General features: G+C 59.2%; 63 protein-coding genes and 3 pseudogenes. 46 read left to right on the forward strand and 20 right to left on the reverse strand.

Annotated features, from left to right (window positions below; genetic code table 11):
- Positions 1-501 precede the first annotated feature (501 nt).
- The gene (locus tag HY011_31390) at positions 502-978 is read left to right on the forward strand and encodes a DUF1772 domain-containing protein (protein MBI3427453.1); all 477 of its coding nucleotides are present in this window, start codon (positions 502-504) and stop codon (positions 976-978) included.
- A gap of 182 nt (positions 979-1,160) precedes the next feature.
- Here HY011_31390 and HY011_31395 read toward each other — a convergent pair whose 3' ends face one another.
- Positions 1,161-1,571, reverse strand: a complete 411-nt coding sequence (locus tag HY011_31395; protein MBI3427454.1) for a CoA-binding protein — start codon at positions 1,569-1,571, stop codon at positions 1,161-1,163.
- Between the two features lie 158 nt (positions 1,572-1,729).
- Complete coding sequence (locus tag HY011_31400; protein ID MBI3427455.1) at positions 1,730-2,098, reverse strand: hypothetical protein; 369 nt, start codon at positions 2,096-2,098, stop codon at positions 1,730-1,732.
- Between the two features lie 146 nt (positions 2,099-2,244).
- Between HY011_31400 and HY011_31405 the strand changes: the two genes are divergently transcribed.
- A complete protein-coding gene (locus HY011_31405; protein MBI3427456.1) occupies positions 2,245-2,616 on the forward strand; it encodes a transposase in 372 nt (123 codons plus the stop codon).
- A gap of 277 nt (positions 2,617-2,893) precedes the next feature.
- Here HY011_31405 and HY011_31410 read toward each other — a convergent pair whose 3' ends face one another.
- The 5 genes from HY011_31410 to HY011_31430 all read right to left on the reverse strand — a co-directional run bounded on the left by HY011_31410 (position 2,894) and on the right by HY011_31430 (position 7,739).
- Positions 2,894-4,156 (reverse strand): M48 family metallopeptidase, encoded by a 1,263-nt coding sequence (locus HY011_31410; protein MBI3427457.1) that lies wholly within the window; start codon positions 4,154-4,156, stop codon positions 2,894-2,896.
- Positions 4,157-4,226: 70 nt separating this feature from the next.
- On the reverse strand, positions 4,227-4,424 hold the full coding sequence (locus HY011_31415) for a hypothetical protein (GenBank protein ID MBI3427458.1): 198 nt from the start codon (positions 4,422-4,424) through the stop codon (positions 4,227-4,229).
- A complete protein-coding gene (locus tag HY011_31420; protein ID MBI3427459.1) occupies positions 4,421-5,305 on the reverse strand; it encodes a hypothetical protein in 885 nt (294 codons plus the stop codon). Before HY011_31420 ends, HY011_31415 begins: the two co-directional genes overlap by 4 nt.
- Positions 5,289-6,506, reverse strand: coding sequence for a hypothetical protein (locus HY011_31425; GenBank protein ID MBI3427460.1), 1,218 nt, complete (start codon positions 6,504-6,506; stop codon positions 5,289-5,291). Before HY011_31425 ends, HY011_31420 begins: the two co-directional genes overlap by 17 nt.
- A gap of 30 nt (positions 6,507-6,536) precedes the next feature.
- The gene (locus HY011_31430) at positions 6,537-7,739 is read right to left on the reverse strand and encodes a hypothetical protein (GenBank protein MBI3427461.1); all 1,203 of its coding nucleotides are present in this window, start codon (positions 7,737-7,739) and stop codon (positions 6,537-6,539) included.
- 514 nt (positions 7,740-8,253) lie between these two features.
- Here HY011_31430 and HY011_31435 point away from each other — a divergent pair.
- From HY011_31435 to pobA, 26 genes and pseudogenes are all read left to right on the forward strand, one after another.
- Positions 8,254-9,000, forward strand: a complete 747-nt coding sequence (locus tag HY011_31435; protein ID MBI3427462.1) for an SDR family oxidoreductase — start codon at positions 8,254-8,256, stop codon at positions 8,998-9,000.
- A gap of 115 nt (positions 9,001-9,115) precedes the next feature.
- Positions 9,116-9,643, forward strand: coding sequence for an MFS transporter (locus HY011_31440; GenBank protein ID MBI3427463.1), 528 nt, complete (start codon positions 9,116-9,118; stop codon positions 9,641-9,643).
- A complete protein-coding gene (locus HY011_31445; GenBank protein MBI3427464.1) occupies positions 9,640-10,401 on the forward strand; it encodes an MFS transporter in 762 nt (253 codons plus the stop codon). The genes HY011_31440 and HY011_31445 overlap by 4 nt, the downstream gene beginning before the upstream one ends.
- Positions 10,402-10,546: 145 nt before the next feature.
- On the forward strand, positions 10,547-11,368 hold the full coding sequence (locus tag HY011_31450) for an alpha/beta hydrolase (protein ID MBI3427465.1): 822 nt from the start codon (positions 10,547-10,549) through the stop codon (positions 11,366-11,368).
- Between the two features lie 20 nt (positions 11,369-11,388).
- Positions 11,389-12,234: an amidohydrolase gene (locus HY011_31455; protein MBI3427466.1), complete on the forward strand. Its 846-nt coding sequence runs from the start codon at positions 11,389-11,391 to the stop codon at positions 12,232-12,234.
- Between the two features lie 191 nt (positions 12,235-12,425).
- Positions 12,426-13,388 (forward strand): helix-turn-helix domain-containing protein, encoded by a 963-nt coding sequence (locus HY011_31460; protein MBI3427467.1) that lies wholly within the window; start codon positions 12,426-12,428, stop codon positions 13,386-13,388.
- A gap of 49 nt (positions 13,389-13,437) precedes the next feature.
- A pseudogene (locus HY011_31465) lies at positions 13,438-14,483 on the forward strand (aldehyde reductase).
- A gap of 251 nt (positions 14,484-14,734) precedes the next feature.
- Positions 14,735-17,974 (forward strand): carboxypeptidase regulatory-like domain-containing protein, encoded by a 3,240-nt coding sequence (locus tag HY011_31470; GenBank protein ID MBI3427468.1) that lies wholly within the window; start codon positions 14,735-14,737, stop codon positions 17,972-17,974.
- Positions 17,975-18,121: 147 nt separating this feature from the next.
- Positions 18,122-18,502, forward strand: a complete 381-nt coding sequence (locus tag HY011_31475; GenBank protein ID MBI3427469.1) for a hypothetical protein — start codon at positions 18,122-18,124, stop codon at positions 18,500-18,502.
- A gap of 3 nt (positions 18,503-18,505) precedes the next feature.
- Positions 18,506-19,120: pseudogene (locus HY011_31480) on the forward strand (prolyl oligopeptidase family serine peptidase).
- Complete coding sequence (locus HY011_31485) at positions 19,117-21,342, forward strand: pyrroloquinoline quinone-dependent dehydrogenase (GenBank protein ID MBI3427470.1); 2,226 nt, start codon at positions 19,117-19,119, stop codon at positions 21,340-21,342. Before HY011_31480 ends, HY011_31485 begins: the two are co-directional and overlap by 4 nt.
- A gap of 138 nt (positions 21,343-21,480) precedes the next feature.
- Positions 21,481-21,945: a 3-dehydroquinate dehydratase gene (locus HY011_31490; protein ID MBI3427471.1), complete on the forward strand. Its 465-nt coding sequence runs from the start codon at positions 21,481-21,483 to the stop codon at positions 21,943-21,945.
- Positions 21,942-22,817: a ThuA domain-containing protein gene (locus HY011_31495; protein ID MBI3427472.1), complete on the forward strand. Its 876-nt coding sequence runs from the start codon at positions 21,942-21,944 to the stop codon at positions 22,815-22,817. The genes HY011_31490 and HY011_31495 overlap by 4 nt, the downstream gene beginning before the upstream one ends.
- Complete coding sequence (locus tag HY011_31500) at positions 22,818-23,327, forward strand: cytochrome c3 family protein (GenBank protein MBI3427473.1); 510 nt, start codon at positions 22,818-22,820, stop codon at positions 23,325-23,327.
- The gene (locus HY011_31505) at positions 23,314-24,177 is read left to right on the forward strand and encodes a shikimate dehydrogenase (GenBank protein ID MBI3427474.1); all 864 of its coding nucleotides are present in this window, start codon (positions 23,314-23,316) and stop codon (positions 24,175-24,177) included. The genes HY011_31500 and HY011_31505 overlap by 14 nt, the downstream gene beginning before the upstream one ends.
- Before the next feature lie 228 nt (positions 24,178-24,405).
- Entirely contained in the window at positions 24,406-25,923 is a 1,518-nt protein-coding gene (locus HY011_31510) for a tannase/feruloyl esterase family alpha/beta hydrolase (protein MBI3427475.1), read from the forward strand.
- A gap of 43 nt (positions 25,924-25,966) precedes the next feature.
- On the forward strand, positions 25,967-27,967 hold the full coding sequence (locus tag HY011_31515; protein ID MBI3427476.1) for a glycoside hydrolase family 3 C-terminal domain-containing protein: 2,001 nt from the start codon (positions 25,967-25,969) through the stop codon (positions 27,965-27,967).
- A gap of 264 nt (positions 27,968-28,231) precedes the next feature.
- Positions 28,232-29,122 (forward strand): NAD(P)-dependent oxidoreductase, encoded by an 891-nt coding sequence (locus HY011_31520; protein ID MBI3427477.1) that lies wholly within the window; start codon positions 28,232-28,234, stop codon positions 29,120-29,122.
- Between the two features lie 104 nt (positions 29,123-29,226).
- On the forward strand, positions 29,227-30,306 hold the full coding sequence (locus HY011_31525) for a cobalamin-independent methionine synthase II family protein (protein MBI3427478.1): 1,080 nt from the start codon (positions 29,227-29,229) through the stop codon (positions 30,304-30,306).
- Between the two features lie 55 nt (positions 30,307-30,361).
- The gene (locus HY011_31530) at positions 30,362-32,200 is read left to right on the forward strand and encodes a feruloyl-CoA synthase (protein MBI3427479.1); all 1,839 of its coding nucleotides are present in this window, start codon (positions 30,362-30,364) and stop codon (positions 32,198-32,200) included.
- A complete protein-coding gene (locus HY011_31535) occupies positions 32,197-32,676 on the forward strand; it encodes a DUF3237 domain-containing protein (GenBank protein MBI3427480.1) in 480 nt (159 codons plus the stop codon). Before HY011_31530 ends, HY011_31535 begins: the two co-directional genes overlap by 4 nt.
- A gap of 115 nt (positions 32,677-32,791) precedes the next feature.
- Positions 32,792-33,715, forward strand: a complete 924-nt coding sequence (locus tag HY011_31540) for an alpha/beta hydrolase (protein MBI3427481.1) — start codon at positions 32,792-32,794, stop codon at positions 33,713-33,715.
- A complete protein-coding gene (locus tag HY011_31545; GenBank protein MBI3427482.1) occupies positions 33,712-35,235 on the forward strand; it encodes a benzoate-CoA ligase family protein in 1,524 nt (507 codons plus the stop codon). Before HY011_31540 ends, HY011_31545 begins: the two co-directional genes overlap by 4 nt.
- Positions 35,232-36,851 carry a benzoyl-CoA-dihydrodiol lyase gene (locus HY011_31550; GenBank protein MBI3427483.1) on the forward strand — a complete coding sequence of 540 codons (1,620 nt, stop codon included), beginning with the start codon at positions 35,232-35,234 and terminating at the stop codon, positions 36,849-36,851. The genes HY011_31545 and HY011_31550 overlap by 4 nt, the downstream gene beginning before the upstream one ends.
- A gap of 305 nt (positions 36,852-37,156) precedes the next feature.
- Positions 37,157-38,554: a benzoyl-CoA 2,3-epoxidase subunit BoxB gene (gene boxB, locus HY011_31555; GenBank protein MBI3427484.1), complete on the forward strand. Its 1,398-nt coding sequence runs from the start codon at positions 37,157-37,159 to the stop codon at positions 38,552-38,554.
- A gap of 284 nt (positions 38,555-38,838) precedes the next feature.
- Positions 38,839-40,014: a 4-hydroxybenzoate 3-monooxygenase gene (gene pobA, locus HY011_31560; protein ID MBI3427485.1), complete on the forward strand. Its 1,176-nt coding sequence runs from the start codon at positions 38,839-38,841 to the stop codon at positions 40,012-40,014.
- 410 nt (positions 40,015-40,424) lie between these two features.
- Here pobA and HY011_31565 read toward each other — a convergent pair whose 3' ends face one another.
- From HY011_31565 to HY011_31580, 4 genes are all read right to left on the reverse strand, one after another.
- Positions 40,425-41,576 (reverse strand): c-type cytochrome, encoded by a 1,152-nt coding sequence (locus HY011_31565; GenBank protein MBI3427486.1) that lies wholly within the window; start codon positions 41,574-41,576, stop codon positions 40,425-40,427.
- A gap of 158 nt (positions 41,577-41,734) precedes the next feature.
- A complete protein-coding gene (locus HY011_31570) occupies positions 41,735-44,671 on the reverse strand; it encodes a serine/threonine-protein kinase (protein MBI3427487.1) in 2,937 nt (978 codons plus the stop codon).
- Positions 44,672-44,683: 12 nt separating this feature from the next.
- A complete protein-coding gene (locus HY011_31575; GenBank protein ID MBI3427488.1) occupies positions 44,684-44,866 on the reverse strand; it encodes a hypothetical protein in 183 nt (60 codons plus the stop codon).
- Positions 44,867-44,892: 26 nt separating this feature from the next.
- Positions 44,893-45,465 (reverse strand): sigma-70 family RNA polymerase sigma factor, encoded by a 573-nt coding sequence (locus tag HY011_31580; GenBank protein ID MBI3427489.1) that lies wholly within the window; start codon positions 45,463-45,465, stop codon positions 44,893-44,895.
- A 187-nt stretch (positions 45,466-45,652) separates the two neighbouring features.
- On the opposite strand from HY011_31580, the gene HY011_31585 reads away from it, so the two are divergent.
- The 6 genes from HY011_31585 to HY011_31610 all read left to right on the forward strand — a co-directional run bounded on the left by HY011_31585 (position 45,653) and on the right by HY011_31610 (position 55,109).
- Complete coding sequence (locus HY011_31585) at positions 45,653-48,445, forward strand: carboxypeptidase regulatory-like domain-containing protein (GenBank protein ID MBI3427490.1); 2,793 nt, start codon at positions 45,653-45,655, stop codon at positions 48,443-48,445.
- 16 nt (positions 48,446-48,461) lie between these two features.
- Positions 48,462-48,773: a CRISPR-associated endonuclease Cas1 gene (locus tag HY011_31590; protein ID MBI3427491.1), complete on the forward strand. Its 312-nt coding sequence runs from the start codon at positions 48,462-48,464 to the stop codon at positions 48,771-48,773.
- On the forward strand, positions 48,748-49,503 hold the full coding sequence (locus tag HY011_31595) for a phytanoyl-CoA dioxygenase family protein (GenBank protein MBI3427492.1): 756 nt from the start codon (positions 48,748-48,750) through the stop codon (positions 49,501-49,503). The genes HY011_31590 and HY011_31595 overlap by 26 nt, the downstream gene beginning before the upstream one ends.
- A gap of 176 nt (positions 49,504-49,679) precedes the next feature.
- Positions 49,680-52,874, forward strand: coding sequence for an efflux RND transporter permease subunit (locus tag HY011_31600; GenBank protein MBI3427493.1), 3,195 nt, complete (start codon positions 49,680-49,682; stop codon positions 52,872-52,874).
- 128 nt (positions 52,875-53,002) lie between these two features.
- On the forward strand, positions 53,003-53,680 hold the full coding sequence (gene npdG / locus HY011_31605; GenBank protein MBI3427494.1) for an NADPH-dependent F420 reductase: 678 nt from the start codon (positions 53,003-53,005) through the stop codon (positions 53,678-53,680).
- 514 nt (positions 53,681-54,194) lie between these two features.
- Positions 54,195-55,109, forward strand: a complete 915-nt coding sequence (locus HY011_31610; GenBank protein MBI3427495.1) for a nuclear transport factor 2 family protein — start codon at positions 54,195-54,197, stop codon at positions 55,107-55,109.
- A gap of 93 nt (positions 55,110-55,202) precedes the next feature.
- On the opposite strand, the gene HY011_31615 is transcribed toward HY011_31610, so the two are convergent.
- From HY011_31615 to HY011_31630, 4 genes are all read right to left on the reverse strand, one after another.
- On the reverse strand, positions 55,203-56,210 hold the full coding sequence (locus HY011_31615) for a PQQ-binding-like beta-propeller repeat protein (GenBank protein MBI3427496.1): 1,008 nt from the start codon (positions 56,208-56,210) through the stop codon (positions 55,203-55,205).
- 322 nt (positions 56,211-56,532) lie between these two features.
- Positions 56,533-56,793 carry a hypothetical protein gene (locus HY011_31620; protein ID MBI3427497.1) on the reverse strand — a complete coding sequence of 87 codons (261 nt, stop codon included), beginning with the start codon at positions 56,791-56,793 and terminating at the stop codon, positions 56,533-56,535.
- A 3-nt stretch (positions 56,794-56,796) separates the two neighbouring features.
- On the reverse strand, positions 56,797-57,039 hold the full coding sequence (locus tag HY011_31625) for a hypothetical protein (GenBank protein ID MBI3427498.1): 243 nt from the start codon (positions 57,037-57,039) through the stop codon (positions 56,797-56,799).
- Positions 57,036-58,163, reverse strand: coding sequence for a TonB-dependent receptor (locus HY011_31630; protein MBI3427499.1), 1,128 nt, complete (start codon positions 58,161-58,163; stop codon positions 57,036-57,038). The genes HY011_31625 and HY011_31630 overlap by 4 nt, the downstream gene beginning before the upstream one ends.
- Before the next feature lie 251 nt (positions 58,164-58,414).
- Here HY011_31630 and HY011_31635 point away from each other — a divergent pair, with 251 nt between their 5' ends.
- The 9 genes and pseudogenes from HY011_31635 (at position 58,415) to HY011_31675 (ending at position 74,682) form a co-directional block, all read left to right on the forward strand.
- Positions 58,415-61,798 carry a TonB-dependent receptor gene (locus HY011_31635; GenBank protein MBI3427500.1) on the forward strand — a complete coding sequence of 1,128 codons (3,384 nt, stop codon included), beginning with the start codon at positions 58,415-58,417 and terminating at the stop codon, positions 61,796-61,798.
- 323 nt (positions 61,799-62,121) lie between these two features.
- Positions 62,122-63,237 carry a hypothetical protein gene (locus HY011_31640; GenBank protein MBI3427501.1) on the forward strand — a complete coding sequence of 372 codons (1,116 nt, stop codon included), beginning with the start codon at positions 62,122-62,124 and terminating at the stop codon, positions 63,235-63,237.
- A 4-nt stretch (positions 63,238-63,241) separates the two neighbouring features.
- Positions 63,242-63,661: an arsenate reductase ArsC gene (locus HY011_31645; protein MBI3427502.1), complete on the forward strand. Its 420-nt coding sequence runs from the start codon at positions 63,242-63,244 to the stop codon at positions 63,659-63,661.
- Positions 63,662-64,256: 595 nt separating this feature from the next.
- Positions 64,257-65,354 (forward strand): LacI family DNA-binding transcriptional regulator, encoded by a 1,098-nt coding sequence (locus HY011_31650; protein MBI3427503.1) that lies wholly within the window; start codon positions 64,257-64,259, stop codon positions 65,352-65,354.
- Between the two features lie 81 nt (positions 65,355-65,435).
- Entirely contained in the window at positions 65,436-66,746 is a 1,311-nt protein-coding gene (locus tag HY011_31655) for an MFS transporter (protein MBI3427504.1), read from the forward strand.
- Positions 66,747-66,904: 158 nt separating this feature from the next.
- Positions 66,905-67,672: pseudogene (locus tag HY011_31660) on the forward strand (3-oxoacyl-ACP reductase FabG).
- Positions 67,673-67,851: 179 nt separating this feature from the next.
- Positions 67,852-71,145 (forward strand): TonB-dependent receptor, encoded by a 3,294-nt coding sequence (locus HY011_31665; GenBank protein ID MBI3427505.1) that lies wholly within the window; start codon positions 67,852-67,854, stop codon positions 71,143-71,145.
- Positions 71,146-71,272: 127 nt separating this feature from the next.
- Positions 71,273-72,505 carry an alginate lyase family protein gene (locus tag HY011_31670; protein MBI3427506.1) on the forward strand — a complete coding sequence of 411 codons (1,233 nt, stop codon included), beginning with the start codon at positions 71,273-71,275 and terminating at the stop codon, positions 72,503-72,505.
- 173 nt (positions 72,506-72,678) lie between these two features.
- Positions 72,679-74,682, forward strand: coding sequence for a DUF4962 domain-containing protein (locus HY011_31675; protein ID MBI3427507.1), 2,004 nt, complete (start codon positions 72,679-72,681; stop codon positions 74,680-74,682).
- 46 nt (positions 74,683-74,728) lie between these two features.
- Here the strand turns inward: HY011_31675 and HY011_31680 are convergent, their stop codons facing one another.
- Complete coding sequence (locus tag HY011_31680; protein ID MBI3427508.1) at positions 74,729-77,146, reverse strand: glycoside hydrolase family 127 protein; 2,418 nt, start codon at positions 77,144-77,146, stop codon at positions 74,729-74,731.
- Positions 77,147-77,399: 253 nt separating this feature from the next.
- Here HY011_31680 and HY011_31685 point away from each other — a divergent pair, with 253 nt between their 5' ends.
- A complete protein-coding gene (locus HY011_31685) occupies positions 77,400-79,229 on the forward strand; it encodes a beta-xylosidase (GenBank protein ID MBI3427509.1) in 1,830 nt (609 codons plus the stop codon).
- A gap of 193 nt (positions 79,230-79,422) precedes the next feature.
- On the opposite strand, the gene HY011_31690 is transcribed toward HY011_31685, so the two are convergent.
- Positions 79,423-82,086, reverse strand: coding sequence for an ABC transporter permease (locus HY011_31690; GenBank protein ID MBI3427510.1), 2,664 nt, complete (start codon positions 82,084-82,086; stop codon positions 79,423-79,425).
- 82 nt (positions 82,087-82,168) lie between these two features.
- Between HY011_31690 and HY011_31695 the strand changes: the two genes are divergently transcribed.
- Together HY011_31695 and HY011_31700 are read left to right on the forward strand one after the other, a co-directional pair.
- Positions 82,169-82,393 carry an AbrB/MazE/SpoVT family DNA-binding domain-containing protein gene (locus tag HY011_31695; GenBank protein ID MBI3427511.1) on the forward strand — a complete coding sequence of 75 codons (225 nt, stop codon included), beginning with the start codon at positions 82,169-82,171 and terminating at the stop codon, positions 82,391-82,393.
- Between the two features lie 46 nt (positions 82,394-82,439).
- Entirely contained in the window at positions 82,440-82,766 is a 327-nt protein-coding gene (locus tag HY011_31700) for a type II toxin-antitoxin system PemK/MazF family toxin (GenBank protein MBI3427512.1), read from the forward strand.
- Positions 82,767-82,919: 153 nt separating this feature from the next.
- On the opposite strand, the gene HY011_31705 is transcribed toward HY011_31700, so the two are convergent.
- From HY011_31705 to HY011_31715, 3 genes are all read right to left on the reverse strand, one after another.
- Positions 82,920-85,664, reverse strand: a complete 2,745-nt coding sequence (locus tag HY011_31705; GenBank protein MBI3427513.1) for an ABC transporter permease — start codon at positions 85,662-85,664, stop codon at positions 82,920-82,922.
- A gap of 4 nt (positions 85,665-85,668) precedes the next feature.
- A complete protein-coding gene (locus tag HY011_31710) occupies positions 85,669-85,995 on the reverse strand; it encodes a helix-turn-helix transcriptional regulator (protein MBI3427514.1) in 327 nt (108 codons plus the stop codon).
- Positions 85,996-86,217: 222 nt separating this feature from the next.
- Positions 86,218-87,627, reverse strand: coding sequence for an aminopeptidase P N-terminal domain-containing protein (locus tag HY011_31715; protein ID MBI3427515.1), 1,410 nt, complete (start codon positions 87,625-87,627; stop codon positions 86,218-86,220).
- Between the last annotated feature and the right edge of the window lie 409 nt (positions 87,628-88,036).

Below are 88,036 nucleotides of genomic sequence, written 5' to 3' on the forward strand. Positions count from 1 at the left end.
ACGCTGACCTCGATAGGATGTCGCGCGAGGAACTGGTCGAGGAAGTGAAGAAGCTTAGATCGGTTTTCACTTCGGTGTATGGCAAAAGCCGCGCAAGCGGGACAGTACCGCGCGCGTGATAAAGCGGCGCGTTAAGTACGTCTGACTGGCGCAACGCCGAAGCGCCGCTTGCTCACGCGCGCGGTACTGTCCCGGCGCGGCGCGCCTACCGTACACGCAAATGAAAACCGATCTGGGCATGGCATCCGTCAGCATCGCGACAGCTCGCTGCACGAGCTCTGCTGGCACCATCCGGCGCTGTGGGGACTGTTGCCGGAAACGACCGATCCACTTCCGGTTGTGCCAGCTTGGCCGCAGCTCATGCAAGGATGTGTCAAGTATTGGCAATCGCTTGACGAGCAGGCTCCGGCCGCACCCCGAACCAACGAGCCGTATGCGAAGTAAGTGAAAGAACGCATTATGTTTTAGATGAAAACTTCGTGCAGCGGCAGGGAATCAATGATGTTCAGCGTTTTGCAAATTCTGACCGTACTGTTGGTCGCCGCGGCGCTGGCCTTATCGCGCACGCACGCTTTGGAATTGCCGGGCAAAATGCGGCTCGACAACCAGGCGTATTACGCCGTGCAGCCTATCTATTATCCGGGCTTCACCGTCGGCGGCGGCATCGGCGACCTTGGCGGCACGCTGGCGACCCTTCTGCTTCTGTTCCTGACGCCACAGGGCAGCACGGATTTTTGGCTGACGCTGGTGGCTTTGGTCGGACTGATCGGGATGCAGGCGGTCTATTGGATTGTTACGCATCCGGTCAATCAGTTCTGGCTGAAGGGCGAAAACCTGGATCGTTTCAGTTCCGGCTTTTTCTCGTTTGGAACGAAGGCGTCAAACGAGCAGCGTGCGCCGGATTGGACAAAGTTGCGTGACCGTTGGGAGTATTCGCACGTCGTGTGCGCCGGCGCTCCTCATCACTATTATTGTTAGCGAATAAGCAGGAACCCAGAACGGTCGCGGGTCACAAGTGATGATGACCCGCATTTGAGTGATGGGCGTAAAGCTTGCTGACCGCATCATGCATTACCGTTGATTTTGAGTAACACATAGCAAAAGAAGAACACCTTGTCCGGGCTGCTGTATCAGCCCCGCAACATTTCAAACCACAATCTTTAACGCCTGCGATACGCGTGCTCTTTCAAAATGCAGCGATCCATCACCACCAACAATCCGGCCCCCAGCGCCCGTTGTGCCGCAGCTTCGTCAATCACGCCTTCCTGCAACCAGACCGCTTTGGCGCCCAGCGCAATCGCTTCATCCACGACTGCCCCAACATCTTCTGCGCGGCGAAAGATGTCCACTAATTCGAGCGGCCCCGGCACGTCACTCAAGCTGGCGTAAGCCTTTTCGCCCAACACTTCGCGTTCATTCGGGTTGACCGGGATAATGCGATAGCCGTGTTGTTGCATGTAGCGGGAGACGCCATAACTGGGCCGCATCGGATTAGAAGACAAGCCTACAACGGCGATGTTTTTATACTCTTTGAAAATACGTGCGATAACTTCGGGGTCATTAAAGTTCATTGTGTTTCCATCATATAGGCAAACATCCGATGCTGCGCGTGAGGTAAACTCCACGTCGGCATATTATCACCGAACTGGTTGCAAGTTTTGAAAACGGACCAAGTCCTGCAATGATAGGCGTCTAAGCCTCGCAGTAAGAGTTTCTCGCAGGACACAAATCAAACTTGAGTAAAAGAGCGAAAAAGCCAGAAAAGCCCGAATACAACGTCATTCCCGTCCAGTTGAGCGAGCCCGAGTTCGAACAATTTATCTTGCCGCATCTCTCGTTGCCACAGCGGGGGCCGGCATGCAAGATCGGGTATCACAAAGTTTTCAACTACATCCTCAAAGTTCTTTACACCGGGATGCAGTGGAAAGAGTTGCCGATTGAGAAAGACCCGGAGGGCAAAGCGGAACTCCACTACACGGGCGTCTTCAAGGTCTTTGCACATTGGGCCGATGATGGCTCGTTGGAAAAAGCCTTCATCGCCTCCGTCCAGCATCTGGCGGAAGAAAACAAGTTCGACTTGAGCTTGTTGCACGGCCATGGTTCCAACACCGTGGCCAAAAAAGGGGCGACGGCATCGGTTACAGCGGCCACAAACACCAGAAGGGGGAAAAGGTCATCGCGATTGCCGACAACCACGGCTAGGTCCTGTCGCCCTTGACGATTGCGCCGGTCAACAAAACCGCTATGGTGTTGTTGGCGGACGGCTTGCAAGACCTCAAGCGCGTCGCGACGGCGGCCGGGCTTGAGATCAAGGGGGCCATGCTCAATCTGGACGCAGGCTTTGACAGCAAAGCCAATCGCAAACACGTTTTCAACGCTGGGCTGAAACCGAACAGCGCCGAAAATCCGCGCAATCGCCCAACACCCAAACGTGGCCGCCCGCGTTTCTTTGATACAGTGCTCTACGCGGTGCGCTTTACCATCGAACGCGTGTTTGCCTGGGAAGACAAATTCAAACGTTTGCTCTTACGATTTGAGACCAAGCAGAAACGTCATCTTGGCTTCAAACTGATCGCCTTCACCCTCATCAATCTGAGGGAATTTTGTGAAGGATAAAACTTGCAACCAGTTCATTGCAAAATCTCCTTTGAGTAGTGGATTGATTGGTTGTCCGTTGCTCAACGGCCCTCACCTGCACACGCGCAACTTGCGGGGCAAAAAGCTCAGGACGTGCATAATTCTTTCAGCGAATTTTCAAGGTTAGCCAATTACTGGTTGGTTGCCGGTTCGCTAGGGGCAGCACCGCCGCTCAAACCGTGATTGCTCGCGTCACGTTAGACATGTGTGCGCCCTTCGCGCCGCCCCAACAGCGAGAGGCAGCGGTCATTCGTGGTTATGCCACCCGCGAACGGCCCAGCTTGCTCAAGACCTTTTCGTAGCCACCTACCGCCACCCAATCCAGCAATTCAGCCGTGCGGCTGATGGTAAATGGCTGGCGATGAGTGACGTTACTTAGAAAACTAAACGCTTGATCAAGCATGCTTTGATTGACGCGCGCGCGGAAGGCGGCGGCTTGTTTGACCAGCGCGCGGGTGTGCAATTCACCGAAGCGGCGCGCGGGGTAGCCCGACAGTTTCAGCAACACGCGCAAGACGGCTTCGTGGTTTTGGCAGGCCAAATAGCCAGCACGGTCAGCCGTGTGTTCGGCGTAACGGCACCAGCGATAGAGTTTCAAACCGAGCACCGCATCCACGGCGAGTTTGCCAATGCCGATGGTCGCGCTGGAAATGGCGGCGGCGGCGCCACAAACGGTTTCGGCGACAGCTTGGTATTTCGCATGTCCGGCCATGACGTGGCCCAGTTCACGCCCCAGCACGAAGACCATTTCTTCTTCGTCAAAGAGACCGGCAGCCATTGATTCCAGCACAACGACCGGTTCGTCCATGCCCAGCGTGTAGCTGCGTGTGCCGCCCTGTGTTAGGTACAGCAGCGGCGGACAGTCAAGCCCCAGCGCCTGACTGGCGGTTTCATAGCGCCGGTAAAGCCAGGGCTGGCTGCGGGGCGTGACCAGTAAAGCATTCGCCATTAGCGCGACTTCCTGACTGCGCTTGTAAAAGTCGCCAGCGGCGGCCACCAGGTCGGGTAAGAGCGGGACTTGCTTGATTGCCGCCAGCGTTGATTGATCGAGTGGGTGTTCGAAATCCTGGCTAGTCAGGCCGATCAAGAGCCGACGTTCGAGCCGGTTTTGGGTGGCCCATTGCAGGGCCAATTGATCAATCAAATTCCGCAGTTGGCGCGGCGGCCTTTTGATGATTGACGCGGCGGTGGGACGCGGAGTCAAGCTCGCCAGCACGGTGTCGAGCAGTTGGCGGGTTTGTGCTTCGCGTTCCGGCCAGAGGGCCAACGCATCGAAGATCACGCTGGCCCGCGTGGCGGCTTCGTGGTCAAGTTGCGCGGCGCAATACACGTAACTCCACAGGGCCAGGCTTTCGGCTTGGCTGAAGGGGGTTCGGGTGAGCAGCTTGGCGACTTGTGAGCGCCCTAACGCCTGTACGTGGTGGGCAGGAAAATCCAGGGGCAACAGCCAGGCGATGACGCTACGCGCCACTTCCTTCGGGCCAATCGCCCATTTGGGTGTTGTTTGATTGGTTGTCATAACGTTCCTCGGTTCTTTCGCACGGGCGCGAGTGCGGTTCGTAGTTGTGGCACGGGAAGCCGGGCGGCATTCACTGGTGTGCGCGGGCAGGCGTCTGGCCGCTGCTGCTCCCAGTGCCCTGTCGGTGCGCGCGTTCCGTCGTGGTGTTATTTACCGGTGGCGGCGGGGGCGCGCCGGTGTTGCGCCCCCGCATGTAAAGCGCGTCATAAATCCAGGCTTCGATCCGTTCCAGATGGTCGAAAGCCGAAAGGTTTTCTTGCTCGTTCATCGTCCCGCCTCCTTCTTCAACGGCAAGCCTGCCTCAGTTGGCTGGCCGCTCAGGAAATTGGTGCAATGCCCAAAGGCTTTGCCCAGATGGTAAATGACTTGCTCGAACTCGGCCCAGTTCTGGCAGGCAACCAGACGTTCCCACAGCCATTGCGTAAAAGACGCATCCGGCAGGTTCGGTTGGTCACCGTTGGGCAGCCAGCCTTCGTGAGACGTGCGGTCGGTCAGCGCCCGCCAAATCCCGCGCAACCGTTCCGGCACCAGGCCTTTGGTAATCACCACCAGCGGCATGACGCTTTCTGACTGCCGCCGCGTCTGACGACTGGCCGCCGCAGCGAAATCGAAGCGTAGCCATTCGACCAATTGCTGCAAGCGTTCAGGCTGCAAGGCCGCCAAATGCGGTTGTGCGCTACAGGGTATGTGCGCGGCGGCCAGCCGCTCGACCTCTTCTTGCCGCCACGCCATCGCGCATTCTTGCAGGTAGGCCCGCAGTTGCGGCGCGGCCTCGGCGGTTTCCTGCATCACAGCGCTTATCAATTGCCCCAAAAGTGTGTTGAGGATTTCCTCCTGCGTCCACCAATGGCGCAACAGACCGCCATAAAACTCTGTGGCGAGCACGGCTTCGTCGAATTCGATCAGTAAGGTGAATTGGGTTGTTCGCGTCATGCCGTCGCTCGCGTTGCTGGCAGCCGGGCCCCAGTAAATGCCATAACAGCCGCCACGCGTCCGGTACAAAATGGCTGCGTAAGCGCGCGTCAGGTCGCGTTGTTTGAGCACGACGTAGGACGCCGGGTCACGTTCCACCGGTTGAGCGCCTTCAGCGGTGAGGCTGTACCATTCGTAATCCTCGCCGAATTTCTTGGAATTAATGAAAACTCTCATTGTGATCTCCTTGCGTTGCAGTCAGGTTGATAAGGTACTTGGGGGGGCAAGCCTCCAGCAAGACTTTCATCCACTCTGGCAAACCAACAGTGGCAGATGGGCCGCCGACTTGCCTGGTGGCGCGGCGCGGCGTCAATAAACCGGGATCCTGGGTCACCACGAATGGCTCGTCCTGTTTCATCCCGTCAGCGAAGAGCGCCACGGCCCCACACAACTTTTCTGACCGTTCCAGCCAGCGGTCAAAGTCTTCCTGCATTTTGCTCTTCACGCCAAACACGCCCATGCAGCGATGCCCCCATTTTTTCCAGAAACTGCGTTGGGCAAGCGCGCCTTGCGCCGCTTCCTGTTTGGCCTGGGCGTATACGCGCAATTGATTGGTCACGTAATTGAGCACGTAACGTAGGGGCTGATCGCAATCCACCGGGCGGTAGGATTCCGCGCGCACTTTGACGAAAACCGGTTGTTCCTGTGCGTTGAATTGCTGGAACTCAACGGCCCCCAACGTCTGGATCGGACAGACCGCGACGGCGATGTGATCGTCATAGCCTTCCAGTACCTGAAAGGCGCGCGCATAACGTTCGCGTAGTTTTGCCAGCACAGCAGAGCCTTCGTCCCGCCGCAGCCAGAATTCGCCCCGCATCAGCGTGAAGAGCACCAGCCGGTTTGGACAATCTTCATTGGCTGCTTTGAAAGCATTCGACAGCAAGGTGCCGATTACACCGGGACGATTGCTTTCTTCGTGCAAATGGTCGGCGTGCGTCATCAACGAGGGCACATCCACGGCAATCAACACGACGCGCGCGGTGCTCAGTTTCTCTTCGACCTGTTGCAGCTTGCGGCTGTTCTTGCTGAGCCAGCCACCCGGATAATCACGGAAAACGATGCCGAAGCCGGCACGACTGGCCGTATGGCGTAACTCCAATTCGTAATTGCGCTCGTCAATCGTGCCACTGATGCCGTTGCGGCAATCCACCACGCCATCGTCGCCAGCGGCCAGTTTTTTCAGCTCCAGCAGCCGTTGATCCAACTCGTCGCCGGTCTGCGCGTCGGGTTGGAGTTGCAATTTCGGATCGTTGCAAACGTTGCCGAACTCATTCCACATCGCCGCGATCATGCTGGTCTTGCCGACCCCGCTCGCCCCCAGCATCGTGATGGGAAAGTCCACTTTGAACTCCACTCTGGAAACAGTTTGTGCCTGCATTGGTTCTCCTTTTGAAGCGAAAGATGGTTACTACTCAAACAAACCGGTGTCTGCAAAATCGGTTTGAAAAGCCGCGTCGTGGGCATTCACGCGCACAAACGCCTGGTGGGCGGTCTCCAGCATTTGCTGGACTTGAGCGGCGGAATAAGGCGCGTCGAACGCTACGGGCAGTTCGAATTTGGCATCCACGACGTGGTCACCGTCCCGATCCAGATAACCCATCGTCGTGTCAGCCTCCTGCTGCACGACTAGCTCCTGATCGCCGGAAATCACCCGCACTGCGTCCGGCCCGTCGTGATGATCGCGGTCAAACCGCTCGACCAATGTCTCCGGCTTGCCGTCTACATTCAGATCGAAGGATTGCATGCTGTTGATTTGCTGCTCGAAGCCCTGCACTGCTGTGCGGAATTCCTCGTCAGTTCCATAAAGCGCCAAGCCCTGGTCGAGCACTTGTTCCGGTTCGGGATTGGGCATGTGTTCGCGCGGCGCGCCGGTTGGTTGCCACGGTTGCGCTGCATTCAATTGATTCATCGTTGGTTCCTCCACTGGTTGAATGGTTTCGGTTGAATGGCTGCCGCGCTGCACTTCGTATGCGGCAACCAAGGTGTCTTTGCTGGCGGCATCGGCTTCATAACCGGCCCGCTGGCTTTCGTATTGTCCCGACTGCTGTGCGTAAAGCGCGGCAGAGCTCTGGTGTGCGGAGGCTTCGCGCTCGGCTTGTGAAGCAGAATCTTGCAGGCTCTGCGCTTGTTGCTCGTGCTCGTGCGCTACGCGCTCGTAGCCTTTGGCCTTGTCTTCATAGTCGGCGGCGGCGTTGGCGTGACTATTGGCCTCTGACCAATAGTCTTCCGCCGTGCGAAGCGCCTGGGCTGAGTCACTGCTGTGGCCTTCTCTGGTGGAACGTGCGGCCTGTTCTGCGTAATAGCGCGCATTGGTCGCGGCTTGCTCTGATTGATTGTGCTGATTGGCGGCTTGCGTTTTGGCTTCCGCCGCCTGGCTGCGGAAGCCGTCGGCCTGCGTACTGGCAACTTGCGCCTGACTTTGATATTGCGCGGCCTGATTTGTGTATTGCCCGACTTGCCCACGCTCGTCTTCGGCCTGTTGGCGGGCATCCGCCGCTTGTGTTGCGGCGTGTGTCGCTTGTTGCCGGTAATCCGCCGCGCGTTCGCTCAGTAGTGCGGTAAGCGAGTCGTCTGAGAGCGAATTGTTTACGCTCAATCCCGTTCGGTTCATAACGTTCTCCTCTGGTTGCGTTTGTTTTTTGTGCTAACCGAGCAGCCTTTGCTCGCTGCTCTGCCCATTAACGCGCAAACAGTGCAGCCAAAAGCTCAGACGCAAGCAAAATTTATTTGTAGCGGGACGAAACTTCGCCACAGAGGCACTGAGACAGAGAGCGAGAGCAAGAACGTATTCCGGTCTTTCAAGTCTTCCCTCTGTGGCTCCGTGACTCTGTGGTAATGCTTCTGTGTAAGTCCTATGTAGTAGAAGGCGCGACTGTGCGACTGGTAGCACAGGCCAAGCTTAGATCGGTTTGCACTTCGGTGTATGGCAAAAAGCCGCGCCGGGACAGTACCGCGCGCGTGAGCAAGCGGCGCTTCGGCGTTGCGTCAGTCAGCCGTGCTTGACGCGCCGCTTGCTCACGCGCGCGGTACTGTCCCGGCGCGGCGCGCCTACCGTACACGCAACTGAAAACCGATCTAAGGCAAGGAAGCGTAACCTTGAACCGCATTTAACCAGAGGAAATTTTATGACTCGTTTAGCCAATCGTATTGCTGTCGTCTCAGGGGCGGCGACCGGCATCGGCAAAGCGGTGGCAATGCGCCTCGCCGCCGAGGGCGCCAGCGTCGAAATCCTGGACATCAAAGATGCCACGGAAACCGTCAACGAAATCCGCGCGGCGGGCGGGCAGGCCCACGCGGAAATTTGCGATGTCACCAACGAAGCGCAAATCACCGCCGCTGTCGCTGCTATCACTTCGCGCCACGATCATGTCGACATTCTCGTCAACAACGCCGGCATCCTGTCGGGCAAAACGCCCTGGCACGAGCTTTCGTATGAAGAGGTGAATCGTTTCGTGCAAGTGAATTACCTCGGCTACTTCCTGGTGTCGAAGGCGATTTATCCACTGCTGAAAAAGAGCCAATGCGGGCGGCTCATCAACGTCGCTTCGCGCACTTACTTTTTGGCGAATCCGGGGCAGATGGCCTATGTCGCCGCCAAAGGGGCGGTGATGGGCATGACGCGCGTGATGGCGAAAGAGATGGGCGACGACAACATCTGCGTCAACGCCGTCGCGCCGGGCATGATCGCCACGGAAGGCACGCTGGCACATTCGGATGAAGCGGCCTTCAACCGCGTGATGAATAACCAGGCCCTCAAAAAACGCGGTAAGCCCGAACACCTGGCCGGATTGATCGCCTTTCTGGCCAGCGACGATGCCGAGATGATTACCGGGCAAATGATCTTGTGCGATGGCGGCGGCTATCTTCACTAACAAGCACAAACAAATGAAAGTGCTCATCGCAGGCTGCGCGTGCACGCGCAACGACAACGGCGTGACGGGCGCAGACAAACGGCGCATGACGATCAAGCTCATTCCCTGAAACCTTATGAACATTGAGACAAGTGCCCAGCGGGATACCGCAACCGATCTGCGCTATGCCTGGTACGTCGCCCTGGTGCTGATGCTGTGCAATACGCTGTCGTTTATTGATCGCCAGATTCTGGGTTTGTTGGTAGACCCCATCAAACAGGATTTGCGCGTGAGCGATACGCAAATGGGTTTGTTGCAAGGGCTGGCCTTCGGCATTTTTTATACGCTGCTCGGCATGCCGATGGGGCGCATTGTAGATCGCGGCAATCGCCGCCAACTGGTCGCCGCCGGGATTTTTTGCTGGAGCCTGATGACGGCGGCGTGTGCGCTGGCGCGCGGATTCGGGACGCTGTTTGCCGCGCGTATGGGCGTGGGTGTAGGCGAAGCGACGCTTTCGCCCTCGGCCTTTTCGCTGCTGTCCGATTACTTTCCCAAAGAGCGTCTGGCGACGGCCTTGAGCATCTTTTCGATGGGCGTCTTTTTCGGTTCGGGCCTGGCGTTGATTGTCGGCGGATTATCGGCGCGCTGGGTTCGTGGCGTTTGACGTTTGTGATTGTCGGGCTGCCGGGCTTGCTGGCGACGCTGCTGGTTTTCACGATCAAAGAACCGGCGCGGAAAAATTTGTTGGGCGGACAAGCGACCAAGCTGAGTCTTGCCGAAGTGCTTGACCAACTGAAACTACGCTGGCAATCGGTGGCGGGAATTTGTTTGGCCTTCGCGTTTCAGGCGCTGTGCAATTACTCGCAACAGGCGTGGCTCCCGTCGTTTTTCATTCGCGTGCATGGCTGGACGAAACGCCAGGCGGGTCTGACGCTCGGCGTCATTTCGCTCGCCACCGGGTTGTTGGGCGCTTATCTCGGCGGCAGGCTCTGCGATTACTGGCAACGGCAGGGCAAGGCAGATGCGCCGTTGCGCGTCGGTGTATTGGCGACGGCCTGCGCGGGCTTCTTTTTCAGTTTGGCGATGCTCGCGCCCGCGTTGCACTGGCAACTCGGTTTGCTGGTTCCGGCGTTCTTCTTTCTGGCGATGCCGATTGGCAGTTCTTATGCTTCGCTGCAATTGATCCTGCCCAATCAGGTGCGCGGCCAAGTCGGCGCGTTGCAGGTGTTCACGCTCAACCTGTTCGGCCTGATTCTGGGGCCGTTCCTACCGGGCTTTTTCAACGATTACATTTTTCACGACCCGAAGATGGTCGGCGTTTCTGTCGCGCTGACCGTGGGCTTGGCTTCGCTGTTGTCGGCGCTGTTGTTTTATGCGACGTGGCGGCCTTATCGAACGCACTACGCGCAAATGCATGGCTAATTCCATTTCAAAAAGGCACGAAAAAATGATGATTCGAATGGCGCTGTTCATTTTGCTGTCCGCGCTTTCCGCAGCCGCCCAAACAACTGAAATTCCATACGCCGCGCCTGACACGCCGCTTGGCACTGGGGCTTTCAAAGCGATTATGGAAGTGGACGCAGGCTTGCCTACGCATACGGTTTATCGTCCAAAAGATTTGGCCAAAGCCCTTGCGGCATTGCGGGGCAAGAAACTGCCGATCATCGCGTGGGGCAATGGCGCGTGTGTGAATGCCGGCAATCGCTTCCGGCAATTCCTGACCGAGATTGCTTCGCACGGTTATCTGGCGATTGCCATTGGGCCGATTGGGCCGCGCGAAATGGAAGCCGCGCCGCAACCCGCCGCGCCCGGCCAACCCGCCGCCGCGCCGCCAGCCAGACCGCCCGCCACGACGGCTTCGCAATTGATTGACGCGATTGACTGGGCCAGCAAGGAAAACGCGCGCAAAGGCAGCCCCTATTTCGGCAAGCTGGACACGAAACACATTGGCGTGATGGGGCAATCGTGCGGCGGCGTACAGGCCATCAAGGCTTCGGCTGACCCGCGTGTGACGATGACGATTGCGTGGAATAGCGGCCTGCTGCCCATGCCGAGCATCGGCATGGAAAACGTCAGCAAGGAAGCCCTCGCGCCGTTGCACGCGCCCATCGCTTATTTCAACGGCGATCCCGGCGATGTCGCGCACAAGAACGCCAAAGATGATTTCGAGCGCATCAACCACCTGCCCGTGCTCTTCGCGTGGCGCGAAGGCATGGGGCACAGCGGCACTTACCGCGAAGCCAACGGCGGCGAACTCGGCAAAATCGCCGTGGCTTATTTGAATTGGCGGCTCAAGGGCGACAAACAAGCCGCGCAAATGTTCACGGGCGCGGCTTGCGGATTGTGCCGCGATAGGAATTGGCACGTGTTCAAAAAGAAAATTGATTAACCCCTTGCAGCAGGAAAACCATGAATACCAATGATCTGATTGCGATTGACACCCACGTCCATCTCGAAACCGAACTGGCAGACAACGCCGCCAATGAAGCCGCGCAAAAATACTTCGGCAAAGCCGGCGTAGGCCGCAATCGCTACGAACTGGCGGAGTATTACCGCGCGCGCAAAATCGGCTGCGTGGTCTTTACCGTGGACGAACGGCTCACGGGGCGTCCGCCGATCCCGAATGACGAGATCGCGGCCTTCGCGGCAGAGAACTCAGACATCATGTTCGCTTTTGCCAGCGTAGACCCAACGCGCGGCAGGGAAGCTGTCGCTGAAGCCAAGCGCTTGATTGCGGCGGGCGGCATACGCGGCTTCAAGTTGCATCCGCCGTTGCAACAGTTTCACCCGAACGATCAACGTATTTATCCGTTTTACGAAGTCATCAACGCGGCCAAGTTGCCGGTGATCTTTCACACCGGCCACAGCGGCATCGGCACGGGGATGCCCGGCGGCGGCGGCGTGCGGTTGAAATACGGCAACCCGATGGACATTGACGACGTCGCGGTGGACTTCCCCGACATGCCGATCATCATGGCGCACCCCTCGTTCCCCTGGCAGGACGAGGCCATCTCGGTGTGTTTGCACAAGCCGCAGGTTTACATTGATCTGTCGGGCTGGTCGCCAAAGTATTTCTCGCCGACGCTGGTGCAATACGCGAACACGCTGCTCAAACGCAAAGTGCTGTTCGGTTCGGATTATCCGCTGATCGCGCCCGACCGCTGGCTGGCCGATTTCGAGAAGATCGCGATCAAGGACGAAGTGCGTCCGCTGATTCTCAAAGAGAATGCGCTGCGGCTTTTGGGGTTGACCTAGAACAGTTTGCAATGGCGGTTGCGGGAGTCAGTTGACGCTGGAACAGTACCGCGCGCGTGAGCAAGCGGCGTGTCAAGCTGGCACCATTGGCTAAACTGCCAAAGCTCCGCTTGCTCACGCGCGCGGTACTGTCCCGCTGCGCGGTTTTCCCGCACACCGTAGTGAAAACCGACTTAACCAGGGCGAACGTTATGGAAGCGCAGGGAACCAATACGAATCGTTTTGCCCACGGGCTGCAATTTGAGCCTTATGCGATTGATCATTTGGTGGACTCTTTGCAGCACCATCATCTGCCGCTCGACCCAGAGTTTCCGTTTGCGATCAAGGCGCTTTCTTACGAATCTTTTCGTTCTGGCGAACATTTGACGTGGCACAACCGGCTGGAATTGTTTTGCCCAGTCAGCGGCGCGGGCCGTTTTCAGATGGGCGAGCGGCTGATGGATTTCAAAAGCGGCGACGTGCTGGTCGTAGACAACCTGAAGCTGCACGGCGCTTTTGAATTCAATCCGCCCGACAGCCGGAGCATCGTCATCTATTTTCGCGCGGAACTCTTTTACAACCTCGGTTCGTCGGTGTGCGATTACGCTTACCTGATGCCGTTTTACGGCCTGGCCGAAGATAAGGCGCCGATTTTGCGCGCCGCCGAACCGGCCTCAGCCGCCGTGCACGAAGCGTTGGACAAACTGTTGCGTTGTTATTTCGACGCGCCGCCCGATCAATACTCGCGCATCGGTTGCAAGGCCTATCTGTCAGAGGTGCTTTATCTGCTCTCGCGGCATTTCGGGACTTCTGATATGGCGCAGGCTGAATACCTGCGCCGCCGCGAACAGGCGCAGCGGTTGGGCGCGCTGCTGGAATACCTCAATCATGGCTACGGCGAAAAGATCACCGCGCCGCAAGCCGCGACGATGGCGGGGATGAGCCAGTCGCACTTCATGCGTTTTTTCAAACGGGCGACAGGGATGACGTTCGTTGATTACCTGACGCAGTTGCGCGTCGGCAAAGCGCGCCAGTTATTGCGCGATCAAACGTTGAGTATCGCTGAAATTTCCAACCTCGTAGGCTTTGCCGACCAGAGTTATTTCGATAAACGGTTCAAGGAACGCTTCGGCAAAACGCCGCGCGAGTACCGTGTGATCGTGGAACCGTCATAAACAACCACGCTTTGCTTAAACCAAGGCTGCGAAGTTACAAAATAAAAATATGGCAAATTCAAATAGCGAAAAATTGGCACTCGTAACCGGTGGCACTGGTTTCGTAGCCATGCATTGCATCTTGCAGTTACTAAATGCAGGTTATTTAGTTAGAACTACATTGCGGTCTCTTGCCCGAAAAGATGAAGTGATTGACGCGCTCCAAAAGGCCGGAGCCGCGGGAATTGATAACTTATCTTTCGTTGCGGCTGACCTGACGGCTGACGCCCATTGGAACGAAGCCGTAAAAGATTGCGCGTATGTTTTGCACGTGGCCTCACCGCTCACGCTGGCAAATCCTAAAGACGAAAATGAGTTGATTGTGCCTGCGGTGGAAGGGACGCTGCGTGTCCTCAAAGCCGCCAGAGATGCCGGTGTCAAACGCGTGGTTTTTACTTCTACCTTTGGGGCCATTGGCTACGGCCACAAACCGACTGCCATCCCCTTTACCGAAGCAAGCTGGACCGACACGAACTACAAAGGCCTTTCTGCTTATGTAAAATCAAAGGCATTGGCCGAGCAGGCGGCTTGGGATTTCATCAAAAACGAAGGTGGGCAGTTAGAACTTACGGCCATGAATCCCACGGGTGTTTTCGGCCCTCAGCTTGGCTCCACGGTTACTTCTTCCCTGCAAATTATTCAGAAGTTACTGGATGGAGAGTTGAAAGCCACGCCGCAGATGAACTTTGGCATTGTGGATGTGCGTGATGTCGCGGCAGCGCATTTGCGCGCGATGGAATTGCCTGCCGCCAACGGACAACGCTTTATTCTGCAAGCCGGCGAAACCTTATCCCTGCACGAAGTCGCCATGATTTTGAAAAATAAAATGGGTGATGCCGCTCGCAAAGTGCCGGCCAGAGTATTGCCCAATTGGGTGATTCGCCTAGCGGCTTTGTTCAACCCAACCGCCAAAGGCATCCTGCCGCAGTTGGCACCCAAAAAAATGTAAGCAGTGAAAAGGCAAGAACAGTATTGGGTTGGCAGCCCCGCACCAATGAAGAGGCCCTCGTCGCGTCGGCGGAAAGTTTGATCCGCCTGGGATTGGTGAAAATCTGAGCCGCCAGGAATGGCCGGGTAAACTGGCGGCGAAAGCCATCTGACGGCAGAATCATTCTAAAAAAAGGTCAAATCCTTCTAGCCGCTGTCACCTCACCTAACTGATATTCCAGTACGCTGGGACAGATAGACCGTAAAAATTCCAACCAACAAAAAGACAAACCCGCACGCGAGAAGGACATTGCTTAACTGACGACCGCTAACAACGAGAGCGGTTGCACATCCAATCCAGCTACAGGAGTAGAAGCCTTATGTTCAAACAGACTCTTTCGCTTTTTTTCAGCGCGGCCCTGCTGGGCTTGCTGTTATGCGGCGCCAGTTTCGCGCAAGCCACGGGCGGCGCGCAGATTTCCGGCACGGTGCTGGATGAGAGCGGCAACGCCGTCGCGGGTGCCGAAGTCACCGTCAAGCAAACCGATACTGGCCTGGCGCGCAATGTCACCAGCGACGCCGATGGCAGTTATACCTTCCCCAATCTGCCCGTCGGGCCTTATCAATTACAGGTCAAGAAGCAGGGCTTCAGCACCTATGTGCAATCGGGCATCGTCTTGCAGGTCAACGTCAACCCGACGGTCAACGCTACGCTCAAGATCGGCGCGGTGACGGAGCAAGTCCAAGTCACTTCGGATGCCGCGCTCGTCGAGACGCACAGCAACGGCGTAGGCCAGGTGATTGACCAGCAGCGCGTCGTCGAGCTGCCGTTGAATGGCCGCGTGGCGACTGAATTGATTTTCCTTTCCGGGCTGGCGAACGCGGCGCCGGCGGCGGATTTGAATACGAACAAGAACTTTCCGACCGTGACCATCGCCGTCGCGGGCGGTCTGGCGAACGGGATGACCTATGTGATGGATGGCGGTACGCATAACGATCCGTTCAACAACCTGAATCTGCCGATGCCTTTCCCCGACGCCTTGCAGGAATTCAAAGCCGAGACCAGCGCGTTGCCCGCGCGTTACGGCCAGCACGCCGCCTCGGCGGTGAACGTGTTGACCAAATCGGGCGGCAACAAATACCACGGCGATGTGTTTGAGTTCGTGCGCAACTACGAATTCAACGCGCGGAATTTCTTTGCTTCGCAACGCGACAGTTTGAAGCGCAACCAGTTCGGCGGCACCTTCGGCGGCCCCATCAAACAGAACAAGCTGTTTTTCTTCGGCGGCTTTCAAGCCAAGATCGAAAAATCGAATCCGGGTACGACGATCAGCTATGCGCCGACGGCGGCGATGCGCGCGGGCGATTTCACGGCCTTCGCTTCGGCGGCCTGCAACGGCGGCACGGCACGCACGCTGGCCGCGCCTTTCGTTGGCAACAAACTCGATGCCACGAAGATCAACCAACAGGCGTTGAACTTTTTGAAATACGTGCCAGTGCCGGCGGATCAATGCGGCAGGTTGCAATACGGCATCGTGGCGAACAACAACGAGAAGCAGGCGATTGGCAAGATTGACTATGACTTCAACGAAAAGCATTCGGTCTTTGGCCGCTATTTCTTTGCCGACTATGCGAGTCCGAATCCGTTTGATGGCGTGAACGTGCTGGCGATGAGCCGCGTAGGCCAATTCAATCGCGCGCATTCCTTCGTGCTGGGCGACACCTATTTGCTCAACGCGAATACGGTTTTGGCGACGCACGCGACGCTCAACCGCACGCGCAACAACCGCAAAGTGGACGAATACTTTTCGCCCACCGATTTGGGCATACAGGTGTTCAGTCCGGTCAAGGGCTTCACGGGTGTCACCGTGACGGGCAACGGCTTTGCGATTGGGGCGGGCGCGACCAATCCGGGCTATTTCAATTCGACCAACTATCAGATCGCCGAAGACGTGGACATCGTGCGCGGCGCGCATCAATTCGCCGTGGGTGTGAATTTCATTCACAACAATATCAACACCACGAACAATCGCCCCTCGAACGGACAGTTCACGTTCAACGGGCAAAGCACGGGCTTGCCGCTGGCTGATTTTGTGGCGGGCGCGTTAAGCGGCGGCTTCATTCAGGGCAATCCGGTCTTTGATAACCAACGGCAGAATTACATCGGCATCTATGCGCAGGATTCATGGAAAGTGAATGCGCGGCTGACGCTCAACGCGGGCGTGCGTTGGGAACCTTACCTGCCGATGGAACATCCGTTCGGTTGGGTCAGCCATTTCGATCCCGCAGCGTTTGCGGCGGGGACGAAGAGTTCGGTCTATAAAAACGCGCCAGTCGGATTGAGCTTCCCCGGCGATGCGGGCTACCCAGGCAAGTCAACGACCTTCGCGCACAAAGCGCAATTCGCGCCGCGCCTGGGTTTGGTCTTCGACCCGAAAGGCGATGGCAAGATGACGGTGCGTGCGGCTTACGGCATTTTCTATGACAACCCGCATCTGTTCTTCAACACGCGCTTTGCGAACAATCCGCCCTGGGGCGCGCAAATCACGTTGTCGAATCCGGCGGGCGGCTTGACGAACCCCTATCAAACTTATCCCGGCGGCAATCCGTTCCCCGGCCTGGCGAAAATCTCCACGGACAGCTTCTTCCCGCTCGCGGGCGTTTACGTCAACGCGCCGCTCAACATCAAGCCGACCTATTTGCAGCAATGGAACCTGAGCGTGCAACGGCAGGTTGGCGAATGGCTGTTTGCCGGCAGCTATCTCGGCAACAAGTCTACGCACCTGTGGACGGGGCGCGAATTGAATCCGGCGGTGTTCGCCACCGGCGCGACGACGGGCAACACCAACGCGCGCCGCGTGCTGAGTCTACAAAACGCCGCGCAGGGGCAGTATTACGGCACGATCGGACAAATTGATGACGGCGGCACGTCGAGTTACAACGGCATGCTCGTGTCGGCGCAACGCCGCCTGGCGAACAATTTCAGCGTGCTGGCGAATTACACGCTGTCGCATTGCATCAGCGATCCCGCCACGACTGAAATTACCGGCCCGACGTATGTCAACCCCAACAATCGCCGCGCCGACCGCGCCAATTGCGATTCGGATCGTCGTCACGTCGTCAACATTTCGTTTGTCGCGCGCACGCCGAAGTTCTCGAATAAGGCGTTGGGCTTGATCGCTACCGGTTGGCAGCTTTCAGGCATCGTGCGGCGGCAGACCGGCAATTTCGCCAGCGTCACGACCGGCGTAGACAACGCGCTGACTGGCGTCGGCGGACAACGCGCCGTGCAATTGCTGACCGATGCTTACGACGCCAACAAGACCGTAGATCATTACCTCAACCGTGCGTCCTTCGGTTCGCCGACGGCAGGCACGTATAGCGCGCTCGGCGCGTTTACAATTCTGAATCCGGGCAGCTTGCAGATTGATACGGGCTTGTCGCGCACCTTCAACGTCCGCGAAGGGCAGAATATCCAGTTCCGTTGGGAAACCTTCAACGTACCCAACCGGCTGAATGCCAACGCGCCCGTCACCGCGCTGAACAACGCCAACTTCGGCAAGATTCTGACCGCGCAAGACCCGCGCATCATGCAATTCGCGCTGAAGTACGTTTTCTAGTTTGAAATAAAGACGAGAATACGGAACAGACGGAAATAACAGAACAAACGGAAATTCTTTTCTGCCTGTTGTTGTCCGTCTGTTTCGTTATTTCCGTTTGTTCCGTATTCTTTCTTCTGACCTGCACGTTCAACGAAACTTATTTCCATGCGAAAACAATTCACCCTTTCTATCGTTCCCGCCTTGTTTGCCTTGTTGCTAATCAACGCATCAACTAACTTCGCTCAAGTCCCCACTGCCAAGGAAGCCGTGCTGGAAGAACGCTACCCGCAACCCGAAGTGAAGTTCGCGGGCGGCGTCATCGGCTTGCCTGATCTGACCTATTCGATCATCCCCGGTTATCGGCAATTGAAGCTCGATTTGTATTTGCCGCCGGGCGCACGCACGGGCGCGCGGCCATTGGTCGTTTATGTAGTGGGCGGCGGTTGGGCGGCGGATCGTCCGCGCAATGCGGGCGCGATTGAAGATTTCCCCGGCGTGTTTGTCGGGCTGGCAAAGAAGGGATATGTAGTAGCTTCGATTCGTTAGCGCCTAAGCGCCGAAGCAAAATTTCCCGCCGCTGAACACGACACGAAGACCGCGTTGCGTTGGTTGCGCGCGAACGCGGCGAAATACGGCATTGATAAAAACCGCGTCGTCATTTGGGGCAGTTCGGCGGGCGGGCAATTAAGCGCGTTGGCGGCGGTGTCGTGCGGCGATGCGAAACTTGCGCCCGTGCAAGCGACGGGATCAGGTGCGACAAAAGTACCTGATGAATCTGATTGCGTAAGCGGCGCGGTGATTTGGTACGGCATTTTTGATTTTGCGCAAATGAATGACGGCGCGGATGCTATGTTTCTGGGTTGCAAGAGTGGCGAAGAATGTGCGAACCGGCAAGCCGCGAGCGCCGTGAATTTCATTGATGCGAACGACCCGCCGATGCTGCTGATTCACGGTTCGGCAGATCGCGTCGTCAACGTCAAACAATCGCAGGCGATGTATGAGGCGCTCAAAGCCAAAGGCGTCAAAAGCGAATTGATCGTCATTCCCGACGTAGACCACAGCTTCATTGGCAAGACGCCTGAAGCTACGCACGCGGCGACCAATCAGGTGTTGAAGAAAACGTTGGAATTCATAGATACGATTTTGGGAGGAAAGCCGAAATGAAACGACGGTTCTCGTTCAGACCGAATCAATCAAGTGCGTGCGGGTTTTCTGCGCCGAAGGCGCTAGCGGATATTAGCCGGTGGTGGAACCACCGGAAACGCGCGCAAAATTCTCAAGCCCCGGTAGGGGCGACAGACCAGACTTACCGTTTCGTAGCGCAACGCTTCGTCCTGCGCCCCTTCAGGGCGCGACGTTTTTCCGCTGCGGTTCCGGTGGTTCCACCACCGGCTAATATCCGCAGCCCCTTCGGGGCAAAGAATGGGTTGCGCAATTGGTTGTTACTCGCATTCACATTTGTTATCGGGACGCTTTTATTACCGTCCGTGCAAGGCCAGAAAAAAACGTCAACCGACTGGCCTACGTTTGGCAATGACGCGGGTGGACAGCGTTATTCACCGTTGACGCAAATCAATCCGGCCAACGTCACGAAGCTCGTGCGCGCGTGGACGTTTCACATGAAGCCCGCGAATTACGTTGCGCCCACGGCAGATGCAGCGCGGATGCCTCCGCCAGGGCCGCCGAGTGTACCTCCAGGAGCAGGGGCGCGCGTCGCGCGTCGCCGCAATCCCGAATCGCAAGCCGTACCGCTGGTCGTCAATGGCGTGATGTATCTAACCACGGCCTATCGCCGCGTCGTCGCGCTCGAACCCGAAACAGGCAAACAACTGTGGGAATACGAAATCAAAAGCGGTGAGGCGGCTACGCGCGGCCTTGAATATTGGGCGGGCGATGCAAACACCACACCGCGCATTTTCTTCGGCACGTCGAACGGCGAATTGATTGCGCTGGATGTGAAGACCGGCAAGCCCGCCGCAGGCTTTGGCAACAACGGCAGCGTAGACATGAAAGTCGGCGTGATGAATGGTTACGATCAGGCGTCGTTCGGCCTGTCGTCGCCGCCGATTATGTACAAGGGCTTGGTCATCACGGGCGCGCACACACAGGAATCTCCGAGTCTCGGTTCATCGGGCGACGTGCGCGCGTGGGATGCGCGCACAGGCAAGCTGGCCTGGACGTTTCATACCGTGCCGCAGCCGGGCGAAGCGGGGCACGAGACGTGGGAAGGCGAGAGTTGGAAAGGCCGCTCCGGCACGAATGTCTGGAGCATGATGACCGTTGACACCGCGCGCGGCCTCGTCTTTCTGCCGCTCGGTTCGCCGACGTATGACTATTACGGCGGCGACCGCAAGGGCGCGAATCTTTACGGCAACGCGCTGGTTGCGCTCGACGCTAATACGGGCAAGGTGAAGTGGCATTTTCAAGCTGTACATCACGATTTATGGGATTACGATTTGTGTACGCCGCCGACGCTGTTCGATGTGAAGCGCAACGGCAAAACGATTCCCGCCGTGGCGGTGATGTCGAAGATGGGTTTGCTCTTTATTCTTGATCGCCGCGACGGCAAGCCGATTTATGGCGTGGAAGAACGACCCATTCCGAAAACCGATGTGCCGGGCGAAGCGACTTGGGCTACGCAACCTTTTCCGGTGAAGCCGGGGCCGCTCGCGCGCGACAGTTTCAAACGCGAAGAGATGGCGAATCTCACGCCCGAACATCGCAAGTATTGCGAAGCCTTGTTCGACAAAGACGGCGGCATGCAAAACCAAGGGCCATACACGGCATACACGACGAAACCTTCTGTCGTCTTTCCCGGTACGCTGGGCGGCGGCAACTGGAACCCGATGTCGTATGACCCGAAGCTGGGTTATCTGTTTATCAATACGCACGACTTGGGCGCGATTGGGCAGATGCAGAAAAACCCCGAAGGCGCGCGCACGCCGTGGTCGCGCACGAGTCCGCTGGGGCCGACGGCGCGGTTTTGGCAACTCGAAACGCGCCTGCCTTGTCAGCAACCGCCGTGGGGCAGGCTGTTCGCCGTCAATGTGCATACGGGCGAAATCGTTTGGCAGTCGGTGTTGGGCATTACCGAAGGGCTGCCCGAAGACAAACAGAAAACCGGTCGGCCTAACTTAGGCGGTTCGCTGGCGACAGCGAGCGGGCTGATCTTTATTGGCGCAACCGATGACAGCCGCTTCCGCGCGTTCGATTCCAAGACGGGCAAAGAATTGTGGGTGACGAAAATTGACGCGAGCGCACATTCCGCGCCGGTCACTTATCAAGGCAAGGACGGCAAGCAATACGTCGTCATCACAGGGACGGGCGGCGGCTTTCTGGCCGATCCTTCCAGCGCAGATTCGGTGATGGCGTTTGCGTTGCCGTAAATCAGTACCGCGACCGGTAGGAAGCGGGTTTGCAGGGAAAATTCCATGAACTCAATCCAAATACTTTTGCTGGCGATGTTGTTTTGCTTACCGCTGAATGCGCCATCCGCGCAGCCTGTCAACGCGCAATCCGCACGACTGAAAATCCTCGTGGTTCACGGCCCGAACCTGAATTTGCTCGGACGCCGCGAACCTAACATTTACGGCGTAACGACGTTGCCGCAGATCAACGAGCAGTTGCAGAAGCTCGCCGCCGAACTCAACGTCGAGCTCATCATCGTGCAATCCAATCACGAAGGCGTCATCGTGGATACGTTTCACCAGCACATTGACGACGTAGCCGGCGCGGTCATCAACCCGGCGGGCTTGAGCTTTCACAGCGTAGCCTTGCACGACGCGATCAAAGCGATGCCGTTCCCCGTGGTCGAGACGCATATCTCGAATCTAGGCACGCGCGATGCGATTCATCAGGGTTCGATCATCACGCCAGCGGTGCGGGCTTCGATTATGGGACTGGGCTGGCGGTCTTACACGGCGGGCTTGCGCGCGCTGGTTGAAATCATCCGCGAAGAAAAAGCCGCGAAAGAAGGGGCAAAGAAATGAAGCGTTATCTTTTGATTTTGTTTGTAGCGTTTTGCGCGCTGCCCCTCTCGCAAGCGGCGCAACAACCACAACAGCAAGGCGCACCACCGCAACGTCCGCCGCAAGCACGCCCGACGCGCAAACAGGTGCTGGCGTGGGGCGATCAACGTTACGGCGTGCAGCATGATTCGGTCACGCGCGCGCTGGTGACGATGGAACGGCTGGGGCGTGAATCAGGCGCGTATGACCTGTACATTCGCACCGATTCGCAACTCATCACCAAACAGCCCATTACGATGGCGGGGAATACCCGTCCGACGACGAACAAGAATCTCAACTACTTTGACGCGATTTTCTTTTACGGCGTGCGTGAGATTGAACTGACCGATCAACAGCGAGCCGACCTGATGTCGTTCATCAAAGAAGACGGCAAGGGCTTCGTGGCCGCGCATACGGCGACGACGGCGTTTTTCTCGTGGCCGGAATTCGGCGAAATGATCGGCGCACGCTTTGATGACCATCCGTGGGGCGTTATCGAAGCGCCCGTGGTGATTGACGATCCACTGTTCCCCGCGATGAAACATTTCCCTAAAACCTCGGTCATCAAAGACGAACACTATCAACTCAAAGATTTTTCGCGCGACAAAATCCGTGTGCTGGCGCATCTCGATGTGAGCAAGCTGGACATGAAGAACCCGCGCGTGCATCGCACTGACAACGACTTTCCCGTCGCGTGGTCAAAGATGTACGGCAAAGGCCGTGTGTTTTACGGCACGCTCGGCCACGCGGCGGAATTTTGGGACGATCCAAACGTTCAGAAAATGTATTTCGAGGCGCTCAAATGGTCGCTCGGTATGAGCGAAGGCGAAACCAAACCACTCGCGGTGAAGTAAATGCGCAACGTCTTAAAAATCGTATCACTGGCAACCGCTATTGCCCTGAGCATTCTGGCGCAAACGCCGCAAACGCCCGCACCGCCCAAACAGCCGCTGCCGTTCAGCCACAAGCTGCACGTCGCGCAAGGGCTGAAATGTCAGGGCTGTCACGTCAATCCTGACATTGGCCCGAATCCGGGCGAAAAGATGACTTATCCGGCGACGGCGAAATGCATGGCTTGCCACGAAGACACCGCCGCCGACAAACCCGCGATCAAAGCGCTTGCCAAATTTCATCACAGCAAAGAAAGTGTGCCCTGGGTGCGTGTTTATCAACTGCCCGACTGGGTTTGGTTCTCGCATCGCGTGCATCTCGAAGCGGGCGCGAAATGCGACCGCTGTCACGGCGCGGTTTCAGAACGCGAGGCGTTGTGGAAAGAGAAACCCACGACGATGGAAAGCTGCATGAACTGTCACCGCGAAACCAACGCAAGCAACGCCTGCAATTACTGCCATGAGGGACACTGAACTCACAGCCGCTTCGGCAAAGCCGGCTATAACTTCCTTTCGCGCAGGCTTGATCGGCGCAGGCATACAAGCTTCGCGTTCGCCGCAGTTGCACGAACAGGAGGCGCGCGCCCAGGGCCTGACGTATTCCTATGAGCTTTTCGACCTCGAACAAATGGGTGCCAGCGTCGCAGCTTTGCCGCGTTTGCTGGACGAAGCGCAGCAGCAAGGCTTTGCCGGCTTGAACATCACGCATCCGTGCAAGCAGGCGGTCATTTCGCTGCTGGATGAGTTATCCGCAGAGGCCGCCGCGATTGGCGCCGTCAACACGGTGGTTTTCAAACACGGCCGGCGCATCGGACATAACACCGATGCGCCGGGCTTTGCCGCCAGCTTTCAACGCGATCTTGCCGATGTCGCCAAGCGCAACGTAATCTTGCTGGGCGCGGGTGGCGCGGGTTCAGCCGTGGCGGTTGCTGTTTTGCAATTGGGCAGCGAGCGGTTGGCGATTTACGATACTGATCGCGCGCGCGCCGCTGCGTTGGCTGAACGCGTGGGCGCCACCGCCGTCAGCGAACTCGCGCAAACCGTGCAAGCGGCTGATGGATTGATTCAGGCGACGCCGATTGGCATGGCGAACTATCCCGGCGTGCCCTTGCCGCTGGCGTTGTTGCAACCCAACCATTGGGTGGCTGAGATTATTTACTTTCCGCGCGAAACCGAGTTGTTGCGCCACGCCCGTGCCCTTGGCTGCCGCACGCTGGATGGCGGCGGGATGGCGGTGTTTCAAGCGGCGCGAGCCTTTCAACTATTCACTGATCTGGCGCCTGACGCCGAACGGATGTTGCGGCACTTCGCGGCGCTGGACTAGATCGGTTTTCACTTCGGTGTACGGGAAAACACTGAGCGGCGGGACGGTACCGCGCGCGTCAGCAAGCGGTGTTTGAGCCGTTGAACCACTGGTGCAGCGCCGCTGCGCCGCTTGCTGACGCGCGCGGTACCGTCCCCACACACTGCCCCGTATACGCAATTGCAAACTGATCTAATGCGGCACGCGCGCGCGGTAACGGCCGGCGCGCGCAAACAGGAAATCAACACCATGAACATTCGCTCAATCATCACTACGCTGTTGTTTGTGATTGCGGTTGCGGCGGCTGCCTTTGCGCAAGACAGCAAATGCTCCGCGCTCGCCGCCAAATCATTCGGCGCGGACATCAAAATCGAATCGGCGGCGGTTGTCGCCGCCACGGCGCAAGCGCCTGAACATTGCGACGTGCGCGGCGTCATTGCGCCCGAAGCCAGATTCGCCGTCAAGCTGCCGGCGAATTGGAACAACCGGTTTTACATGGTTGGCGGCGGCGGATACGCGGGCACGATCAGTCACGGGCCGATGAACGCGGGGTTGCAGAAAGGCTACGCGACGGCTTCGACCGACACGGGGCACGATGCGGCCAAAGAACCGCTGGCGACGTTTGCCAATCCGGGGCCGCAGAATCCGCATGCCGACCGCAAGGTGCTCGATTACGCTTATCTGGCCGTTCACAACACGGCAGTGCTGGCCAAGCAGATCATCACGGCCTATTACGGCAGCGCGCCAAAGTATTCCTATTGGGTGGGCTGTTCGACCGGCGGGCGGCAAGGCTTGATGGAAGCGCAACGTTATCCGGCGGACTTTGACGGTTACGTCATCGGCGCGCCGGTGCTAAAAATTTCGCACGAGCAATTGCGCGGTATCTGGAACGCGCAAGCCGTGACGAGCGAGCCGGGGCGCATCGCCGTTGAAAAGCTGCCGTTGCTGGCCGCCGCGATTTATCAAAAATGCGATGGCGTGGACGGCGTGCAAGACAATTTGATTGCCGACCCGCGCCGCTGCCCGTTCGATCCGGCGCTGGATTTGCCGAAATGCGCGGGCGACGTTGATGGGAAAGATTGCTTCACCACGGGTCAAATTGCGGGCTTGAAAAAAGTGTATGGCGGCGTGCGTGATTCCAAAGGCAAGCTGCTTTATCCCGGCCAACCGGTGGGCGCGGAGATCGCTCCGCCGAATGGCCGCAGCGCGTGGATCGGCAGCATCGGCGCCGATCCGGGCGCGGGGCTGGCCTTCGGCGAAACCTTCATGCGCTTTATGATCAGGCCGCCGCTGGGGGCGGATTGGAGCTACAAGTCATTCAACTTCGACACCGACCCGGCCAGGCTTGCGGCGATTTCCAAACTGATTGACGCGACCGATCCCGACTTGCGCAAAGTCAAACAACGCGGCGGCAAAATCATTCACTACCACGGTTGGGCCGATGCGCTGGTCAATCCGCAAATGTCGGTGAATTACTACGAATCCGTGCTGAAGAAGCTGGGCGTGCGGCAGACCCGTGAGTTTTACAAGCTGTATCTGATCCCCGGCATGTTCCATTGTCGCGGCGGTGTCGGCTGCGATGACGCCGACTGGTTCACGCCGCTGGTGGACTGGGTAGAGAAAGGCATTGCGCCCGGCGTGATTGCGGGCAAGCGTGTCGTGAACAATGCGCCTGTGATGGCGCGCCCGCATTGCGCTTATCCGGCAGTCGCCAAGTACAAAGGCAGCGGCGACGTGAGTAAGGCAGAGAATTTCGCGTGTCAGTAAGCTGGCGCAGCATTCAACGAGAAACTCGTAGGAGGACATTCTGATGAAAGCGTGGTTATCAGTCGGTTTGCTTTTGTTGCTCGCCTTACAAGCCAGTTCGCCACAGGCGAGTCCCAAGCAACAACCGGTGATCAAAGCGCACGGCGTGCCGGTCTTACAATTGGCGGGCTTGCAGTTCAAAGACCTAAACCGGAACGGCAAGCTTGAGGTGTATGAAGACTGGCGGCAAACGCCACAGGTACGCGCCCAAGACCTTGTCCGGCAAATGACGCTCGAAGAAAAAGCGGGCGCAATGATGCACGGCACGTTGCGCACGGGCGGACAAATGGGCGCGATTGGCGCTGGCGCAAGCTATGATCTCGAAGCCAATCGCAAAGCGATGGCGGAGGCGCAGGTCAACAGCTTTATCACCCGTCTGCAAACCGCGCCGCGCTTGCTGGCCGAAGAAAACAACAAGCTGCAACAACTCGCCGAAGCAACGCGGCTCGGCATTCCGCTGACCATCAGCACCGACCCGCGCCATCACTTTCAATACGTGTTGGGCGCGTCTTCCGGCGGTAACGGCTTTTCGCAATGGCCGGAAACGCTGGGCTTCGCCGCGCTGGGCGACGCGAAGCTGATGCAGCGGTTCGGTGAAATCGCGCGGCAGGAATATCGCGCTGTCGGTATTCACATGGCTTTGTCGCCGCAAGCCGACCTGGCGACTGAGCCGCGCTGGAGCCGCATCAATGGCACGTTCGGCGAAGATGCCCAACTGGCGAAACGTATGGTGCAGGCTTACATCAGCGGCTTTCAAAACGGCAGTCGCGGACTAAACAAAGACAGCGTCATCACGGTTGTCAAACACTGGGCCGGTTATGGGGCGCAGCCCGAAGGATTCGACGGGCATTCGGCCTATGGCAAATACGCGGACTTCCCGCAGCGCAATTTCGCCTATCACCTCATTCCGTTCACCGGTGCGTTTGCGGCGCATGTCGCTGGTGTGATGCCGACCTATCCGATCCTGCGCAACGTTACGTTGAACGGTAAACCGCTGGAACCAGTCGGGGCGGGGTTCAGCCATCAACTGCTGACCGAAGAGCTGCGCGGGCGTTACAAATTCGAGGGCGTGATTGTCAGCGACTGGGCGATCACCAACGATTGCACAGGCCCTTGCGCAAACGGTTTGCCGCCCGGACAGCCGCCTTCTCCGGCCTATATCGGAATGCCGTGGGGCGTCGAAAACCTGACACGCGCCGAACGTTTCATCAAAGGCGTCAACGCGGGCTTGGATCAATTCGGCGGCACAGAGGAGTCGCGTATTCTGGTCGAGGCCGTCAAAGCCGGAAAGCTGACCGAAGCGCGGCTGGCAGAATCGGTGTACCGCATCATGCTGCAAAAATTTCAATTGGGCTTGTTCGAGAATCCCTATGTCGAAGCGACGCAGGTTGAAGCCGGCGCGGGCAACGCGGCGTTCGTGAGAGAGGCGCTAGCCACCCAAAGCCGTGCGCTCGTCTTACTCGAAAACAAAAACAAAACGTTGCCGCTCAGCGCCCAAATCAAAAAGCTGTATCTATACAAAATCAATCCGCAGGTCGCGCGTGATTACGGTTTCACGGTGGTCGAAAAGATGGAAGACGCTGATTTGGCCTTGCTCCGCACTGTCGCGCCGTTTGAGACGTTGCATCCGAATTACTTCTTCGGCGCGCGCCAGCACGAAGGTGATCTAAGTTTTCACGACGGCCAAGCCGATTACGAGGCCATCAAAGCCGCCAGCGCCAAAGTCCGGACGGTGGTGACGATCTATTTGGATCGTCCGGCCATTTTGACGAACGTGAAAGATAAGGCCGCCGCGCTGCTCGGCAATTTCGGCGTCAGTGATGCGGCGCTGTTTGAGGTGCTAACCGGCAAGGCCGCGCCGCAAGGAAAGCTGCCCTTTGAACTGCCGTCTTCGATGGCCGAAGTCAAAGCGCAGGCTGTAGACACACCCTACGATACAAAGACGCCGCTTTACAAATTCGGCTACGGGCTGACGTATGAACGCAACGCCGCCAGCCAGCACTGAAATGTAAGTGATAGAGTTGTTGCGGCCTTTGGAAATAACAGCGTAAGCAAATTGGCGACAGGGATACTGAAATCCGGCGGGCGACCGCCATTCTGCATTCTCCATTCTGCATTCTCCATTCTTATGCAGAGACCGTCTTGATTGAGGTTTACCGCTGTCCGGGAATGGAGAATGCAGAATGGAGAATGACGGTTAAGCAGTTGGCAGTGAGCGCCAAAACGCAAGTTTCGCAATGTTTTCCACCGCAACAGGTCTGATGTATTGATGATGAACCACGAACCGAAACTCGGATTTATCGGCTTTGGCGAAGCGGGCTATCACCTCGCCAAAGGCTTGCGCGGCGCGGGTATGACACGGCTGGCGGCGTATGACTTGCACACACATACGCCCGGACGCGGCGAACGCATTCAACAACGCGCCGCTGAAACAGAAGTCGAGTTGGCCGCGTCATCCTCACAACTGGCGCACGCGAGCGACATTCTACTTTCGGTCGTCACGGCCAGTTCCGCCGCCGAAGCCGCCACTCAGACAGCGCCCTATTTGCAAGCCCGGCACCTTTACGCCGATCTCAATTCGGTTTCGCCCGAGACCAAACGTGCGCTTGACCAGACTATTGCCGCCACCGGCGCGCGCTTTGTCGAAGCCGCCGTGATGGCCCCGGTGCCGCCGCAAGGGCATCGCACGCCGATGCTGTTGGGCGGCGCGTCTGCGCAAGTCTTCGCCGACTTGCTCACGCCTTACGGCATGAAGTTAGAAGTCGTGTCAGAACAAATCGGCGTGGCGGTCGCGGTCAAAATGTGCCGCAGCATCATCGTCAAGGGACTCGAAGCGTTGTTGTTTGAATGCGTGCTAGGTGCGACGAAATACGGTGTGGACGAGCGCGTGTTCGCTTCGCTCGAAGCGTCGTGGCCAGGCATGAATTGGAGCAAGCTCGCCGGGTATTGCATGAGCCGCGTCATCGAACACGGCGAACGGCGCGCGCGCGAATTAGAGGAAGTGGCGGCGACGTTGCGCGCCGCCGGCATCGAACCGTTAATGGCCGAGGCCATCGTCAAGCGGCAGGAGTGGGGCGCGCAACTCGGCTTGAATGAACATTTCGGCGGCCAGGTACCGGAAGATTACCGCGCACTGGCGCAAGCGATTGAACAACAATGATCTCGCCCACGAAACCGCACGAAGCAAGCACGAAGAAGAATTGTTTTTCTACGTGTTCTCTTCGTGTGGCTTCGTGGGCAAGAGTTGAGTGATAAGGAGAAACTGTGTACCGAAGCGATGTGGTAGGAAGCCTGTTGCGACCGGCGTATTTGAAAGACGCGCGCGTCAAACACGAGGCAGGCGAAATGTCTGACACGCTCTTCAAACAAATCGAAGACCGCGCCGTCAGCGAGGCCGTCGAGTTGCAGGAACGCGCCGACATCGAAGTCGTCACCGACGGCGAACTGCGGCGCTATGCGTTTTATGGACATTTGATTGATGCCATCGAAGGCTTCGACAAATACGGCGGTTGGGCGATTCCGTTTCGCGATGAGGCGGGCGAAGAGTTGGTCTTGCAACGCCCCGTCGTCGTGTCAAAGCTGCGGCGCAAGCGGCACATGTGCGCCGAGGAATTCACCTGGCTGCGTGCAAGTACGACGCGCCCGGCCAAAACGACGCTGGTCAGCGCGCAACAGGCGGCGGCCTATTACGACGCCGATAAATCAAAGGCCGCGTATGCCACGGTGGACGCCTATCTCGCCGACCTGGTGGATATTCTGCGCGGCGAGATTGATGAATTGATTCGGCTCGGCTGCCAGTACATTCAAATTGATTCGCCGCAATATACTGCGCTGCTCGATCCCGACTTGCGCGCGGGCTACCGGCAACGCGGCAACGACCCCGACCGTTTGCTAGACCTGTCCATTGAGATGGACAACGCCATCATCAATGAGCATCCCACTGTGCAATTCGGGCTGCACCTTTGCCGTGGCAACAACCAGAGCAAGTTTTACGCGCAGGGCGATTACGGGCCGATCACGAAAGTATTTCAGAAAACCAAATTCGACCGCTTCCTGCTCGAATTCGATGACGCGCGTTCGGGCGGCTTTGCGCCGCTGGCCGAAGTGCCCGAAGACCGCGTCGTCGTGCTGGGGCTGGTCAGCACGAAGAAACCCGAACTCGAAAGCCAGGACGAACTCAAACGCCGCATCAATGAGGCGGCACAATATATTTCGCGCGACCGGCTGGCGCTCAGTCCGCAATGCGGCTTTGCTTCCACGCTCGAAGGCAATCTGGTGACGCCCGCCGATCAAGAAGCCAAGTTGCGACTGGTGGCCGAGACGGCGCGCGAAGTGTGGGGCTGAGAGATTTGGCATTTGAGATTTGAGATTTGAGATTTGTCATTGGTGATGCCGTGCGATGAAAGATCAAACAGCGAATGAGTTCGTTCCGGTGAGCTTCCTGCCCGCGCGCGTTGAGGTCGAACGGCGCGAGGATGGCGCATTGCTGTTGCGTTCGCCGGAACCGCTTGCGCCTTACGCGCGCTGCCTGGGCGAACATCTTGAACATTGGGCGCGCGAGCGTCCCGGCCAAATTTATCTGGCGCAACGCGATGGTGAGGCATGGCGCACGCTGACGTTTGCGCAAGCGCTTCAGCAGGTGCGTGCGTTGGCCGCTGCGCTGTTACAACGCGATCTTTCAGCCGAACGCCCCCTTGCCATCCTTTCTGAAAACTCGCTGGAACACGCGCTGCTCGCGCTCGCCGCCATGCACGTGGGCATTCCGTATACGCCGATCTCGGCGGCCTATTCGTTGCTGTCGCGCGATTATCAAAAGCTGCGCGCGGTGTTCGCGTTGCTCACACCAGGGTTGGTATTCGCCGATGACGGCGAACGTTATGGATCGGCGCTGGCGGCGTTGCGTGATTGCGACTTTGAATTGATCGTTGCGCGCAACAAGGAAGCGGTTGAACGTTCATCGCAAACCTTTGCCTCGTTGCTGGCCGACGTAAACACCGAGCGAGTGGATCGCACGTTTGCCGCTATTACGCCCGACACCATTGCCAAGTTCCTGCTGACTTCGGGTTCAACGGGTGAGCCGAAAGCGGTCATCAATACGCAGCGCATGCTTTGTTCCAATCAGCAGACGCTCAGGCAGGCGTGGCCGTTTTTGCAAGAAGAGCCGCCCGTGCTGGTGGATTGGCTGCCGTGGAATCATACGGCGGGCGGCAATAATAATTTTGGCTTGGCGTTGGTCAATGGCGGGACGTTTTACCTTGATGAAGGCAAACCCGTGCCAGGCTTGATCGAAAAGACGGTGCGTAACCTGCGCGAAATATCGCCGACGCTTTATTACGGCGTGCCGCGCAGCTACGAAGCGTTGTTGCCTTTTCTCGAAAACGACGCCGTGTTGCGCGACAGCTTTTTCGCGCGGCTCAAAGTCATGCAATACGCCGGAGCCGCCTTGCCGACACATTTGTGGGAGCGATTGGAAAGCGTATCTGTGTTGGCTAAGGGCCAGCGCGTGCCACTGACTTCGGGTTGGGGCGCGACTGAGACCGCGCCCCAAGTGACGCTGGTGCATTTCACGCCGTTGCGGGCGAGTGTCATCGGGCTGCCTACGCCGGGCAATGAATTGAAAATGGTTCCGCTGCCCGGCCCAAATAAAGACGCAGAGAAATATGAATTGCGCGTAAGCGGGCCGAATGTCACGCCCGGTTATTGGCGGCGCGCTGATTTGACGGCGGCGGCGTTTGACGAAGAAGGCTTCTATCGCATGGGCGATGCGGGACGGTTCGCCGACGTTGACGATCCAACGCAGGGCATCGAATTCGCGGGGCGGCTGGCCGAAGAGTTCAAGCTGGCGAGCGGCACGTGGGTTCACACAGGAGCCTTGCGCGTCAAAGCCATCGCCGCGCTCGCGCCCGTCGCGCAAGACATCGTCGTCACCGGACATGACCGTGACGAGATCGGTTTTTTGATCTTTCCGAATTTGACCGGTGGTGAATCACTCACTGATACCCGCGTGCGTGAAGCCGTGCGCGCGGGGCTGCAACGTTTGCGCGCGGCGGGCGGCGGCAGTTCGACCTATGCGACGCGCGCTTTGTTGCTAACCGAACCGCCGCAGATTGATGCGGGCGAAATCACGGATAAAGGCTACATCAATCAACGCGCCGTGCTGGAACGCCGCGCGGCATGGGTGGAACGGTTGTATGGTGCTACGACGGAGGTAATTCACCTCGACAACTCGAAAGGATGAACATTGTGGAATTGAAACCTGTTACGCCGCGCCTCGAATTACTGGCGCACTTAACCATCACGCTCGCGCCGCCGCTCGGTGTTGGCAAGGTGTTGCTGGGCGAACGCCGCATCATCAACATCACGGGCGGGCGGGTGGAAGGCGCGCGTTTGCGCGGCGAGGTGCTGCCCGGCGGCGCGGATTGGCAAATCGTCGCGGCGGACGGCACCGCGCTGCTCGAAGCCCGCTACACGCTGCGCACCGAAGACGGCGCATTGATTTATGTGCGCAACACCGGCGTGCGGCACGGGCCGCCCGAAGTGTTGGCGGCGGTGGCGCGTGGCGAGGAAGTTGATCCGGCCAAGTATTACTTTCGCGCCGTGCCCGTGTTTGAAACAGGCGCCGCGAAATATGACTGGCTGAATCGTGTTGTCGCAGTTTGTTCGGGCCTGCGCACAAAAGCGGCAGTGCTGTTGGACTTTTACACCGTGACCTAGATTGGGTTGTATTTGCGGATACGGCTGGGCGTGCAGTGCTGGTACAGTGCCGCGCATATCGGCCTTCGAGGCAAGGATGAAAAACAATTTGAGCCAAGCAGGCTATGAGGCAATGATGAAAAACAATTTGGGCAAAGTAGGTTGTGTCGCCACCTGCTTATTGTGCCTGGCAAATTTTGCGTTCGCGCAACAGTCCGTTATTACACTGTACCCCGGCGTTGCGCCCGGTTCCGAAAACGCCAAACAAAAGGAGGTCGAATTCACCAACGCCGACAAACAACGGCGGATTCGCAACGTCACGCAACCGACGCTGACGGCTTTTCTGCCAGAGCGCGGCAAAGCCAATGGCACGGCGATCATCATCGCGCCCGGCGGCGGCTTTATGCACCTCGCCATTGAGAAGGAAGGCAATGCCGTAGCGCGATGGTTGCAAGCGCGGGGTGTCGCAGCGTTCGTTTTGAAATATCGGTTGCTGGATTCCGGCACAGAGGAAGAGTATCGCGCGCAAGCCGCTGCGATGGCGCGCGCCACTGCCCCACAACCGAAAGCGCCCGCGCCCGTTGCCGCGCCACCTGCGCCCAATCCAGCGCGGCAAAAGGCGGTTGAATTTGCCATTGCCGATGGCCGACAGGCTATCAAGTTGGTGCGCCAACGCGCCGCCGAATGGGGCATTGCGCCGGATCGCATCGGGCTGATGGGCTTTTCGGCAGGCGGTATCTTGGCGATGGGCGTCGTCATGCAACACGACGCGGAGAGCCGCCCGAATTTCGCCGCGCCGATTTATGGCGGCAGCACCAGCGGCTTGCCCGTCGCGGCGGACGCGCCGCCCCTGTTCATCGCAGTCGCCGATGACGACCAAACATTTTCCGGCAGCAGCGCCAAGCTCTATCTGGAATGGAAAGCCGCCAAACGCCCGGCGGAATTGCACATTTATTCAAAAGGCGGACACGGCTTCGGCCTCACCAATCGCGGCTGGCCCGTAGACAGTTGGATTGATCGCTTTGGCGATTGGCTGAAAACACAGGGCTTGCTGAAATGACACTGTCGGCCAACCACTCGCAACGCTACAACGCCTCGATGCTGTTGGACGCCAACCTGGCAGCAGGGCGCGGCGCGCGGACGGCGCTTTATTTTGGCAACGAGCAGATCAGCTATAGCGAATTGTTCGCGCGCGTCTGTGCGCTGGGTTGGTTGTTGCACGAATATGAGGTCGTGGCGGAAAATCGCGTGCTGCTCATCCTCGGCGATACGCCGGCGTTTCCCGTAGCATTTTTCGGCGCAATGCGCCTCGGCGCGGTGCCGGTGCCGGTGAATCCTTTGTACAAAGCCGCCGATTACCGCTTCTTTCTCGAAGACACAGCAGCGCGCCTTGTCATCGCCGACGCAGCGCACTTGGACAAACTGGACGAGGCACTCGCTGATTATGATGAAGCAGTCAATGTTATCGTGGCTGAAGAGCTGGATAAATTGCTCGCCGAGCAAGAGAGCGTGCTTGTCCCTGCCAACACGCACCGCGATGACATGGCGTTTTGGCTTTACAGTTCCGGTTCGACCGGCAAGCCGAAAGGCGTGGTGCATTTGCACAGTGCGATTCCGGCAACCTGCGAAACTTATGGGCGCAACGTGCTGCAACTCACCGAAAATGACATCGTGTTTGGCCGCGTGTTGTTTCATGCTTACGGCCTCGGCAATGCCTTGAGCTTTCCCTTTTCTGTCGGTGCGGCTTCGGTGTTATCACCCGCGCGGCCCACGCCGAGCAGTATTTTCGCAGCTATTGAACGTTATCGCCCATCTGTGTTGTGTCTCGTGCCGACGCTTTACAACGCGCTGCTGAACGATCCGGCTTGTGCGCGGGCGGATTTGTCTTCGCTGCGGCGCTGCATTTCCGCTGCGGAATCGCTTGCGCCGGAAACGTGGCGACGCTGGAAAGATCGCTGCGGCTTGCCGATTCTCGACGGCATCGGCTCGACCGAGATGCTGCACATCTTTTGCTCGAACACCGCCGGAGAATGCCAACCTGGTTCGAGCGGCAAGCCCGTGCCCGGCTATGAACTGAAATTGCTGGATGACAACGGCAGCCCTGTCAGTGTTGGCGAGACGGGCCATTTGCTGGTAAAGGGTGCGAGCGCCGCCGCGTTTTATTGGCGCAACCGTGAGAAGACGCAACGCACGATACAGGGTGAATGGGTGGTGACCGGCGACCGCTATCGCTGTGACGAAGACGGCTTGTATTGGTACGAAGGCCGCGCCGACGACATGCTCAAAGTCGGCGGCGAATGGGTCTCGCCGATTGAAATGGAAAACGTGTTGCTGGAACACGCGGCGGTGAATGAAGCCGCCGTGGTCGGCATCAATGTGGACGGCGTGCTGCGCATTCGCGCCGTGATTATTTTGACTGGTGCGGAAACGCCTATGCTCAAAACAGAATTGCAACAATGGTGCAAAGCGCGCTTGCAACGCTTTCAGTATCCGCACCGCATTGATTTTGTGAGTGAGTTGCCGAAGACCGCGAGCGGGAAAATACAACGCTTCAAATTACGGCAGGAAGAGACGCAATGATTAACTTTGAAACTTCGCCGGATCGTTACCAGCATTGGAAGCTTCGCGTTGACGGCGCAATCGCTACTTTGACGATGGATGTCAACGAAGACGCGACGCTCTTTGACGGCTACAAACTCAAGCTCAATTCCTACGACCTCGGTGTAGACATCGAACTCGCCGATGCGGTCGAACGGCTGCGTTTTGAATCCCCGCAAGTCCGTGTCGTCGTCGTCACCAGCCTGAAGCCGCGCATCTTCTGTGCGGGCGCGAACATTTACATGCTGGGTGGTTCGACGCACGCGCACAAGGTCAATTTCTGCAAGTTCACCAACGAAACGCGCTGCGGCATTGAGGACGCCTCGCGCCATTCGGGGCAGCGCTATCTCGCAGCGCTGAACGGCACGGCTTCGGGTGGCGGTTACGAACTGGCGCTTGCCTGCGAAGAAATTTATCTGGTGGATGACAGTAATGCAGCAGTGTCGCTGCCTGAAGTTCCGTTGCTCGGCGTCTTGCCGGGTACGGGCGGGCTGACGCGGCTGGTGGACAAACGCAAAATCCGCCGTGACCGCGCCGATATTTTTTCTACGCTGGCGGAAGGCCTGAAGGCGAAGCGCGCGAAAGAGTGGGGCTTGATTGACGGATATTTTGCGACGAGCAAATTTGACGAAGCAATTGCCGCGCGAGCGCGCGAACTTGCGCTTGGCAGTGAGCGGCCGCAAGGGATCAAATTGCATCCGTTGCAAATTGAAAGCACCGCCGCCGCGCGCGCATACCGCTATGTCAGCTTGCGCTTGCGGCGTGACAAACGTTATGCCGAATTGACGATGCGTGGCCCGGATGCTGGATTGCCGACCGACCCGAACGAAATTCTAAAACTCGGTGATGCGTGGTGGCCGCTCGACGCGTTCCGCGAACTGGATAATGCGCTGCTGCATCTGCGCGTCAACGAACCGGAAATCGGCCTGGTGTGTTTGCGCACGTCGGGTGAGTTGGAAAACGTGCTGGCAATGGATCGTGTGTTGACCGAACAGCGCGGACATTGGCTGGTGCGCGAGACGCGGTTGCTGTTGGCGCGGGCGCTGCGGCGGCTCGATCTGACGGCAAAAAGTTTCTTCGCGCTGATCGAACCCGGCAGTTGTTTTGCGGGCAGTTTGCTCGAACTCGCGCTCGCGTCTGATCGCATGTACATGCTCAACGATCTATCGCGTCCGGTTGAGATTGCGACGAGTGAATTGAACGGAGGCGCATTGCCGATGAGCAATGGCCTGACGCGCTTGCAATCGCGCTTCCTCGCCACACCGGAGCACGTCGAAGTTGTGTTGCAAGGCGGGCGCTTCGACACCGGAGCCGCTGATGATGCGGGTTTGGTTACGGCTGCGCCGGATGGGCTGGACTGGGACGATGAAATCCGGCTGGCGATTGAAGAGCGCACGGCATTGTCGCCCGATGCGTTGACCGGCATGGAGGCGAACTTGCGGTTTGCCGGTGCAGAAACCTGCGACACTAAAATTTTCGGACGCCTGACCGCGTGGCAAAACTGGATTTTCCAACGCCCCAACACCGTCGGCGAACACGGTGCGCTGACCAATTACGGCAAGCCGGCGCAGGCGAAGTTTGATTACCGCCGAACCTAGATCAGTTTGCAATGGCGTATACAGGAGTCAGTTGACGCTGGGACAGTACCGCGCGCGTGAGCAAGCGGCGTGTCAAGCTGGCACCATTGGCTAAACTGCCAAAGCTCCGCTTGCTGACGCGCGCGGTACTGTCTCGCTGCGCGGTTTTCCCGTGCATCGTAGTGAAAACCGATCTAGGTTCGACGGTAGCCTGTCGTCGGTTTCCTGCAAACAAATGTTGCAGGATTTCCAATGGCAACAGATGGCTGGCGACTGACAAGCGACACCAACAAGCGACAACGGGCGACCGACAACCGACAACCGATATGAGCCTTTACGACCGCATACCCAACAACGTGAATCTGGCTGACGATGTACGATTGCAACGCGCGCTGGAAAAGTGGCTGCCGAATTATTTGAGTTGGTGGAATGAGATGGGGCCGGACGGATTCCAGCAAAAAGATGTCTACCTGCGCACGGCGATCAGCGTCGAGCCGTCGGGCTGGGCGCATTTCGATTACGTCAAGATGCCCGATTATCGCTGGGGCATCTTTCTGACGCCGCCGGCGGCGGACGCAACAATCGGCTTCGGCGACAATTACGGCAAGCCTGTTTATCAGGAAGTGCCGGGCGAATTCCGCAATGCGCTGCGCCGCATCATCGTGACGCAGGGAGATACCGAACCCGCTTCTGTTGAGCAGCAGCGGCAACTCGGGCATTCCTGTCCGTCGCTGTACGACTTGCGCAATCTGTTTCAGGTGAACGTTGAGGAAGGCCGTCATTTATGGGCGATGGTGTATTTGCTGCACGGCTATTTCGGGCGCGATGGACGCGAAGAGGCGGAAGAGTTGTTGCAACGGCGCAGCGGCAATCCCGACAAACCGCGCATCCTGCAAGCCTTCAATCAACCGTGTGATGACTGGCTGAACTTTTTCGCGTTCACGATGTTTACAGATCGTGATGGCAAGTATCAATTGGCCGCGCTGGCCGAATCGGGCTTTGAGCCATTGCAGCGCACCTGCCGTTTTATGCTCACCGAAGAAGCGCATCACCTGTCCGTCGGTGAAAACGGCGTGGGGCGCGTCGTCGAACGCACGGCGCAGTTGCTGAAAGCGGGCGAGGTGCGCGCGTTGGGCGGCATTCCGCTCGACATCGTTCAGAAATATATCAACTACTGGTACAGCTATTCGCTCGATCTGTTTGGCGGCGAAATCAGTTCCAACTCAGCCGCCTTTTTTGCCGCCGGTTTGAAAGGACGATACGAAGAGCAGAAACGCTACGATGAGCACGTCGCGGCGGCGGGCAGCTACCAGATTGAAGTGCTGGAAAACGGCCACTGGCATTGCCGCGAAGTGCCGTTGCGCAATGCGCTCAACGAAGTCCTGCGCAATGAATACGGCAAGGATTGCGCGCGCGGGCTGGCGCGCTGGAACAAAATCCTTGCGGACGAAGATCTCACCGAACGGCTTTACCTGCCGAGTAAACGATTTCACCGGCACGTCGGGGCCTATGCCGGGCAGCATTTTGACGTTCATGGCACGCCGCTGTCGGCTGAGGAATTCGCGCGGCGCAGCGCCGCCTGGCTGCCGACGCAGGCGGATCGTGAATACGTGCAAAGCCTAATGACGCCGGTGACCGCGCCGGGCAAAATCGCCAACTGGATCGCGCCACCCAAAACCGGCATCAATCGCCTGTCGTTTGAATTTGAATATGTGCGGTTGTAGCGGCCACGTTGGCTGACAAACAGTCTCAGTAGCTCCAAATTTCAGCTTGTGGCGAAGTGTCGTACTGGGGGACTGATGCCCGGCTCCTGGCTCCTGATTCCTGACAAGCTAAAAATGCTGGCTGATTTTCTGCTGATCAGGAATCAGGAGCCAGGAGCCAGGCATCAGTTTGAGCTCCACAGGCTTACAGGGCACTTCAATTCTGGAGCTGCTGAGTCCGGCCATCCCCTTTGCAGGCGATGGCCTGTGACGCTAACAGGCACGCGAGCGCCCGGGAGGGTTTTATGCGTACACAAGTCGGGATCGTCGGCGCCGGGCCAGCCGGATTGTTGTTGGCGCAGTTGCTGCGCCAGCAGGGCATCGAATCCATCGTCATCGAAAACCGCAGCCGTGGCTACCTCGAAGACCGCGTGCGTGCAGGTGTGCTGGAACAAGGCAGCGTGGCGACGCTCGTCGAAGCTGGCGTGGGGGGGCGCCTGCGGCAAGAGGGGCTGCTTCATCACGGCCTCGAACTCAGTTTCGCCGGACGCCGCCAGCGCATCAATCTGCATGAGTTGACGGGCGGGCGCGCCATCACCGTTTACGGCCAACAGGAAGTCGTCAAAGACTTGATCGAGGTGCGGCTCGCCGCCGCTGCGCCGCTATATTTTGAAGTCGAAGAAACATCCATTCATGCCTGCGACACTGAGGCGCCGCAAGTTCGCTTTTACCACCAGGGCGAACCACATGAGATTCAATGCGATTTCATCGCGGGTTGCGATGGCTTTCACGGTGTTTGCCGCCCCGCCATTCCGGCGGGCGCGTTGCATATTTATGAGCGCATTTATCCGTTCGGCTGGCTGGGCATTCTGGCGCAATCAAAACCGCCCGCCGCAGAGTTGATTTACTGCCGGCACGAACGCGGCTTTGCGCTCTTCAGCATGCGCACGCCCGACATCACACGGCTTTACCTGCAATGCGCGCCTGACGAAGACATTACGCACTGGCCCGACGCGCGCATTTGGGAGGAGCTGGAAAGACGGCTGGGCACGACTGATTTGACGTTGCAGGAAGGCGCGATCCTGCAAAAGGGCGTGACGCCGCTGCGCAGCTTTGTCACGGAGCCAATGCAATACGGCAACTTGTTTTTGGCGGGCGACGCCGCGCACATCGTGCCGCCGACGGGCGCGAAAGGGATGAATCTGGCAATTGCCGATGTGCGCGTGTTGGCGCGCGCCTTCGCGGCGTTTTACCAGACGGGCCAGCGGGATTTGCTGGCGGACTATTCGGCGACGTGTTTGCGTCGCGTCTGGCGCGCCGAGCATTTTTCGTGGTGGATGACGTCGCTGCTGCATCGCTTTCCCGACGCGACGCCGTTTCAGCAAAAGCTGCAATTGGCCGAATTGGAGTATGTCGTGCATTCGCGGGCGGCGGCGACGGTCTTGGCTGAAAATTATGTGGGGTTGCCGTTTGACGTCTGAACCCGCCGCACTGCTTTCCGCATTGAGAGACTGGCGCGTCCAGGTCAGCGCCAGTGGGACAGAATGCTCAAGCATGTCATTACCCACATCTTTTCGCTTTTGCGCCGGAGGCGCGCCGGATATTAGCCGGTGGTGAAGCGAAGCGAAACCACCGGAAGCCCCGTCATTATTGCGGTTGCACCCCGGCAGGGGCGCGGGACGAGTCACGGTAAATTCGCACTTCCTGAGCGGGCAGCAGCCCGTCCCGCACCCCTGCCGGGGTGCGCGTCATCCGGCACGGTTACTACTACCGGTGGTTTCACCACCGGCTAATATCCACGGCCCTTTCAGGGCCAAAACCGGGAAACTGCTAAACTCGAAAGATGTGGGTAATGACATGAATGCTCAATCCGTCCCACTGGTGCTGGTCATCATTGCGTGAATTTCACGCCGTCGAACGCGACGTTGTGTTTCACTTCGGTGAACTTCCAGGTGCCAGTGATGGCGTTGTCTACGGAATAGATGCGCACTGTCATGGGCAGTTTGACGCCGTCCACCTCTTTGTAATCCTCAAAGTCGTATTGCTGCGGAATCGCGCCGAGGAAGTGCGGGTTCGTATCAATGCGCCGCAACAACAACCCGGTCTCAGCGTCGAAGAACAGCGTCGTGCGTGTCTGGTTTTGCTCGAAGCGCAGCACCGTCGTCGCCCGCTCATTGACGCGCCCGCCGCGGCCGGTCGCGAGTTTTGGAAGCGGCTCGCTCAGCTTGACGGCGTTCAATACGTCAGCCAACGCTTTGATGTCATTCAACTCAACCGGATTAAGCGCGCGCACACCGCGCGGGTCTTTGGCAAAGCCCGTCGCGCCATCCGTCGCCGAGACGATTTCAGCCGTTTGGCCATCAGGCGTTGTCATCAGCATGGTCGTCAGCAGCTTGCCGGGCGCGGCGAATTTCACTTCGGCTTTCATGGTTTGGTTGTTGCCGTTGGTGAACGTGCCGGTCAGCGCGCGGGTCTTCAGCTTGGCGGCGGCCTCTTTGCCGCCGACGGCCAGCACGTATTTGTCCCAGACCGATTCAGCGCTCGGCGGCGCGGGCGGCGGGCCTGCGGGCGGCGCACCAGCAGCCGGAGCACCCGGCCCTGGCGGACGCGGGCCACCCGGCGGCGGCCCCGCAGGCGCGGCCAGCGGGAAGGTCGGCGCAGCGGCGGGAATTCCACGGCCTTGATGGCAAGTGAAACACGAAATTTGGTTTCTGCCGCCGAAGCTGTTCTTGTTGGTTTCCTGCACCATTTTGATCATCTGGCGGGCGATGCCTTTGTGTTCGTGTTCGTCGCTGACGAAATCAATGCGGCCGTCTTTCATGGTGTGGCAGAAATTGCAGCGCACGCCCAGCGCCGCGTTGAAATAATTCATCAGCGGACGCAATTGCGAATCGGGCATGCCTTTGAGCACTTGAATGTTTTTCTTGACCTGTTCGACCGGCTTGTCGTCTTGTGAATTCACGACGCCGCGCGAGGCCATGCCCGCGAGCGCCAACGCAAAAGCCATGAGCGGCAGGCTGCGTTTGAGGGTTTTGATAATCATCGGGATCTCCAGTGTGATGGGTTAATGCTGACGCAACAACAGCGCTTGCGTCGGCATCGCGAAAGCTGACGCGCGTCATTCCGGTGCGCCGCGCCTCAGTCTGTAAAGTGTTCGTGCCTTGAGCGTCTTCGTTTGGGCGCCTGTCCAGACGAAGGTTTTTATTCGAGCCAGTTCAGCACGATGGTGAAAGGCGCTGTCGCGGCGTCTTCGAGATTGGTCACCAGCAGGAATTTGCGCCCGTCGCTCGACACCTCATAACCGCGCCCTGCGGTCTTGAGCGCGCGCAGATCAAACAATTCATTCGGCGCGCCCGGCTTAAACGCCGCGCCCTGACTTTGCACCGCGACAGCCATCAGCTTGCCGTCCGCCGCGACATAAAACAATTCCTTGCCGTCGTTGCGCCAACGCGGCTGGTCGCCGCCTTTGATGGAAACCTGCCACTTGCCGCCGGTCAGCGCGTTGGCGGCGAAGCCCTGCACATACACTTCGTTGCTGCCCGATTCGTCCGACACCCAGGTGAGCCAGCGTTCATCGGGCGAAAGGCGTCCGCCGGTTTCGTTGAAGGCCGATTGCAGCAGTGCGTAAGGTTTGTGCGTGCCCTCGAGTGGCAGCGCCCACACGTCCCATTTCGTTTGCGGCGCGCTGTCTTGAAAGAGAATCAGCCGTCCGTCGGCGGCCCAGTCCGTGGGGAATTTTTGCTGGCCGGAGCGGAACAGCAATTCGTCCTGCCCCGCGCCGTTCGCGGCCTTTTGATAAAGGCTCGAAGCGCCGTCGCGCGTCGAAACCCAAGCGAGGCGGCTGCTGTCGGGCGACCAAAGCGGAAACATGTCATTGGCCGGATCGAAAGTGAAACGCAATTCGGTACCGCGCGCCAGATCGAGCACCCACAAATCCGCCGCGCCCGCTGCCGGATCGGGCCGCGCCGTGACGAGCCGCGTTTCATCGGGTGCCAGACTCGCGCCGAGATAGCGATTGACCGAACCGAGTTCGCCGAGTTGCTTGCCGGTGCGGTCGAACCAGGCGGGCTGCTGACGATTATTCGCCGGGTTGCCGGTGGCATACGCTAATACGCCGTTGGCTGAAACCGAAAAGCCGCCGCGTCCGAACGCGCCGCCCGCCAACTGTTCGGCCAGGCGTTCCGGTTCGCCGCGCAACTGGCGCGCGGCCGCATCGAATGCTTGCGCGTACAACGCGCCGTCGCGCATAAACAGCAATGCGCCGCCGCGCGCGCCTTTGGCATACAGCGCGGGCGAGGTCGCACTCAGCAACCGCCGCCGCGCGCTGCCGTCGAGCGCGGCGACATAGATGCCTGTTTCGCTCGCTTGTTGGCCGGTGACCAGATAAAGGTAATGGCCTCCGTCGGGCAAAAAGCTGGGCCATTGATGGTTGCTCTCTTGCCGCGCGGCGTCGGGCGTGGTCAACGTCGCCGCCGCCCCCCCCGCCGCCGTGATGCGCTGTATGCCTGCGCTCGGATGAGGCACAAACAGGATGACGCCGTCACGATTCCATGCGCCACCGCGCGGGCTGGGCGCGTCGGCCAGCGTGACCGGCGATTCGCCGTTGAGCGCGAGGCGTTTGAGTTTGCCTTGCGCAAAAAAACCGAGGCTTTGCCCGTCGGGCGACCAGAACGGCGCGCTGGCTCCTTCGGTGCCTGCCAGTGGTTGCGCGCCCAATGAACTCAAGGGGCGCAGCCATAACGACGAGCGATTGCCTTCGGTGGCGGCGCTGAAAACGAGGCGGCGGCCATCGGGTGCCAGCACCGGATCGCTCATGCGCGTGACTTTGTCGGGCGGCGCAAGCGAGAGCCGCAGCGTTTCGGCTGGCGGCGTGGCGCGTTTGAAAGAGCTGGTGAAATAACCCGCGCCGAACGCGAGCGCGGCACAGGCGACACAAAACCAAACCCATTGAACAGCGGTAAAACGCCGCCACCAGCCAACGGAGGCCGCCTCCTGCCGCAGCGTGACGGCTTCGGCTGAAGGCAAGCCTGACGTTGTCAAGGCTTCGAGCGCAAAGCCCAAATCGCTGACCGATTGAAAGCGCTGCTCCGGGCGCTTTTCGAGACAGCGGTGAATGATGCGTTCCAGCCCCGGCGCTTGTGCGCGTTGTAGCGCGGGCAGTTCCGGCGGTTCGTGGTTGAGAATCGCGTTCATCGTTTCAACTGCCGTCGCTCCGCGAAAGGGCCGCTCACCCGCGAAAAGCTCATACAGAATCACGCCGAACGCAAAGATGTCGGCGCGCTGGTCGGCCTCGCCGCCGCGCACCTGTTCGGGCGCCATATAACCCACCGTGCCCAGCACCATGCCCGGATTGGTTTGCACCTCTTCCGCCGCCAGTTTGCGCAGCGTGTCGTTCGTCGCCGCGCTCGCCGCGCTGGTTTCAGCCGCCGCTTTGAAACGCGGCGGCACGAGTTTGGCCAAACCGAAATCGAGAATCTTTACTCGTTCGTCGGTGGTGATGAAGATGTTTTCGGGTTTCAGATCACGATGGACGAGGCCGCGTTCGTGCGCCGCCGCCAGCCCGCGCGCGATTTGCAAGGCGAACTCAACTGCTTTGCGGGGCGGCAGCGGGCCGCGTTTGAGCCAGGTGCGCAGCGTTTCGCCCGCGAGCAATTCCGACACGAGATAGGGCACGGTTTCGTGCGTGCCGACATCGTGCAGTGTGAGGATGTTCGGATGGTTGAGCATGCCGACGGCACGCGCTTCCTGCTCGAAGCGGCGCAAGCGTTCGTCATCGCGCGCCAGCGCGGCGGGCAAGACCTTGACGGCGACCTTGCGCCCCAGCCGTGTGTCCTGCGCGGCGTAAACTTCGCCCATGCCGCCCGCGCCGACAAACGCGAGCAATTCGTAATGGCCGAGCCGCTGGCCGATGCGCAAGCCCTGCGGCTGGGCGCTGACCAACTGCGCCGCGTCGCGCATGGCGGGCGCGGCAATGAAATCGCCCACCGACTGTTCCGCCGCCAACATGGCTTCGATCTCGCGGCGCAACTCGGCGTCACCGGCGCAAGCCTGCGCGAGAAACGCGGCGCGCGGCGCGGCTGACAAGGCGCTCGCCGCTTCGTAAAGATTGCCGATTTGTTCCCAGCGTTCAGGCGTCATGCAATTTCCTTCTTACGAGCGCGGCAGGCGTTTGAGCAAGCGGCAAGCCCAAAGACAGAGCGCCACAGCGGCAAGCGTGAGGACAATATAAAAAGGGTCTTTTGCCAAAGCAGGGCCTTCTTCGATAACGCGCCAGATGTGAGCCACGACAATCAGGCCGAACACTGCGCCCGTGGTGATGAGATAAGCCTTCATATCTTTTTCGTTATTTCCGACTTGTGTCACACGACTTGATTCAACTCACGGTACAACCACAGCCGCGCCAGTTTCCAATCGCGTTGCACGGTGCGCAGCGAAACCTTGAGCGCCTCGGCGGATTCCTCTTCGCTCAGGCCGCCGAAATAACGCAACTCGACGACCTGGGCCTGGCGCGGATTGAGCGCCGCCAAGCGCGTCAGCGCGTCATCCAACGCCAGCAAATCGGCGCCGCGTTCGGGCGCGACGGCCAACGCTTCGTCGAGCGAAACCTGTTGCGCGCCGCCGCCCCGTTTAAGGTTCTGCCGTGAACGCGCGAAATCCACCAGAATGCGCCGCATCAATTGCGCCGAGACGGCGAAAAAGTGCGCGCGGTTTTGCCAGCGCACCTGACTCGAATCAATCAGCCGCAAATAGGCTTCGTTGACCAGCGCCGTCGTTTGCAAGGTATGGCCGGGCCGCTGCCGCCGCAAATGCCGCGCCGCCACCTGCCGCAATTCCGCGTAAACCAACGGCATCAATTGGGCGAGCGCGGCCTCATCGCCTGCGCCCCAGGCGAGCAAGAGTTGGGTGATTTGTGGTGACGTAGACTTTTCCATTGGCAATTCACAAGACGTTCATTCTAGCCGCACGTTCACAGCTTTTTCTGCGAGTGAGAAAAAAACTTTCCGCGCGTGGCGGGTTTTGCCGCCAGATTCCGTCTCATGTGGGTGAGGGCGGCAAGCGGCTGTCCCGGCAGAATCTCAAACGTATCATCAAGTCGTCGTCTCAAATAGGAAAAAGGATATGAAAAGCAAGAGTTTCAATTGGTTGGCGGTTGTCTTCACGGTTTTAATTGCGGCGTTCACGCTGCAAGCCCAAAGCCTCAACACCCTGCGCGGGCAAATCGTTGACGAAACCGGCGCGCTCATTCCCGGCGCGGTCGTGACGCTGACGGGCGCGAATGGCAAGCCGCTCACCGCGACGGCCAACGCCGTGGGCGAATTCGCGCTGCCCAATCTGGCGGCGGGCGTTTATGCGCTGCGCGTGGCGGCGGAAGGCTTTCAGCCCTTCGCGCAAAAGGCCGTGAATGTGCCGCTCGCGGGCGGGCCGTTGAAAATCACGCTGGCGATTGCCGCGATGAACATCGTCGAGGAAGTCAAAGCCGAGGAAACCGGCGCCTCAGTCGAGCCGGATCAAAACCTGAGCGCCGTCGTCCTGGGCGAAGATTTCATCAAGACGCTGCCCGACAACGAAGACGACCTCAAACAACAGCTCGAAGCGTTGGCCGGTCCGGGGGCAGGCCAGGGCGCGCAGATCATGATTGACGGCTTTAGCGGCGGACGGCTGCCGCCGCGCGATGCGATCCTGCAAATTCGCGTCAACCAGAACCCTTACGCCGCCGAATTCGCGCAATCGGGTTTTGGCCGCATCGAAATCATCACCAAGCCGGGTAACGACAAATGGCGCGGCAGTGCGAGCTACAACCTGCGCAATTCGGGGCTGGATGCGCGCAACGCCTTTGCCCGCGTCAAACCCGAAGTCGCGCAAAACCGCTATTCGTTCAACCTGAGCGGCGCGTTGATTCCGAAAAAGATGTCCTTCTTCGCCAACATCGAACGGCGCGGTTTGGAAGGCAGCAGCGCGGTCAACGCCACGACGCTCGACGGCGTCTTCGTCGCCAACGTGCCCGCGCCCAACACCAGCACGTCGTTCAATCTGCGCACGGATTACCTGTTGAATCAGCGCAACACGCTCAACGTCAGTTACAACCTCTTTCGCAACGACAGCCAGAATCGTGAATTCGCCGTGCGCTTTGGCGGCGGCGGGCCGGGCGGTGGTGGGCCGGGTGGCGGCGGAGGCGGTTTTGGCGGCGGCGGCTTGGCGGTGAGCGGCAATTACATCTTGCCCGAACGCGGCACAAATGCCGTGAACAACAACCAGACCTTGCAAATCGGCGAGACTTACATCGTCAACAGCAACCTGCTCAACGAGGCGCGTTTGCGCTTCCAGCACGAAAGCGGTTCGGCGCAACCGGTCACGCCCAGTCAGGTTGCCATCAATGTGCTCGACGCCTTCAACGGCGGCGGCTCGACGGTGTCGAACACGACGCGCGGCAACAATCTCGAATTTCAAAACTACCTGACCTGGACGCGCAAACGGCACACCCTCAAAGGCGGCGTGCAGTTTCAATACGAGACCAATCACAACGAAGACGCCAGCAATTTTAACGGCACCTTCACTTTCTCAAGTCTCGATCAGTATCGCCGCGTGCTGGCGGGCGAAACCCTAAGCGGGCTGGCGGCGGCGCGTTATCAATACACGGTCAATCGCGGCGCGACGTTGCTGGCTTACAACCGTTATGAAGCCGCCTGGTTTGTGCAGGACGACTTCCGCGTCAAACCCACGCTCACGCTCTCGTTCGGCTTGCGCCACGAGTTTCAGCAGTATTTGCAGGACAAAAACAATCTGGCGCCGCGCTTCGGCCTGGCCTGGTCGCCTTTCAAAGACCGTAAGACGACGGTGCGCGTGGGCGGCGGCGTCTTCTATACACGCCTCAACGGCAGCCTTTATGAAAACACTTTGCGTTACGACGGCGTGCGCCAACAGAGCATCGTCATTCAAAACCCGTCGTACCCCGACCCCTTTGCGGGCGACGCGGCGTTGCGTATCACCAACACGATCACGCGCACGCTGGAATCGAACCTGCGCGCGCCTTACACGGTCAATCTTTCCGCCGCCATCGAACGCCAATTGCCCAAAGGGCTGACGGGTTCGCTGACCTATATTTACACGCGCGGCCTGCACCAGTTCCGCACGCGCAATATCAATGCGCCTTTCACCGACGCGGACGGCGCCGTGACGCGCCCACTCGGCGATGTCGGCAACATTTACGAACTGGAATCATCGGCGCGTTCGCAATACCACGGCCTGCAATTCCGTTTGGATCGCCGCCTGGGGCGCAACTTCAACGTGTTTAGCAATTACTCGCTCTCGTTCAGCCGCAGCGATGCTGACGGCGCCAGCGCGCTGCCCGCGAACAATTACGACCTGCTCAACGAATGGGCGCGCGCGGCCAACGACCGCCGCCACACCATCTTTGTGGGTGGGCGCGTCTCGCTGCCTTACGGTCTGAGCCTTTCGCCGTTCGTGTCAGCTTCGTCGGGCGCGCCTTACACGATCACGACGGGCAGCGACGACAACGGCGACACGTCTTTCAATGACCGCCCGCTCGGCCTGGGCCGCAACACGGCGCAAGGCCCCGGCAATTTCAACGTGAACATGAACGTCAGCAAAACCTTCAGCTTCGGCGCGCGCAAAGACACGAACGGGCAGGCCGCGCAAGGCGGCGGCGGCTTTGGTGGTGGGGGCGGCGGACGCGGCGGGTTCGGCGGCCCCGGTGGTTTTGGCGGCCCCGGTGGTGGCGGTAACGAAGGCAGCGGACGATTCAACGTGCAGTTGACGGCGCAAATCTCAAACCTGCTCAACCGCGTCAACTACGGGCAATTCAGCGGCGTGCTGAGTTCGCCTTACTTCGGCTTGCCCAGCAGCGCGAGCGCCGCGCGGCAATTGGAACTCGGCGTGCGCTTCAGCTTTTAGCTCAGTTAGCCGAAGCCTGTGCGCAATTCGACCAGCGTATAGATACGCGGATGACGCAAGTGCCGCACTGATTCGCGGCTATGAAGGGCAGGCGGCGAGTTTGTATTTCGAGGTGTTCAGTTTGCATTTGCAGCAACAGCGCGACGATTTCGCCTTTACGACGCGGTCGAAACGTCCGCCGGGCGATGTGATCAACTGTTTGCTGTCTTATCTGTACGCGCTCGGCCAACGAGGCCCGATGAGTGTTCGCCTTGCTGCTGTTGACTTGATACATAAGAACTGTTATCAGATGCTAGTTCACTATGAGGTCTACAGTATCCACTGTTGAAGAAGCCCTAAGCCAAACGGGCGTGACGATAGCCTCCTTGCAGGACGCGGAGAAACGCGCCCTGGATGAGCGGGGCTATCTCCTGCTGCCAGGAATTATTGACGCCACTTGGTTGGGGCAGATGCGCGCGGCGTTTGAGGCGATTGCGGCGTTTGAACGCCAAGGTGTTAGCGGCAAAGAAACTGGTACGCGCCATCCGGGCGATTTGCTGAACCGCGACCGAGCTTTTCTGGACGTTTGCTCGCAACCCAAAGTGTTGGCCGCCGCGCATCAAGTGCTGAGGCGCTCTTTCCGATTGACCCAATGCGCGGGGCGCGATCCGCTGCCGGGGTTTGGCCAGCAAGGTTTGCACACCGATTGGATGCCGCGTGCGCCGCACGAACCGTTTTACGTCGTGACTGCCATCTGGCTGTTGGATGATTTCACTGCCAGCAATGGCGCGACACGGGTCGTGCCGGGCACGCATCTGCTGAAAGGCGGTGAGCCAAAAAACCTGGCGGATCCGGCGGCGCATCACCCGGCGGAATTGCGCGTGACGGCTGCGGCAGGCGCGGTGCTGGTTTTCAACGGCCACCTCTGGCACAGCGGTACGCGCAATGACAGCACGCGCTCGCGCCGGGCTGTGCAATGTGTCTTTCATGCGCGCGAGACCGTTCCGCCCTTTACGCAGCCGTTACACAATCAGCCGACGGAATTGCCGCCCGCCGTGCGCTACCTGCTTGGTTGTTGAACGGATCCCAAGCAGCGGGACAGTACCGCGCGCGTCAGCCAGCGGCGTGTCACATCTGGCGCACTGGGTCAACGGCGTAGTGCTCCGCTTGCTGACGCGCGCGGTACTGTCCCGCTGCTACACGCTCTTCCGTACACGCCACTGAAAACACTCCCCTGCCAAAGTGCGGTTAGCGCTTGCCAAAAACCGGCCTCGTCGCCATGCTCGCCGTGGCTGGCGGCGCCGCGCTCCCCGCGCAAATTCCCGCGCCGCCTGAAACGCAGGAGAAAAAGACCATGACGTTAGCTGAAGTCTGTGTGCGTCGCCCCGTCTTTGCGACGATGCTGGTGCTGTTTCTGGTCGTGCTGGGCGTGTTTTCGTTTATGGATTTGGGCGTAGACCTCTTCCCCAAAGCCGACCCGCCTATCGTCAACGTGCGCATCAAACTGCCCGGCGCAAGCCCCGATGAAGTGACCAGCCAAATCGTGCTGCCAGTCGAAGAACAAATCAGCAGCGTCAGCGGTCTGGATGAATTGGAAATCTGGTCAATGGATGGGCTGGCGCGCATCACCTGTCGCTTCGCCCTCGACCGCAAGATGGAGGATGCCGCACAGGACGTGCGCGAAAAGGTCGCGCTGGCGATGGGCAAGCTGCCGCCCAATACACAACCGCCCGTCATCACCAAAGCCGATCCCGAATCCGACCCGATCATCACGCTGGTCGTGGGCGGCCCGCGCAATTTGCGCGAGATTACCGAAATCGCCGACAAGCAGATCAAACGCACGCTGCAAACCGTGGACGGCGTCGCCGCGATTGACATCGTGGGCGGGCGCGACCGCGAGATTCAAATCCTGCTGGACGCCGAAAAACTCAACAGCCATCGCATCACCGTCAATCAGGTCGCGCGCGCGCTGCAAAACGAAAATATCGAAGCGCCCGGCGGCAGGTTGTATCAAGGCACGGAAGAACTGGCCGTGCGCACGATGGGCCGTTTCGACGTGGTACGCGAATTCAGCGATCTGATCGTCTCAAGCACGAGCAGCGCGCCGATCAAGGTCTCCGATTTGGGTCACGTCGAAGACATCTTTGCCGAGCCGCGCAGCTTCGCCAGACTCGACGGCAAACCGGCGGTCACGTTGCAAATCCGGCGGCAGGCCGGTACTAACACCGTCAAAGTCGTGGACGCCTTGCGCGAGAAACTCGACAAGCTGCGTCCGACCTTGCCCAACGATCTGACGATCAATGTCATCAGCGATCAATCGCAATTCATACGCGCTTCGATTGCCGCGTTGCAGGAACATCTGCTGCTGGGCAGTTTGCTGGCGAGCCTGATTATTCTGCTGTTCATCCGCAACTGGCGCGCGGTGCTGATTTCGTCGCTGGCGATTCCGGCTTCGATCATCGCCACCTTCACGCTGATGCGTATCGCGGGGTTCACGCTCAACAACATGACGCTGCTGGCATTGACGCTGGCGGTCGGCATCGTGATTGATGACGCGATTGTGGTGCTCGAAAACATCTTCCGCCATCTTGAAGAATTGCATCGCTCGCCCATGCAGGCCGCGATCGAAGGCACGAAAGAAGTCGCCTTGGCCGTGACCGCGACGACGCTTTCGCTGGTCGTGATCTTCGTGCCCATCGCGTTTATGACTGGTTACGCGCAACGCTATTTGAATGCTTTCGGCTGGACGATGACCTGCGCGATTATGGTTTCGTTGCTGGTGTCATTCACGCTGACGCCAATGCTGGCCGCGCGCTTTTTGCGCCGCGACGCCAGCGAAGTGAAGCTCTCGAAGCAGACGGCGCTCTTCACCTGGTTCGAGCACCACTATGAACGTATGCTCAACTGGTCGCTCGATCATCCCTGGGTGATCCTGGGTTTGAGCGTGCTGGTTTTCGCCACGACCTTCCCGCTCAACCGCATGGTCGGGCGCGATTTCATCCCCAGCGATGATCAGGGCGAATTCACCATTCACGTGGATTTGCCCGAAGGCCTGTCGCTCGCGGGCCTGAACAAATTTGTAAACGACATCGAACCGAAGTTGCAGCAGTTGCCCGAACTCAATCACTTGCTGACGCTCTCCAGCGAGCGGCTCAATCACGTCCATTTCACGCCCAACCTGATTGACCTCGACAAACGCAGACTCAGCAGCCAAGAAGTTGGGGCTATTGCGCGCAAAATCTTCGAGCAGGTGCCCCAGGCGCGTCACAAAATTGCGTACCCCTCGGCCCTGGGCGGTGGCGAATCGCTGGGCTTCCCGATTCAGGTGCAATTGCTTGGCCCCGAACTGGACAAACTGGGCGAGCTGGCGCGGCAGGCGGGCGATGAAATCCGCGCCCTGCCGGGCATCGTCAGTTCCGAACCGTCGTTCTTTTTCGCCAGCCCCGAATTGCGCGTGACGCTTGATCGCGCGCGCGCCGCCGAACTGGGCGTGCGCGCCAACGATGTCGCCAGCGCCGTGCGCCTGCTGATGAGCGGCGAAGACGAGATCACGACCTACCGCGAAGCCGGCGAACAATATCCGGTCAAAATCATGCTCGACGAAAAACAGCGCAGCGACCGCGAGATTCTTTCGCGGCTGATGGTGCCGTCGTCCAAGCTCGAACAAGTACGCATTGACAACGTCGCCGGCATCGCGCGCGGGTTGGGACCGTCGCGCATCAACCGTTTCAACCGCCAATACAACATCCCCATCTTCGTCGCCAACGCGCCCAGCAAGCCGATGAACGAAGCGGTCAAAGACATCACGCAGGCGATGACGAAACTAAACTTTCCGCCGGGCTATCGCTACTTTTTCGGCGGCAACGTCAAAGCGCTGGACGAGACGACGAGCAATCTGATCATGGCCTTTCTGCTCGCCATCGTGTTTATGTACATGGTGCTGGCGGCGCAATTCGAAAGCTTCACGCACCCGTTCATCATCCTGCTGGCGCTGCCGTTAAGCGTGCCCTTTGCGCTGTTGTCGCTCTATCTGACGGGCCGCACACTGAATCTGTGGAGCACGCTGGGCGTCTTGCTGTTGCTGGGCATCGTCAAAAAGAACGCGATTTTGCAAGTGGATTACACCAACCACCTGCGCGCCGAAGGGCTGTCGGTGCGCGACGCGATTCTGCAAGCCGACCGCGCGCGCTTGCGCCCGATTCTGATGACGACGTTCTCGATCATCGCGGGCCTGATTCCGACGGCCTTTGGCAGCGGCGCGGGCAGCGCGCAACGTTCGGCCATCGCCGTCACGATCATCGGCGGACAGTTGTTCTGTCTGTTGCTGACGCTGTTGCTGACGCCGGTCGCCTATGAGTTGCTGGATCGTTGGAGTCCACGGCTGTTGCGCGTGCGGCAGTGGCGTTGGAAGGCGCTCGTCAAAGGCGCGAGCGAAAAGCCGAACGGATAAACGGTACCGCGCGCGTGAGCAAGCGGAGCCTGAGCTGCCGCACCAGTGCGCCAAACTTGACGCTCCGCTTGCTCACGCGCGCGGTACCGTATCGCTGCACGTTTTTCTCCAAACATTGAAGCGAAATCATGACAACAGAAACAATCGCAATCATTGGCGGCACGGGCGACCAGGGTCGCGGCCTGGCGCTGCGCTGGGCCAAAGCCGGTTATGCCATCATCATCGGCTCACGTGACGCCGCGCGCGCGGCTGCGGCGGCGGAAGAGATGCGCGCCGAACTCGGCGGCGTGCCGAACATCACCGGCTTAGCCAATGCCGAAGCCGCCGCGCAAGCCGCCATCGTCGTCTTGGCCGTGCCTTTCGCCGCACAAACGCCTACGCTCAAAGGCATCGTGCAGAGCCTGCAGCCCGGCACGTTGCTCGTGGATGTCACCGTGCCGCTCGAACCGGCGGTGGGCGGCAAGCCGACGCGGGTGTTGGGCGTGTGGGCCGGTTCCGCTGCTGAACAAACCGCCGAACTCGCGCCCGCCGGGGTCGAAGTCGTCGCGGCCTTTCACAATGTTGGCGCGGATGCGCTCAGCGCTCTCGCACACGAGGTCGAATGCGACATCCTCGTGTGTGGCGACAAGAAAGATGCCAAATTGCGTTTACGTCCGCTGGTCGAAGCCATTCCCGGTTGCCGCTATGTTGACGCGGGGGTGCTCGCCAATGCGCGCATCGTCGAAGCCATGACCGCGCTGCTCATCGGCGTCAACATTCGCTACAAAACGCACACCGGCATTCGCGTGACCGGGTTGCCCGCCTGAGCAGGGCTTTCGCAAAGTCCTCAAACCATCCGCCAAAGACCTTTGACTGACTCCCGCTTCCTGACTCCTGATTCCTGCTAGACCGGTTTGCAATTGCGTTTACGGGAGCGCGTTGGGCCGGGACAGTACCGCGCGCGTGAGCAAGCGGCGCGTCAAGTTTACGCCGTTGGCTGAACCGCCCAGGCTCCGCTTGCTGACGCGCGCGGTACTGTCCCGCTGCGCAACTTTTCCCATCCACCGATGTGAAAACCGATCTAAATTGAAAATCAGCCAGTATTTTCAGTTGAGCAGGAATCAGCAACCGGGCATCAGGAGTCAGTCGAGCCGTTCGAGTGCTCTCGCCGGCGACTTTGCAAAAGCCCCTCCCAGCCTGAGTCAACACCCAGCCCGCACATTGCATTTGCCTCAAGCCGCAGAGAATAATGCTGCCCGACCGTGACCGTCGGCAAACTGTGCTTCTTTCGCGTCGCCCTCTCCTGCTTCAGACTCACTGCTAGCATTCAAGGAATTCGTGATGAACAAAATCTTGCAACGCGGGCGTTGGCTCGCGCTCTTACTTTCCCTGTTACTCACCACGGTCGTGGCACAACCGGAAAAACTTTCCGCCGAATTGCAGGTGCTGGCAGAGGCCGAACGCGCCTTTGCCAGGCTGTGTGTCGCGCAAGGCGTGCGCGCCTCGTTTATGGCGTTCTTCGCGCCCGACGCCATCAATTTCCAGCCCGGCCCGGTCAACGCGCAAGAGGCCTTAGCCAAACGCCCTGCGCCCACGGGGCCGCTGCCCACCACGTTGGATTGGCGGCCCGTGTGGGGTGCGCTTTCGGCGGCGGGCGATATGGGCTGCAACACCGGCCCTTACACAGTGACCGACAACACGCCTGCCCAGCGCCCCACCCAACACGGGTTATTTTTTTCGGTCTGGAAGAAACAATCCGACGGAAGCTGGAAAGTCGCGGTGGACATCGGCACGCCTACGCTCACAGCCGTGACGCCGCTGCAAACGCCGTATCAACGGATTGGCAACCGCAAGGTCGTGGCAACGAAACGCGAACCAGCCGCCGCCGCCACTTTACAGTCGGTTGAATCCGAATTTTTGCAGGCCTTACAGCAGGATGGGCTGGTGACGGCGTATTTGAATCACGTGAGCGCCGATGCCCGCTTGCACCGCACCGGCAAATTGCCCGCCGTCGGCAAAGAGGCGATCCGCCAGTCGCTGAGTGAAAAGCCACTGGCACTGACGTTCTCGATTCTGAAAACCGATCTGGCGCGCTCCGGCGATTTCGGCTGGACGCTGGGCAAATATGAATTGAAGGACAAGCCGGGCACGGTTGCCGAAACGGGCCACTTTGTGCACGTCTGGCAACGCAATGAAAAAGGCGTGTGGAAATTGTTGGCGGACATCACCAACCCGCTGCCGACACCAAAGCCATGAAGGTGACATTCGCTGTTTGCGCGTTAGAAGAAAAATCACGACGGGGGCTGCCAGCGTGCTGACGCACCCGTCGTGAACAACTTCGGTCGCTTATTATTTGCCGACGATCAGCAAGGTAAATGTGCCTGGCTTCATGCTGCGTTGGGGCGGCTTACCCGGCTCAGTCGCGGGTGTCTCTTGATATTCAACCGCAGGCAAAAAGACCTTCTTGGTCTTCGGATCGAAGGCCATCGTCTTCGCGCTCGGTTGGGTTTTGACTGCGCCGGCATCTTCGTAGCTGTCCGCCGACTTCTCGTGGAAGATGTTCAAGGTGCCGGAGCCGCACGAAAAGAAGATCAGCTTGGCTTGCGGATCGAAGCCAGCGTAATCCACCCCCGCAGCGATGGGGAAGCTGTTGATGACTTTCCCCGTGACCGCGTCCATTACCACCATTTTCGGCTCAGTGCGGCAACCGATAAACAGGCGTTTCGTTTTCGCGTCGTAAGCCAGACCCGTCGGAACTTTCGCCACGCCGATGGGAAAGCGCTTTTTCACTTCCAGCGACTGCGGATCGAAGGCGACGACCTCCGCCGTGTCTTCGCTGTTGACATAGATCGTGCCATCGGCAGCAATCACCGCCTGTTCGCCGTCGCCCGCGAGTTTCACCGTCCCGACCACAGCACCAGTGGCCGCATCAATCGCGGTGATGTCGTGCGTGCCGTGATTGTTGGTGAAAACGCGCTTTGAACCCGGGTCGTAGTAAATGCCATCCGGCCCTTTGCCCACGTCAATTTTTTTGATGAGTTGCAGCGTGGCCGGATCGAACATCGAGACCTTGTGTTCCCGGCCATTGCTGGTGAAGCCGTGTTTGAAGGCCGTGGCAATCGCAATCCCGTGGACGCCTGGCGTATCGGGGATCGCGCCGACGAACTTGCCAGTATCGGCATCCACCACTTCAACCTGGGTCGCGTGCGAAACGTAAATCCGCCGCGCGGCGTTGTCCAACGTCACGTAATCAAACCCGCCCACACCCGGCAGCGGATAATGCCCAACCACCTTGTAGCCGCTCGCGCCCTGCAACAGCAGCGCGGCGGAAAAGAAACCGGCCAATGCGTTTTTCATACTTACTCTCCTCTTTGAATTGCCAAAACTACTGTTGCCACAAGCGCGGCGGGCGCTTGCCTCTCAACCTCCGCAACGATTTATGCGCCCGTGAGGAATGGCAAGCTTACCGGGTAATGATAAGATAGTGATTGGCCACCAAGCTAACACACCAGCCGCAAATCTGTTATTCAAAACGTAGCACTGAGACATGCGCCGCAAAAAAGAAAGGTGCTCCTTCTGGCAAAGGAGCACCTTCAAATGAGACACAGGACTAAGTACGTTCAAGCATAAAGCAGCAGTCTTCATTCGACGTGAGCGCGACGTTACCACTGCCTTAAATTCAAAACACGTAGCGCACGCCCAGTTGTCCCTGACGCGGCCCGCCGAAGCGGTCAGTGCCCGGCGCGAAGGTTGGAATCAACGCCGTGTTGTTCGTGAACGGCAAGCGCGTGATCGGATTGAGTGCCGCTTGCGGCGCGCCGAAGGTAGTTTCGCCATCGCCGTTGAACCGTTTGTTGCTCGCCCGCGTCAGGTTGAAGCCTTCGATAGACAAGACCAGGCGGCGGTTTTCGCCCAGCCGGAATTCCTTGATCAGCCGCATATCTCAATCGAAGAAACCCGGTTGCAGGAACGCTATTCGATTGGCGACGTAGCCGTTGATGACCGGGCGGTCATTGACGGTGTTGCCGTCGTTTTGCGTGTCGGCGCCGACGACGGCCTTGACCGGATAGCCATTGCGCGCAAACACCAGCGTGCTGATGGTGAAGCCATGACCCAGATCATAAATCACATTCAGATTGCCGTTGTTGCGAATGTCGTTTTTGGCCCAGGCCGCGTCGCGTTTCAAATCGAAGGTGTTGAGCGCTGGCTGGCGATTGAAGTCGCGCGCGTTCGAATCGTCATCGCGGTTGAACGAGTGCGTGTAGTTAAAGCCAAATTGTATGCGCGGCTCATGCGGCGCAGCACGTTGATCGAGAAGCCGCCGTAGCCGGAATGCGCGACGGACTTGTTCAGGTTGATCTGCCCCAGCGTCGCATCGGGCCGCGCGACTTTCGGCGTGAACGTTTTTCCTGTGGCCGAATCAATGAAGATCGCTTGCCCCGTTGTCGCGTTGAAGCCGGACGCCTGCACCAGCACGCCTTTTGAATCATAGGCCGGATAGACCGGCAGGCCGTTCGACAGCGTCACCGGCGCAAACAGGTTGGTGTCCAGGCGGCGTTGCAGATTCCACGTCGAGTTGCGCACGAAGCCGAGCGTGACTTTGGTGTGCTTGTCAATTTGCCGTTCGATAGCCAGCGCCACTTGCCCGGAGCGCGGGTTGCGAAAGTCTGGATCGAAGGCATAGAGGCTGTTGATCGGCGTCTTCACGTCCGCCGGAAGCTGCGCAATCGCATTCGGGACTTTCAGGAATTTGAGGATCGAGTTGTCGGTGTTGGTATCCAGCACGACTGTGTTCAAGCCGTTGTCAGTGAACACGCGCTGCATCAGATATGACGGCGTGCGCGAATCGAACAGCCCACCGGACAGGCGCAGCACGGTCGTGCCCTTGCCGCCGACATTCCATGCCAGCCCCAGCCGCGGCTGCCACATCTTCAAATCATTCGGAATCGTGCGCGTGATCGGTTCGTCGGGGTTCGGCGTCGTGGGTTGCGGATTGACCTGCCCGTCCCAGCGCAGCCCGGCGGTGACGGTCAGGTCGCGGTGCAGCTTGATCGAAGCGGTGAAGAAGGCCGCGTACTCGCGCTGCGTGCCCTTGTATTGCCCCTGCGTGCCGTTGGCGGCGACGGATTGCTGGTAACGCGAAATCTTCGTGTTGTCGCCCGCTAGCGCGGCCAGGTAATCGGACAAGGTTTTGAAGGTGTACTGCCCGCCGTAGTTGGTCTCGCGCTGTTGCTTGCCGGGACTGAAGTTGAAATCAACGCCGGTCTTGATGGTGTGATTGCCGTGCGTCCAGGTCAGATTGTCGAGCACCTCGATGCGTGTCGCGTTGTATCGGCGCTGGAGTTTTTCCAGTTAATAGCACTCGTCACCGACCGCCGCGCCTGGAGTGCTGGTGAAACTCGCTTACGGTAGTTAGCCATCAAATCTTACTTTGATTTAACAGCGCCTTAGCTCCGAATTTAGGTCGGGCCGCCATGCTACCGCTTCTAAACCTCTGTCCGAACCGGCCCGGCAAGCGCGGGCCAAGGGCAATTTCAGAATCAAAGCAAAAGGAGCTTTTTATGTTGAACCATCTGCAAGCGCGCTTAGGGCTGCTCACACTGCTGGTGTTGCTGAGCCAGCCACTCAGCGGCTTCGCGCAAAGCGATGCGCGCATTGGCGGCGCCGTGAAAGATCAAACCGGCGCGGTCGTGCCGAACGCCACCGTCACCGTCAAAAACACCCGCACAGGTGAAGTGCGCACGACAACCAGCAATGGTGAAGGGGTCTTCCTCGTCCCCGCACTCAAACCTTCCGTCTACAGCGTGACGGTGACTGTCGCGGGCTTCGCCAAGACCGAGTACACCAACATTGAATTGGTCGTCGGTCAGGCGCTCAATCTGGAGACCGAATTGAAACCGGTCGGCGCGACTGAAACCATTAACGTGACAGCAGGCGAAGAAGCCGCGCTCGACACCTCCTCGGCGCGCATGGGCGCGAACGTCAACGAGACCGAGGTCAAGAGTCTGCCGCTCAATGGCCGTCAGTTGTCACAGCTTTATCTGCAAGCGCCCGGTTCGGTCAACAGCGGTTCGGGTACCTTCGGCGACATTCGTTTTTCGGGGCGCGCCGTCAATCAGAATGCGATTCGCTACGACGGCGTCGAAGGTTCGGCCATCATTGACGCTTCGCCGGGAAACTTGAATGGCGAGATTCCATCGCCCTTCCGCTTGCAAGCTTCGCTGGAGAACGTGCAGGAATTCCGCGTGGATTCCAACAGCTATCCGGCGGAATTCGGCACGGGCACGGGCGGGCAAGTTAGCGTCGTGACCAAATCGGGCGGCAATCAGTTCCACGGTTCGGTGTTTGAATATCTGCGCAATGACGCGCTGGATGCGCGCAACTGGTTCGACCGCGCCACCAAATCGCCGCTCAAGCTGAATCAGTTCGGCGCTTCGTTCGGCGGCCCGATCATCAAGGACAAGTTCTTTTTCTTCGGCAGCTATGAAGGCTATCGCCTGCGTTCGGGCATCAACTTCGTCGAAGCCGTGCCTTCGACCGCGGCTTGCGCGCGCGCGGTGGCTGCCGTTGCGCCGCTTTGTTTGGCGGCCTTTCGCGGCGCGGGTGCGGTGATTCTGCCGGGCGTATCCAAAGACCCGGACTTCGAGATTGCACAGTTGCAGGCCAGCAACCCGGTGAATGAAAACGCCGGGGCGCTACGGCTCGATTACAAGATCAGCGACCGGCAATCGGTTTACGTGCGCTTCTTCCGCGATCAGGGCGACAACAATCAGCCGCAGAACGTGTCGGGCAGCCGCGCCAGCGTCAAGGCCGTGCCGCAAAACGGCGTATTGGCTTATCAGTCCACGCTCGGTCAAAACAAGATCAACGAATTCAAGTTTGGTTATAACAGCGCCTACACGCGCACGTCCGGCTTTGCGCCCGTCGTCAACGGCATTGACCTGGCGGCCATCACCATCAACCTGAGCGGCAGCGTCGCCAATACGGGCGTCGCCGGGCAAGGCGCTTCATCGGGCATCACGGTGCCGGGCGGGCTGGTGCGCGCCAATTCGGCGACCAACGGACGCGGTCAGCCGTACACACCCTACACGCTGAACTTTGTGGATTCGTTGAGTTGGCTGCGCGGCAATCACAACCTCAAGTTCGGTGGCGAACTGCGTCTAGTGCGCCTTTACACCGACCGGCTCGGCGGCACGACCTACACTTTCTCCAACCTGGCCGGCTTTTTGGCGAACACCGCCGCTTCGATCCAATACCTGGGCGATGTGAGCGCGCCGAGCGCCTTCAACCTCACCACCAATGGGGGCGCGACGGGCGACCGCTACGCCAAGCAGGAGTATTACATCGGCTACGCACAGGACGAGTGGAAGATCAGGCCGAATCTGTCGGTGAACTATGGCTTGCGTTACGAATACTATTCGCCCTTGCGTGAAGACAAGAACCGGCAAGTGGTGCTGGATGTGAACAAAGGCATCCTCAAACCGAGCGACTCGTCAATTTATCAGTCGAACAAGACCAACTTCGCGCCGCGCCTGTCGCTGGCCTGGACGCCGAACGCCAATGGCAGCGGCGGCTTCAAATCATTCTGGGGCGGCGGGCGCACAGTGGTGCGCGCCGGTTTCGGCATCAACTACGGGCCGGGCCAGACCGAAGACCAGATTCAACCGATTGAGTCCGACCGCGTCAGCTCGACGCTGAGCAACGTCACGAATGCCTTCCCGGCGAACATCCCGCAGATTGTCGCCAACTTTGCGGCCAATCCGAATAACCGGGCCTATCAACCGCGCGCCTACGACTTTGAGAATTACAAAGTGCCGGAGCGCATTTACAGCTACACCGTTTCGATGCAGCAGGAACTGCCGTACAAGCTGGCGTTGACGCTGGCCTACGTAGGCTCGCAAGGACGCAATCTGTTTTTGCGCAGCGTGACCAACCAGATCATCGGCGTGCGCACGAACGTAAACCCAACAGCGAGCGCCATCGTCATTCGCCAATTCTCCATCGTGACCGAAGGCGCGGCGGGCACGAATCCCACCGTGCTCAATCCGTATGCGGAAGTTGACATCAAACGCAGCGGCGGGCACGACAGCTACAACGCCTTGCAAGCCGCGCTGGCGCGCCGTTTCAACACGGGCGTCACGCTTAACGCGCAATACACCTTCGGCAAGAGCTATGGCAACACCGCTGGCTCGAACGAAGCGTTGACGGCGGCGAACAACGCGCGCCAGACCAAAGACTTTGATTACGACATCGGCTACAACAACTTTGACGTGCGCCACACGTTCAATGTCAGCGCCATTTACGCCCTGCCCTTCTTCGCCAAAGCCAGCGGGCTGAGCAAGACGTTGCTGGGCGGTTGGGAAGTCGGCACGATCCTGAACGCGCGTTCGGGCTTGCCGATTGACGTGCGCGTCACGCGGCCCGATGTGGTTTATGTGGACGCGGCGGGCGTGGTCTTCCAAACCCCGGCGGCGGGCCGCACGGCGGTCATCAACACGCCGGGCGGCGGGGCTTCGCGCAACGTGCGGCGGCCTGATTTGATCGCGGGCGTCAATCCCTTTCTGAATCAAGACCGCACGATTCTGAACCCGGCAGCCTTTGCGATTCCAAAGCCGGGCACCTTTGGCAACCTGGTGCGCAACCAACTGCACGGCCCGCAATTCGTGCAGCAGGATTTGATCGTGGCCAAAAAGTTCGCGCTTACCGAGAAGACCAATGTCGAGTTCCGCACCGAAGTCTTCAACATCTTCAATGTGTCGAACTTCGCCAACCCGCCCGCGACCTTACCCAACGTGTTGGGCAACGGCACGAACCAACTGCAACCGGGCCAGCCCTTCACGGCGGCGGCGGCGGGCACCTTTGGCATCGTCAACCGCACCGTCGAACGCACCGTGGGTTTGGGCGCGAACCGGCAGATTCAATTCGCCTTGCGTTTGAATTTCTAACTGGGAGTTACAGTACCTCTTGGATAACTGGGCTGGTGCGCGGTAACGTTTCACCAGCCTTTTTTATTGAAGCCGGCTGTTGTGCCGAATCGCAGCGCTGGCAATGGTGGTGAATGTTTGCGTCATTCTCACAGGCAAGTTTGATTCGGCAAGCAGTTGGCGAATACACTCCGGTTTCTGTTTCTGTGCCGTGGCAATTTCGCGCGCAGCCAACCGGCTGAGGAAAGGCTAAGGCACGCTGACCGGATTGGTTCGAAGTTCATGGCACTGGCACGCGCGCCAGCTTGAAGTGCCAGCTTCGTGCGCTAACGAGGAGACCTTTCATGAAACCGAGTGAGTCCTTTGAGCAGCAATTGATGGCCAGCCGGCGTTGGCGTGGAAATGCACCTGGCGCAACGGAGGCGCTGTTGGCGGCGGCCTTGCTGCTGGGTGGTTGCCATTCGGGCAGTGACAATGCGCCTGCGCCGGTGAATTCGTCACCGCTCCACGTCAAGCCGCTGGCTTTCAACGAACTAAACGACTCAGAGGAATTCAACGCCTCTGGCGTAGTGCCGCTGGATGAAGGGCGCTTTCTCTTTTGCGACAATCATCAATCCGACGCGCTGTTTGAACTGAACTTGACCGCCGACGGGAAACAGCAAGGGGCCTTGATCCGGCGGCCCTTGCAAGGATTGAATGACGATGCGGTTGACGACCTTGAGGGCATGACAATGGCCGAAGAGAACGGGCGGCGCTTTGTCTTTGTGGCTTCCTCGCTTTCGCTCAAGAAGGCCCTCAAGAATTTACAGGACAAACCGACCCGCGTGGCCACGGACGGATTGTTGCGCGTCACGGTCAATCAGGATCACGGCCTCAGCACCGAAAACGTGCCGGGCTTTCGGGCTTGGTTGATCGAACACAACCCCGAGTTGGCCGAGGCAGCCAAGCTTTCGCCCAACAGCGACGGGCTGAATATCGAAGGGCTGGCTTGGGATCGCCAGCGGCACGCGCTACTCTTCGGCGTGCGTTCGCCCGTGCCAGCGGGCAAGTTGCTGGTGCTGGCGGTTAAGGTCAAAGATTTAGCGGGCGCCTGGACAACCGGCAATCTGGAAATGCTGCCCACGATTCGCCTGACACCGCCGCCCATGCCAAAGCCGGAGAAAGAAGAACAAGGCATTCGCAGCTTGGAATACATCGCGGCGCTGAATGCGTATCTGGTCATCCTGGGCAAATCCAACGACGATTCGTCGGCACCGTTTACGCTCTGCACCTGGGATGGCTTGCCCGAAGGAACGCTGCGGCCACTGCCGGTGACGTTCAGCAAAAAGATGAAACCCGAAGGCGTGACAGCGGGGACGGTGGGTGGCCAACCCGTCTTGCTTTTCGTGGACGACGGCGGCGGTTACCAGACGCTGCCGCTGGACGCGTTGCCAAAAATGAATGACAAGCCAAAAGCATAGAACCATGCATGACAAAATACGCGTGCTGATCCTCTGCACGGGCAATTCCGCGCGCAGCCAGATGGCCGAAGGCCTGTTGCGCGCCCTCGCTCACCAACGCTTTGAAGTTCACAGTGCTGGCACCAACGCCAGCGCTGTGCGCCCCGAAGCGATTCAAGTCATGCGCGAAATCGGCCTTGATATTTCCGGCCACCGCTCGAAAAACGTGGACGAATTTGCCGGACAGAAGTTTGATTACGTGATCACCGTCTGCGACCACGCCAACGAAGTCTGTCCGGTGTTCCCCGGCCAGACCCAGCGCCTCCATCACAGCTTTGAAGACCCGCCCGGCACCGGCGACGACGCGTACCGGCTGAACATTTTCCGGCGGGTGCGCGATGAAATTCGCATGTGGCTAAAAGAGTTTATCAAGCAGGCCAGCTAGCTGGCCTGCTTGATAAACTGGCCATTGCGTATTCGAAGTGGCCGACCAGGCGTGCCGTGCGAGTAGAACAATTTGCCAAATCCTCCCACCCACTCGCTTCGCGTACACTGCATTGAAATCCTCCCTCCTAAAGCGGTTTGCAATTGCGTTTATGGAATCGTGTTGTGCCGGGACGGTACCGCGCGCGTGAGCAAGCGGCGCGCCAAGCTTCCGCCCTTGGCCGAGTCGCACAGGCTCCGCTTGCTCACGCGCGCGGTACCGTCCCGCTGCGCGGCTTTTCCTATACACTGATATGAAAACCGATCTAGTACCGCCGCCGGAAATGGTTCAACCCCCTAACAACTGGTCATGTAAACCTAATGTGCAAACAACCAGTCGAATGCCGTTATCAGATGCTGCGTCTTACCAAAGCGGCTGTCCTCTAGGTCAGCAACCAAAACCCTGAAAATCTTGCTGCTGGTTTTCTGCGTGGCGTGTGGGCGTGTGGCGGACACAGTTTTTTTGCAATTCATCCCTATACAGCCAATTCGTTCATTGACAGCTTGCACCCGCCGATAGTAAAAGACGCCTCTGATAACGTTATCAGGTTTTCCCCATGTCCAAACATTCAACCAAGCTGCAAGCCGTCAAGATCAACGGCCACCCGACCATGGTGGACATCGCCAAGCGTTTGGGCGTGGCGCCGATGACGGTCTCACGCGTCATCAATGAGAGCGGCTATGTCAGCGCGGCCATGCGCGCCAAGGTGCTCAAAGCCGTCGAAGAACTCAACTACCGCCCCAATGTGCTGGCGCGCAGTCTGAAGCGGCAACGCACACAGGTCGTGGGCATCCTGCTGCCGGACATCGCTAATCCCTTTTCGGCGGAACTGGTGCGCGGCGTGCAGGAGGTCTTGCTGGCGCGCGGCTATTCGTCGTTGATCGGGACATCCGAACGTAGCACCCAACGCGAACAAGCCGAGTTACGCGCCCTGCTCGACTTGCGCGCCGACGGCATCATCGTGGCGACGCGCGAAACCAAGAAAGGCAACGATTACCTGCTGCGGCTGACTGAAAATCGCTTGCCGCTGGTCGTGGTGGGCCGCACGCTCAATCACCCGCACGTAGACCACGTGACCGCCGATCACTGGCGCGGCGCGTATGAGGCCGTCGAGCATTTGATTGCCTTAGGCCATCGGCGCATCGGCTTTGTGGGCGTGCAACCGATCAACGGCGCGGGGCTGCGGCGTTATCAAGGTTATCTCGACGCGCTGCGCGAGCATGAATTGAACATTGACGAAAAGCTGATCGTCGGCCCCGCCGGGCAATCGGGGCCGGGGTACTCAACCCAAGATGACGGCTATGCTGGGATGAAACGCCTGTTGCAATTGAAGCTGCCATTGAAGGCGCGCCCGACAGCGGTTTTCGCCCGCAACGATTTCACGGCGATGGGCGCGATGGGTGCGATTCGCGATGCCGGGCTGAAGGTGCCGCACGATGTGGCGATGGTGGGCTTCGACAATGTGCCGCTGGCCGCGTACACCGCGCCGCCGTTGACCACGGTGGATCAACCGACGGCTGAACAGGGCCGCCGCGCCGCCAGCTTGTTATTGGAGCGCATCGAAGGCGACAAAGCCTGCGAACGCCGGGAAGTCTGTCTCGAATGCCATTTGGTCATTCGAGAATCCACGCAACCAACTAAGACCAAGAGCTAACCGCGCACATCTGGCAACGCGGCAGTTCTGCTGGAAGCGCTGTGATAACGTTATCACAACACCCTGGAGGAGCCGTCAACGATGCTCGAAGCGAAACGCGCCGCCACAACCAGCACGGGTGAAGCCGCCTTCAAGCTGCGCCATCTGCGTTGGTGGATCATCGGGTTGGTCTTTCTGGCGACGCTCATCAATTACATTGACCGGCTGACCGTCTCGGTGTTGGCGCCCGTCATTACGGCGGATTTGCACCTGAGCAATTTGCAATACGCCAGTCTGGGCACCTGGTTTTTGCTGGCGTATACGATCAGCCAGGGATTGTCAGGGCGGATGTATGACCGCATCGGCACGCGGCGCGGCTTTGCGCTTTCGATTACGGTCTGGTCGGTCGCGGCGATGTTGCACGCCTTGGCGCGCGGGTTGGGCAGCCTGAGCATCTTTCGCTTCCTGCTCGGTTTGGGTGAAGCGGGTAATTGGCCCGGCGCGGCCAAAACCGTCGCGGAGTGGTTCCCCGTGCGTGAGCGCGCCTTTGGGATGGCGATTTTCAACAGCGGCGCAGCGCTGGGGTCGGTGATTGCGCCGCCGCTGATTGTGTGGCTGCAACTCGCGTATGGCTGGCAAACGACGTTTCTGCTCACGGGCACGCTCGGCTTTCTCTGGCTGGCGTTGTGGTTGGCGATTTATCAGACGCCGGACAAGCAGCGTTGGCTGAGCCGCGCAGAACACGAACTCATTCGCGCGGGACAAGCAGAAGTAAGCGCAAAGAAAGCTGCCCCCAGTTGGCGCGCGTTATTGCAATACCGCCAAGTCTGGGCGTTGGTGCTGGGTCGCCTGTTGGTTGATCCGGTGTGGTGGTTGTACATCACCTGGTTGCCGCTCTTTTTGCATCAGGTGCACGGCTTCGATTTGAAAAAGATCGGCCTGTTCGCGTGGGTGCCGTATGTCGCGGCGGATGCGGGTAGCTTGCTCGGTGGCTTTACGTCGGGCTGGTTGATCAAGCGCGGCTGGTCGGTGCATGCGGCGCGGCGCGCGACGATCATCTTTGCAGCCTTGTTGATGCCCGCCGGAATTCTGGCCGCGCGCACGCCTGACCCGCTGGCGGCGCTGGCGCTGATTGCCGTCGTGCTCTTCGGCTTTCAATTCTGGATCAACAATGTGCAAACGCTGCCGAGCGATTTCTTTCCCGACAGCGCCGTGGCTTCGGTCGCAGGCCTGGGTGGCGTGGGCGCGGGGCTGGGCAGCATGGTTTTCACCCTGGGCACGGGCTGGGTGGTAGATCACTTTTCGTATACGCCAGTGCTGACGGCGGCGGGCTTGCTCGCGCCGTTGGGCACGCTGGTTTTGCTGGGATTGGCTGGGAAGATCGAGCCGCTACGGCTTTCCGCAGGCAAGTAGACGGCGAACGTTTGACACCCGCGAAGAGACGAAGAACACGAAGAAGAAAAAGAGTGTCAGGCAGACGGCCTGCTTCCCCACTCCTCCACTTCTTCGTGCCCTTCGTTTGCGGCGTACTGAGAAGGCTTTTTCACTGAATCATTGCGGTAGGAGATGACATGCAGAATTTGATTGATTTGACAGGCAAGGTCGCGCTGGTGACCGGCGCGGGGTAGGGCATTGGCCGCGCGACGGCGGTGACGCTGGCGGCGCAGGGCGCGGCGGTGGCGTTGAATTACCAGCGCAATGAAGCGGGCGCGGCGGCAGCGCAGCAGGAAATCATGGCGGCGGGCGGACGCGCCATCAGCGTGCAAGCCGACGTGACCAAGGCGGCTGATGTCAAAGCGTTGGTGATGCGCACGGTTGCCGAACTCGGCCCCGTTGACATTCTCGTCAACAACGCCGGTTCGCTGGTCGAACGCTTGCGCCTGCTGGAATTGACCGAAGAGCGCTGGGATGAAGTGATTAACCTGAACCTGAAAAGCGCGTTTCTCTGCGCCCGGGCGGTGGCCGCCGCGATGATCGAACGCCAGACGGGCGCGATCATCAACGTGACTTCCATCGCGGGCCGCAACGGCGGCGCGCTCGGTTCGATTCATTATTCGACGGCCAAAGGCGGGATGATCGCTTTCACCAAAGGCTTGGCGAAAGAACTGGCGCCGCACGGCATTCGCGTCAATGCCGTCTCGCCGGGCGTGATCGCGACGCCGTTTCACGAACACTTTTCGACACCGGAAGCGATGCAAAACTATGCCGCCGCGATTCCGCTGGGCCGCGTGGGCCAACCGGTCGAAGTCGCGCAAACCATCGCTTACCTGGCCTCTGAGGCCGCCAGTTTTCTGTGCGGCGAAACCATCGAAATCAACGGCGGCATGTTGATGCTCTAACGCAATGCCCACAGCGGGCGCGTTTCGTTGAAAACCAGGGCTGCGCCGCGTATCGTGCAACGCACGCACAAACCCAAAAAAGTTGAATGGTCTGTCATTCAACACGCGCGTCACAACTCATATTCATTTGGTTGGGATTGGCCCAAACCAAGTCCAAATTCTCATTGGAGGTCACAGTCATGCTAGGCACAAGAAATTTTGGTTTGCGGAACATCCTATTGGCAGTCTTCGCGTTGCTGCTGGCGTTGCCGCTGGCAGCCGTCGCGCAAGTCACCACCGCCACGATTGTCGGCACCATCACCGACCAGAGCGGCGCCAATCTGCCGGGCGCACAGGTTACCGCGCGCAATGCCGATACGGGTCTCACGCGCACCGTAAGCTCCAACGAGACTGGCGCCTACCGGCTGGAATTTCTCCCGGTGGGCAATTACGTGCTTGAGGTCACCGCGAACGGCTTAAAGAAGGCCAGCCAAAGCGGCATCGTTTTGCAGGTCAACGACACCGCCCGCGTGGATGTCTCCCTCACTGTTGGGCAAGTCAGCGAGACTGTCACCATCACCGAGGCAGTGCCCGCGATCAATACCAGCACTGCCGAGATTGGGCGTACCATCCAATCCGCCGAGATTACCAATCTGCCGCTGGTTGAGCGCAACGTTTACGCGCTGCTCGACCTGACGCCTGGCGTGCAATCCAACAACAACGGCGTCGCCTCTGCCTCCACGGGCACCAATTCGCTCATCCTGGGCTTTCCCGAACAGCGCACGCTGATCAATGGCGGGACGGATGGCGGCACCGGCTCGGTGAATTACTATCTCGACGGCGGCAGCAACATGACCAACCTGCGCAACACAGGCAACGTGTTGCCCAACCCGGATGCCATCCAGGAATTCCGCGTGCAGACTAACAGCTACAACGCGGAGTATGGCCGCTTCGCTAGCGGCATCATCAACGTCCTGACCAAATCGGGCACCAACAAGTTGCGCGGCTCGCTGTTTGAATTCGTGCGCAACACTGTCTTCAACGCCAATGACTATGCCTCGCAACTGGCGCGTTCGCCTTTTCATCGCAACCAGTTCGGCGGCACCCTCGGCGGCCCGATCAAGCGCGATAAGACTTTCTTTTTCTTTTCGTATTCGGGCTTGCGCCAGACGACGAGCACCTTTCTGAACAACGCCATCGTGCCCACCGACCTGGAACGGGTCGGCAATTTCAGCGCTTCGGCGACCAAGCCTACCGACCCCGCGACGGGCGCGACGTTTGTCTGCAACGGCGTCAGCGGCGTCATCTGCCCCAACCGGCTCGATCCGGTGGCGGTGAAGATCATCAACAACTACATTCCTCTTTCAAACATCGCGGGCAGCAAGTGGCAGGGCAATGTGCCCAGTCCGTTTGACACCAACGAATATCTGGGGAAGCTGGATCATCAACTCAACGCGGCGCACCGCTTGACCTTCAATTACTTCACGACAGCCGGAACCAATACCGTGAAGGCGGGCAGCGGCAACTTGCCCTGGGCGAGTCAGCAATTCAATTGGCGGCAGCACAACCTCAACCTCAGCGACGTTTGGATCATCAGCCCCAACAAGATCAACCAAGCGTGGATAACGTACACCCGCAATTTTGGCGGTCGCTTGAATTTACCTCAGACCTCGCTGGGCGATCTGGGTTCGGCGTTCACGATCCAGGGCACGCCGTCGCTACCGCAGATCACCGTCAGCGGTTTCTTCACGCTGACCAATTCCATCGGCGGCCCGACCGCGGGCACGAATTTCTATTCTGTGCGCGACGTGTTCAGTTGGAACAAGGGCAACCACTCGCTCAAGTTTGGCGGCGAGCTTTCGCTCAACAAAGACATACAGCAAACGCTGCTCAACAATTACGGTGTCTTCACCTTTAGCAACGTCGTGACCCGGAACGCGCTGGCCGATTTTCTGATCGGCATTCCCAGCGCGATCACGCAGGACGCGCCCGTCACCGGTTACACCAACACCTGGTACACGGCGCTTTTCGCGCAGGATGATTTTCGCGTCCACCAGCGCCTGACGCTCAACCTGGGGCTGCGTTGGGATGTGCAGACGCCGCCGACCGATCCTTACGATCGCGTCGTCAACTATGTCCCCGGCAAAAAATCCACGGCCAATGCGCTCGCCCCGGTGGGCGCCTTGTTTTACGGTGACGAAGGCGTCGAACGCGGCGGCATTCCGGTGAGTTACAAACACGTTTCTCCGCGCATCGGTTTTGCGTGGGATTTATTCGGCAATGGCAAGACTTCGGTGCGTGGCGGGTTCGGCATCTTTTACGGCAGCATTTCGGGCAATGAATGGAACACGATGACCAACACCCAGCCGTTTGCCACGCGGCTGACGTTCACCAACACCAGTCCAAGGACAAACGCGCAAGGCGTGCCGCAGGGCGCCTCGCTCAGCAACCCCTACAACGCTTTCGTCGGCGGCAATCCTTTCCCGTACCGAGGAACCTTTGTGAACGGCGGCGGCGTGACCGCCGTTGCGTCAGATTTCGCGTGGCCGCGCACGTACCAGATGAACCTTTCGCTTGAGCGCCAACTCACCAAAGACCTGGCCGTAAAAGCGGCGTATGTCGGCACGCTGAGCAGCAAGTTACCCTTTGGCCGGGACGTAAATTACCCGGTAGTGAATGCCACCGCCACGAATGCCGGTGCGAATATCCTCGCCCGGCGGCCCAATCCGCTCTATGGCGCGGTCATCGAGATCAATTCTGACCAGACCGCTTCGTATCACGGATTGCAACTGAGGAGCGACATGCGTATGAGCAAGCACATCAGCTTCAATGCCTTTTATACGTTCAGCAAAACGCTCAGCAGCGTGCAGTTGCACAACAATACGACGCAGGGGTTGGCCCAGAACTACAGCAAGCTCTTCCTGGATCGCGGTCGCGCTGATACCGATCAGCGGCATGTGTTCAGCATGAGCTTGAACTACCAGCCCGATTACTACAGCGGCAATAACGTGATCGTGCGCAATATCCTCAACGGCTGGAGCATCTCGCCCATCATCAAGCTGCGCAGCGGCCTGCCCTTCACCATCACCAACGGCAATGTGGACGCCAACCTGGACGGCGTCGTCAACACCGACCGCGCGCAATTGATCGGCGATCCGCATATTGATCACCCCACGGCGGCGCAGTGGTTCAACACCGCCGCCTTTGTTCAGAACAAGGTCGTGACCGGGGTCGCCACCGACGGCAACTCGCCGCGCAACCTGCTCGACGCGCCGGGCTATCGCACGGTTGACCTGGCGCTCTCGCGCGACTTCAGTTTGAGCGAACGCTTCAAGCTGCGCTTCCGCGCCGAGGGCACCAATGCCTTCAACATGGTGAGCCTCGGACAACCGGGCGCCGCCGTGCCTTCGGGCGCGACCTCCACCACCTTTGGCGTGATCAGCACGGCCAACTCGATGCGCAAACTGCAATTCGGTTTGCGCCTGACTTTCTGAGACCGGTTGGCGGTACGGTACCGCGCGCGTGAGCAAGCGGTGCGTCAAGCTTATGCCACCGGCCAAGCCGACCAAACTCCGCTCGCTCACGCGCGCGGCACCGTACCAGCGCTCCGTTTGAGCTGCCATGAAACTCACATCCGCCTTCTTGCTCATTTTGCTCTGCGCGACCGCCGTCAGCGGGCAAACGGCGCTGCGCCTTTACACGCTCAATCCGGACTTGTTGCAAAAAAGCAAAGCGCGCTTGACGCCACAAGACCCCGCGCTGATCGCGTTGCGTAACGAGGCGGACAAGACGCTCAAAACCGCACCGCTGAGCGTCACGCAAAAAGAGCGCACCCCGCCCAGCGGCGACAAACACGATTACCTTTCGCTCGCGCCCTATTGGTGGCCCAACCCGCAAGGCAAAGACGGCTTGCCCTACCTTCGCCGCGATGGCGAAACCAATCCCGACAGCAAACGCGGCACTGACGCCAATGCCATTGGCGCATTGGGCAACGCGGTCGAAGCATTGTCGCTGGCCTATTACTTCACCGGCGAAGCGCGCTACGCCGAACGCGCGGCCTTGTTCATCCGCACCTGGTTTCTCGCTCCGGCGACAAAGATGAACCCGCACTTTCGCTACGCCCAAGCCGTGCTGGGCCACGACGAAGGGCGCGGCGCGGGGCTGATCGAAAGCCGCCATTTCATTCAAATCGTCAACAGCGTTGGGCTGCTCGCGGGTTCAACGGCCTGGACAACCAAAGACCAGCAAGCGCTGGTCGCGTGGTTCCGCGCGTTCGCCAACTGGATGCAAACCAGCGCCAACGGCAAGGACGAAGCCAAGGCCAAGAACAATCACGGCAGTTGGTACGCCGCGCAACTCGCCAGCTTTGCGCTTTTCAGCGGCGACGAAGCGCTGGCGCGCCAAACCGTCGAAGCCGCCAAGTCGCGCATCGCCGCCCAATTTGAACCCGACGGCCAACAGCCCGAAGAGTTGCAACGCACGCGCGGGCTTTGGTATGCGGGCTTCAATCTCGAAGCGCTCTTGCATCTGGCTGAACCCGGTCGGATGCTGGGCGTTGATCTGTACGGCTTCCAAACCAAAGACGGGCGCGGTTTGCAACGCGGCGTTGATTACCTCGCGCCTTATGCCGACCCGGCAACCAAGTGGCCGCATCAACAGATCAACGAACTGGCCAGCGCGCGCCGCGAATTGGCGTATGTTTTGCGCCGCGCGGCGCTGGCGTATCACGAACCGAAATACGAAGAAGCGCTGAACAAACATCTGGCCGGCGAGGTCGCGCAACAACGCTGGCAATTGCTCTGGCCGCAGTGCGCATGGGATGAAGGTGTCATCAAGCCAAAAGGTTGTTTTTGATAAGCCCTGAACCTGAAAGGGCACAATAATGACTCGGTATTTCGCCCTTTCAGGGCTTATCAAATTTCCGGCAAGCAACCAGGGGCGCTGCCCCTGGCTATTGAATTCCGCCCTTTCAGGGCTTGAGGCGGAAGACTTTTCCATCGCAGATAACTTCAAACCGAGAGAACCGTATGCAAACACGATCCCGCTCGTTCTGGCTGCTGACAATCGTTGCCCTGTTTTCAATAACGCAGGCCCAAGACGCGCGCGAAGCCCTCGGCCCCAAAGACCAAGCCGCCAACAACAAAACGCCGCACGTCCTGACACAACTGATGGCGACGAAACCCGCGGCGCTCAAAGCCGAATTGCGCGGCGTGCATCCGCGCGTGTATGTGACCGAAGCCGAGTTGAAAGCCCTGCGCGAACGCGCCCGCACGACGCACCGCGCCACGTGGCAGAGCGTGTTGCGCAACCTGCGCGCCTTGCAACAAGCGCCGCCACCCGCGCCCGCGCAAGCCCGCCGCGCGCAAAATGATGTCGCCATCGCCATTGCCGAGACCGCGCTCGCTTATAAAGTCGAAGGCGATGCGCGCTATCTCGACGCGGCGAAAAAATACATGGATGCCGCCGTCAGCTATGACATCTGGGGCTACGCCAACAACAAACCCAACGTAGACCTGGCCGCCGGGCATCTGCTCTATGGCTTGGGCTGGGGCTACGATTTGCTCTATCACGAGCTGAGCGAGGCCGAACGCGCGCGTTACCGCGACAAGCTCAGCAAACAGGCGCGCTTGCTGTTTGAGTATTACAAACCGAAACCGGGCCGCAGCTATTCGTACAGCCAGAATCACGTCTTCATTCCGCTGGCGGGTTTGGCCGTGACGGCGTATGCGCTTTATGACGAAGTGAGTGACGCACCGCAATGGGCGGCGCTGGCACGCGCGATTTATGACCGCGTGCTGGCGACCTATGCGCCGGACGGGTATTACTACGAGGGGTTTGAGTATTGGATTTTCTCGACGCCCTGGCTGGTGCATTACCTCGATGCGCAGGCGCACGCGACGGGCGAAGACTTATTCGATCAACCAACCATGGCCGGCTTCCGGCAGATGCACCTGTATGTCGCGCATTCGCTGCTGCCGGATGGGCAGTATGTGTTTGATTTTGGCGACGTGTTCGAAGGGCCGTTGACGCGCGCCAAACAGGGCGAAGAATACGCGCGCGCCGTGCCGGGCGGGCGCTTCAACACGAATTACAATTTGCTTTACCGGCTGGCCGCGCGCTTCCGCGATCCTGAAATCCAAGGCGTGGCCGACTGGCTCAAGCAACTCAAGCACTGGAACGCCGAAGAATTTTGGACTTTGCTCTGGCAAGACCCGACGCTCAAAGCCGCGCCAATTGCGCGCTTGCCCAAATCGCACTACTTCCGCGATCACGAAGTCGTTTACTGGCGCAGCGACTGGACGCCGCAAGCCACAGCCTTCGCCTTCAAGTGCGGCCCGCCCGAAGGCCATCACGCCACGGCCTTGCTCAAACAATTTCCCGACTGGCATTTGTCCAGCGGGCACGCGCACCCCGACGCCGCAAGTTTCATCATTTACGCCAACGGCAAAGTGCTGACGGGCGATGCGGGTTACGCGGGCGTGCCGCTGACCGAACATCACAACAGCGTGCTGATTGACGGCAAGGGACAGGCGGCTGAAGGCAAGGGGCACGACGCCTTTGAAGGTTATCCTTACGAACGGCTCGATCAGGTGCGGATTCTTGCGGCGCAGCTGTCGGCCAACAGCGCGCTGATTCGCGCGGATGTGACTGGCGCGTATGCGGCGGGGCTGGGCTTGACTTCGTTCCTGCGCACCTTCCAATTCAGCCAGGGACGTTTTGAAATCACCGATGAACTCAGCGCCAAAGAGCCGCGCGTCTTCACCGCAATGCTGCACGCCGATGAACGCGTCGAAGCGGTCAACGAACGGCAATTCCTGCTGCGCAATGGCGGCGCGGCGTTGCGGGTTGAGGTGCTGACGCGGCAACTCAGCGCGCACAGCGAACCGAATTACCTCACCGCGCCCGGCCCACCAGGTGCAGTTGATAAAGGCGACCGGCAACAACGCGGCGCACGACTAGCCATCGCGAATGCCCGGCCTGTGAACACGGCGCAATTCAAAGTGCGGTTGACGCCGCCGCGTGAAAAGTAGCTAAGAGGCTGTTTGGGAGCGCCCAGGTTGAAATTTACCGCCAGTATTACTTGTCGAATTGCGCCACCCGCACGTCAAAAATGTTGGCGAGTTGCGCGTTAGGCCGCGCCTGGAATTTCACCGTGATGCGCGGCTTCCCTTGCGTCAAGGCGGCAGGCAGCGGGTATTCATAATCAAACAGTTCGCCCGGATGAATGTCGAGCGTTTGGGTGGCGACCTTTTCGCCGTCCACCAAAATATCGAACGCGCGCAGGCGGCCTTCACTGCCGCGGAAGGTGCAAACGAGCGTGAGCGGTTTGTCCCCTGCCGTTTTCAATTCATAACTGAGCCAGCCGTTGCGCGCGCTGCGTCCGCGCTTGCCGTCAAATTCACTGTCAAATAATCCTTCGCCTTGCGGATTGTGCGCGCGTTCGTTTTCCGCGTCGTTGAAATCCACTGCGTCCACGGTTTGCCGTTCGATGGTTTGGCGGCGCGCTTCGACGGTGGCGAGGGCGGCGTGCTGCTTGTCCCATTCAGCAGCCGGAAAAACTTTCCAGTACACGGTGTAGCGCGGTTCAAAGACGCGATAAAAAGGCACCAGCGTCACATCGGTGGGCCGCGCCAGCCCGACCGTTTTGAAAATCAGCGGTGCGCCCGGGATAGGCTGAATCTTGGCGAGCACTTCTTTGACCGTGCCAACGAAGCCCGGCACCTCGATGGGTTTGACGCGGCCCAGCAACGGCGCGCTGGGGCCATAACGGCGCGCGTCATCCAACCCAAGGCGGCCCAAATCACCCGCCAACACAATCGGGCCGTACAACACCGCGAGCATGCTCGGATCATCGGGCATGGCTTCCAAATGCAAGCTCATCGGCAGCGTGAGTTGCACGGTGTCGCCGGTTTTCCAGAGACGTTCGAGCGTGATGTACGCGCCGGGTTTGTCGGTCAGCGGTTGCGGCTTGCCGTTGAGCGTCAGCGTCGCGCCGGTTTGCGCCCAGTTGGGATAGCGCAACTTCAGCGCCAGTTTGACGGGCCGCGCGGCTTTGACTGTCAGGCACGTCGTGTCGTCTTCGGGAAAGTTCGTCTCTTGCCGCAAGCTCAGGCCCTGCTCTTTCCAATTCAGCTCCGAGGCGATAAACAGGTTGACGTACAAAGCACGGTCGTTATGAAAGTAAATCGTGTCGGGATATTTGGCGTGGTTTTCCATCCCCGTGCCGACGCAGCACCAGAAGGAATCATCCGGCGTCGAAAAGGTTTTGAACGCGCCCGGCTTCAGCGGCACGTAATAACAAAAGCCGCCCGTCGCCGGGTCTTGCGAAGCCAGGATGTGGTTGTACAAACCGCGCTCATAAAAATCCATCTTCTCGACTGACGGCTCCCAGGCGAACAGGTGCCGCGTCAGTTTGAGCATGTTGTAGGTGTTGCAGGTCTCGGTGCTTTCCGCGCCCAAGTGTTTGGACGTGGTTTCAGGCGGAAAAAACGATTCGCCATCGCTGTTGCCGCCGATGACGAAGGAGCGTTGATGCGCGACACGCTCCCAAAAGAAACTGGCGATATCGTGGTAGCGTTGTTCGCCCGACAATTCGTAATCGCGCGCCGCGCCGATGGCTTTGGGGATTTGCGTGTTGGCGTGCAAGCCGTTGAGCGGGTCTTCGCCGCGCGCCAGCGGATCGAGCACACGTTTGTGATCGAACTTGCGCGCGAGGCGTTGGTATTCAACGTTGCCGGTGACGGCGTAAAGATTTTCGAGCACTTCCATCATCCCGCCGAATTCAGTTTGCAACGACGCCTGTTGTTGCTCGTCGCTCAGGCGGTCAACGCGCGACTTGACCCAAGCGGCTTGCCGTTGCAGCACGTCGAGCGCTTGCGGGTTGCCGCAATACTGATACACATCCAGCAAGCCTGCCATCATTTTATGGATCGTGTAATAAGGCGCCCAGACGCGCTGGCGTTTTTCGACGCGCTCAAAAAACTCTTCGGGAAAGGCCGACAGATAGCCTGCGGTGTAGCCTTTGGCCGCCAGCGCGCTTTGCACTTTGGCGAGTTCGGCGACGATGCCGTTGGCTTTGGTTTTGAAGCGTTCGTCGCCCGTGCTGGCATACATCAGCGCCAACGCCGACAGGAAATGGCCGATGCTGTGCCCGCGCAATTCGACTTCGGGCGCTTCCCAGCCGCCCAGCGGTTTGGCGTTGGTCGGCAGCCCAGCCGTCACGCGGAACATGTGCAAGAGCCGGTCGCTGTCCAATGCCAGCAGGTATTCCTGATCGCGCAGCATGGCCGCGTGAAACGGGCCAGCGAGCAAACGCACGGCGGTGAGCGGGAACGGCTGCACGGCAGGCGCGACTTTGTCAGCAACCTTGTTGGTGGCTTTGTTCGGAGCCTTTGCCGCAACTTTGGCCGCAGCTTTTTTTGCCGTTTGTGCACTGACTGATTGTGTTACTGTCAGTGCGCCAAGCAACGCAAACAGAATAAACATACGCTTCATTGAAATGCCTCTTTTTGCTGTGCGGTTAAATGTGCTTACAGCTAGTACTTCATCAACCTGAAATTGAGGGACGCCAGAACGGCGGCAACCACCGGCGTAGGGGCAGACCTGCGTGTCTGCCCCGGTCGGGTCAGACGTATTCGGGTGGGTTTGATGCCACCGGGGCAGACACGCAGGTCTGCCCCTACGCCGGTGTATCCCTCGGTTTCAGCTTGATGCAGTACTAGGTGAATTACACAAGGAGAATAAAATGATGGTTCACCACAATCCGTCTCATTACAAGCTGTCCCGGTTTCAGCGGCAAAGTAACACGCCGTTTAGAGCGCGTGCCAACCGATTCATTACTGCGACGAAAAGAATCCTGGCGGCTCTTTTCTGCCTGGTGCTGAGCGTCAATGTCGCCTATGCGCAAACCGAGCGCGTCTCGATTCGCGTGGATGCCGCCCAGCGCAAAGGGCCGCTCAAACCCATCTGGAGCTGGTTCGGCTATGACGAACCGAATTACACTTACATGAAAGACGGCAAAAAGTTGCTGTCTGAACTCGCCGCGCTCAGCCCTGTGCCGGTGTTCGTCCGCACGCACAATCTGTTGACGACGGGCGACGGCCAGGCGGCGCTCAAATGGGGTTCGACCAACGCTTATACCGAAGACGCCAGCGGCCAGCCGCGCTATGACTGGACGATTGTGGATCGCATCTTCGACACGCTGCTCGAACGCAAGCTGAAGCCGCTGGTCGAGATCGGCTTCATGCCCGAAGCGCTCTCGGTCAAGCCGCAACCCTATCGCCACGCCTGGGCCGTGGATAAAACCTACAACACGATCTTTACCGGCTGGGCGCAGCCGCCACGCGATTACGCCAAATGGTCGGAGTTGGTCTTTGAGTGGGTGCGCCATTGCGTTGCCAAATATGGCCGCGCCGAAGTCGAAAGCTGGTGGTGGGAATTGTGGAACGAGCCGGACATCGGTTACTGGCAAAGCACGCCCGAGGAGTATTTCAAGCTCTACGATTACACGGCGACTGCTGTCAAACGCGCCTTGCCGACCGCGCGCATCGGCGGCCCGCACGTGACGGGGCCGCTCGGCGCACGGACGCAAAAGTTCTTGCGCGACTTTCTCGAACATTGCGCGCGCGGCCAGAATGCGGCGACCGGCCAGACTGGCACGCCGCTCGATTACATCGGCTTTCACGCCAAAGGCGCGCCGCGTGTCGTTGATGCAGCGGGCAAGCCGATACCGGATGGGCAGCCCATCACGAACGGTCACGTGCGCATGGGCATCAACAGTCAACTCAAAGCCATTTCAAACGGCTTCGAGATCGTGGCCGCGTTCCCCGAATTCAAAAACACGCCCATCGTCATTGGCGAATCCGACCCGGAAGGTTGCGCGGCCTGTTCGTCGCGCGTCTATCCGCAAAACGGCTATCGCAACGGCACGATGTATTCCAGCTACACCGCCGCGCAACTGGCGCGCACCTATGAACTGGCCGACCTGCACGGCGTCAATTTGATGGGCGCGGTGACGTGGGCCTTTGAGTTTGAAGACCAGCCCTACTTCGACGGCTTCCGCGATCTGGCGACGAATGGGATAGACAAGCCTGTGCTGAATGTTTTCAGGATGCTGGGCCTGATGAGTGATAAGACGGGCGGCGAGCGTTTGGCGGTGGAAAGCAGCGGCGCGCTAAAACTCGAAACCATCCGCGACACCGGCGTGCGCGGCAATCCCGAAATCAATGCGCTCGCCAGTCGGCAGCCCCGCGCCGTTTCGGTTTTAGTTTGGAACTATCACGATGACGATTTGCCCGCGCCCGCCAGCGAAATCGAATTGACGATCACGGGCCTGCCCAACGCTCAACCGCGTTTGCAGCATTACCGCATTGACGCCACGCACAGCAACGCTTACGAGGCCTGGAAACGCCTGGATTCGCCCGCGCAGCCCACGCCCGCGCAGTACCGCCAGCTTGAACGTGCCGGACAGTTGGAGTTATTGCAAGCGCCCGCACGATTGCGCGCCGCCAATGGCAGCGTCACATTGAAATTCAGCCTGCCACGGCAAGGGGTGTCGTTGTTGCGGTTAATTTGGTAATTGCCGATGCAGTACGCGGAGTCACCAAGTCGCTTATATGTTCGACAAGCTACTAGCTTGTCGAAGCCCCGGCTGCTGGCCCAGTGGTTCAACGGCCACACTTCGACAAGCTGGCAGCTTGTCGAACATACAAGTCGTTACTGCTCCCTGTACTGCACGAAAGAGCGCCTCACCCACTCGGTGATGCCTATTTCTATTCATGCCGCAACGCCACCAGCGGATCAACCTGTGTGGCGCGGCGCGCGGGCAGATAACACGCCAACAATGTAACCAACGTCAACAAACAGGCGATGCCCGCAAAGGTAAGCGGATCGGTGGCGCTGACGCCAAACAGCACACTCTTCATCAAGCGCGTCAACACCAGCGCCGCAGCCAAGCCCAGCCCCACGCCGATGAGCGTCAATGCCAGACCCTGACTGATGACCAGCTTCAACACGTCGCCCTTTTGCGCGCCCAACGCCATACGCACGCCGATTTCGTGCGTGCGTTGCGCGACCGCATAAGACATCACGCCGTAAATGCCGATGGCCGCGAGCACCAGCGCCAGCAAGCCAAAGCCGCCCAAAATCGAAGCCACCATGCGTGCTGGCAACAGCGGCAAGCTCAGCTTGTCAACCAACGTGTTGGCAGCCACGGGCAGGTAAGGATCGAGTTGCTGAATTTCGCGGCGCGCGGCGGCCAACAACGCCGGCAAATCGCCCGCCGTGCGCACGACCACGCTGGTCGAACCGGTTTGAGATTGCCACATGGGACGGCTGACATACGGGCGCGGCTCTTCGCTCAACCCAGCGTATTTGCCGTCTTCGACGATGCCGACGATCGGGGCTTTGGGAGCGTCGGGTCTGCCCAGGCTGATTTGTTTGCCCAGCGCGTTTTCGCCGGGAAAGAAACGCCGCGCAAAGCTTTCGTTGATAACCGCCACGGGCGCGGCTTGCTCATCGTCTTGCACGGTGAATTCGCGGCCCTGCAACAGGCGCGTGCCCATTGCCTGAAAATAGCCGGGACTGACCAGGCTGAACATCGCGCCCTGCACGCGCGCGTTGCGTTCGGGCACTTGTCCGTCGAGATAAACCGCCGTGCGGGAAAAATGCAGATCAACCGGTAGGATGTCGGCCAACCCTACGGCCTGCACGCCCGGCAAGGTGCGCACGCGTTCGAGCAGGCGTTTCTGAAACTCTTTGCGTTGCGCGCCGTCATAACCTTGCAAGCGCAGATCAAACGACAATTCGCCCGCGTGCTGCGGTTCGTAACCCAGCTTGAGTGTGTTGGCCTGTTGTAAGGCGCGCACCATCAAGCCGCCACCCACCAGCAAAATCAGCGACAACGCGACCTGCAAAACGAGCAGACTGCTTTTCAGCCAAGCTTTGCGGGGCGTGCGCCACTGGCTGTTAAACGCGCCTTCGTCTTTCAACGCAGGCACCAAATCGCCTTGCGTCGCTTGCCAGGCGGGCAACAAACCAAACAACACACCCGTCGCCAGCGCGAGCAAGAAGGTGAACAGGTACACGCGATAATCCACCTGAATGGCGAGCACGACGGGGACGTTCGGCGGCAATTTGATGGCCTTCACCAAATTCACCAGCCAGAGCGCGGGGAAGATTCCCAACAAACCACCGCCCAGCGCCAGCAACAAACTTTCGGTCAGCAGTTGCCGCACCAACCGGAAGCGGCTCGCGCCCAGCGCCAACCGCACGGCGATCTCGCGCCGCCGCTCCGCCGCGCGCGCCAGCAACAGGTTCGCCAGATTGATGCACGCCAACAACAACACCATCCCCACCACCGCCATCAACAGGCCGACGAAGCCCAGCAACGAGCCGCGCATCATGTTGCCGAACAAACCGGGCGGCGAAAGCGTGATGCGCTTGCCCGCGTTGTCATCGGGATATTCGCGTTCGAGTTGCGCGGCCAGCAGGTCGAGCGCCGTTTGCGCTTGCGCGCTGCTCACACCGGGTTTGAGGCGGCCTTGCACAAACGCGATTTCCGCGCCGCGCTTGTCCAGCAGGTTGCTGCCCACATCAACTTGCGCCTGCATCGCCAGCGGAAACCACAACTCCGCCGCCGCCGCGATTTCGGTGCCGAGGAAGCCCGGCGCGGCGACGCCGATGATCGTGTAGCGGCGGCCATTCGCAATCAGTTCCTTGCCGATCACGTCAGACGCGCCGCCGAAACTTTGTTGCCAATAACGATGGCTGATCACCACCACCGGATGCGCGCCCGGCGTCAGGTCATCCTCGGCGGCGATGAAGCGTCCTAAGGTCGGCTGTACACCCAGAGCCGCAAAATAATTGCCCGACACCTCGTAGCCCCACTGCCTTTCGTTGATGCCATCGTGGCTCAGGCTGAGCGGCGTGATGCGATAGGCGATGAGATCAGCAAACACGTCGTTCCGGTCGCGCAGGTCCTTGTAATTCGGATAGGAGAAGTTGGAGAACATGCCGCGGCTTTCGCCCACGCTGTTGAGCGCCACCAATTGTCCGGGCTGTTGAATCGGCAAGGGCCGCAACAGCAGCGTATTGATCAAACTGAAAATCGCCGTATTCGCCCCCATGCCCAACGCCAGCGACAGCAGCGCCACCAGTGTGAAACCCGGTCTTTTGACCAACATGCGCAGGCCATACCGCAAATCTTGCATCATCTCATCCTCCCATCGTTTCGGTTGCAGCCACAACGCATCAGCCAACGCGCCCGCGCTGTGCCATAGCAACGACAGTTTGTGTTTCGTATCCAGCTTGTCCCATTGGGTAAGCTGTTGTTCGCGCCACTGCAATTCCGCTTCCCACTCCTGCCGCCAATCCGCCCGTAGTCGTTGCGGCACGAGCAGGCCGATGAATTGAACGAGGCGACGTGTCGTAGTCATAGATTCGCTTTTTTCCGAACCGTACATTGACTTCCTTCGGCACGGCTTGCTAGCTTTGCGGTAAAGCGTAAAGGAGTACGACATGCAAACCAGCAAGCTTTCCAGCAAAAGTCAGGTCACGTTGCCCAAAGAAGTTCGCGCGGCGCTCAGGGCCAAGCCGGGTGATGTCATTGCCTACGAGATCGAAGACAACGTGGTTTATCTCAAACGGGTCGAACCCTTCGACGCGGCTTTTCATAAAGCGTTGACCCATACGCTCAACGAATGGGCCAGCGCCGAAGACGAGGAGGCTTTCCGTGACCTCTAAAAAAGCCGCGCCGCCACGACCTGCCGCCCAACGCCAGCCGCCGCCGCTGGCACAATGGGAAGTCGTCATCGTGCCGTTTCCATTCAGCAATCAACCCGGCACGAAACGCCGTCCCGCACTGGTCTTGAGTGAGAGTCGCTTCAACCGACAGGGGCACGTCGTGCTGGCGATGATTACGACCACCGGACATCAGCCGTGGCCGGGCGATGTCACGGTCGGCGATCTCAAGGCTGCGGGGTTAACGGCGCCTTGTCTGGTGCGCTTAAAACTTTTCACGCTCGACCAACGGTTGATTGTCAAAAAGATCGGTCATCTGGCGGCCACCGACCGCCAACAAGTCAGCCGCCAATTGCAAACTTACCTGCCGTGGTAATCCAGCCCCAGCGCGCAGTTGTTCGCCTCCATTCGCCCTCCCGCTCCTGCCGCCAAGCGGCGCACCAATGGCGCGGCACAATAACACCGAGCAGGCGAATCAGCCCGCGCCAGAAACGAACGCGCGTTGTTATTGTCGAAGCAAGCATAGCGTTCATTCGTGCCGCAAAGCGCGCAGCGGGTCAATCTGCGTGGCACGACGCGCCGGGACGTAACACGCCAGTAACGCCACGCCCGCCAACAGCAAGGCGACAAAACCAAAGGTCAACGGGTCGGTCGTGCCTACTTGATACAACATCGCCTGCACCAGGCGGGTCAGTGACACTGCCGCCAGCAAGCCCAAGGCGATGCCAAGAGCGGTGAGTTGCAAGCCTTGTTGGATGACCAGGCTGAGCACGTTTTTTCGCTCCGCGCCCAGGGCCATGCGAATGCCGATCTCGCGCGTGCGGCGGCTGACGGTGTAAGACATCACGCCGTACAAGCCAATGCCAGCCAGCAACAGCGCCGTCAGGCCAAACAGGCTGGTCAGCGTCGAAGCCATGCGGGCCGCCGCAATCGAATCCTTCACTTCGTCATTGAGCGTCGTTGGCGCGATTATTGCCACTTGGGCATTGAGCGCCAGCGCCGCTTTGCGCACGGCGGGCCAGACCGCCAGCGGTTCGAGCTTCGTGCGCACAACCACGCGGGCAAAGGTTCCGCTGGGACGTTGCAGCAGCGGCAAATCGAGATGCGGGAAAGACGCTTCGGTCAACTCGTGCAAGCGGTGATCGCGCGTCACGCCGATGATTTCCAGCCACGCTTGCCCGCGCACGCCCAGGCTGAGCCTTTTGCCCAAGGGGTTTTGGTTTGGGAAATAGGTGCGCGCCAGGGTTTCGTTGACGATGACGACGCCGGGCGCGTTGGCGTTGTCGCGTTCAGTAAAGCCGCGCCCGGCGACGAGCGGGATGCCCAGCAATTCGTGATAGCCCGGCCCGACCCCTGTGTAATCAAACGCCAGATTTTCGCCAGGCTTCTGCTGCCAGCCTTCGATCACCACTGAGGTTTTGGCGATGCTGTTGCTGAAAGGCGTAATCGTCGCGATGGTTGCTGACGCGACACCGGGCAATGACTTCACGCGCTCAGCCACTTGCATGAAGTATTGCGTATTGCGCTCGTCCACTACACGCTTGCCCGCTTCGTCAGTGGCCGCCGCATAAGCCGTGCGCGGCAGTTCGAGCGGCACAATCAGCAGATTCTCGCTGCGGAAACCGGGATCAATCGCAAAGCGGCGTTGCAGGCTTCTGACCAGCAAACCTGCGCCGACCAAAAGCACCAACGCCAGCGCGACCTGCACGACCACCAACGCATTGCGCACGTTCCAGCGGCGTTCGTGTCGCGCGGCGCTGGCGTCCGCATCTTTCAGCGCCGGGGTCAGATCGGCCCGCGCACTTTGCCAGGCTGGCACCAAGCCGAAGAGCACACCTGACACAATTGCAATCAGTGCCGTGAAGCCCAGCACGCGCCCATCCAGGCTGCCGCCTAAAGCTGAACGGTCAAGCTCGAACCCCGGCTGAAAGGCGAAGAGCAACTGATATAACCACGGCGCAAACAACAGCCCCACACTTGCGCCAAGCAGCGCCAGCAGCAAACTTTCGCTGAGCAGTTGCCGCACGATGCGCCAGCGATGCGCGCCCAATGCCAGCCGGACGGCAATTTCCTTGCGGCGGCTGGCCGCGCGCGCCAACAACAGGTTGGCGACGTTCGCGCACGCCAGCACCAGCAACAACGCGACCACCGCCAGCAATAACTTGAGCGTCTCGCCCAACTGCCGCCGCAACGATGAGATGCCCTGCCCGCCCGCTTCCAGCAGAATGCGCTTTTCGTTGAAGGGCAGCTTGCGTTCGCTCTCCGTCGTATTCGCCAGCCAGACGCGCCGCGCCGTCAGGTCAAAACCGGCTTGGGCCGCGGTCAGCGTGACGCTGGGTTTCAACCGTCCCAGCAAGCGCAACCACGCGCCTTTGCGCTCAAAGTTCGAGGTCGTCGCGCCCAGCAATTGCCGCCGCATCATCAACGGCGCCCAAACTTCAGCGGTTCCTTCCAACCGCATCCCGGTGAATCCGGCAGGCGCGATGCCGATAATCGTGTACGTCGCGCCGTTCAGTTGCAGCGTCTGCCCCAGCACATCGGGCTTGCCGCCCAAGCGGTGTTGCCAGCAACTGTGACTGATGACGGCGACCGGATGCGCGTCTTCGTTCCGATTGTCTTCAGCCTGGATAACGCGGCCTTGCGCGGCGGCTACGCCCAGCACATCAAAATAATTGCCCGAGACCAGTTCGACATTCAGTTTGTCGGCTTGTTCGCCGGCACCGAGTTTGGCGCTCACCTGATTGAACGCGAGCAAGCCGCTGAAAACCTCGTTCTGGTCGCGGTAATCCACATAATCGGGATAGGAAAAAATGTTGTTTTGAAATTTGGGATTGACCGTCTCGCCCGAAATCAGCGCGAGTTGCTGCGGTTCTTTGACCGGCAACGAGCGCAGCAACAGCTTGTCCGCCACGCTAAAAATCGCCGTATTCGCGCCAATGCCCAGCGCCAGCGTGAACACCGCAATCAAGGTGAAGCTTTTATCTTTGCGCAGCATGCGCACGGCAAAGCGTAAGTCTTGCATCATCTCATCCTCCCATCGTTTCGGTTGCAGCCACAACGCATCCACGAACGCGCCCGCGCTGTGCCACCACAAGGCCAGTTTGTGTTTAATGTCGAGTCTGTCCCATTCGGCAAGCTGCTGTTCGCGCCATTGCAGTTCCGCTTCCCACTCCTGTCGCCAGTCGCTACGCAAACGACGCGGCACGATCAAGCCGATGAAGCGAATCAGCCAGAGCCACGGGCGCAACCAGAGACTTCGCCCACGTGCGCGCATTGCCTTAGCCTTTCTCGTTCGCAGGTTTGAGTTCGACGGGGGGCGTCATCTGTTCCAGCAAGCGGAAGCGCTGGCGCGCTTCGGCCAGCACTTCGCGGCCCGTTTTCGTCACTTCGTAATACTTGCGCGCCGGGCGCTGTTCGGCCTGGGCCACGCTTTGTTTTTCCCACTTGGATTTGATCAGCAGCCCGTCTTCCAGCCGCCGGAGCGCCGGATAAACCGTGCCGCTCGCCAGTCCGGTGTACTGCATGACCTCAAAGCCATAGCGGTAACCGTGCTCAAGCGCCTGTAAAATCAGCGCCATCGTATAAGAAAGATATTTGTGCCCCATGGTCGGTTCCTTGGTTACGGATGAAATTTATCGAGCTAGATACCTACCTGTATAACTATCTACATAGCAAACTGTCAAACGGCGAGTGGAGAATCAGGCGGGCCGGAAGCGGCGGCGAGTTGATTAAGGATGGGGCTGAAAGCAGCGGCGCATGGAACGCCCGTGACGACAAAGGGGGTTGCAACTACTGACATCGTGATGTGTGCTTTGCGGGCCGGAGACTTACGGCTTGGGTTTCACATCGCGCAAACTCATGCCCGGCTCGGTCATCAGCTTTTCAATCGCGGCGATTTCGACCGGCACAAAGGCCGACATGTTTTCATAGCCGGTCTCGGTCATCAGAATCACGTCTTCCAACCGCAGGCCGAGATGCTCATCGGGAATCGTCATCGCCGGTTCGATGGTGAAAAGCTGCCCCGGTTCCAGTGTTTCGGTCGGTAAGCGCACGTCGTGGACTTCGAGGCCGATGGTGTGGCCCAGGCTGTTACCACGGTTGGTGCGGAAACGTTCGACAAAACGCGTGGCGGCGTCTTTGATCTTGGGGTCGGTGAATTTGAAGGCCGTCATGATGGCGTCCATCTTCACGACGGCCTCTTTGATGATGTCGCGCGGCGCGGCGTGTACCTTGATCGAAGTCAGCAGCGCCTGATAGAGCCGCAGATAGATCGTATAAAACTCGCGCTGACGCGGGGTGAATTTGCCATTCGCCGGAAAGACGCGCGTCACATCCGAGACGTAGTATTTGTAATCGGGCGCGTAATCGAATTGCACCAGGTCGCCATCCTGCAAACGTGAAGTGTTGAAATGATAGTGCGAATACAGCGTGTTCTGCCCCGTCGCAATCAACGCAAAATAGGCCGCGCCCTGTGAACCGAATTTTTTGAAGACGTATTCGGCGGGCGCTTGCAATTCGTATTCGTAAAGACCGGGCCGGGCTTCGCGCATGGCTTCCATGATCGCGAGGCCGGTAATGCGCGTGGCTTCGCGGATGAGGGCGATTTCGCGCTGGCTCTTGAAGGCGCGCAGGGCATCGAGCAGCGGATCGAGATTTTGCACGTTGACTTGCGGGCCAAGCGCTTTGAGCTTCTGGATGAAAACTTCTTCGCGCGCTGGGCGGCCATCCCAGGGGTCGTCTTGGGTGGCTTTGTCGTGCGCGACGGCATCGCTGGATGAGGCGTTGCCCAACACTTCAGCGCGAAACGGCGTGTAAAGCGTCCGCCCTTCGCGAACAAAAACCGCGACGTCTTGGGTGAATTCTTCACGCGCTAGTACGGCGTCTAAGCCCGTCGCTTTGGCAGCAAGTTCGCCCGGCTTGAGGGCTGAGCCGAACATGCGTTCGCGCCGTTCGATGCCGCCTGAAAGATAGAGCGTCGAACGTTTGGTCTTGCCATCCAGCACCAGCAAGGCGCGCGGCTCGATCACACCACAGAGATAAAAGAACTGGTTGCTCTGCCGCAACGGCTGCTCGCCAGGCCGTTCGGTCGTGCCTTGCAAAATGGCGACGCCATCGCCGATTTGCGCCAGCAGCTTGGCACGGCGGGCCGCAAACTCTGCGGGCGGGAAGATTTCATTGAAGACCGGTTGGGCGCACAACAGGGCGCTCAAGCCGGTGATGAGTAGCAACAGGGACATAGGTTTTCTTCGCATACGACAGGTCTTTCCGGAAAAAGTTGGGCAGGGATGGAGTGCGGCGACGAACGCTGCATTTCCGATTGATCGCAAGGCGGCAGCTTATTGCACCGCCACTCGACTGACAATGCAGCAGGCAAGAATGCGTGTGCGTCAAAGTTTTGTGCTCGCGCTGAACCAAACCGCTCACGCCAGGATAGCGCAACCTGCCGAGGTTGTGCGGCTTCAGCCGCTACAGCCAGGGCTCAATCAGAAACCATGGCCCGGCTGTTGAAGCCGCGCAACCTCGGCAGCATTCGTTTCTACACAAGTCTGACGCTCTGTGTCTTTGCCCTGCAAGGGCAGCATTCAATAGCCGTGGGCAACGCCCACGGTAGGCCGTCAGCAGGTTCTACGGCCCTGAAGGGGCCGG

The organism is Acidobacteriota bacterium, assembly GCA_016196035.1.
Lineage (GTDB): Bacteria > Acidobacteriota > Blastocatellia > RBC074 > RBC074 > JACPYM01.

Excerpts from the sequence above, each read along its gene's own strand:
- HY011_31420 (MBI3427459.1), bottom strand. The coding sequence starts at position 5,305 with ATGAGAGTTTTCATTAATTCCAAGAAATTCGGCGAGGATTACGAATGG.
- HY011_31615 (MBI3427496.1), bottom strand. The coding sequence starts at position 56,210 with ATGAAAAACGCATTGGCCGGTTTCTTTTCCGCCGCGCTGCTGTTGCAG.
- HY011_31575 (MBI3427488.1), bottom strand. The coding sequence starts at position 44,866 with ATGAAGGCTTATCTCATCACCACGGGCGCAGTGTTCGGCCTGATTGTC.
- HY011_31695 (MBI3427511.1), top strand. The coding sequence starts at position 82,169 with ATGCAAACCAGCAAGCTTTCCAGCAAAAGTCAGGTCACGTTGCCCAAA.
- HY011_31510 (MBI3427475.1), top strand. The coding sequence starts at position 24,406 with ATGAACATTCGCTCAATCATCACTACGCTGTTGTTTGTGATTGCGGTT.
- HY011_31455 (MBI3427466.1), top strand. The coding sequence starts at position 11,389 with ATGAATACCAATGATCTGATTGCGATTGACACCCACGTCCATCTCGAA.
- HY011_31440 (MBI3427463.1), top strand. The coding sequence starts at position 9,116 with ATGAACATTGAGACAAGTGCCCAGCGGGATACCGCAACCGATCTGCGC.
- HY011_31635 (MBI3427500.1), top strand. The coding sequence starts at position 58,415 with ATGTTGAACCATCTGCAAGCGCGCTTAGGGCTGCTCACACTGCTGGTG.
- HY011_31400 (MBI3427455.1), bottom strand. The coding sequence starts at position 2,098 with ATGGCCGTGCAACAAGCTCAAGTCGAACTTGTTTTCTTCCGCCAGATG.
- HY011_31620 (MBI3427497.1), bottom strand. The coding sequence starts at position 56,793 with ATGCGGCTGATCAAGGAATTCCGGCTGGGCGAAAACCGCCGCCTGGTC.
- boxB (MBI3427484.1), top strand. The coding sequence starts at position 37,157 with ATGAGCCTTTACGACCGCATACCCAACAACGTGAATCTGGCTGACGAT.
- HY011_31425 (MBI3427460.1), bottom strand. The coding sequence starts at position 6,506 with ATGCAGGCACAAACTGTTTCCAGAGTGGAGTTCAAAGTGGACTTTCCC.
- HY011_31690 (MBI3427510.1), bottom strand. The coding sequence starts at position 82,086 with ATGACTACGACACGTCGCCTCGTTCAATTCATCGGCCTGCTCGTGCCG.
- HY011_31675 (MBI3427507.1), top strand. The coding sequence starts at position 72,679 with ATGCAAACACGATCCCGCTCGTTCTGGCTGCTGACAATCGTTGCCCTG.
- HY011_31680 (MBI3427508.1), bottom strand. The coding sequence starts at position 77,146 with ATGAAGCGTATGTTTATTCTGTTTGCGTTGCTTGGCGCACTGACAGTA.
- HY011_31705 (MBI3427513.1), bottom strand. The coding sequence starts at position 85,664 with ATGCGCGCACGTGGGCGAAGTCTCTGGTTGCGCCCGTGGCTCTGGCTG.
- HY011_31450 (MBI3427465.1), top strand. The coding sequence starts at position 10,547 with ATGGAAGTGGACGCAGGCTTGCCTACGCATACGGTTTATCGTCCAAAA.
- HY011_31395 (MBI3427454.1), bottom strand. The coding sequence starts at position 1,571 with ATGAACTTTAATGACCCCGAAGTTATCGCACGTATTTTCAAAGAGTAT.
- HY011_31710 (MBI3427514.1), bottom strand. The coding sequence starts at position 85,995 with ATGGGGCACAAATATCTTTCTTATACGATGGCGCTGATTTTACAGGCG.
- HY011_31585 (MBI3427490.1), top strand. The coding sequence starts at position 45,653 with ATGAAAAGCAAGAGTTTCAATTGGTTGGCGGTTGTCTTCACGGTTTTA.
- npdG (MBI3427494.1), top strand. The coding sequence starts at position 53,003 with ATGACAACAGAAACAATCGCAATCATTGGCGGCACGGGCGACCAGGGT.
- HY011_31610 (MBI3427495.1), top strand. The coding sequence starts at position 54,195 with ATGAACAAAATCTTGCAACGCGGGCGTTGGCTCGCGCTCTTACTTTCC.
- HY011_31520 (MBI3427477.1), top strand. The coding sequence starts at position 28,232 with ATGATGAACCACGAACCGAAACTCGGATTTATCGGCTTTGGCGAAGCG.
- HY011_31565 (MBI3427486.1), bottom strand. The coding sequence starts at position 41,576 with ATGATTATCAAAACCCTCAAACGCAGCCTGCCGCTCATGGCTTTTGCG.
- HY011_31655 (MBI3427504.1), top strand. The coding sequence starts at position 65,436 with ATGCTCGAAGCGAAACGCGCCGCCACAACCAGCACGGGTGAAGCCGCC.
- HY011_31390 (MBI3427453.1), top strand. The coding sequence starts at position 502 with ATGTTCAGCGTTTTGCAAATTCTGACCGTACTGTTGGTCGCCGCGGCG.
- HY011_31505 (MBI3427474.1), top strand. The coding sequence starts at position 23,314 with ATGAGGGACACTGAACTCACAGCCGCTTCGGCAAAGCCGGCTATAACT.
- HY011_31715 (MBI3427515.1), bottom strand. The coding sequence starts at position 87,627 with ATGTCCCTGTTGCTACTCATCACCGGCTTGAGCGCCCTGTTGTGCGCC.
- HY011_31595 (MBI3427492.1), top strand. The coding sequence starts at position 48,748 with ATGAGGTCTACAGTATCCACTGTTGAAGAAGCCCTAAGCCAAACGGGC.
- HY011_31430 (MBI3427461.1), bottom strand. The coding sequence starts at position 7,739 with ATGAACCGAACGGGATTGAGCGTAAACAATTCGCTCTCAGACGACTCG.
- HY011_31645 (MBI3427502.1), top strand. The coding sequence starts at position 63,242 with ATGCATGACAAAATACGCGTGCTGATCCTCTGCACGGGCAATTCCGCG.
- HY011_31580 (MBI3427489.1), bottom strand. The coding sequence starts at position 45,465 with ATGGAAAAGTCTACGTCACCACAAATCACCCAACTCTTGCTCGCCTGG.
- HY011_31540 (MBI3427481.1), top strand. The coding sequence starts at position 32,792 with ATGAAAAACAATTTGGGCAAAGTAGGTTGTGTCGCCACCTGCTTATTG.
- HY011_31495 (MBI3427472.1), top strand. The coding sequence starts at position 21,942 with ATGAAGCGTTATCTTTTGATTTTGTTTGTAGCGTTTTGCGCGCTGCCC.
- HY011_31545 (MBI3427482.1), top strand. The coding sequence starts at position 33,712 with ATGACACTGTCGGCCAACCACTCGCAACGCTACAACGCCTCGATGCTG.
- HY011_31570 (MBI3427487.1), bottom strand. The coding sequence starts at position 44,671 with ATGACGCCTGAACGCTGGGAACAAATCGGCAATCTTTACGAAGCGGCG.
- HY011_31515 (MBI3427476.1), top strand. The coding sequence starts at position 25,967 with ATGAAAGCGTGGTTATCAGTCGGTTTGCTTTTGTTGCTCGCCTTACAA.
- HY011_31500 (MBI3427473.1), top strand. The coding sequence starts at position 22,818 with ATGCGCAACGTCTTAAAAATCGTATCACTGGCAACCGCTATTGCCCTG.
- pobA (MBI3427485.1), top strand. The coding sequence starts at position 38,839 with ATGCGTACACAAGTCGGGATCGTCGGCGCCGGGCCAGCCGGATTGTTG.
- HY011_31670 (MBI3427506.1), top strand. The coding sequence starts at position 71,273 with ATGAAACTCACATCCGCCTTCTTGCTCATTTTGCTCTGCGCGACCGCC.
- HY011_31665 (MBI3427505.1), top strand. The coding sequence starts at position 67,852 with ATGCTAGGCACAAGAAATTTTGGTTTGCGGAACATCCTATTGGCAGTC.
- HY011_31405 (MBI3427456.1), top strand. The coding sequence starts at position 2,245 with ATGGTGTTGTTGGCGGACGGCTTGCAAGACCTCAAGCGCGTCGCGACG.
- HY011_31410 (MBI3427457.1), bottom strand. The coding sequence starts at position 4,156 with ATGACAACCAATCAAACAACACCCAAATGGGCGATTGGCCCGAAGGAA.
- HY011_31475 (MBI3427469.1), top strand. The coding sequence starts at position 18,122 with ATGCGAAAACAATTCACCCTTTCTATCGTTCCCGCCTTGTTTGCCTTG.
- HY011_31530 (MBI3427479.1), top strand. The coding sequence starts at position 30,362 with ATGAAAGATCAAACAGCGAATGAGTTCGTTCCGGTGAGCTTCCTGCCC.
- HY011_31470 (MBI3427468.1), top strand. The coding sequence starts at position 14,735 with ATGTTCAAACAGACTCTTTCGCTTTTTTTCAGCGCGGCCCTGCTGGGC.
- HY011_31640 (MBI3427501.1), top strand. The coding sequence starts at position 62,122 with ATGAAACCGAGTGAGTCCTTTGAGCAGCAATTGATGGCCAGCCGGCGT.
- HY011_31535 (MBI3427480.1), top strand. The coding sequence starts at position 32,197 with ATGAACATTGTGGAATTGAAACCTGTTACGCCGCGCCTCGAATTACTG.
- HY011_31650 (MBI3427503.1), top strand. The coding sequence starts at position 64,257 with ATGTCCAAACATTCAACCAAGCTGCAAGCCGTCAAGATCAACGGCCAC.
- HY011_31685 (MBI3427509.1), top strand. The coding sequence starts at position 77,400 with ATGGTTCACCACAATCCGTCTCATTACAAGCTGTCCCGGTTTCAGCGG.
- HY011_31435 (MBI3427462.1), top strand. The coding sequence starts at position 8,254 with ATGACTCGTTTAGCCAATCGTATTGCTGTCGTCTCAGGGGCGGCGACC.
- HY011_31415 (MBI3427458.1), bottom strand. The coding sequence starts at position 4,424 with ATGAACGAGCAAGAAAACCTTTCGGCTTTCGACCATCTGGAACGGATC.
- HY011_31460 (MBI3427467.1), top strand. The coding sequence starts at position 12,426 with ATGGAAGCGCAGGGAACCAATACGAATCGTTTTGCCCACGGGCTGCAA.
- HY011_31550 (MBI3427483.1), top strand. The coding sequence starts at position 35,232 with ATGATTAACTTTGAAACTTCGCCGGATCGTTACCAGCATTGGAAGCTT.
- HY011_31485 (MBI3427470.1), top strand. The coding sequence starts at position 19,117 with ATGAAACGACGGTTCTCGTTCAGACCGAATCAATCAAGTGCGTGCGGG.